Genomic DNA, 115,343 nt, shown 5'->3' with positions numbered 1-115,343 from the left:
GCCGCATCGCGCGCGACATCGCCGCCAAGGTGGCGTCGCACCCGACCAACCCGGGCAAGCTGACGGCGCAGGATATCGCCGGCTACCAGGCCAAGGTGCGCGAACCCGTCTGCAGCGATTACAAGGCCTGGACCGTGTGCGGCATGCCGCCGCCATCGTCGGGCGGCATCGCCATCGCGCAGATGCTGGGCATCCTGGAAGTGAAGGATATCCGCCCGTATGCGCCCGTCGACGGCGTGCCCGATGCGCAGGCGATCCATTTGTTCTCGGAAGCGGGGCGCCTGGCCTACGCGGACCGCAACCGCTACGTTGCCGACACGGACTTCGTGCCGCTGCCGGGCAATGGCGTCGCCTCGATGCTCGACAAAACCTACCTGGCGCAGCGCGCCGCCTTGATCGGCGACAAATCCATGGGCAAGGCCTCGCCCGGCACGCCGCCCGGCATGCAGGTGGCGTGGGGCATGGACAATGCCCTGCAGCGCCCGTCGACGTCGCACCTCGTGGCCGTGGACGCCTTCGGCGGCGGCCTGTCGATGACCACCAGCGTGGAAGACGCGTTCGGCTCGCGCCAGATGGTCGACGGCTTCCTGCTGAATAACCAGTTGACGGATTTCTCGTTCGATTCGCGCGATGCGGATGGCCCCATCGCCAACCGGGTCGAAGCGGGCAAGCGGCCGCGCAGCGCCATGTCGCCCACCCTCGTGTTCGAGAAGGGCACGCACAAGCTGGTGCTGGCAACGGGTTCCCCGGGCGGCTCGTCCATCATCAACTATGTCGCCAAGGTCCTGGTCGGCACCATGGACTGGGGCTTGAACGTACAGCAGGCGATCAGCCTGCCCAACTTCGGCAGCCGCAACGGTCCGACGGAACTGGAAAAGGGCCGCGCGCCGGCCGCCCAGGTCGAGGCGCTGCAGGCGATGGGTCACGAGGTGCGCGTCATCGAACAGAATTCCGGCTTGCAGGGCATCATGCGCCTGAATGCGCATGGCAAGGATTTCTGGTTTGGCGGGGCGGATCCACGGCGCGAGGGCATGGTCCGAGGCGACTAAACTTTTCCACAAAGTATCAAGACCCTGCTAATCTGCCGGCATGGGAATGCAAAATAAAACAGGCTTGATACTCACGGGAGGGGGCGCCCGTGCCGCCTACCAGGTGGGCGTGCTGCAGGCGATTTCGGCGATTCTGTGGGAAGCGGGCTGGGCGCCAGCGCGCAATCCGTTCGACATCATCTGCGGCACCTCGGCCGGCGCCATCAACGCCACGGCGCTGGCCTGCCGCGCCGACAACTTCGGCGAGGGCGTGCAAAAGCTGCTCGACGTGTGGCAGCACATCGAGGTCGAGCAGGTCTACCGCGCCGATTCGCTGGGCGTGATCCGCTCTGGCGCGCGCTGGCTGTCCTTGCTGTCGTTCGGCTGGCTGCTGCGCCAGTGGCATGCGTCGCCGCCCAGTTCCCTGCTCGACAATACCCCGCTGGTCAGCCTGCTGCACCGCATGCTCGACCTGCCGCGCCTGGACGCGGCCCTGGCCGACGGGCTGCTGCATGCGCTGGCCGTGACGGCGTCGTCGTATTCGGGCAGCCGCCACATGACGTTTTACCAGACGGCCGAGGATATCGCGCCCTGGGTGCGCACGCAGCGCCTGGCCTTGCCGGACCAGATCGGCGTTGAGCACTTGCTCGCCTCGGCCGCCATCCCTTTTATCTTCCCCGCCGTGCCTCTGTACGTGGGCGGCCAACGCGAATACTGCGGCGACGGTTCCATGCGCCAGCTGGCGCCGATTTCGCCGGCCATTCACCTGGGCGCGAACAAGGTGCTGGTGGTGGGGGCGGGGCGCATGACGGAACCGGCGCCCGCCGCGTCCGAAGCGGCGCGCTACCCGAGCCTGGCACAGATCGCCGGCCACGCGCTGTCGTCGATCTTCCTCGACGGCCTGGCCGTCGATATCGAGCGCCTGAACCGCATCAACCTGACCTTGTCGATGCTGCCGCCCGAATTGCTGGGCAAGACGGCCTTGCGGCCGGTGGAATTGCTGGTCATCGCGCCGTCCGAACGGCTCGACGCCATCGCCAGCCGGCATATCGGCAGTTTGCCGCGTCCCATCCGCACCATGTTGTCGGGTATCGGCGCGGCCGAAGCGCGCGGCGCGGCGCTGGCATCGTATTTATTGTTCGAATCGACGTATACTAACGAGCTGATCCGTCTTGGACAGCGCGATACGCAGGCCCGCAAGGACGATGTACTGGCGTTTTTTGGTTCTTGAGACGGCCCCCGGAACAGTTGCGGGAGTTTTCGCGTTTTTTTTGACAGGACGATTGTGCTGGTATTTCGACGTGTTTGCGATGTTGCCTTACTGTTAATTTTTCTGCTGGGCGCTCCGGCCATGGCCGCGCCTGCGCCCACCTTGCGCTTCGACCAGCTCAGCGTCGACCAGGGCCTGGCGCAGGAATCGGTGCTGGCCATCGCCCAGGACCGGCAGGGCTATATGTGGTTCGGCAGCCAGTCTGGCCTGAGCCGCTACGACGGCTACCGCATGGTCGTCTACAAGAATATCGAGGGCGACAAGACCAGCCTGGCCGACAACTGGGTGGGCGAGCTGCATGTCGATAGCCAGGGCCAGTTGTGGGTGGGTACCGACAATGGCCTGGACCGCTTCGACGCCGCCAGCCAGACCTTCATCCATTACGTCCCGGCCGAAAAGAGCAAGCGCGGTAACGGCAACCGGCATATCCACGCCATCCTCGACGATGGCGCGCGCGGCTTCTGGATCGCCACCTCGGACGGCTTGCAGCATTTCGACCCCGCCACGGGCACCTTCCGCACCTGGCACCATGAAGAAGGCAACCCGCACAGCCTGGGCGACAATGAAATCAAGGCGCTGGCGCTGGACGCGCAACGGCGCCTGTGGATCGGCACGGTAACGGGCCTGGACATGCTGGCGCCGGGCAGCGAGCGCTTCGAGCATTTCGCCGTCGATGCGACGCCCGGCTCGAAGTACAACGTGATCCAGTCGCTGCTGATCGACCGCCAGCAGAACCTGTGGATCGGCACCATGGCCGGTGCCGAGCGCTGGCGCCTTGGCGGCGCCGGCCAGCCGCCGCAGGCGCGCGTGCGGCTGAGCGAAAAACAGGGCTTTTCCGCCATCCGCGTCGCCAGCCTGTACCAGGATGTCGACGCCACCGTCTGGCTGGGCAGCAATGCCGATGGCCTGTTCCGTTGGCTGCCCGACAGCGACACCTTCCTGCAGTACCGGCATCAGACGGGCGACAAGTTCAGCGTCGCCGACAACCAGCTGTCGTCGCTGTACCGCGACCGCGCCGGCACCTTCTGGGTCGGTTCCTGGTACAACGGCGTGAGCCGGGTCGACCTGGGCAGCGGCGGCTTTGCGCGCATGGCGCGCGCGCCCGGCGACGTGGGCGCGCTGGCGGACAAGAAAGTGCGCGCCGTGGCCGACGCGGGCAATGGCAAGCTGTGGCTGGCCACCAAGGGCGGCCTGAAACTGTACGACACGCGCGACGGCAGCTCGCGCCTGTTCGACCTGCGCAGTTCGCCCGGCATGTCGCGCGACGAGCAGATCACCACCCTGTACAAGGGGCCGGACGGCACCCTGTGGGTGGGCGGCTCGACGGGCTTGCACCGCTTCGATCCGGCCCTGGAGCGCTTCTTCACCATGCGCTTTGCCGCCGGCGACCCGAACAGCGACACCATCCGCAATGTCGTGAGCGACCGCAGCGGCATGCTGTGGGTTTCGACACGGGGCGGCGTGCACCGTTTCGACCCGGCCAGCAAGCGTTTTACCACCTACCGCCACGATCCGGCCGACCCGAACAGCCTGTCCGACAACATGGTGCGTCCCGTGCTGGAAGACGGCAAGGGACGGCTGTGGATCGGTTCCTTCCACGGCCTGGACCTGCTGGACCGCGCCAGCGGCCGTTTCCGCCATTTTCGCCACGATCCGCAAGACCCGCATAGCCTGAGCCACGACGAAGTGCATTTCCTGCACGAGGACAAGCGCGGCGTGCTGTGGGTGGGCACGGCCAATGGCTTGAACCGCATGGACGTCGATGCCAAGGGCGAGATCCGCTTCCGTCGCTTCCTGCGCAAGGATGGCATGGCCGACGATGCCGTCGCCAGCATCCTCGGCGACGACAACGAGCAGCTGTGGCTGAGCACCAACAGCGGCATCACGCGGCTCGACATGCGCAGCGGCCTGTTCCGCAATTACGACAGCGCCGACGGCACGGTGGAAGGCTCGTACTTCGACGGCGCGGCCCTGCGCGCGGCGGACGGCACCATGTATTTCGGCGGCTTCAACGGCATGACGGCGTTCGTGCCGCAGGATATCCACGACAACCGCGTGCCGCCGCTGGTGGCCGTCACGGAACTGCAGATCTTCAACAAGCCGGTGGCCATCGGCCGCGGCGAGTTCGCGCACGTGCTCAGCACGGCGATCGACCATACGCGCAAGCTGGTGCTGACCAGCCGCGAAAGCGTCTTTTCGCTGGAGTTCGCAGCCCTGCATTTCGCCGCCCCCCAGCGCAACATGTTCGCCTACCGGCTCGAAGGCTTCGACCAGGACTGGGTCATGACGGATGCGGGGCGGCGCTTTGCCACCTACACCAACCTCGATGCCGGCAACTACGTGTTTCGCGTCAAGGCGGCCAACAAGGACGGCGTGTGGAACGAGAGCGGCGCCACCCTGGCCATCACGATCTTGCCGCCGTTCTGGAAGACCTGGTGGTTCCGCACCCTGATGGCGGCGCTGCTGCTGGGCGCCGTGTATGTCGCCTACCGCCAGCGCGTGCGCGCGCTGCGACGCCAGCAGAACGAGCTGGAAAAACTGGTCGGCGAACGCACGGCCGAGTTGCAGAGCAAGGAAATCGAAGTGCTGGCCCAGTCGGAAAAACTGGCGCAAGTGAACAGCAGCCTGACGAAAAACGAGGAAAGTTTGCGCCAGGCCAAGCGCAAGGCCGAGGATGCGACGCGCCAGAAATCGGAATTCCTGGCCAACATGAGCCACGAGATGCGCACCCCGCTGGCCGGCGTGATCGGCATGCTGGGCTTTGCCCTGCGCGACGAGCAGCTGCACGACGCCACGCGCGAGCAGATTTTGCGCGGCCAGGCCAATGCCCAGTCGCTGCTGGTGATCATCAATGACTTGCTCGATTTTTCCAAGATCGAGGCGGGCAAGCTGAGTATCGAAAACATCGACTTCGCGCTTGGCGCGGCCATCGAGACGGTCGTCAGCCTGTTCGAGGAGCAGGCGGCCGCGCGCAGCATCGGTTTCTCCATCGATTTCGCGCCCGACCTGCCGCCCTTCGTCGTGGGCGACCCGACCCGCTTGCGCCAGGTGCTGGTCAATCTGGTCGGCAATGCCTTCAAGTTCACCCAGCGCGGCGGCGTCAGCGTGTGCGTCGAGCGGGCCGGCGTGGCCAGCGGCAGCGGCGGACGCAAGGTCAACCTGATCCGCTTTACCGTCAGCGACAGCGGCATCGGCATCGATGCGGACGCGATGGCGCGCCTGTTCCAGAAGTTCGAGCAGGCCGACGCCAGCACCACGCGGCGCTACGGCGGCACGGGGCTGGGCCTGGCGATCTGCCGCCAGCTGGTCGAACTGATGGAGGGCGAGATCGAGGTGGCCAGCACGCCGGGGCAGGGCAGCACGTTTGCCTTCACCTTGCCGCTGGCCGATGGCGTGGCGCCGCCGCTGGTGCCGCAGGTGGCGCTGGCGCCGCACAGCCACCAGTTGCGCGTGCTGTGCGCGGAAGACTTCCCCACCAACCAGATCATCATCCGCGTCATGCTCGAGGAACTGGGACACCGGGTCGACGTGGTCGCCAACGGCGTGCTGGCGGTGGCGGCTTGCGTGCATACGCGCTATGACCTGATCCTGATGGACGGGCGCATGCCGGAAATGGACGGCGCCACGGCGACGCGCCTGATCCGCGTGGGCGGCTGGCCGGACCAGCCCGTGCGCGACCAGGAACTGATGATCGTGGCCCTGACGGCGAACGCCAGCGAAGAAGACCGCGGCCGCTATCTGGGCGTCGGCATGGATGATTTCCTCAGCAAACCCGTGGACGAGGCGGCGCTGCATGGCTTGCTGGCGCGCGCCATCGAGCGCCAGCTGCAGCGCGGTTTCATGTTGCCGCGCATGCCGTCGAACGCGCCGCGCGCTAGCGCGCGGGGGCAGGCCGAACTCGACGCCCTGTTCGGCATCGCGCCGGCCATCCCCGCCGCCGTGTCTGCCCAATCCGGCCGCGGCGGCGAATTGCAGCGGCGCATCCGCGTCGCCTTCGTCGCCGACCTGGAGGGGCGCCTGCGCGAACTAGACGCCGCCCTGGCCGCGCAGGACAGCGACAACGCCGGGCGTCTGCTGCACGGATTGAAGGGCAGCGCCGCCTATCTCGATGAAACGCAGCTGCACATGCTGTGCACGGAAATGGAAGAGGCGGCCGATGGCGGGCGCTGGACCCAGGTGGCCATGCATTTGCCGCAATTGCGCGCACTGTTGGCGCAAATAGCCGTTTCGGGCAAGGAAATGTAAAATAGGCAATGCCGGCCATCGAGTGCGCGGCGAAACTGGGTAGAATACGGCCAGGCCCCTGACGCCGCCGGCAATGGAGAAAGCAATGAAAGTACTGGTGGTTGACGATGATGTCGTGTCGCGCATGGTATTGATGCATCTGATCGACAGCTGCGGCGTGCACGATATCGTGGAAGCCGAAGATGGCGCGGCGGCGTGGGAGCAGCTCGAAGGCGGCTTGCGCCCCGCGCTGTGCTTCTGCGACTTGCGCATGCCGCGCCTGTCCGGCATGGAGCTGCTGCAGAAGATCCGCTCCGACAGCGCGCTCGATGCCATGCCGCTGGTGCTGGTATCGTCGGCGAATGACCAGGACACGGTGCGCGATGCCGTGCAGGCCGGCGCCGCCGGCTACATCGTCAAGCCCTTCCAGCCGGAGCAGGTGCGCCAGCATATCGACGCCTGCTTCGACGTCTCCGCCTTGCCGGCCGAGGCGCCGCGCGACACCTTGCAGCGCCTGGGTATCGACGGCGAACGCCTGCTGGCGTATCTGACGGGCTTCCAGGGACAGATAGTCGCCGCCAGCGAACAGGTCGACGCCTTGCTGGCGCGCGGCGAACCGGCGCAGGCGCGCCAGCAGCTCGAACGGCTGCACCTCGGTTGCCGCACCCTGGGCTTGCACGGCGCGGAAGCCGGCATGAGCGCGCTGCTGCAGTCGGCGGTGCTCGATGGCGACCAGATGCAAACGGCCCTGGCCGCGCTGGCGCGCAGCGCGGCGCAGCAGGCGCGTTTGCTGCGGCAGGACGGCACTGACTGAAACACCATAACAAAACCTACTGCGCGTCGTGATTTGCGGCTTCCGATGCTCACTGTGCATCCGCACAGCTCCGCTTCTCGGGTCAACGGGGGGGGGGGGGGGGCGCCGAGCCTCCCATCCGCTCGCTACGGTTTTGTTAGGTGTGTTGAAATTGCTGTTTTTCGCTTGCTGGAAAAATACTTTAGGTTTAAAGTATCTGCTTCCGGGCCTTGCGCACGCGCCCGCCACCAGCCAGGATGAGCATGAGCAGCGACCCTTCGCCTACCACCGCATCTCCCCAGGATGACTTTGCGCGCGCGCACCTGCCGCCGCGCGCACTCTGGCCGCAGCTGTGCCTCGATTTGCCCGAGCTGCAGTATCCGCCGCGTCTCAACTGCGTCGCCGCGCTGCTCGATGCGGCCGTCGCTGGCGGTGGCGGCGAGCGCACCGCCATCCTCGCCGACGGCCAGCGCTGGACTTACGCGCAGCTGACGCGCCAGGTCGACCGCATCGCCCACGTGTTGCGCGCCGACCTGGGCCTGATCGCCGGCAACCGCGTGCTGCTGCGCGGCGCGAATACCCCCATGATGGCCGCCTGCCTGCTGGCCGTGCTGAAGGCCGGCTGCATCGCCGTGCCCACCATGCCGCTGCTGCGCGCGCGCGAACTGTCCACCATCCTGGCCAAGGCGGAAGTGAACGCCGTGCTGTGCGCGCAGGGCTTGCGCGGGGAGCTCGACGGCTTGCCCGGCCTGCCGCCCATGCTGTGCTTTGGCGCCGACGGGGCCGAGCTGGAACAGCGCATGGCGGCCCACGCTGCGCCTTTTGCAGCACACGACACGGCGGCCGACGACGTCTGCCTGATCAGCTTTACCTCGGGCACGACGGGCGTCCCCAAAGGCACCATGCACGTGCACCGCGACCTGCTGGCCATCTGCGACTGTTTTCCCCGTTCCATGCTGCGGGCGCGCGCCGAGGATATCTTCATCGGCACGCCGCCGCTGGCTTTTACTTTTGGCCTGGGCGGCCTGCTGCTGTTCCCCCTGCGTTTTGGCGCGGCCACCGTGCTGCTGGAAAAACTCACGCCCGACGCCCTGCTGCGCGCCATCGGCGTCTATCAGGCCACCATCTGCTTCACGGCGCCCACCTTTTACCGCCAGATGGCGCCCCTGGCTGCCAGTTACGACTTGCGCAGCCTGCGCTTGTGCGTGTCGGCCGGCGAAGCGCTGCCGCTGGCTACGCGCGACGCCTGGCAGGCGGCGACGGGACTGGCCATGACGGACGGCATCGGCGCCACCGAAATGCTGCATATCTTCATTTCCGCCACGGGCGAGGGCATCCGCCGCGGCGCCATCGGCAAGGCCATTCCCGGCTACCAGGCATGCATCGTCGACGATGCGGGCGTGCCGCAACCGCCCGGCGTGACGGGCCGCCTGGCCGTGAAAGGCCCTACGGGCTGCCGCTACCTGTCCGACCCGCGCCAGCGCGAATACGTGCAGAACGGCTGGAACCTGACAGGCGACACCTTCGAGATGGATGCCGACGGCTATTTCTATTACCGCTCGCGCAGTGACGACATGATCGTCTCGGCCGGCTACAACATCGCCGGTCCGGAAGTGGAGGAGGCGCTGCTGCGCCATCCGGCCGTGGCCGAATGCGGCGTCGTCGGGCGCGCCGATGCCGAGCGTGGCCAGATCGTCGAGGCGCACATCGTGCTGAAGGATGGCTGCCAGGCCAGCGATGTGCTGGCGGCCGAGCTGCAGGACTTCGTGCGCCAGCAGATCGCTCCCTACAAATACCCGCGCGCCATCCGCTTCCTGCCTGCGCTGCCGCGCACGGAAACGGGTAAGCTGCAGCGCTTCAAACTTCGCACGGACACCCCATGAATATCGTCTGCATCGGCGGCGGTCCCGCCGGCCTGTATTTCAGCCTGCTCATGAAGAAGCAGAACCCGGATCATCGCATCACCGTCATCGAGCGCAACCGCCCATATGACACGTTTGGCTGGGGCGTGGTGTTTTCCGACCAGACCCTGGGCAACCTGGCCAATGCGGACGAGCCGACGGCGCGCGCCATCCTGCAGGCGTTCAACCACTGGGACGATATCGAGATCCACTTCAAGGGCCAGACCGTGCGCTCCGGCGGCCATGGTTTTTGCGGCATCGGCCGCAAGCGCCTGCTCAATATCCTGCAGGCGCGCTGCGAGGAACTCGGCGTGCAGCTGGTGTTCGAGACGGAAGTGCAGGACGACCAGGTGATCGCGCGCCAGTACGGCGCCGACCTGGTGATCGCCAGCGACGGCTTGAACAGCCGCATCCGCACGCGCTATGCAGCCAGCTTCCAGCCCGAGATCGACCAGCGCCATTGCCGCTTCGTCTGGCTGGGCACGCGCAAGAAATTCGAGGCCTTCACGTTTGCCTTCCGCCAGACGCCGCACGGCTGGTTCCAGGCGCATATCTATCAGTATGACGGCGAGACATCGACCTTCATCGTTGAAACGCCCGAACACGTGTGGCGCGCCGCGGGGCTCGATAGCATGAGCCAGGAAGAGGGCATCGCCTTTTGCGCAGCCCTGTTCGCCGAGGAACTCGATGGCCATGAGTTGCTGAGCAATTCGCCGCACTTGCGCGGCTCGGCGCAGTGGATCACCTTTCCCCGCATCGTCTGCCGGCAATGGGTGCATCATCAGGACGGCGTGCCCGTCGTGTTGATGGGCGACGCGGCCCACACGGCGCATTATTCGATCGGCTCCGGCACCAAGCTGGCGCTGGAAGACGCCATCGAGCTGGCGCGCTGCTTCGGCCAGCATGGGGATAGCGACGCTGCGCTGGCCGCCTACCAGCAGCTGCGCGCCATCGAGGTGCTGAAAATCCAGAGCGCGGCGCGCAATTCCATGGAATGGTTTGAAAACGTCGAACGCTACAGCGCCATGGAAGCGCCGCAGTTCGCCTATTCGATGCTCACGCGCAGCCAGCGCATTTCGCACGAAAACCTGCGCCTGCGCGATCCCGCCTACGTGGCTGGCTATGAATCGTGGCTGGCGCGGCGCGCGGGCGAGCAGGCCAGCGTGGACATGCCGGATCAGGCCTTGCCGCCCATGCTCACGCCCTTCCGGCTGCGCGGCGTGCTGCTGAAAAACCGCATCGCCGTCTCGCCGATGGCGCAGTACAGCGCCGTCGATGGCGTGGCGGGCGACTACCATCTGATGCACCTGGGCGCGCGCGCCATGGGCGGCGCGGGCCTCGTGTTTGCCGAGATGACGTGCGTCTCGGCCGATGCGCGCATCACGCCCGCCTGCCCCGGCATGTACAGCGAAGCGCACACACAGGCGTGGCGGCGCATCGTCGATTTCGTGCACGCGAACAGCGACGCGAAGATCGCCCTGCAGCTGGGCCACGCGGGGGCGAAAGGCTCGACGCGGCCCATGTGGGACGGCATCGACCTGCCGCTCAGGGATGGCAACTGGCCTTTGACCTCGGCCTCGGAGCAGCAGTATCTGGCCGGCGTGTCGCAAACGGCGCGCGCAGCCACGGAAAGCGACCTGGCGCGCATCGAGCAAGACTTCGTGCGTGCCACCCTGGCCGCCGCCGTCGCCGGTTTCGACTGGCTGGAACTGCATTGCGCGCATGGTTATTTGCTGTCGAGTTTTATTTCGCCGCTGACCAACCGCCGCACCGACGAATATGGCGGCAGCCTGGAAAACCGCTGCCGCTATCCACTGCGCGTGTTCCGCGCCATGCGCGCCGCCTGGCCGCAGGATAAACCCATGAGCGTGCGCATTTCGGCCCACGACTGGGTCGAAGGCGGCATCACGCCCGACGATGCCGTCGTCATCGCGCGTCTGTTCAAGCAGGCTGGCGCCGACCTGATCGACTGCTCCTCGGGCCAGGTGAGCAAACTCGAGCAACCCGTGTACGGGCGCATGTTCCAGGCGCCGTTTGCCGACCGCGTGCGCAATGAGGCGGGCATAGCCAGCATGGCCGTCGGCTCGATTTTTGAGGCCGACCACGCCAACAGCATCATCGCCGCCGGGCGCGCCGATCTGTGCGCCGTGGGCCGGCCGCACCTGGCCAATCCGGCCTGGACCCTGACGGAAATGGCGCGCATCGGCTACAGCGGCGCCGGAACAGGCGCAACTTGGCCGAAACAGTACCGGCCGGGCCAGCAGCAACTGGAACGCAATCTGCAGCGCGAACGCCAGCTGGCCGCCGCCAACACGGGCCTCACCCCGCAACAGGTGGCCGCGCGGCTGCTGGAAGGATGACATGAACAAGGAAGCATTGAAGGGCACGTTATCAGGAAAACATGCGCTGGTGACGGGCGCCGGCAGCGGCATCGGGCTCGCCTGTGCGGGCGCCTTGCTGGACGCGGGCGCCAGGCTTACCCTGGCCGGGCGCGATGGCGCGCGGCTGGCGCGCGCGCGCATGCAGCTGGAAGAGGCGGGCCACGCGGGCAGGGTGGCCATCTGCGTGCTCGACGTGAGCGTGGAAGCATCCGTGCAGGCAGGCTTCGCGCAGGCCGCCGCGCATTTCGGCCGCATCGATATCCTGGTCAACAACGCGGGCCAGGCGCATGCAGCGCCATTCGGCAAGACGGATGCCGCCATCTGGCAGCAGATGCTGGCCGTGAACCTGACGGGCGTGTTCCACTGCTGCCAGGCGGTCATGCCGGCCATGCTGGACGCGGGCTGGGGGCGCATCGTCAACGTGGCGTCGACGGCGGGCCTGAAAGGCTATCGTTACGTCAGCGCCTATGTCGCCGCCAAGCATGGCGTGATCGGCCTGACGCGCGCGCTGGCGCTGGAAGTGGCGCCGCGCGGCGTCACCGTCAACGCCGTCTGCCCCGGCTACACGGAAACGGACATGGTGGCGCAAGCCGTGCAGAACATCGTGCGCAAGACGGGACGCGGCGAAGACGCGGCGCGCGCGGAACTGGTGGCTGGCAATCCGCAGCAGCGGCTGGTGCAGCCGCGCGAAGTGGCCGATGCGGTGGCCTGGCTCTGCCTGCCCGCGTCGTCCGCCATGAATGGACAATCGATCGCCGTCGCCGGCGGCGAAGTCATGTAACCGAATGAAGATCATGGATAAAGAACCCGATAACATGCAGGACGAACCCGTGCTGGACCTGTCCAGCCGGCTGACGCAGGATCACCACCAGTCGCTCAAGCTGTGGCTGCGCATGCTCTCGTGCACGGTGAAAATCGAAAACGAGGTACGCACGCGCTTGCGCGCCACCTTCGGCATCACTTTGCCCCGCTTCGATTTGATGGCGCAGCTCGAGCGCTTTCCCGAAGGTTTACGCATGGGCGAACTGTCCAAACGCATGATGGTTACAGGCGGCAATATCACGGGCATCACCGACCAACTGGAGCAGGAAAAACTGGTGGCGCGCGTGGTCGATCCGAAAGACCGCCGCTCGTACAGCGTCAAGCTGACGCCGGCCGGCCGGCGCGCCTTCGACGAGATGGCGCGCGTGCATGAGGGCTGGATCGCCGAACTGCTGCACGGCGTGACGCCGGACGACAAAAACCAATTGATCGACCTGCTGTCGCACATGAAGCAGCAGTTGAATAACACCTCAATAAAGGACTGACCATGCGCCATCTACCCGGCCAGCCGCAAGACCTGCCAGGCAACCGCGCCAGCTTGGGCCATTACGCCGCACGGCATTTTCTGTTTTCCGTCGAAGGTGGCGTCGCCACCCTGACCTTGCACCGGCCCGAGCGCAAGAATCCGCTCACCTTCGATTCATATGCGGAGCTGCGCGAGCTGTTCCGCGCGCTGGCGCATGCGGACGACGTTAAGGCCGTGGTGATCACGGGCAGCGGCGGCAATTTCTGCTCGGGCGGCGACGTGCACGACATCATCGGCCCGCTGACGCAGCTCGACATGCCCGGCCTGCTGGCGTTTACCCGCATGACGGGCGACGTGGTGAAAGCCATGCGCGCCTGTCCGCAGCCCATCGTGGCCGCCATCGACGGCATTTGCGCGGGCGCCGGCGCCATGCTGGCGCTGGCCTCCGATATCCGCATCGGCACGGCGCGCAGCAAGACGGCCTTTTTGTTTACCCGCGTGGGCCTGGCCGGCTGCGACATGGGCGCCTGCGCCTTGCTGCCGCGCGTGATCGGCCAGGGCCGCGCTGCCGAGCTGCTGTACACGGGACGCTCTCTGGCCGGAGCCGAGGCTGAACGCTGGGGCTGGTTCAATCGCCTGGTCGAGCCGGAAGAACTGGCCGAGGCGGCGCAGCTGTTCGCCGCCGGCCTGGCCAGCGGCCCCACCTTCGCACACGGCATGACGAAAAAAATGCTGCAGCAGGAGTGGAACATGGGCGTCGACGAGGCCATCGAGGCGGAAGCACAGGCGCAGGCCATCTGCATGGCCACCAACGATTTCCACCGCGCCTATCACGCCTTCGTGGCGAAAGAAAAACCGCAATTCGAGGGCGATTGAGAAGATGAACAATACACGCGATACCACTTACCTGGAGTGGCCATTTTTCGAAGCGCGCCATGCAGCGCTTGAGTCCGAGCTTGATGCGTGGGCGGCGCAGCACCTGGGCGACGAGCATGGCGCCGACGTCGATGCGGCTTGCCGCGCGCGGGTGGCGCAACTGGGACAGGGCGGCTGGCTGACATACGCCACGGGCACCGATGGCAAGATCGATACGCGCGCCATCTGTCTGATGCGCGAAACCCTGGCGCGCCACGACGGCCTGGCCGATTTCGCCTTCGCCATGCAGGGACTCGGTTCCGGCGCCATCGGCCTGTTCGGCAGCGCCGGGAACAAGGCGCGCTATTTGCCGGACGTAGCCAGCGGCAAGCGCATCGCCGCCTTTGCCCTGTCCGAGCCGCAGGCCGGCTCCGACGTGGCGGCCATGGCGTGCGCCGCGCGCCGCGACGGCGACGAGTATGTGCTCGACGGCGAAAAGACGTGGATCTCGAACGGCGGCATCGCCGACTTTTACGTGGTGTTTGCCCGCACGGGCGAGGCGCCGGGCGCGCGCGGCATCAGCGCCTTCATCGTCGACGCCGACAATCCGGGGCTGGAAATCGCCGAGCGCATCGCCGTCATCGCGCCGCATCCGCTGGCGCGCCTGCGTTTCAATCACTGCCGCGTGCCCGTGTCGCAGCGCCTGGGCGAGGCGGGGCAGGGCTTCAAGGTGGCGATGGCCACGCTCGATGTCTTCCGCACGTCGGTGGCCGCCGCCGCCCTGGGCTTTGCGCGGCGCGCGTTCGACGAGGCGCTGCGCCACGCGACAAAACGCCAGATGTTCGGCCAGAGCCTGGCGGACTTCCAGTTGACGCAGGCAAAATTGGCGCAGATGGCCACCGGCATCGACGCGGCCGCGCTGCTGACCTACCGCGCCGCCTGGCAGCGCGACCAGGGCCGCAAGGTGACGAAGGAGGCGGCGATGGCCAAGCTGACGGCCACCGAGACGGCGCAGCAGGTGATCGACGCGGCCGTGCAGCTGTTTGGCGGCATGGGCGTGGTCAGCGGCCATCCGGTCGAGCGCCTGTACCGCGAGATCCGCGCGCTGCGCATCTACGAGGGCGCCAGCGAAGTGCAGCAATTGATCATCGCGCGCGAACTGCTGCGTGAGGCGGCGGACGCATGAACAGCATGGACAACGAGGAGAACACGATGCAAGTGCTGCAACCACCAGGATGGGCCAAGCCGCGCGGCTATGCGAACGGCGTGGCCGCCAGCGGACGCACGGTGTATGTCAGCGGCATGATCGGCTGGGATGCGCAGGGCCAGTTTCATACGGACGATTTTGCGGGACAGGTGCGCCAGGCGCTGCAGAATGTCGTCGCCGTGCTGGCCGAGGCGGGCGCCTTGCCCGAGCACATCGTGCGCATGAACTGGTATGTGCTGGACAAAAAGGAATATGTGGCGGCATATCCACAAATTGGCGTTGCCTACAGGGAAATCATCGGCAAGCACTACCCGGCCATGACGGCCGTGCAGGTGGCGGGACTGATCGAGGACAGAGCGAGGGTGGAGATCGAGGTGACGGCGGTGCTGCCCGGCTGAATTTCTGCTATGAAATATTGCGTAATAGTATCTAAATAATAAATATAAAAACATTATCTATCGTGTTATATTTGGCAACCGGAACATACACCGGTTTTAAATACTGACAGTCGAGGTAGAGGATGCGCAATAATTTCAGAGCGGTAATAGGTGCGGTGCTGGCCGTGGCAGGTATGGGTTTTTCCCTGGGCGCGCAGGCGGGACCCGGTGCGTCGCTACTCTCTCCCGGCTATCAGGTGCAGCTGGAAAGCTGGCTCGGTGAAGGCCATCTGGCACTGACCAACATTTACAGCAAGGCAACGGGCGACACTTCGCTTGATTTTCACAAGGCCTCCGATGGCAAGGGGCGCACGTTTTCCGTCATGGAGGCTACAAATTCATCTGGCAAGACGTGGCTGGTGGGCGGCTATAATCCGCAAAGCTGGAGTTCCACCGATGGCATGCATGTGACAATGCCGGATAGTGCCCGCACGGGATTCCTGTTCAATCTGACGTCGGGCCTGATGCTGCCGCAATTGAAGCAGTATTTCAATGGCGATGAAATCGGCAAGGATCAAACCTATAACGATAGCAATTTTGGTCCCACCTTCGGCTATGGCCACGACCTGTATGTGCCACAGGATCTGACGCACGGCGGCAGCTCCTTCCTGTACACCTATAATTTTCGTGGACAGCCATCGACAGGGATCAGTTTGCTCGATGGCTCCGCGTGGCATGGCAACGACGTGACCTTCGGCGCCATCCAGGTATTTTCCATCAGTGCCGTGCCGGAACCGGCCACCTACGGGCTGCTCCTGGCAGGATTGCTTGTGCTGCTGGTGCGTCAGCGCGGCAGGGTTACGGCCCGCGTGGCCTGAAGTGGCGCTGCCCGCTTGCCAGGCTGTTAATGGCGGGCGCTTGCCTGTATAATGCCGCTGCGCGTGTCGCCATCGTACAATGGATAGTACAAGGTCCTCCTAAGACTTAAATGCAGGTTCGATTCCTGCTGGCGACACCACGTTTCCACGCAACGCGCGTCGGCAGCCTGTGATCATCCAGGCGGTAGTTACCGGTCGATGGCGATTGAAGTCCGAGTTATCGGTACAATGCGTGCTTCATTCATCCAATCGGCGGCTGTTTTGCACACCACGCGGTGTGCGCGAGACGGCGCCCGAGCACTCTTACTCATTATGGCTGTCATTTCTCTTTCATCGGCGCAACTTGCGTTCGGTCACGTCGCGCTGCTCGATCACGCGGAATTTTCACTGGAAACCTCGGAGCGGGTCGGCTTGATCGGCCGCAACGGCACGGGTAAATCGTCGCTGTTGAAGGTTATTTCGGGCAAGTTCAAGCTCGATGACGGCTTGTTGGTGATGCAGCAAGGCATCAAGATCGCCTATGTGGAGCAGGAACCGCAATTCGACCCGGACATGTCCGTGTTCGACGCCGTCGCTTCCGGCATGGGCGAATCGCAGGCGTGGCTGAAGGAATACGATGCGCTGACGGGCCAGTTTGGCCAGGGCAATGACGACGAACTGATGGAACGCATGCACGACATCCAGGTCAAACTCGATGCGGCCGATGCGTGGAGCTTGCCGAACAAAGTGGAAACCGTGCTCGACCGTCTGAACCTGACGGGCGACATGCTGATGAAGACTTTGTCGGGCGGGATGCAGAAGCGCGTGGCCTTGGCGCGCGCGCTGGTGTCGGCGCCCGACGTGCTGTTGCTCGATGAGCCCACCAACCATCTGGACTTCAGCTCCATCCTGTGGCTGGAAGGCTTGTTGCGCGACTTCAAGGGCAGCGTGCTGTTCATTACCCATGACCGCTCCTTCCTCGACAACGTTGCCACGCGCATCATCGAGCTGGACCGCGGCCGCTTGCTGTCGTATCCGGGCAACTTCACGGCTTACCAGACCCGCAAGGCGGAGCAGCTGGAAATCGAAGAGGTGGAAAACGCCAAGTTCGACAAGTTCCTGGCGCAGGAAGAAGTGTGGATACGCAAGGGCGTCAAGGCGCGCCGCGTGCGCGACGAAGGCCGTGTGCGCCGCCTGGAAGCGCTGCGCCTGACGCGCAATGCGCGCCGCGAACAGCAGGGCCAAGTAAAACTGGACGTGTCGGCCGGCGAACGCTCGGGCAAGATCGTGGCGGATCTGGAAAACGTTTCCAAGATTTATGGCGACAAGGTCATTGTCAAGGATTTCAGCGCGACCATCTTGCGCGGCGACAAGGTTGGCCTGATCGGCGCCAACGGCGCCGGCAAGACCACCTTGCTGAAGATGATCCTGGGCCAGGAAGAGTCGGACACGGGCACCATCCGCCTGGGTACCAAGCTGCAAGTGGCGTATTTCGACCAGATGCGCACGCAGCTGAACGAAGAGGCGAACCTGATGGAAACCATCGCGCCAGGCAGCGACTGGGTCGAGATCAATGGCCAGCGCCGCCACGTGATGACGTATTTGAACGATTTCCTGTTCGCGCCGGAACGTGCCCGTTCGCCCGTCAAGTCGCTGTCCGGTGGCGAGCGCAACCGTCTGTTGCTGGCGCGTCTGTTTGCCAAGCCAGCCAACGTGCTGGTGCTCGATGAGCCGACCAATGACCTGGATATCGATACCCTGGAATTGCTGGAAGAGTTGCTGGAAGAATACACCGGCACCGTTTTCCTCGTCAGCCATGACCGTACCTTCCTCGACAACGTGGTCACGCAGGTGATCGTCGCCGAAGGCGAGGGCAAGTGGCGTGAATTCGTCGGCGGCTACACGGACTGGGAGCGCGTGCGCACCTTGCCGATCGCCACGGCGCCCGCCAGCAAGCCGGCCGTGAAGGTCGAGGCTGCCACACCTGTTGCCAAGCAGAAAAAGCTCAGCTACAAGGAACAGCGCGAACTGGAAGAGCTGCCGAAATTGATCGCCAAGCTGGAAGACGAGCAATCGGTGCTGGCCGCCGAACTGTCGCATCCGGACTTCTACAAGAAGACGCCTGCCGAAGGCAAGCGCCTGAATGCACGCGTGGCGGAGATCGAAGGCGAACTGCTGGAAGCGCTGGAAAAGTGGGAGCAGATCGAGGCGCGCGCCAACGGTTGATGCTGTTTGCATACCCCGTTGTAATTAAGTCAGGATTATTTGCCACGGCAACGGTTCGGCTTGATATAATTATATAATTATATTTATTACATCGGAGGATGCATGTTTGTCATGAAAAACACGCGCTCCGGACCACCGCGTCCGGCGCGTGGTACCACCTCCGGTGCGCGGCAGCATGTTTGACCGCGCCGCCTTGCCCCGGGTAGCGCCATTCCTGGCCTATCTTTCCTTCATTTTCATTGCCGACATGCTCGGCCGGCTCGGCTTTGCCGCGCAGGAGTTGCGCTGGCTGTATGCCGTCAAGATCGGCGTCGTGCTGGGCATGCTGTTGTATTGGCGCCGCAGTTACACGGAACTGCGATGGGTGCCGCTGGGCGCGCGCGCCCTGGCCGTGGCGCTGGCCACCGGGCTTGTTGTTTTTTTGTTGTGGATTAATCTGAGCGCCAGCTGGATGACGATCGGCAATGCCGACGGCTTCGACCCGCGCAACGACGGCCGGATCGAATGGAGCCTGGTGGTGCTGCGCATCGCCGGTGCGGCCCTGGTGGTGCCCGTAATGGAAGAGCTGTTCTGGCGCTCCTTCCTGCTGCGCTGGATCGATGCCCCTGATTTCCTGCAATTCCAGCCACGCCTGGCCAGTGCCAAGGCGTTTATTGTCAGCGTGGTATTGTTTGGTTTCGAACACAATTTGTGGCTGGCCGGTATCGTTGCCGGTGCCGCTTACAGCTTGCTGTACATGCGCAGCCAGAACCTGTGGTCGCCCATCCTCGCCCATGGCGTGACGAATGGCGTGCTGGGCCTCTGGATTGTTTCCGGTGGACACTGGACTTACTGGTAATATTGCCAATCAACTGTTTGCTCTCTCAAAGACAATGCCCATGTTGAATTCACCGTATCATTGCCAGGCCCGTACCGGGCAACCAGGAATGCAGCGCAACCGCTTGGCCTCGGCCCTGGCGCGCATATTGCCCACGTCGCTCTTGCTTGCTGGCGGTGCCGCCTGCTGCTTGCCGGCCAGCGCCGCCATCAGCGATACGATCTCGCCTTTCATCTCGACCTCGTACTCCTATGACGACAATCTGTTCCGGATCGACGACAAGGTGCCTGGTTTTGACGGACAGCGCTCCGATACCTCGCGCCAGGTGCAGGCGGGATTCCTGATCAATCGTCCCATCGGCCGGCAATTGCTGACGGGCCAGGTAAAGTGGTCGCGCGTTTACTTTGATCATTTTGACCAGCTCGACTACACGGGCAAGGACTATCTGGCCGACCTCGAGTGGCATATTGCCAATCACCTCGAAGGCCACGTGGGCGCCAGTTATTCGCAGACCCTGACGCCGTTCAGCGATTTGCAAAGCTCGGACCGTAACTTGCGCACGATACGCCGCGAATATGTGAATGGCGGCTGGCGCTTTCATCCCAGCTGGCGCGTACGGGGCGGATTCTCGCGCGACAAATATACCTATGATTCGATCGTGCAAAAAATTTCTGATAGGCAAGAAGACGCCACCGAGCTGGGCCTCGACTATTTGCCGGCCAGCAATAGCCGGATCGGCATACAACTGCGCCATCTGAAAGGCACCTATCCGAACCGGGCGAACCTGGCCGCGTTTGGCATTGAGCAAGGATACGAGCAGGATGAGGTCAAGGCGAACATCTACTGGCGTTTCAGCGGCGTGACGCAAGTGCAGCTGCTTGGCGGCTGGGTGAAACGCAAGAACGATCTCTTTTCAGGGCGCGATTCCAGCGGCGCCAATGGCCGGGTCACCGTGTACTGGGCGCCGCTCGGCAAGGTGCGTTTTACGGGCAGCGTGTGGCATGAATTTGCTGCCGTGGAAAATTCCCTGATCACCAGCAGCTTGAACAATGGCGCCAGCCTGGCTGCCGCCTGGGATATTTCGGCCAAAGTGCGCATGGATGCCCAGGTCCGGCGTGAAAAACGCGATTTCTCCGCCGCCAGTGGCCTGGTGCTGGCAAACGACGTGAGCGATACGACGCGCACGTCGTCGATCGGCCTGACCTATGCGCCGCGGCCGAATATCCAGCTGGGCATCAATGCCTTCCAGGATACGCGCAAGGGCGCCCCTATTATCAATACTGGCAGCTACCGTGCCAAAGGCGCATCGCTTAGCGCCAGCATCCAGTTCTGAAGAGTATTATGACGGTCAATGATATACCCCTGATTTCGTTTTTCCAGCGCATCCTCGATCCCTTGATCATCATGGGCACGCTGTATCTGCTGTCTGCCCTGTCAGGTTCGCCATTTACCGGTTACTCGCTGGTATTGATGATCCTTGCGTTCTTTATTTCATCATCCGTATTCCAGTATGTCGATCCCTATCGTACCTGGCGTAGCGGCCGCATGCTGGCGTATGCCCGCGATGTCTTCGTCAGCTGGGGCATCACGGCCCTGATCCTGGTCTTCCTGGGCTCGGCGACCGGACTGGCGTTTCATTACGACCACGATCTGGTGCTGGCCTGGTTCCTGTTGACGCCGTTTGTGTTGCTGCTTAGCCATCTGGCCGCGCGGCGCATGGTGGCCGATCCCGGGCGCGACAGTGAAGTGCGCTCCGTCGTCATCATTGGCGCCAACGACGCCAGCCTGAAATTTGCCGCCACCGTCGAGCGTCACCCGAACCTGTTCATGAGCGTGCGCGGCTTTTTTGACGACCGCACCGATGACCGCTGGCCCGAGACGATGCGCGAGCCCATGCTGGGCAAGATGGCCGATATCGCTGCCTATGTGCGCGAACACAATATCAAGATGATATTCATCAGCCAGCCCATTTCGGCCCAGCCGCGCATCCGCAAGATGCTCGATGAATTGCAGGATACGACGGCATCCGTGTATTTCTTGCCGGATATCTATATCTTCGATTTGATGCAGGCGCGCTTCGACAACGTGGGCGGCATGCCGGTGATCGCCATCCGTGAGTCGCCATTTACCGGTTTTAACAGCATGGTCAAGCGGGGTAGCGACATCGTGCTGGGCTTGTTGATCCAGATCATGCTGTTGCCAGTGATGCTGATCATTGCCATTGCCGTCAAGGCGACGTCGAAGGGCCCCGTGATCTTCCGCCAGCGCCGCTACGGCCTGTATGGCGAGGAAATCATCGTCTATAAATTCCGCTCGATGACGGTCAGCGAGGATGGCGACAAGGTGGTGCAGGCCACCAAGAATGATCAGCGCGTGACGCGTATCGGCGCCTTCCTGCGCCGGAGTTCGCTCGATGAGTTGCCGCAATTTATCAATGTGTTGCAGGGCCGCATGAGCATCGTCGGTCCCCGTCCTCATGCGGTGGCGCACAACGAGCAATACCGCAAGCTGATCAAAGGCTACATGCTGCGCCACAAGGTCAAACCGGGCATTACGGGCTGGGCCCAGGTCAACGGCTTGCGCGGCGAGACGGAAACGCTCGACAAGATGGAAGCGCGCATCCATTTCGACCTCGATTACCTGCGCAACTGGTCGCTGTGGCTGGACTTGTGGATCATTTTGCGTACCGTCAAGGTGGTGCTGAAGCGCGACAATGCACATTGAGCGCAGTGGTGCAGCAACACTGCAGGGAATTTGTTTTGCGTCAGATCAATACGCGTTAAAATGAAGCAAGCATTCGAAGTAGGGGCCCATGGCCCGTACCGGGCAACCCAGGCGCTAATGCAAAGAGCCATATGAGACAGGCGCGACAACATCATGTGACGGCGGGTGGCGACGCGTGTCTCGCACCCGGAGCCAGCCTGGCTGCGGGCCAGCCTGGCTTGTCCATCCTTGCCTTCCGCGCGCGCCTGTACTTGCCCATGCCGCGCTTCAGACTACGGCCCCATCCTCGCCGATCCTGCGCGGGTACGCGTTACGACAGCGTGTCCGCACGAAAACTTCATTCGCATCAAGCACGAGAAGTGCTATTTTGTTAAGCTGCGCATAGATGATTCATGGTGTTGGCGGTCAGTTTTCTTGGAAACAGTTGTTTTTAAGCCTTCTTAATGGATTTTTAAGCAAATACTTTCCGGCCACTCTTGTACATTGTGTATCATATTTATAATATTGACAATTGTGTGGTCAAGCAGCATAATTTCGCGGGAAATTTGTGTTTTTTGCTAATGTTTTGTACGTAAATATTGTTTCAATGTTTATCGTTGGCAGCAACCGATTTCCTTACCTGAACTCAAGGAGCAATTTTGAACCATTCGCACATCGCCCGTCTGATCGCGCCCATCTCCGTATTCTCCCCACGTTTGCTGTGTGCGGGCCTGGTCTTGCTGACGGCTGTCAGCTTGTCTGCTTGTGGCGGCAAGGAAAAAAAGCCTGGCCAGGCCCTGGCCAGTGTGAACGGTGAAGAAATTACCGTGTTGCAGCTAAATGAGGAATTGCAGCGCGCCAATGTTCAAGCTGCCCAGCAGGAAGCGGCCAGCAAGCAGTTGCTGGAATCGCTGATCGACCGCCAGTTGCTGCAGAATGAAGCCGTCAAGGAAAAAGTGGACCGCGATCCGAAAGTGGTGCAGGCTGTCGAGCGCGCGAAGGCGCTGATCATTGCGCAGGCGTACATGCAAAAACGCATCGGCACCATCACGCGGCCGACGAAAGCGGACGTGGAAGACTACTACAACAAGAATCCGCAATTCTTCAGCCAGCGCAAGCAGTTCGACATGCGCGAGCTGGTGATCGCCAGCGCCGACATGAATGACCAGCTGAAGGCTGCGATGGACGCCGCCAAGTCGCTGGACGATGTGGCCGCCTGGCTCGACAACAACAAGGTCAAGTATGCGCGTACGCAATTGTCGCGCACCAGCGCCGACCTGGCGCCGGAACTGAGCGCGAAATTGCTGGCGATGCCCAAGGGGCAGCTGTTCATCATTCGCGAAGGCGACCGCACCTTGCTGATTTCGCTGGCGGACATTCGTGACAATCCGGCCAGCCTGGCACAGGCGGCGCCGCAGATCGAGCAGTTCCTGTTCAATAAGAAAACCAAGGATAGCGCTGATGCTGAGCTGAAGCGGCTGCGTGCCAGCGCCAAGATCGACTACCTGAACAAGGATGCCGGCGGCAAAGCTGCGGCCAGCGTACCGGCAGCGGCAGCCGCAGCGGCGAGCGTAGCGGCGCCAGTCAAGACGCCGGCACCTGCCGCGCCTGCGCCGGCAGCGTCCAGCTCCTCGGAAGCCAATGATCGTGGTGTTGCAGGCTTGAAGTAAGCCGCAGCTTTTACTGAGTACTCTTTTGAAAATGAACCAATCATGAAACGACTGTCAATGTGGTGCATGGCTCTCCTGCTGACACTGAGCGCCGGTTTTGCCGGTGCTGCCGATGTGCTGCTGGGCGCTGGCGACGTGCTGAAAATTTCCGTGTATGGCAGTCCCGACCTGGCGCTGGAGACGCGCGTCAGCGAAGCGGGAGAGATCACCTTCCCGCTGGTGGGCAATGTGGCACTGGGTGGCTTGTCTGTCTCCGCGGCAGAAAAGAAACTGGGCGGCTTGCTGGAGGGCGGCGGCTTTCTGCGCAAGGCGCAGGTCAACATCATCGTGACCTCGCTGCAGAGCCAGCAGGTGTCGGTGCTGGGCCAGGTGAACCGGCCGGGACGCTACCCGCTGGAAGGCAAGCGTAGCGTGATGGATATCCTGGCCATGGCAGGCGGCATCGCCGGCGACGGCAGCGAGACTGTCAGCCTGATCCGCAAGCGCAACGGCCAGTCCACCAAGGAAGAGATCGACATCGTTGCCATGGTGCGTGATGCAAACCTGAACCGCGATTTCGATTTGGCTGGCAACGACGTGATTTATGTCGAGCGCGCGCCGCGTTTCTATATCTATGGCGAAGTGCAGCGTCCTGGCGCCTTCCGCCTTGAACGCTCGATGACGGTATTGCAGGCCCTGTCCGTGGGCGGCGGCCTGACGGCGCGCGGCACGGAGCGCGCCATGCGCATCAAGCGCCGCGACGCCGATGGCAAGATCCAGGTAATTACCGCGAAGCATGATGATTTGTTGCAAGTGGATGACGTTGTATATGTTCAGGAAAGCTTGTTTTAAGCAGCGCCTGTTTGCCAGCGTTGCCGTCAGCTTGTAAGGCTATTTAATAAAATGAGAGTTTAAAGATGAATTTTTCACAATTTCTGCTTGTCCTGAGAGCGCGCCAGCGGATCGTCTTTATTACGCTCCTGCTGACGGTGGCCACCACGTTGATCGTCAGCCTGATCTTGCCGAAGACGTATAAGGCCACCAGTTCGCTGGTGCTGAACTACAAGGGTGTCGATCCGCTGACCGGGCTGACCATGCCGGGGCAGCTGTTGCCTGGCTATATGGCGACGCAGATCGACATTATCAGCAGCAAGAACGTGGCGCTGCGCGTGGTCGACCAGCTGCACCTGGCCGACAGCCCGGCCGTCATGGCGCAGTTTCGCGAAGCGGCCGACGGCCGCGGCACGATCCGTGACTGGCTGGCCGACCTGCTGCTGAAGAAGCTGGAAATCGTGCCATCGCGCGAGAGCAGCGTCGTCGACATCAGCTTCAAGGGCGCGGACCCGCAATTCGTGGCGGCCGTCGCGAATGCCTTTGCCGATGAGTATCAAAAGATCAATGTACAATTGAAAGTCGAGCCCATGAAGAAGGCCGCGGCCTACTTCAGCGAACAGACCAAGTTGCTGCGCGATAACGTCGAGACGGCACAGAGCCGCCTGTCGAAGTACCAGCAGGACAATGGCATCGTCAGCCTCGATAACCGGCTGGACGTGGAATCCAACCGCCTCAACGACCTGTCGGCGCAATTGGTGGCGGCGCAGGGCCAGTTGATGGAAGCGTCATCGCGCCAGCGCATGGCGCAGAGCATCAACGGCGCGGAGTCGCCGGACGTGGCGTCCAATCCCCTGATTCAAAACCTGAAAATCGGCCTGGGCGCGGCGGAATCGAAATTTGCCGAAGTCTCGCAGCGCCTGAGCCCGAATCACCCGCAATACCAGAGTGCGAAAGCGGAAGTGGACAAGCTGCGCGCGGACCTGCGCGACCAGCTGCAAGTGGCGTCGCGCAGCGTGGGCGGCAATGCGCAGATCTTTGCCCAGCGCGAAGCGTCGATCAAGTCGGCCCTGGCGGCCCAGAAAGCCAAAGTGCTGGAATTGAACCGGACCCGCGACGAGATGAATGTGCTGAACAAGGATGTCGAAAGCGCGCAGCGCGCCTTCGATGTCGCCTCGCAACGCTTCTCGCAGACGAAGATCGAAGGGCAGTCGGACCAGTCTGATATTGCCGTGCTGAATCCGGCCGTGCCGCCGATCGAGCCGGCTGGCCCGAAAGTCCTGCTCAACACGGTCCTGTCCGTCTTCCTGGGCGTGCTGCTGGGTCTTGGCCTGGCCATGCTGGCGGAAATGCTGGATCGCCGCGTGCGCTCCGAAAGCGATTTGTCCGATTCGGTGCAGATTCCCGTCCTGGGCTCGATCGCCTGGAATGAGACGAAACGTCCGCGCTCACGCTCGCGCCTGTTGCGTGCCATTCTTCCCCGCCGCCTGCGGTTGAACTAATCTTTATTATGGATCTGACGATGAATCATCCCGCACTCCCCATCCCGCCGGCCGGCTTGCCGAAGCGTGGCGATTCGAGCATCGGTGGCCTGCTGCTTGAGTCAGGCAAGATCACGGCAGAAAATGCCGAGCGCGTGCTGCGCATGCAAAAGGAGCTCGGTATCCGCTTTGGCGAGGCGGCCCTGCGTCTGGGGCTGATTACCGAAGCCGATATCCAGCAGGTGCTGGCGCAACAGTTCGAGTATCCGTACCTGCAGCCGGGCGAGTCCAGTTTTTCGCCGCGCCTGGTGGCCGCCTTCGATCCGTTCAGCCCGCAAGTGGAAACGCTGCGCGCCGTGCGTAGCCAGCTGATGCTGCGCTGGTTCGCGCGCGGGCGCAAGGCGCTGGCCATCGTTGCGGTCGATTCCGGCGATGGCGCCAGCCTGTTCGCGGCGAATCTGGCCGTGGTGTTTTCGCAGCTTGGCGAACAGACCTTGCTGGTCGACGCCAATTTGCGCCAGCCGCACCAGCAGGACATTTTCGACTTGAAAAGCCGCCAGGGCCTGTCCGATGTGCTGGCAGGCCGTGCCGACCTGTCCGCGACCACCAAGATCGACTCGTTTGTCGACCTGTCCGTGTTGTCGTCCGGCACCTTGCCGCCGAATCCGCAAGAGTTGCTCAGCCGCAGCTCGTTTGGCAACCTGAATGCGCAGCTCGAATCGCGCTACGACGTGGTGCTGTACGACACGGCGGCGTTCGCCACGGCGGCCGATGCGCTGGCCATCGCCGGCCGGGTGGGCGGCGTCTTGCTGGTAGTGCGCAAGAACAAGACCCATCTGGACGATATCATGACCATGTGTGACCAGGTCACCCACGCGGGTGCCGAAGTAGTGGGTTCCGTGCTTGTCGACTTTTGATGGACAGCACCATGAATTCGGCGACGCTGCAAAAAATCCCCGCTTTGCAAAAAGTGGAGGAATGGTGGCCGATCGCGCTGGGCATGGCGATCCTGTTCCTGCCGACATTCTATGATCTGATGCATGGTATCTGGGCAACGGAAGAACAGGCGCACGGCCCGATCATCCTGGCGTTGTCGTTGTGGCTGCTATATCGCCAGTGGCCGCGCATGACGCAGGATCCTGTCCGCGTGAAGAGCGCCTCGGGCTGGGTCTTCGTCGCCATCGGCCTGCTGCTGTATGTCCTGGGCCGCTCCCAGCAAGTGCTGGCGTTCGAGATTTCCTCCTTCATCATCCTGCTGGCGGCCATCGTGCTGCTCAATTTTGGCTGGCGCGGCTTTGCCAAGGTGTGGTTTCCGTTTTTCTTCATGCTGTTCATGGTGCCATTGCCAGGCCAGGTAGTGAGCTTGCTGACGATGCCGATGAAGATGGCCGTGTCGTACGTGACCGAGCACATCCTGTTCTGGGTCGGTTATCCGATCGCGCGCACCGGCGTCATCTTGCAAGTGGGACAATACCAGCTGCTGGTGGCCGATGCCTGCGCCGGGCTGCAGACCTTGCTGACGCTTGAAGCGCTGGGCCTGTTTTATCTGAACGTCGTGCGCCATACGGCCGTGCTGCGCAATGTCGTGCTGGCACTGCTGATCATCCCGATTTCGTTTACGGCCAACGTCATCCGCGTGATTGTGCTGACGCTCATCACCTATCACTTTGGTGATGCTGCCGGACAAGGTTTCCTGCACGGTTTCGCCGGCATGGTGCTGTTCCTGACGGCCCTGTCGCTGATCCTGGCGACCGATAGCCTGTTGCAGTGGATCGTCCGCCGCCGCGCACGCCGCGCCACCCCATCGAGCGAGGGTACACCATGAAGAAGCCACTGCTGACGAGTTTGATACTGGGTGTCCTGATGGCCGGTTCGGCGGTGCTGACCAAGGCCGTCACGCCCACTGTCAAGATTGCCGACCTGCAGGCGAAGTTCAATCTTGAAACCATGATCCCCGAGCGCTTCGGCGACTGGCAGGTGGACCGTTCCATTGCGCCGCTGCAGATCGATCCCGAGGTGCAGGCAAAACTGGACAAGATATACAACCAGACCTTGTCGCGCACGTATATCGACAGCCAGGGGCGGCGCGTGATGCTGTCGATGGCCTATGGCGGGGACCAGGGCGATAACATGGGCGTGCACAAGCCCGAGATCTGCTACGGTGCGCAGGGCTTTGAAATCACGAAGGAAAGCAACGAGCGCCTGCAGACCGCGTATGGCAGCTTGCCGATCAAGCGCCTGATGGCGGTCAATGGCAGCCGCAACGAGCCGATCACGTACTGGATCACGATCGGCGACAAGGCCACCAAGCCCGGCATGGAGCAGCGCTTGCAGCAATTGCGCTACGGCTTGAGCGGTACCGTGCCCGACGGCATGCTGGTGCGCGTGTCCAGCATCGATACGGACCGCAGCGCTGCCTATCAAATGCAGGATTTATTCGTCAAGGAAATGTTGAGTAGCTTATCACCGGCATCCCGCACCAAACTGGTTGGCGTGTTCAGCGGCTAGTGGCTGCGTAAAAGAGAGTAATGATGAAGATGCCATTTTTCGCTGGCCGCGCCAGGGCAGGCGCCGCGCCTGCGCCTTTGACCAAGCGCAAGGCAAACAATACGCGCCTGTCGCTGCTGTTGCTGTTCCCCTTGCTGTTCCTGGCCTTGCTGGTGGGCGCCGTCGCCGGCCTCGACTCGCCGGTACTGCTGGTGATCGTCAGCGGCGCCATCTTTGCCATGCTGGCGTTTTTCCTGGTCAATGCCAATATCCTGCTGCATCTGCTGTTCGTGGTTACCTTTGTCATACAGGGTTCCGCGCTGTATTTCTTCGGCTTGCGCTCGGCCACCTGGATCGCCGTGGGGATGGCGGGCCTGTTCGGCATGCGCACTTTCATGGATCTGGTCGTCAAAAGCCGCCAGCAGCGACGGGGCGCTGCCTCGGAGGGGCGGCCGGTTACGCTGATCATGCTGCCTTTCTTTGCCTACCTGCTGTGCTACATGGTGTCGATCGTCCTGAACCGTCCATCGGCCGGCCAGCTGATGTCGGCCTTGAAGTCGAACTTGCCGGTGTTTGGCGTGCTGCTGTCCTTCTACTGGTTTGCCTGGCGCCCGGCGACGCTGGAGCGGCTGTGGCAGTCGCTGATCTGGATCGGCGTGCTGCAGTTGCCCGTCGTGCTGTATCAGCATTTTTTCGTCTCCACCAAGCGCGACAACGGTTTTGACTCGGTCGTGGGAACCTTCGGCGGGACGCCCCTCGGTGGCGGACTCAGCTCGATGCTGGTGCTGTTCATCGTTGCTGTCAGCGTATATGCGCTGGCGCGCTGGAGCCGGGGGCTCATGTCGCGCCCGCTGGCACTGCTGGTGTTTGCGATTGGCCTGGCCGTGATTCTGCTGGGCGAGGTGAAAGCGGCGTTCGTCTGGCTGCCGCTGGGCGTGTTCATTGTCTTGCGCCAGCGGATCATGAAAAACCTGTTTTCCGTGATTGCCTACGGCATCCTGGCCGTCGCCATGCTCGGCAGTATTTATTTCGTGTATAACGCGCTGTACTGGGGCCAGACCCTGAACCACAGCAAGGGGCTGGAAGGCAAGCTCGATGCGGGCGGCGGCTACTTTTTCGATACTCACAACGTCAATTATCTGACGGGGGAAATCAGCCGCGGCGCTTCGCTGGCGCTGTGGGCCAAGGATGCCACGGCAAGCATACCCAAGCGCCTGCTGGGCTATGGCCCGGGGGCGAGCAAGTCCAGCAGTTCCATCGGCGGCAGCGGCGTCATTGCCCGCCGCTTCGCGCCGCTGAACGTGGATGCCACCGCCCTGGCGGTGCTGCTATGGGATGTGGGCGTGCTGGGGGCGGCCGCGTATAGCCTGATGGCCGTGGGCGGCGTCATCCTGGGCTGGCGCTACATGCGGCGCGGGCAGGGCAGCGCGGCGCAAATGGCGATCGTCGAGGCCAGCGTGGCGGTGCTGCTGATTTATGTCTCGCTGTTGATCTACAACCGCACCATGCTGGACGAACCGACCGTGCAACTGCTGTACCTGTTCTGCCTGGGCAGCGTGGTCCAGGTTTGCCGCTATGGCCAGGTGGCGGCGACGGCCGGGCCAGCGGAAGCGGAGGTGCCCGTGCGCCCGCGCTGGCGCGCGGCCAGCCCCGCAGGGGCAATGCGCTGGAGCACGCATGGGGAATAATCCATACGTTGCTTCCCGTATGGTTTCGCAAGCAAAATGGTTCGCCTTGGCAAAGGTTGGGGTGGCCATTGCCTCGCTGCTGACCCAGTTCGTGCTGGTGCGTAATCTGGGCGTGGACGATTACGCGGCATATACGATTTTTGTCGCCGGCACGGCCGTGCTGGTGTTCGTCACCATGTTCGGCATGGACCGCGTGGTGTACCGCTTCATGCCGCCCCTGCGCGAAGCCGTCAAATGGCGCGAATTGCTGCTGCTGATGCTGGGCCTGATATCGGCGCGCCTGGCGCTCATGCTGTTATTACTGCTGGGCCTGTATTTCTTCTCATCGCTGCTATTGCCGAAGCAGATCATCGAACAGTCATCCTCGATTCCCCTGCAATACATTGCCTATGGGCTCAGCTCGGCCTGTAACGATAGCCTGCTGATCTTTTGTAACAGCCTGGGCTTGCAGAAGCGCCAGGCCATGTTGTTCATGCTGGCCGGCTGCGTGCGCCTGGCCGGCTTGTCCAGCCTGGTATTCATCCACGATCTCGGCGTGGTCGACGTGGCCAATGTCTTTGCCGTCACCGAATGCGTGCTGTCGCTGGCCTTGCTGCTGGTACTGGCCCGTGAATTTGCGCATTTGCGGCACAACGCGCCGCCGCCCCTGCCGCTCAGCTTTGGTTTTTCGTTCCGCGCCCTGTGGCGCGACAGCCTGGGAACGCAGGCGGCATACATGCTGGGGCTGCCGTTCCGTGGCGCGCTGCTCAAGCTGATCGTCGGTGCGGTGGCCACGCCCCTGGTCACGGCGTCGTTCGGCTTCTTCCAGACCTTGTCGGACCGCGCCTACCAGTTCATGCCCATCTTCCTGGCCAAGGGCATAGTCGAGCCGTCGCTGGCCAGCGATTACAGCAAGTACCACGATATCGAGCGTATCCGCTCCGCCGTGTCGCTGTTGCTGCGCTTCAATTACGTCATCATCGGACTCGGTATTGCCAGCCTGATCGGTTGCGGCGAACCCTTGATCAACTGGGTGACCCACGGCCGCTATGGCAGCGAGATGCTGCTGGCGGTATTGATCGTGCTGCAGTTGGCAGGGATGAGTCTGGGCGAATCGCTGTTTCTCAGTTTGAACCCCATCGGCCGCATTTCGCACCATAACCGCCTGTGGCTGTGGTTTTCCTTGCCCTTCCTGGGCTTGCTCGGCTTGTGCGCCTATCTGCGCAGTCCGCTGCTGCTGGTGCTGGTGAGCACGATGCCGTACTACATCATCTATGGCTGGCTGCGTTGGGTGAACAGGGAGCCTAGCCTGCAACAGGGACTGGGTATCGGATTGCCAGTCTTGTTGCGCCTTGTCGCGGCCGTCGCTGGTGCGGCACTGATTGCCCGCCTAGTGTTGTTCATGCCTGGTGGTAATTTTGTCATCGTCGCCGCGCTGCTGGCCTGTGTGGCGGCCTATCTGCTGGCCCTGCGTTTTGTCGGTTTGTTCAAGCGCACGGAACTCCCCACTCTGGCGCGCATCTCGCCCCGTTTTGCACGCCTGTTGGAACCAATTTCATCATAATAACATTATCCTAAGTTCATGTAATTTCTTCGATAATATTGTCAACTTCTTCAAAAGTGGTGGCTAATGTCGTTACGCAACAAAACGCAAGAGTTTTGGTTTTTTGCTTTTGATGATCATTCCCTTTCCTGTATAGTTGCTTCAACGCAGAGAGATTTGTGCTGCATCGTCCGCGCAGGGCATGCTGGACAACCTTTCCCGCTTTCCATCTTTGACTGATTTGCACGGCAATAGTTCAGGTATGGTGCGGCGCGCCGCCTGGTGCGCTTTTGGTTTTCCTTATTTGGAGCTACTTTCATGAAGTTTCCCACAACGACGCTCGTTCGCTTGCTCATCCTCGCCTGCTTGTGTGTCAGCGGTGGCAGCCGCGCAGATTGGGTGATTGCGCCTGATATCGAGGCGGTCAAGCCCTTGCCTAGCGATAATCAGCGACAGCCACAGAATCCTCCTGCCTTCTCGTGGTCCCAGCATAAAACGCAGCCACCGGCGTATGTGCTGGAAGTGAGTCTGAACGGTGCGGTTGCCTATACGTACACGACGTCGCGCAATTGGGTCTTGCCGACGGTGGCGTATGCTCCCGGCAACTACTCCTGGCGCGTGCGGCCATCCACCACGACGGAATGGTCGAACCCCCGTTACTTCACGATCGATAGTGCCTCCGCCGTGTTTGTCGTGCCCGACACCAGCGTCGTGATCGCCAACGTCAAGAAGCATGCACGTCCACGCATGCTGCAGCCAGGTTTCCTCACCTCTTCCCAATGGACGACGGCCATGCGCGCAGAGCGCGCCGCGCCGTTGGCCAACATGGTGAGCGAGGTGACATACAAGATGGCTTACATGCCGGCGGTGAAAGATAGCGACTGGCCGCTGGTGAATACGGGCGTGGCGACGGCCGCCCTGAGCGCCCAGAACGCCGACATCCGCACGCGCATCAATACCACCGGACGCCAGCTCGAATCGGCGGCCTTGTTGTATCGATTGACGGGAGAGGCGCGCTACCTGAACGAAGCATTCGTGCGCGGCGATCAGTTTGCCAAGCTCAGCCCGACCGGTCCCACCAGTTATGCCAATCAGGATCAGGGAACGCGCGTGATTGCCCTGTCGATGATCAAGGCGATCGATTTCCTGTCCGCCGAAATCGATGCCCCGCGCCGTGCCGCCTGGCTGAATGTGATCGCCCTGCGCACCACGGATATTTACAAGGATTTAAGCGGGAATAACAATCGGCTTGACCAGTATCCGTACGATTCGCACGGCGGGACCAATCTGGGTTTCCTGGCGCTGATATCGACGCTGGCCATCGGTGAGATACCGCAGGCGGATGTCTGGTTCGATTTTGCCTTCCGTTCCTATGTCAATACGGTGTATGCATGGAGCGGCCCTGAAGGCGGATTTGCCAATGGCACGGCGTACGGACAATATACGGCAGATTATGCATTGCAAATATGGCAACCTTTGTCCGAGGCGACGGGCGTGAATATCTTTGCCAAGCCTTGGTCGAATGGCTTCCTGAACTTTTTTGCCCATTTCGTGCCGCCAGGCGCCGGTTCCCATGCGTTTGGCGATGAAAGCGAACTGAAACCGGATTTCCGCTACATGAAGGCGTATGCCTCGCGCTTCTCGACGCCGGCCGCCGCCTGGTATGCACGCAACATCGTGGGTGATGAAGATTTCCTCACCTTGCTGCAGGCTCCTTATCCATTGCCTTACACCAAGGCTGCAGCCCTCGTTGCACCGCCCAACGCCGCCCTGTATCCGAGCATCGGCTGGGTCGCCATGCATAGTGATCTGACCGATCGCGCCCGGACATCGGTGTATTTCAAGTCCAGCCCGTTTGGCTCATACAATCATAGCCACGGCGATCAGAACAGCCTGATCCTGAGCAGTGGCGGGCGTCCCTTGTTGATCGAGGCCGGCTATATGGACTGGTATGGTTCGCCGCTGTTCAATTCCTGGTATCGTCAAACCCGGTCGCATAATGCGATTACGTATGATGCCGGCATTGGTCAGTTGGTTGATGGCAATACGGTCAATCTGGGCCGGAATGGCAAGATTCTCAGTTTCGCCACGACGCCGGCTCTCGACTATACGGCTGGCGATGCGATCAATGCCTATGGCAGCGTCATGAGCAAGGCGGTGCGCAAGGTATGGTATTTCCGACCGAAGAATGTGGTGGTGGTGCAAGATCTGCTGGCCGCGCCGGCGCCGCACAAGTTCGAATGGAATCTGCACGCGGCCGCGCCTATCGTGCCACAGGCCGATGGCTCCGTTTCCATCCTCAACGTGGATCGCAAGCTGTGCGCCCGCTCGATTTCAACCGAGCCAGCCAGCTATGAAACGCGCAGCGGTCCGCCGCCGCAAGCGGGCAAGTTCGAAGCGCATGGTGCCTTCGTCAAGCCGGCGGCGACGAGCGGCGAGTTCCTCGTATTGCTCGACGTCGGATGCCAGAATCTGCCTTACACGCTCAGTGCGCCGAGCGCTACCGGACGGACGCTGACGATTGACGGACAGTCAATTGTGATTCCAAATAACTAATTTTTATTAACAGAAAACGGAGCCGCGGTTATCATATGCGTGCTCCTCGCGAGCGATGGCTGATTTTCAGCCATCGCTTTTTCTTTTGCGCGCCCGCTTTTTACGGGCTAGTCACGGTGTCTTACTTTGAAACCACACAGCGTATTTCGTTTATTGCAATTGGTGCCAGAACCTTTGCCGACCTTCCGTGCCGACGTCGTTACCCTGTTTGGAAAGTATCTTCCCCGTCACGGCGTGGTGTGCGATATCGTCGGCAAGGCTGGCAAGGGTGAACTCGTTGACGGTGCCTATGCGAGCCAGTGGCGGCCGGCCGTGCAGTCCAGCCGCGTACGTCAGGAATGGGCATTCTTCAAGCTTTGCATGCGTCGGATTTTTGCTGCCAAGAAAGAGCAGTGCGACTTGATACAGGTGCGCGACATGGTGTCGACCGGCTTGTTCGCCATGCTGCTCGCGCGCTGGAAAGGCATTCCCTTTGCCTATTGGGTTTCGTTCCTGATGAGCGAGGGCCGTATCGCGCGCGCGCGCGCGGAAATCGCGGCGGGAGGCGGCCGCCGCTACCATGTGGTATTGCTCAAAGGATTGATCGAGCGTTTCCTGCTGTATAAAGTCGTGCTCAAGGGCGCAGACCATGTCTTTGTGCAGAGCGAAGCGATGAAGGCGTTGATGGTGGAGCATGGGGTTCCGGCGGAAAGGCTGACGGCCGTGCCGATGGGCGTCGATATGGAAATCCTGCACGGGGAAGCGTTGGCGCCACGCCGCCTGCCCGGCTGGGAAGACGTCCCCGTGCTCGCTTATCTCGGCACGCTCGATAGCTCGCGCGAACTGACGATGCTGCTCGATGCGCTGTTGCTTTTGCGCCGCCGCCAGCCCTCGGCACGCTTGCTGTTCATCGGCGATTCGCCGACGGCATCCGATGTGCCTGCCTTGATGGCGTATGCGGCGCGCCTGGGTGTTGCTGATGCGATTCATGTGACGGGCTGGCTGCCATCGCTGCAGGCGCTGGCTTTGCTATGCGGCGCCGATGTGGCGCTTTCCTATGTGCCGCGCGGTGCGCTGTTCGATTACAGCTCGCCGACCAAGCTGCTCGAGTACCTGGCGCTGGGCATGCCTTGCGTGGGCAATGACAGCCCGGACCAGGAAAACGTGTTGCGCGCCAGCGGAGCGGGTCGCTTGACTGCCAGCAACCCCGAGGCGATGGCCGAACAGATCGGCGGCATTCTTGCCGATCTGCCTGCCGCCCGTTTGCTTGCCGCCACCGGTCCGGCCTTTATTGACGAACAGCGCAGCTACCGCGTGCTGGCCAGCCGGCTCGCCTCCGTTTATCGGGAAGGCTTTGCTCAAAAGCCATAATATTGTAACAATTCTGTGCACTGCAGCAAAACGGTGGACGATGTCGCTATGCTATGTGATAATGTTTTTTTGAAAATGTTTTCTGATGATTCAAATAATCCTTTCTCAAGCTGGCGGCTACCAGGACGTTGTCGCCTACCTGCAACAGCAGGGAGCCCATGTCAGTAACATGGGGCCGGAGCGTGGCCGTGGCTCGTCGTTTCGCGGAAAACTGTCCATCCTGGCAGCCATGGTGTCGCCCAAGCTGTGGGGTGTGCGCAAGCTGTGGGGCAGCGACGATACCGTGCTGCTGATCGGCTGGCAGGCGCTCCCCATTCTGGCGATGATACGCTGCGGCCTGGTGACGCGCCCGCGCAAGCTGCTGGTGATGGCGTGTTTCGTCCATTCGCTGCGGGCGCGCCGCTGTCTCAACCTGCTCTGGCGCGCCCTGCGCTTCCCCGGGATGGGCTTCATCGCCTTCTCGAAAGGGGAGGGCGAGAATCTGATCCAGGCCGTCGGCATGGCGCCGCAGGACGTGCATTTCCACCTGTGGCGGCAGGAACTCTATGGTTTTGGCGGCGCCGCGGCAGCGGTCGAGGGCGACTATGTGTTCGCCGGTGGTTATTCCAACCGCGACTATGACTTGCTGTTGCAGGCCATGGCGGGTGTCAGCGCCCCGCTGGTGGTGGTGGCGGCAGAGCGCAATCACGTCGTGGTGCCGGCGCAATCGCGCGTCAGCCTGCACCTGGATTTGCCGGAGGCGCAGTTTGAGAGTCTGCTTGCCGCCAGCCGCGTCGTTGCCATGCCCTTGAAAAGCCAGGGCGAGGCATGCGGGCAAAGCGTGCTGCTGCGGGTATTGCGCAATCGCAAACCGCTGGTGGCGACCCGCCATGAGGCGATCGAGGCCTATCTGGGCAGCGATTATCCGGGCTTCGTGCCGCATGATGATGCCGAAGCCATGCGCGCGGCCCTCGAGCGTGCCGTCGAAGATGCTACATTTCGGAAAGCATTGAGCGATGCGATCGCGCAGGCGGAGTCCCGCCTGGCCAAGGTCGGCAGTCCAGGTGAAGAAATCCATCGTTTCCTGCTGCTCTGATGCCATCCATCCCACTCCTATCGGAAGCCCCGTTGCGGGAGCCACTGTGATTATGTCTTCAATCAAGAACGAACTGCGTTTCGGCATGCGAGCCATGCTACGCGATAATTTTTTGTTGCGGCGTGCCATGGACCGCCTCGCTGCACATGAACGCATGAGTGCCGACGAGCTGGCGCACTATTCCCGGTTGCGCTTGCATGCGAGCATGCAGCACGCCATACGTACGCTGCCCCATTACGCGGCCATGCCACGCGGTTTTACGCCAGCCCAGGCGGCACAGGTATTGCGCGAGCATTTTCCCGTGATCGATAAGGCGGCGTTGCTTGCACACCGTGCCGCGCTGTATCCGCATCAGGGCCGCAAACGGCCGTGGCAGGCCGCAGGGCAGACCAGTGGCACGACAGGCACGCCGTTGACGATTTTTCGCAGCATGCAGTCGGTATTGATGGAAAACGCCTTCATCCAGCGCCACTGGAGCTGGTCCGGCTACACGCCCCAGATGACGCGCGCCACCCTGCGTGGCGACATGGTGGCCGGGATCAACCAGACCAGACCGCCATTCTGGTTCTGGAACCGCTATAACCGCCAGTTGCTGCTGTCGTCGCGGCACCTGACCGAGGCGCATGCCGATGCGATCATCGACCGCCTGGAGCAGGCGGCGCCGGCCATGTTGCAAGCTTATCCGTCGACAGCCTACACGCTGGCCGGTTTCTTGCAGCGGCGCGGGCGGCGGCTCTCCATTCCGTATGTGTTTACGGCATCGGAACCGCTGTATCCGCATCAGCGCGCATTGATCGTCGAGCGCCTGGGTGCCACCATCATGGACATGTATGGAATGGCTGAGCGCGTGGCGTTCGCTACCGAGTGCGAACATGGTCACATGCACTTGAACAGTAATTATTCCCATGTGGAAATCCTGGACGAGCACGGCGAGGCGACTGACGGGGAGGGTTTCGTGGTGGGAACGACTTTTCATAATCTGGCCATGCCGCTGCTGCGTTACCGGCTCAGCGACCGCACCCGCTGGAAGCCTGGCCGCTGCGATTGCGGCAGGCCCTTTCCCATGATCGAGCCCGTTACCGGCAAATTTGAGGACAGCATCACCGGCAGCGGCGGTGCGGTGATCAGCCCATCCGTCCTGACGTTCGCTTTCAAGGGCGTCGATAACATCCTCAAGTCGCAAGTGGCGCAAGTGGGGGCTGCGCGCTGGGAAGTGCGCCTGCTGCCTGGCCCCGCCTTTTCCGATAGCGACAAGCTCAAGCTGCTTGACAACATTCACACCATGGTCGATTCCGGCGTCAGCGTGGAAGTTGTGCTGAAGACGGCCTTGCCCAACACGGCGGCGGGCAAGTTCCGCTGGGTGGTCAATGAGACGGCTACCCGCGCAAACGGCTAAGGCCGCGCGGCAGGGCCATGTGCGGCAGTACCCGCCTGCTGGCGGAAAATGACAAATTATCTGATTCGACATGAAAAAAATTCTGATGGTCGGCACCAGCCTGAACACCATGGGCGGCATTGCTTCCGTGGCGCGCGTGTATGAGGGCACTGGCCTGTTTGAGCGTTACCGCGTGCATTACCTGGCCACGCATTGTGATGGCGGGCCCCTGGCCAAGCTGCGCATCATGCTGTGCGCCTATGCGCGCTTCGTGGCCATGCTGCTGACTGGGCAGGTGGGCCTGATTCACGTGCATGTCGCCTCGCACGCGAGCTTCTGGCGCAAGTCGGGATTTTTCCTGCTTGCATTCCTGTGCCGGGTTCCCAGCATCCTGCACCTGCACGGCGGCGGCTTTGCCGCTTTTTATGAGCGGCAATGCGGTCCGCTGCGGCGTGCGTATATCCGCTACATTTTTAATCACGCATCACGTGTGCTGGTGCTGTCGAGCGGCTGGCAGGCCTGGGTCCGCGGCATGAGCCGCAATCCGCATGTCGAGACCATGTTCAATCCGGTGGCGTTGCCGCCCATGGTCGCGCCATGGCCTGCACGCCAAGCGGGAAGTGTGTTGTTCCTGGGCAAGTTAGGCAAGGCCAAGGGTGTTGATGACCTGCTGCAGGCATGTGCCGACCTGACGCAACGTTGCCCATCGCTGCACCTGGCGCTGGGCGGGGATGGCGACCGTAGCGCCGTGCAGCAGCAAGCCGATGCGTTGGGAGTGGCCCGGCACGTCGAGCTGCTGGGCTGGGTACAGGGCGAGCAAAAGACGCGCCTGCTCAATAGTTGCCGTATCTACGTCCTGCCTTCATATTTTGAAGGATTGCCGATGAGCATACTGGAGGCGATGGCCAGCGGCGTGCCAGTGATTGCCACGGCGATCGGCGGCATTCCCGAGGCCATACAAGATGGGGTGGAGGGCTACCTGCTCGCGCCCGGCGACGTCCAGGGACTGGCTGACCGGATCGCGCGCTTGCTGGCCGACGATGCGCTGGCGCAAAGAATGGGCGCGGCGGGACGCAGCAAGGTGGAGCGTCAGTTTTCCACGGCGGCGGTCATGCCGCGCCTGGAACAAATTTATACCGACTTGGGGCTGAGTGCCGTATGACATCGCTAGCATGGAAAATCAACCGCTTGAAATTGATGGGTGCACCCGAGATTGTCTGGCGCGTGCAGCAGTTGCTGCAAAAGAAGGCCAGCAAGTTTGGCATCGGCTTGCTGCGCAAGGTGCCGGTGCCTGACCTGTCTCGCACAGGACGGCCTTTTCTGGCTGGCAACGGGCAGGATACCGATATCGCCGCCCTGTGCGGGGCCGCCGATACCGTGCTGGCGGGCCGCTGGAATGTCTTCGCCCTGCGTGGGGCGGAACTGGGTTTCCCTCCGGAATGGAACCGCGATCCGAAAACGGGTACCGTGGCGCCGCTGACCTTGGGCAAGCAGATCGATTACCGCAGCGAAAAGGTGGTCGGCGATATCAAGTATCTGTGGGAACCAAACCGGCACCTGGAACTGGTGGCGCTGGCGCAGGCATGGAAAGTGTCGGGCGAGCAGCGCTACGCCGATGGCGCGCGTCGCTTGCTGCAGTCGTGGTTCGAACAGTGTCCGTATCCCATGGGCGTGCACTGGACCAGTTCGCTTGAGCTGGCGCTGCGCCTGCTGAACTGGGCTTGCGCCTGGGAATTGCTGGGTGGTGCGGCTTCGCCGCTGTTCCAGGGCGAAGCGGGACAGCGTTTCCTGCAACAGTGGCTTGCCGCCATCTACCAGCACGCCCACTTCATCGCCGGTTATTTTTCGCGCCATTCGTCGGCGAACAACCATCTGTTCGGTGAATACATGGGCTTGTTTGTGGCCAGTAGCGTGTGGCCTTGTTGGCCGGAAAGTGCGAAATGGCAGGCAGTAGCGCGCCAGGGGCTGGAAGAGGAGGCGCTCAAGCAAAATACGCCAGATGGCGTGAACCGCGAGCAAGCCGTCTATTACCAGCATGAAGTGATGGACATGATGCTGCTGTGCCAGAGGATAGGGCAGGCCAACGGCGCGGGTTTTTCCGCGGCGTACTTGCAGCGCCTGGAGCGCCTGGCCGACTTTATCGCCGCACTGATGGACGTGGATGGCAACGTGCCGATGACGGGCGATGCCGACGATGCGCAGATGGTGCGTCTGGCGCACGAGGACGGCTGGCATCGCTACCGTTCGCTGCTGGCCAGCTGCGCCGTGCTGTTCGGCCGTGCCGACTTCAAGCGCAAGGCCGGCCATTTTGACGACAAGAACCGCTGGCTGTTTGGTGTGGCGGGCTTGCAACAGTGGCAGGCGCTTGATGGCGGCTTGCCGGAGGCGCCCGTGATGGCATTTCCGGAAGGCGGGTACTTCTTGCTCGGCAGCCATTTCGGCACGGCCGATGAAGTGCGCCTGGTGGCCGACTGCGCACCGTTGGGCTACCTGTCCATTGCCGCGCATGGACATGCCGATGCGCTGGCCTTTACCCTCTCCGTCGGCGGAGAGGAATTGCTCACCGATCCAGGTACCTACGCCTATCACACGCAAAAAAAATGGCGCGACTACTTCCGCAGCACGCCTGCGCATAACACGCTAGCCGTCGACGGTCTGGACCAGTCTGAAATCGGTGGTAATTTCATGTGGCTGAAAAAAGCCAATGCGCGCATGATTGCTCATGAAACGAATTCCGAGGTGCAAGTTTTTGAGGGTGAACACGATGGCTACAGCCGCCTGGCCGACCCCGTGCTGCACCGGCGTCGTATCGAGTTCAACTTTAATAATAAATGCATTGTTGTAAAAGACATATTACAATGTACAAATGTACATGATATTTCCGTGCATTGGCAGTTCGGCGAGCATTGCCTGGTCACCGTCAACGACGGGCAATTGCAGGCACAGGGCTTGCGGTCCGGCTTGCGCATGCGCTGTTCGCATGGAACGCTGGAGGTATTGCGCGGCAGCGAGACACCGCCTGGCGGCTGGATCTCGCGCCGCTTCGACGAGAAATCACCGATTGCCAGCGCCGCCTGGCGCATGCGGGTGCAGGGAACAACTGAAATCGTGACGCACATCGAGCTGATGCCGCAGACGTCGCCGGCTAATTCGCCGGCTCATCATTAAGGGAGCATATTTTGAAAATCAGTATTTTTGGCCTCGGCTACGTGGGTGCGGTCTCTGCCGGTTGCCTGGCAACGGATGGGCATGAAGTGATAGGCGTCGATCCGAACAAGACCAAGGTCGACCTGATCAACCAGGGCACCACGCCCATCATCGAGAAGGATATTGGCGAGATGATCGCCGCCACCGTGAAAAGCGGCCATTTGCGCGCCACGGCGGACGTGCGCGACGCCGTCTTCGGCTCCGACATGTCGCTCATCTGCGTGGGCACGCCATCGCAGCTCAATGGCAACCTGGACCTGAGCCACGTGCGCAAGGTATGCCAGGAAATCGGCGCGGCGATTGCCGAAAAGGATACCTTCCACGTCGTCGTGGCGCGCTCGACCATGCTGCCCGGCTCCATGCGCGCGCTGGTGATTCCGACCCTGGAAGCGGCATCGGGCAAGGTGGCCGGCGTTGATTTCGGCGTGTGCAACAACCCGGAATTCCTGCGCGAAGGCACGGCCGTCTACGATTACTACCATCCGCCGAAGACGGTCATCGGCGAATCCGATGAAAAGGCGGGCGCGCTGCTGGTGCAGCTGTATGAAAAGATGGACGCGCCGCTGGTGCGCACGGACGTGGAAACGGCCGAGATGGTCAAGTACACGGACAACACCTGGCACGCCGTGAAAGTGGCGTTCGCCAATGAAATCGGCAATATCTGCAAGGCCGTCGGCATCGATGGCCACAAGGTGATGGAAATCTTCTGCCAGGATACCAAGCTGAACCTGTCGCCGTACTACATGAAGCCAGGCTTCGCCTTCGGCGGCTCGTGCCTGCCGAAAGACGTGCGCGCGCTGACCTACAAGGCGCGCAGCCTGGACCTCGATTTGCCCTTGCTTAACTCTATCTTGCCATCGAACCAGCGGCAAGTGGAAAAGGGCATCAAGATGATCGTCGACAAAGGTGCGCGCAAAGTAGGCATCCTGGGCTTCTCGTTCAAGGCCGGTACGGACGACTTGCGCGAGTCGCCGCTGGTCGATGTGATCGAGTATCTGCTGGGCAAGGGCTACGAGTTGAAACTGTACGACAAGAACGTCAACCTGGCCGCCCTGACGGGCGCCAACCAGGATTACATCCTCAACCACATCCCGCACATTTCCAAGCTGATGGTGACGAATATGCAGGACGTGCTCGATTTTGCCGACACCATCGTCATCGGCAATGGCGCGGCCGAATTCAAGACCGTGCCCGCCAGCCTGCAGCCGCACCAGCACATCGTCGATCTGGTACGCATCAGCAAGGAACAAAGTGGAGAGCAATATGACGGCATCTGCTGGTAACAAGGTGGCAGGTGCGCCACGCCGCGTGCTGATCCTGGTGGAAAACCTGCCGTCGCCGTTCGACCGGCGCGTCTGGCAGGAAGCGACCACCCTGCATGCGAATGGCTACGAAGTGTCGATCATCTGTCCCACGGGCAAAGGTTACGAATCGCGCTACGAAGCCATCGACGGCATCCATATCTACCGCTACCACCTGCCGCTGGAAGCGGAAGGAGCGAAGGGCTATCTGGTCGAGTATTCGCTGGCGCTGTTCCACACGTTTCGCCTGGCATGGAAAGTGCATTTTGCGCGCGGTTTTGACGTCATCCACGCCTGCAATCCGCCCGATTTGCTGTTCCTCATCGGCGGCTTCTTCAAGTTGACGATGGGCAAGCGTTTCCTGTTCGACCACCACGACATCAATCCGGAACTGTACGAAGCCAAGTTCGGCCGCCGCGACTTCTTCTACAAGCTGATGGTGCTGTTCGAGCGCTGGTCGTTCAAGAGCGCCGACGTGTCGATCGCCACCAACGAGTCGTACAAGAAGATCGCCATCGAGCGGGGCGGCATGAGGCCGGAAGATGTCTACGTGGTGCGCAGCGGACCCAAGCTGGACCGCTTGCGCGTGCTGCCGCCCGTGCCGGCGCTGAAGAAGGGCCGTGCCTACCTGGTCGGTTACGTGGGCGTGATGGGGGCGCAGGAAGGCATCGACCTGCTGCTGCAGGCGGCGCAATACATCGTGCAAACCCTGAAGCGCGAGGACGTGCAGTTCGGGCTGGTCGGCGGCGGCACCTCGCTCGAGCAGATGAAGCAGATGGCGCACGACCTGGGCATCGCCGAGTACGTGACGTTCACGGGGCGCGTACCGGACCAGCAATTGCTGGAAATGCTCAATACCTCCGATGTGTGCGTGAACCCGGACGTGGCCAACGACATGAACGACAAGTCGACCATGAACAAGATCATGGAATACATGGCTTTGGGCAAACCGATCGTGCAGTTTGATCTAGTCGAGGGCAAGGTTTCCGCACAGCAGGCATCCTTGTATGCATTGAAGAACGATCCTGTCGACATGGCGCGCAAGATCGTCGAGTTGCTGGACGACCCCGCCCGCCGCGAGCAGATGGGAGCGTTCGGCCGGCATCGCGTGGTCAACGAGCTGGAGTGGGAATATGAAGCGCCGAAGCTGCTGGCCGCGTATGCGCGCCTGTTTCCCGCCGCCGCGCCCGCCGCGTCGGTGACCTTGAGCAAGGACGGCCGCTGACATGCGCTGCCTGGCGAACCATCCTCACCCCTGAGGGAGCGTGTCCGACGATGAAAGCAATGATACTGGCAGCAGGCAAGGGCACGCGCGTGCAGCCCCTGACCTACGATTTGCCCAAGCCGATGATCCCCATCCTGGGGAAACCCGTGATGGCGTACCTGGTGGAGCACCTGGCGCAGTATGGCGTGACCGACATCATGGTCAACGTCAGCTACCTGCATGAAAAGATCGAGGAGTATTTCGGCGAAGGCCACCAGTTCGGCGTGCAGATCGGTTACTCCTTCGAAGGCTATACGAACGACGCGGGCGAGGTCGTGCCGCAACCGCTGGGCTCGGCCGGCGGCATGAAGAAGATCCAGGAGTTTGGCGGTTTTTTTGACGAGACGACGATCGTCCTGTGCGGCGATGCCTTGATCGACCTGGACCTGGAAGCGGCCCTGCTTGAGCACCGCCGCACGGGGGCGCTGGCCTCCGTCATCACCCTGGAAGTGCCGTGGGACAAGGTTTCCAGCTACGGCGTGGTGGTCAGCGACGCCGACGGGCGCATCCGCGCCTTCCAGGAGAAGCCGGCCCAGGCCGATGCACTGTCCAATTGCGTCAGTACCGGCATCTATCTGTTCGAGCCGGAAGTGCTGGACCTGATTCCCGACGACTGTTCGTTCGACATCGGTTCGGAACTGTTTCCCTTGCTGGTGGAAAAGGGCTTGCCGTTCTATGCGCAAAAGCGCCAGTACAACTGGATCGACATCGGCAGCGTCAAGGATTACTGGGAAGTGCTGCAAAGCGTCCTGATGGGGGAGGTTGCCCAATTGCACGTTCCTGGCCGGCAGATTGCCGATGGCGTATGGGTCGGCTTGAATACCAGTATCGACTGGAGCGATGGCACGCGCATCGAAGGCCCCGTGTATATCGGCTCGGGCTGCCGCATCGATGCGGGCGCCGTCATCGTCGGGCCCACGTGGATCGGCCATGGCAGCCATGTGTGCGCTGGCGCCGAAGTGGTGCGCAGCGTGCTGTTCGAATACACGCGCGTGCTGGCCGACGTATTGCTCGACGAAATGATCGTTTTCAAGGAGTTCAGTGTCGACCGGGCCGGCCAGATGCGCCACGCTTCCGAGTATGCGCTTGGCGCCTGGGGCAATGCGCGCGACCGGCGCAGTTTGCGCCGCGCGGAAATGTCCCCGGCCCTGTTCGTTGCCCAATAAACTGTTTTTGAAATGAAACTATGAAAATTTACCCAGTCATCCTGTCCGGCGGTTCAGGCACCCGTTTATGGCCGCTGTCGCGCGCCGTGCTGCCCAAGCAACTGTTGCCGCTGGTAACGGACAAGACCATGTTGCAGGAAACGGCGCTGCGCGTGACCAGCCTGCCCAACCGCCGCGCAGGCGACAGTGGTCTGGCCGAGTTCGAGGTCATGCCACCGCTGGTGGTGTGCGGCAATGAGCACCGCTTCATGGTGGCCGAGCAGCTGCGCGAGATCGGCTTGCCGCCGCTCGGTATCCTGCTTGAACCGGTGGGCCGCAATACGGCGCCAGCCGTGGCGGTGGCGGCGCAATACCTGCTGGCCATCGACCCGCAGGCGCTGATGCTGGTCTTGCCGGCCGACCACGTCATCACCGACGTGGCCGCGTTTCACCAGTCTATCGCCGAGGCGGCGCTGCTGGCGGCCGATGGCGCCCTGGCCACCTTCGGCATCGTGCCGACGGCGCCGGAAACGGGCTATGGCTACATCCGCAGCGGTGCGCCCGTGAGTCCTGGCGCCGCGGGTTGCCAAGTCGAGCGTTTCGTGGAAAAGCCGGACCTGGCCACGGCGCAGTCCTTCCTTGCCGCTGGTAATTATTTCTGGAACAGCGGCATGTTCATGTTCCGTGCCGAGCGCTATCTGAGCGAACTGGCGGCATTCCAGCCAGCCATGCTGGCCGCCTGCGAAGCGGCCGTGCGCGACGGCTACCGCGACCTCGATTTCTGCCGCCTGGAAGTGAAGGCCTTCGCCGCCAGCCCGTCCGATTCGATCGACTATGCCGTCATGGAGCATACGGCGCATGCGGTGGTGCTGCCGGCCGCCATCGGCTGGAGCGATGTCGGTTCCTGGTCGGCCTTGTGGGAGGTGCAGCAGGGCGATGCCAACGGCAACGTCGTGCGCGGCGACGTGTATCTCGATGGCGTGAGCAATTGCCTGGTGCGCGCCGAGCGCCGCCTGGTGGCCATGCTGGGCGTGCAGGACCTGGTCGTGGTGGAAACGGACGACGCCGTGCTGGTGGCGCACAAGAACCAGGTGCAGCGCGTGAAACAGGTGGTCGACCACCTGAAGCAGGCGGGACGCAGCGAACACGTGCAGCACCGCAAGGTCTACCGCCCGTGGGGCGCCTACGAAGGCATCGACGTCGGCGAACGCTTCCAGGTCAAGCGCATCACCGTCAATCCGGGCGGCAAGCTGTCACTGCAGATGCACCATCACCGGGCCGAGCACTGGGTGGTCGTCAGCGGTACGGCGCAGGTCACATGCGGCGACAAGGTAACTTTGCTGACGGAAAACGAATCAACGTACATTCCCATCGGCATGACGCACCGGCTGGAAAACCCGGGCAAGCTGCCCTTGCACCTGATCGAAGTGCAGTCGGGCAGTTATTTGGGGGAAGACGACATCGTGCGGCTGGAGGATGTCTACCAGCGCGTCTGATGTGCGTTCTTTTACGATATCCGCACAGTGAAACTATTGGCCTCAAGAATGATGCTATAAAGTAACTTTTCATTAAACAATAGTTAACATAAAAAATTGCTTTATGCTATGATTCTGCCTGGTTTGATCAGATAACTCATGCGGACGCGCTGGCGCGTCCGCATTCACGTTGAGTGGAATCGCATGAAGAAAAATACGTATTCGGTGCTGGCCGCGCTGGCCTTTGCCGGTTCAGCTTTATTCGCGCAGGCAGCCTGTGCCGCGCCCGTCGACATCAGTTCCACGCCTGGTGCCGTCAATCTGGCCGCGGGCGGTTCGCTGACTTTTGGCGACAAGTTTAAAAATAATCAAAAAAGCAATTTTTTCAATGACCTGTTCGCGTTTAACGTGAGCAAGACGAGCGACCTGAGCGTGGTACTGAACTCGCGCAGCAGCAGCGCGACGAATGGCTTGAACCTGACGGGTTTCGGCTTGTACAGCAGTGTCGGCAATACCTTGCTGCTGGGCGGCGATCAGTTGCTGACCGGCATCGATGATAAATGGAGCCTGTCGTATGCCAACCTGGCTGCCGGTTCCTACTATCTGAAAGTCAGCGGCAACGTGGTGTCGAACACGGGCGCGGCCTTCAGCGCGAATGGCAGCCTGGTATCGGCCGTGCCGGAACCTGGCACGTATGCGATGTTGCTGGCGGGCCTGGGCCTGCTGGGCTTCATGGCACGCCGCCGCCAGAAGGCGGCTTGAGCCTGCCCTGGCTGATTGGCCTCCTCGTTTGCGTTTCCATCCCGCAACTGGCATGAGCCGGTTGCAGTCATCTTGGTGAAAAGTATGAAAAAATTCCTGAAATCCCTGTTCGTGGCCGCCATGTTTGCCGGCAGCAGCCTGGCAGCCCATGCGGCACCGGTTGACATCAGCCACGCGACGGTGGATCTGACGCAAGATTTGCTCGATTATTCCAGCAGCGAGCTGCTGGGCTCGTTTTCGCTGGCGCCAGGCCAGTTGGCCGGAGCGGGCAATAACTTTTTCAGCGACAAATTTACGTTCAGCGTGACGGGTTTTAACGACCTGAGCGCACTGGCGACCTCGCTCAAGCCGAGTGTCAACTCCGGCCTGACACTGACCGGTTTCAGCCTGGGCAACGCCAGCGGCATTCTGTTCCATGGCGCGCTTGACCTGATCAATTTCACGGCGCAAGACCAGGCGTGGTCGCTGCAGTCCGGCTCCACGCCTTTGGCTGCTGGCAATTATTTCCTGCAAATCGACGGTTATGTTGCCTCGCCAACGGGCGGCAGCTACAGCGGCATCCTGGCCGTCACGCCGGTACCGGAACCGGAAACCTACGGCATGCTGCTGGCGGGCCTGGGTGTGCTCGGCTTCATGGCGCGCCGCCGCAAGCTGCAAGCCTGAAGATAAAATTGTTTGCATGAAACGGAGGCCGCGGCCTCCGTTTTTTTTTGCCGCATACCCACATGGGACTATAATCGACCGGCACAGTGGGTGGCTGCGGCATGGCTGCCTGGATATTTCCCAACGACGATACTGACCATTGCATACCTCTCTCTGCTTTTCGCTGGCGCTGGCCGCCGGCATTGCGCACGCCGATGCGCCATCCGTGACGCCAGGGTTGAATGCCGCGCAATTGGCCATCGTTATCAACGATGCGGAACCGAACAGTGTGGAAGTGGGGGAATATTACCGCCAGGCGCATGGCGTCCCCGCCGCCAATGTCGTGCACGTGACGATACCGAACCGGCCCAAGAAGCTCAGCGCGGACCAGTTCGCGCAGCTGAAGTCGCGCATCGACGCCCAGCTCAAGCCGGAAATCCAGGCGGTACTGATGGTGTGGAGCGCGCCGTATGCGGTCGAGTGCAATTCCATCACGGCCGCATATACCCTGGGCTACGATGCGGCGCAATGCGCCAAGACCTGCAATGCCGGCAAACAGAGCACTTACTTCAACAGCACTGTCAACCAGCCATTCACGCAGATGGGCATGCGCCTGTCGATGTTGCTTCCAGTAGATTTTGTGGAGGAGGCCAAGGCCGTCGTGGACCGCGGCACGGTCAGTGGCTTTTCCGTGCCGGCCGCCAGCGCCTATTTCCTGACCACCAGTGAAGGCGCGCGCAATAGCCGTGCGTCCTTTTTTCCGCCTGCCGGCGTGGTGCGCCAGCGCAAGCTCACCATCAAGAACATCAAGGCCGATTCGCTTGAGGGAGCGCAAGACATCATGATTTACCAGACGGGCATGGCCAAAGTAGGCAAGCTCGATACCCTGCGTTTCCTGCCGGGGGCGCTGGCGGATCACCTGACCTCGTTTGGCGGCGATTTGCAGGGTACGGTACAGATGAGCAGCCAGCGCTGGCTCGAGGCGGGCGCCACGGCCAGTTATGGCACCGTCAGCGAACCGTGTAACTTCTGGCAGAAATTTCCCAATTCGACAGTCTTGCTGCGCCGCTACCTGGGCGGGATGACGGCGCTGGAAGCATATTGGGGCAGTGTCGCGTGGCCGGCGCAAGGCTTGTTTATCGGCGATCCCCTGGCGGCGCCATATCTGGCATACCGGCGCTGAGACGGCTTACCTGGACGAAAAAAAAGGCTCTTGCGAGCCTTTTTTCTTATGCCTGGCGCCCGGCCTTGCGGCGCAGGGCCAAGGCCAGCAAGCCCAGGCCGGCCATCAGCATGGCCCAGGTCTCGGGTTCCGGTACGGCGGGCGTGATGGGCGGCACGATGGCCCCGCCACCGGTGCCATTGCTGCCGCTGTCGATACCGCCGCCTGCGCCGCCGCCGCCCACACCGGCTTTTCCGGCGGGGGCGCCCGTGTCAAAGCCGGACGATGTCAGCAGTGGTGCATAGACGCTATCGGCGCGGGCGTAGGCGCGGCCGGCACCGCGATAAGCAGCGGCATCGTCGATCACTGGCTGGTCTTGCACGGCGATAAAGTCGCGCGCGCCAAAGCGGTACTCGCCGCCGGCATTGCCGGTGCGTGCGCCTGCGCTGCCGCCGCCATCGCCTTGCTGGCCCAGCAGATTGGCCAGGCGGTGACCCTGGCTGCCGGATTGCGGATGGCGCAATACCTGGCTCGATTCGCCTTCGCCGAATTCCGGCGTCTGGCTGGTGCCATCATTGGTGCGTGCGCCGAAGCCGATGAAACCATCGACGAGGCTGCAAGCGCTGTAGGTGCTGTCGAGGTCGGCGTCCTTCGCCTTGCCGCCTGCGTTGCTGGCGGCTCCCGTGGCTTGGCAGCGTCTCTCGTCGCCGCTGGCGCGCTGGGCGCCATTTTGCGCTTGTGCCGTGCCAGCCGCCAGCAATAACACACTGCAGGCGAACAACGAAGCGAACTTGAATGGGGTGGCTGGTGTTGACATTTACTTACCTCTTGGAAATGCATTCTGAGCGCGGCGCATATCGCCGGGCGCTGAGGATGGAATTGGTGCCTACGCTACCTGTGCGACATGGTTTATGCACGGCAGGATGGCAGATGAAGAGCCGGGCATGGGTGGGGCCCGCTCGATCCATTTGTATTGCAAGGTTCTCAAAGTTGCCAATGACTTATCAAGAATAAAACTTATTTGCCTAAAGTATATCATATTTTCCTGGCAGCTCCTATTTTATCGTGCCGCCGTGAAGCTATTGTTGCTTATCGAATACGAAGAAAGGCGTCTTCCCGCACGCCACGGACGAGGCTTTTACTCCGTTCGGCTTAATCAAATGTCATCAAGTCGTCATCCCCGGCCTTTAATATGCAAATAACAAGTCTGAAATACTTTTGTTAATTGTGGCGCGCCGGCCCATCATGCGGGACCGGCGTCACTTATCTACCGACCGGGATCCTCATGCACACCTCGTTTTCCCCCTTGCGCACGCCGCTGCGCCTGACCGTCATGGCTACCTTGCTGGCCAGCCTGTCCGTGCCGGCCCTGGCTGCTTCCGATATCGTCATCAGCCAGGTGTATGGCGGTGGCGGCAACACGGGGGCGCTGTACCGCAACGATTTCATCGAACTGTTCAACCGCGGCGCCAGCCCCGTGAACCTGAGCAACTGGAGCGTGCAATACGCGTCGGCCGCCGGTTCGAGCTGGGCCGTGACGGCCTTGCCGGCTATCGATTTGCAACCGGGCCAGTATTTGCTGGTCCAGCAAGCCAAGGGGACGGGCGGCACGCAGGACTTGCCCGCGCCGGATGCCTCGGGCAGCCTGGCCATGTCCGGTACGGCGGGCAAGGTGTTGCTGAGCAATAACAAGACGGCCCAGACGGGCACCAGCCCCACGGGCGCCGCCGTCGTCGACCTGGTCGGTTTCGGCACGGCCAACGGTTTTGAGGGCGCCGTCGCGCCCGCGCCATCGAATACCCTGTCGATTGCGCGCGCGAATGGCGGCTGCGGCGACACGGACGATAACAGCGTGGACTTTACCGCCGGCAGCGTGACGCCGCGCAACACGGCTTCCGAGCGCCACGTCTGCGGCGGTCCCGTCGTGCACCAGATCATCACCAGCTGCCCGGCCAGCCTGGCGCTGGCGCTGAGCAATGGCGGCAGCGCCGTGCTGCGCGCGTCCGACGTGGATGGCGTGGTAAATGCTGCTATCTTGAGCTCGCCGGCCGTGGCCGGCATCAGCCTGGCCAATTTCAGCGCAGCCGGCGTGGCGGGCGAGAGCGCCAGCGTGAGCCTGCTGGTGGCCGCTGGCGTGCCGGTGGGCAATTATCCGGTCATCGTCCAGTTCGGCAACGACCAGCAGCAAAGCGCCAGCTGCAAGATCGACGTGGCCGTGCAAGGCCTGGCCGCCGTCAGCCACACGATCCCGCAAATCCAGGGCAGCGGCGTGGCCAGCCCCTACGCCAATTCCGTGCAGACGACCGAGGGCGTCGTCACCCTGAAGGTGGGCACGGGTTTCTTCATGCAGGACGCGGCCGGCGATGGCGACCCGTCTACGTCGGACGGCATCTTTGTGTACACGGGCGCGGCCGTCACCACCGTGCAGCCGGGCGAACTGGTGCGCGTGACGGGCACGGTGTTCGAATATACGCCGTCGGGCGCGAAAAATTCCTACACGGAATTGAAGGACGTGACGGCCATCCTCACGCAAAGCGCGGGCCACGGCATCGTGCCGGCGAATGTGACCTTGCCGAACGACAACCTGGCCGCCGTGGAAGGCATGCTGGTGCGTTTCACGCAGCCGTTGACCGTGTCGCAAAACGCCTACCTGGGCGCGCGCGGCGAACTGACCCTGTCGGCGGGACGGCGCGAAGTGCCGACCAACCGCTATCCGGCAGGCTCCGCCGAAGCGCAAGCCTTGATCGCCGCCAATGCGAACAACCTGATCGTGCTTGATGATGGCATTTTCGTGGCGCCGCCGACGATACCGTATATCGGCCAGGATAACACCGTGCGCAGCGGCGACACGGTGGCCGACCTGACGGGCGTGGTGGATTTCGGTGCCATCGGCGGTGGCGGCGCCGCCTATAAATTGCAGCCGACGCAGACGCCGCAATTTTCGCGCGACAACCCGCGCACGGGCAGCCCGGAACTGCCATCCGGGAACGTCAAGGTGGCCAGCGCCAACGTGCTGAATTTCTTTACGACATTTACCAATGGCAATAACGTGTTTGGCCAGACGGGGCAGGGCTGCACCGTGGGTTCGTCGACCACCAAATCGAACTGCCGCGGCGCCGACAACCTGGCCGAGTTCGTGCGCCAGCGCGACAAGATCGTGGCCGAACTGAAAGCCATCGATGCGGACGTGGTGGGCTTGATGGAAATCCAGAACAATGGCGAAACGGCCGTCACCTACCTGGTCGAGCAGCTGAACGCGGCCATCGGCGGCGTCACCTACGCCGTGGTGCCGAAGCCGGCCGCCACGGGCACGGACGCCATCCGCGTGGCCATGATCTACAAGCCAGGCAAGCTGGGCCTGGTGGGCGGCGCCCTGTCGGACGCCAACGCCATCAACAACCGTCCGCCGATGGCGCAAACGTTCAAGGCTGCCAACGGCGAGAAATTCTCGCTGATCGTCAATCACCTGAAATCGAAGGGCAGCTGCCCTTCGAGCGGGCTGGACGCGGACCAGAACGATAGCCAGAGCTGCTGGAACGCCACCCGCGTGCAGCAAGCCCAGCGCCTGGTGGGCAGCTTCGTGCCGCAGGTGACGGCCGCCGCCGGCGACGCGGACGTGCTGGTCATCGGCGACTTGAATTCGTATGGCGCGGAAGATCCGATCCAGGTCATCACGGGCGCCAGCTTCGTCAATGAACTCGAGCGCTTCGTGCGCCCGTCTGGCATGCCGTATTCCTACGTGTTCGGCGGCCAGAGCGGCTACCTCGACCATGCGCTGGCCAGCACCTCGCTGAGCCCGCAAGTGGCCGGCGTTGCCGAATGGCATGTGAATGCGGACGAGCCGGAAGTGATCGACTACAACATCGACTCGGCCAAGCCGCAAGACCTGTACAACGCCTTGCCCTACCGCGCCTCGGACCACGATCCCGTCGTCATCAGCCTGGACTTGCAGCCCGCCTACCGCGACATCACGGCCGGCGTGGCGCAAGCCAGCTCGGGACTGACGTTCAACCGCGCGACGCAAAAGTACACGGGCACGTTCTCGTTCACCAACACGGGCACGGCGGCCATCAGCGGTCCGTTCCAGGTGGTGTTCGGCGGCTTGCCGGCAGGAGTCAGCCTGGCGAATGCCACGGGCAGCCATGCGGGCGCCGCCTATGTCACCGTCAACGCGGCCAGCCTGGCGCCCGGTGCGACGGCCTCGTTTGCCGTCAGTTTCACCAATCCGTCGAAAGTGACGATCAATTACTCCGCCAGCATTTTCGCCGGCAACTTCTAAGGATACGACCATGTTGACAACGAAATTCAACCTTACCCTGCGCCGCGCCGTCCTGGCCGCCGTGCTGGCCGCCAGTTCCAGCGTGGCGCTGGCGGACCCGCTCGGCTACCGCGTGGAAATCGACACGCGCCAGTTCTCGGGTGCCGGTTTCCTCGACTTCGCCTTTATCGCCGGCAACAGTCCGGCGCCGGGCGCCAGCGCCGTGCTCAGCAATTTCTCGGGCGCCTTTGGCGCGCTGGCGTCGCAGGAAGGCAACGTCAGCGGCAGCTTGCCCGGCACCTTGACCTTCGGCAATAGTGGCGCCTACAACGACTGGTTTCACAACGTGACCCTGGGCGGCAAGTTCGGTTTCAATATCGTTTTTGGCGGCGACTTCCTGAACACGGCCGGTAACGCGGGCACGACGTTTGGCGTGGGCTTGCTCGACGCCAGCGGCATGGCCTACCTGGGCAATGTGAACGGCAACCTCGTGCAATTCGAATTGACGCCGATCAATGGCGGCATTCCGGCCAGCATCGCCGGTAGCACCTACGCCAGCATCGCGTCGATCTCGGCCGTGCCGGAAGCGTCGGAATGGATGATGCTGACGGGCGGCCTGGCGCTGATCGGCTTTGCCCTGCGTCGCCGCCAGCCCGTTTTGCCGGCATAAGGTACAGTTTCCCCGCCTGAACACAGCGTGCCCCTGGTGCGCTGTGTTTTTTTTCGCCTATTTATTTGGAATAGCTATAAATCAGGAAACTAAATTGTATTAGTCACCGTTTTACGCTTGATGCATAGTCAAAAACTTGTCGGGCCGTCTAGTTTTTCATGGAGGCCGCCAACTTTTTCGGAAGGATGCATCATGCGCCGTCATATTCTGCTGCTCGATCCCGTGCCCGCCATGCAAGCCTTGCTGCTGCATAACCTTGAAGGCGCCGGCTACCGGGTCAGCTGCGCCGTGGATGGGCGCGGCGCGCTGGCGCTGCTGGCGGCCGACCCGCCCGACGTGCTGCTGCTGGAATGGGAGTTGCCGGACGCGTCCGGCATCGCGCTGCTGCGCCAGGTGCGCCAGGATGGCCAGCTGTGCGACTTGCCCATCATCATGGTCAGCGCGCGCGACAGCGAACAGGACACGGTGCTGGCGCTGGAAAGCGGTGCCGACGATTACCTGTGCAAGCCTTTCGGTCCCCGTGAAATGCTGGCCCGCGTGCACGCGCTGCTACGCCGGCGCACGCCATCGGCCTTGCGCGCAGGCGCAAGCACGTCCGGCGCCAGCGTCTTGCGGCTCGATCCGCATACCCAGCGCGTGACGGCCGGCAGCGTGCCCGTCAGCCTGGGCCGCGTGGAATTCAAATTGCTGCATTTTTTGATGGACCATCCGGGCCGGGTGCATAGCCGCGCGCACCTGCTCGACCAGGTGTGGGGCCATGCGGCCTATCTCGACGAACGCACGGTCGATGCCCACGTGGGACGCCTGCGGCAGGCGCTGCAGCCGGGCGGCTGCGGCCACCGCATCGAAACCGTGCGCGGCAGCGGCTACCGCTATCTGGCGTTTGATGCCGCCGTGTGCGCATGATGCTGCTGACGGGGCGGGAACAGGAATACCTGCTGCACGCCATACTCGGCGCGCATGGCATCGCCGAGTCCGGCGATTTCTTTCTGTGGAGCCAGGGGCCGCTGCAAACGCTGTTGCCGCACGACTTATTAATGTGCGCGCAGCTGGGCGCCGACGGGGCCGTGCTGCGCAGCGAAGCCTGGCACAGCATCGTGCCCGATCACGCGCAGCTGCGCGAGCGCCAGGGCCAGCTGGCGCGCCTGGCGCTGGCCTGGCGCGCGGGCGGCCAAAGGGCGGGCGTCATCGATGGCGTGCTGGTGCACGGCAGCGTGGGCGAGGGAGGCGGCAGCTTCTTTGCCCTGTTCGCCATGGGAACCGTGGACGCGGCGCGCCAGGCCTACGCGCTGGAATTGCTGCTGCCCTACCTGCACCTGCACTGGCTGGCGCTGCCAGGCAGCCGGCTGGCGCCCTTGGCCCGTCCGGGCGCCACGCGCGCGGCCAGTGCGCGCGAACTGGAAGTACTGCATTGGGTGCGCGAGGGGAAGAGCAATGACGAGGTGGGGCAAATCCTCGGTATCAGCGGCACCACCGTGAAAAGCCATTTGCAGCGCATCTACAAATTATTGGGTGTGAGCAACCGCACGCAAGCCGTCTCGCGCGGCATCGCGCTGCGCCTGCTCAGCCATTAGCGCTGGTCCTGTATTTTATTCTTGCCATTGCCGCCGCCATCCTGCGTGTGTTCGATGCTGCCGGGCGACACCCGCGCCACCTCCGGGCTCGCTTGCAGGCGCGCCACTTCGTCCGCCGTCAGCATGGCGGCAAAGCCATTGAAGGCCGTCGTATAGCGATATTGCACGGGAGCATCGGGTACCAGCGCCAGCACGGCGCGCTGCTGCGTTTCAAGCTGGGCCGTGTAGCGCCGCGCGGCGTCGCTGTTCGTATCGAGCCCATGCACGCCGTCCGCCTGCGAGGCCAGCGGCGGGGCGCGCAATTGCACCAGATACGACAGCCGCGCCGCGGCGGCCTGCGCCGCGACAGGCAGCGCATGGATGCTGGCCATGCCGGCCAGGATGGCAATACTGAGGCGAAATGCGGACATGCCAGCTCCCTTGGCGCATGGCGCCTATGCGCCGATTGTACGCGCGTCGCGCATAAAAAACGCGCCCCGCAGGGCGCGTTGTGTTACTGCCTGGAGCGATGCCGTTACAGCTTGGCGTCCGCTCTCACGTTGCGCTGGCTGGGGACGGCCAGCGGCAACGGGTTGTTGGTCTCCACCGACAGCACGGTGGTGGACGCGGCCGCATTGTTGCCATCAAGGAAGACTACGCCGCCCAGGTAGCGCTTGCCCGTTTCCAGGCCCGACCAGCTGACGCCGGCCGTGGCGCTGCCGCCCACGTACACCTTGCTGGGCAGGGTGGCTTTCAGGTTGCCGCCCTTGTCGGCTGTCGTGACGACGGCCGACGACAGGCCGAAGCTGGTCGACACGCCATTTGCCACTTCGTAGCCGATCGCGCACACCTTGTAGCTGCCTGCCGGCGGAGTCGTCACGGTGATGGACTCGTTCGAGCCGGCCGTGGCCGAGGTGGCGACGGTCGCGCCGGCGCTGTTGAGCAGCAGCAGGTCGAGGTCATTGCCGGCGCCTTCGGTCGTGTCGCGGTCGAAGATTTCAAAACGCGCCACCACCGTGCTGGCTGGAATGCTGACATTGACCACGCGCACGCCGCTGCCGCCCGCCTTGCACGCGGCAGCCATCTGCGCCAGCGTGTCGACGCTGCCCGGCGCGGCCTGGCCGATGGTTTGCTCGCTGCGCGCCACTTCCTTCAGGCCGCCCGTCGCCGCGCCCACCTTGCCGGCAAAGCCGGTGGACAGGGTCAGCGAACGCAAGCCGCTGACCTTGTCCGCCTGCAGCAACGCCGGCGACTGCACCGCGCGGCCCGAGCGGGCCGTGACGGGGCTGCGTACCGTGTGCACGCCGTCGCTCCACACGAGGGCGCCATACTGCCAGGCATTGTCCGGCGCCGTGGTGCGCGTCAGGGTCACGGTGAAGGACTTGGTTTCGCCGGGCGCGAGCAGCAGGGTGGCAGGCGAAACCGCCACGCTGTAGCCGCTGACCGAGGCGCTGGCCGTGTAGGTGGCGCTGCTGCTGCCCACGTTGGTGACGCGGCGCGTCACCGTTTGCGTGCCCAGCACGTTGCCGATGGTGATCGACGGCACGTTCAGGTTGTAGCCGGCAATGGTGCCGCCCGCGCATTCGGCCGTCATGCCGACGCCGCACATGTATTTCTTGTAGTCGGCCAGGCTGGCGTCATACACGAGGCCGGGATCGGTCGCCTTGTTCGGCGTCACGTGGCCGGCGCCCTGGCCCCATGGCAGGATGCCGCGCGCGTCGCCTGCCTGAACGTCGGGCAGGGTGGTGCTGCCGGTTGTCATCAGGGCCGATTTGATGGCGGCAGGGCTCCAGTCCGGATGCTGCTGGCGCAGCAGGGCGGCCAGGCCGGCCACGTGCGGGCTGGCCATCGAGGTGCCTTGCAGGAAGATGTAGGCTTGCGGCGGCACCAGGCTGCCATCCTGCACGGCGTCGCGCTGGGCGCGCGACAGGGCAGGCGTGCCGCCGGCCAGGATGTCCACGCCAGGCGCCGTGACGTCCGGCTTGAGCAGGTTGGCGTCGTACAGGTTCGGACCGCGCGACGAGAAGTCGGCCACCACGGGGGCGGCAGGGCCGTTGCCGTTGGTAACGAAGCGCGAGATGGCCGCCGTGGCCGCGCCCGTTTGCGCCTGGGCGTTGATCAGCGCGCCGTCGGCGGCGCTCACGTGCACGGCCGGCAGCACGTGCGGGTCGGACACCAGGCCCACGCCCGTGTCGACCAGCACCATGCCGGCGCCGCCCGCTTCGAGCACGGCGACGCCCTTGTCGGTACGCGCCGTGGTGCCGCGCAGGCAGCTGACGACCTTGCCGGCCACCTTGGCCGGATCCAGCAGGGCCACGCCGCCGTTGTCGCCGGCGCGGTAGCACAGCGCCAGTTTTTGCGCATCGGCGCCGGGCAAGCCCGCATCCTGGGCGCGGATCAGGGTGGTGGCGGGCAGCGGATTGTAGTTGAGCGAGGCGCCCGTGTACTTGGCGCCATTGCCCAAGGTCACGGTGGCCTGGTTGGCGCGGTTATGCGTCGAGGCGGCCACCGTGGTGATCCACGGGCTGACGTGGGCCACGGTATTGGCCGGGCCCGCATTGCCGGCGGACGCGGCAACGAAGACGCCCGCGTTCGACGCGTGCAGGAAGGCTTGCTCGACGGGATCGTTGACGCTGCCGCCGCCGCTGATCGAGTAATTGATCACGTGTACGCCGTCCCGCACGGCTTTTTCGATCGCCGCCACGCTGTCGCCGCCGTAGCAGCCGTTTTTCGCGCCGGTGGGCTGGGTGGCCAGGTTGTACGACCAGCACACCTTGTAGACGGACAGGCGGGCGCGCGGCGCCACGCCGGAAATGGCGCCCAGCGGCGTGCCGCTGACGGTGACGGGCACGCCCGCATTGCCGCCCGCGGTGGACGAGGTATGCGTGCCGTGGCCGCCTTCGCCATTCGGGTCGCCGATGGAATCGCGCGGCGAGGTGTATTCGCTCCAGTGCTGGATCTTGTCCGTCTCGGTCAGGCGCACGGCGTTGAAATACTGCGCGCCGAGCAGCTTGTTGTTGCAGTGGTCTTGCGTAAAGCCTTCGCCCGTCTGGCAGCTGCCTTTCCAGGCGGCCGGCGGCGCGCCATATGCCAGGGTGGCGTTCGGATCGAAGGTCGGGGCGCCGTTGGCGTCGACCTTGTCCGCATACGACAGGTTTTCCGGCCACACGCCGCCATCGACGATGCCGATGATGATGTCTTCGCCCGCATGCTGCTTGCCGCCCAGCTGGCTCCACAGGCCGCCCGGCTGGTCCAGGCCCAGGAAGGTGGGCGTGTAGTTTGTCTGCAGGGCGCGCGGCTCGTCGGGGGCGATGCTGGCCACCTCGCCGCTCGCTTGCAGCTGGCGCACTTCGGCGTCCGTCAGCAGGGCGGAGAAACCGTTGAGGACGATCTTGTACTGGTATTGCACGGGCGCGGCGGCGACCAGGGCTTGTACCCGGGCCTGCTTCTGCTCGAGGTAGTCGCCGTACAGCTGCACTTCCGTGCTGGCCAGGTCGAGGCGGCCGCCGGCGGCCGGCTGGGTGGCGCCCAGGCCTTCCACCGAACCGGCGTAGGAAGCGATCGGTTTATCGTTCAGCTGCACGATGTAGGGACGGCGCAGGTCGTCGGCGTGGGCCTGGAAGCTCAGGCTGGCAAACAGGCTCAGTACGGCGAGCGAAATGGGGCGTAAAGCGGGACGGAATGTCATGTGGTTTTTCCTGGTAACGGTAGCGGGAATCGAAGGGGCAGATCAGGCTTGACGGCGGCGGCGCGCCACGAAACCGATGCTTGCCAGGCCCAGCAGCATCATTGCGTAGGTCGATGGCTCCGGTACCGAGGCGACGATGTTGTCGAGCGCAAACTGGCCCTTGTTGGTGCTGAAGGCGTTGCAGCTGCCGGCCGTGTTGCAAGTGAAACCGAAGAAGGCCAGCGAAGCGAACTGCTGGCTGCCAAAATTGGCGCTGGTGTTGTAGCGCTGGAACTGGAAGTTGCCGCCGATGGGGCCGCCCAGCTGGTACGTTTCATATAGGGAAGAGCCGTCCGCATAGAAGCCTTGCACGCGCAGCAGGCCCGCGACGGCCGGATAGGTGACGCCCTGGGCGTAGCCGATGAAGCTGGCGTCGAAGCCCTGCAGGCTGACACTGCCGCCCGTCTTCAGCGGGTCCAGGTAGACGATGCCGTCGTTGAGGGAGGCATAGTAATTGCTCGTATTGTTGGTCGGGCACGCCATGCCGCAGGCGGCCGGGTCCGTGCCGTCGAATACGGCGCCGACCAGGTCGCCATAACTGGCGCCGGCGGCATTCGAGGCACCCGTCAGCAGGAATTTGCCGAATTCCAGCGAGTCGCCGTGGCCGACGAACTGACTGTCGAGGTTGTCAAAGTTGATCACGTCCGCGATGGCGGCGGGAGCCCAGGCGGCGGACAGGGCCAGGATGGCGGCGCCAGTCCACTGCTTGGCCGAGAAAGGACTTGCTGCGGCAGTTGCCTTCGAATGCACAATACGAGTCATGAATTTTCCCTTGGTGATTATGTAGGATGCAATATTTTTTGCGTCTGGGATGCTGTCTTGGATGCTCTTTCCTGCGCGGCCGGATAAGACCAATGCGTAGAAAATTGACTTTTACTATAGCAAAAGAGGCAATTTCATTGTTTGATATTCTTTCAAATTTAATTTGAAAGTTACAAATAATGAATGAATAAAATTCATCATTTACTATGACTTGGCAACCAAAAGTAGATAGTTTCCGCATTGAAAATAGTTGAATAATTGACTAGCCAGTCAAGCGCGCGCGGCGCCGTGGCGGTTTCGCGCACACTGGATGGTTTCCGCAGGAATTTGTTGTTCACAGTGCAAAGAAAAGATTGTATTAACCATAACCGGCATGGTAGGCTGATAAGCATCAGGCAAGCGCGTGTCGCCCGTGCGTGGCCATCCGCCGCGCGCAGCGACGCAATGTATTGAAGGTAGGCAATAAGGAGTTACCGGATGCATGCAGCACACAGGCAGAATCTTGCGGCAACGCGCCAGGCGCGCGGCTTTACCTTGCTCGAACTGCTGGTGGTCATCGTGATCATCGGCTTGCTGGCGGCCTATGTGGGCCCCAAGTATTTCGCCCAGCTGGGCAAATCCGAAGTGACGGTGGCCAAGGCGCAGATCGAGGCGTTTGAAAAATCGCTCGACACCTACCGCCTCGATGTGGGACGCTATCCGACCACGGAAGAGGGCCTGGCCGCGCTGCTGGCCGCGCCGCCCACCGCCGGCACGCGCTGGAATGGTCCCTACCTGAAAAAGGCCGTGCCGCTCGATCCGTGGGGCCATGCCTATCAATACCGCGCGCCCGGCAGCAAGGGCGAGTACGACATCGTCTCGATGGGCAAGGATGGCCAGCCCGGCGGCAGCGGCGAAAACGCCGACATCAGCTCGCAATAGCGCCAGCGCCATTCTTTTTCCTACGGACAAGCCATCATGCAGTTTGAAGTACGCGCGCTTTCCACGGACCAGGCCGTTGCTACCCTGACGACGTGCGTGATCGATGGCCGCGACGAGGCGGACGCGCGTCGCCAGGCCGAGGCGCGCGGCCTGTTCGTCAGCGCCATCCGCCCCCTGCGCGCCACGCCGTTCAGCACGGCCGGGCGCCAGCGCGCGCGGGCCTTGCCCCTGCTGCTGTTCAGCCAGGAATTGCTGGCGCTGCTGCAAGCGGGCCTGGGCATCGTCGAAGCGCTGGAAGCCTTGCTGGAAAAGGAAGCGTCGCCAGCCACGCGCAGCGTGCTCACGCGCCTGCTGGAAGGCTTGCGCGAAGGCAAGCGCTTTTCCGCCGTGCTGGCAGAGCAGGCGGAACTGTTTCCCCCCTTGTATATCGGCATCGTCAAGGCGGCCGAGGGCACGAGCGACTTGCCGCGCGCCCTGTCGCGCTACATCGACTACCAGCAGCGCATCGATACCGTGCGCAGCAAGATCGTCAGCGCCGCCATCTATCCCGCCATTTTGCTGGCCGTGGGCGGCGGCGTCAGCGCTTTCCTGATCAGCTACGTGGTGCCCCGTTTCGCCGAGGTCTACCAGGGCGCCGGGCGCAATCTGCCGTGGATGTCGCAAGTGATGCTCAGCTGGGGCCAGTTCGTCACCGAGCACGGCCTGCTGCTGTTGCTCGGACTGCTTATCACCGGCAGCGTCGTGTTCACTGCCGTGCGGCGCGTGCTGCGCCATGGCGGCGTGGCGCGCCTGCTGGCGAAGCTGCCCGGCATCGGCGAGCGCGTGCGCATCTATGAACTGTCGCGCCTGTACCTGACCCTGGGCATGCTGTCCGAAGGGGGCATTACCATCGTGCAAGCCATTTCCACCGTGCAAGCGATGGTCTCGCCGGGCATGCAGGCATCCTTGCAGCAGGCGCGCGCGGCCATCGAGGCGGGCCAGCCCCTGTCGTCCGCGTTTGAGCAATATCAGCTGACGACGCCGATTTCGCTGCGCATGCTGCGCGTGGGCGAGCGTACGGGCGACATGGGCCCCATGCTGACGCAGTCGGCGGCCTTCTATGACGGCGAAATCAGCCGCTGGATCGACCGTTTTACGCGCACCTTCGAACCCTTGCTGATGGCCGCCATCGGCCTGGTCGTGGGCGCCATCGTGATCCTGCTGTACATGCCCATCTTTGACCTTGCCGGCGATATTTCATGATGCCATCCGCAGCCGAATCCACCGTGGCCATCGACCCTGCGCTGCTGCAGCGCGCGCGCATCCTGAGCCGGCAATCGAAGCGCAGCCTGGTCGAGGAATTGCAGGAGCTGAGCGGCATCGAGGCGCGCGCCGTGGTGCGCGCACTGGCGCGCCCGTTCGGCCTCGACGTGCTGGAAACGGCCGACATGCTGGCCTATGCTCCCGCCTTCGATGTGCTGCCCCTGTCGCAGGCGCTGGCGCGCCACAGCGTGCTGCTGCGGGGCGCCGATGGCCAATTGGTGGGCGTGATTGCCGACCCGTTCGACCTCGACCTGCAAACCTGGCTGAGCGCGCGCGCGGGGCAGGGCGTGTTGGACGTGCGCCTGGCGCTGCAGGCCGACGTCGGCGCCTACCTGTCGAAGCAGGAGGAATCGGCGCGCGCCGTCGACAACCTGCTGCCCGGCGCGGCGAACGACGCGCGGCGCGACGGCAAGACGGCGGCCGTGCTGTCGTTCGCCAGCGTCTCGGAAGCGGCCAGCCCCGCCGTCAAGCTGGTCAACTCGACCTTGTATGATGCGCTGAAGGCGGGCGCCTCGGACATCCACTTGGAAAGCACGGCCGGCGGACTGGCAGTCAAGTACCGCGTCGACGGCGTGCTCGATCATGCCACGGCCGTCAACGGCATCGAGGTGGCCGAGCACATCATCTCGCGCCTGAAGGTGCTGGCCGAACTCGATATCGCCGAGCGCCGCGTGCCGCAGGACGGCAGCTTCCGCGTCGAGTCGGGCGGGCGCGAAATCGATTTGCGCGTCTCCATCATGCCCAGTATCCATGGCGAGGACGCCGTCATCCGCATCCTCGACAAGCGCGCCATGATCGAGGCCTACGGCGCCCTGACCCTGGAGGCGCTGGGCTTTGACGCGCCGTCGCTGGAAGCCCTGCGCGCGCTGGCGCAGGAAGCCTACGGCATGCTGCTCGTCACCGGCCCCACGGGGTCGGGCAAGACGACCACCCTGTATGCGGCGCTGACGGAAATCCACAACGGGCGCGAAAAGATCATCACCATCGAAGACCCCGTCGAATACCAGTTGCCAGGCATCCTGCAGATCCCCGTCAACGAAAAGAAGGGGCTGACCTTTGCCAAGGGCTTGCGCTCGATCCTGCGCCACGACCCCGATAAAATCATGGTGGGCGAGATCCGCGACCGCGAGACGGCGGAAATCGCCGTGCAGTCGGCCCTCACGGGCCATCTGGTGCTCACCACCGTGCATGCGAATAATGTGTTCGACGTGTTCGGCCGTTTTACGCACATGGGCATCGACCCGTATGCGTTTGTTTCGGCCCTGAACGGCATCTGGGCACAGCGCCTGATCCGCACCAACTGCCCCCATTGCGCCACCGGCTACACGCCGGACGACGGTGAACTGGCCAGCGTGGGCCTGGCGCGCGCCGACGTTGATGCATATCAATTCAAGCAGGGCAAGGGCTGCGGCGACTGCCGCGGCACGGGCTACAAGGGACGCCGCTCGATTGCCGAGATTCTCGTGCTGACCGATGAAATCCGCGAACTCATCGTCGATAAAAAACCGATCCGCCAGATCAAGGCGGCCGCGTATGCGAACGGCACGCGCAGCCTGCGCCTGGCGGCGCTGGAACTGGTCAAGCGGGGCGCCACCACCATCGCGGAAATCAAGAGGGTCACCCTGCATGCGTAGAGGTTACGGAATAGGGCTGCGCCTGGGCGTGGCGGCGGGCAAGGTGAGCCTGTGGCGCAGCAGCCGCTGGCGCGCGCCCGCCTGGACACCGCTGGGCGAAGCCGCGTATGTGCCGGACGCCGCTCATGGCCTGCATGGCGATTTTGCCGCCCTGGGCCAGGCGCTGGAGCGGCTGCTGCCGGCGGGGCAATACGCGGGCTGGCCCCTGTCCGTGGTGCTCGACGATGCTCTGGCGCGCCTGTGGCAGGTGGACCTGCCGCAGGGCGCCGCTCGCCTGGCCGATATCGAGGCCGCCGCCGCGCTGCGCTTCCAGTCGCTGTATGGCGATCCGCCCGGCCTGTGGCACAGCAGCAGTGCCTGGGATGCGCGCGCGCCGTTTTGCTGCGCCGTGCCGCGTGCGCTGCTGGCGCAGCTGACGCGCGTGGCTGCCGAACGCAAGCTGGCGCTGATTTTCATTACGCCGCAATTTGCGCGCCACTGGAACCGCTGGCACGGCGCCTTGAAACCGGGTGCCTGGTTCGGCCAGTTGCAGGAGAACGCCTTGACCCTGGGTGTGCGGCACGATGGCCGCCTGTGCGCCGTGCGCGCGCTGCCCGTGCCGCCTGGTGCCGGCAGGGACTGGCTGGCGCAGACGCTGGCGCGCGAAGCGCTGCTGCAAGGCGTGCCCGCACCGGTGCTGCTGCAGCTGTGCGGCGCGCCGCCGCCCGCATGGCTGACGCAGGCGAAAGAGTTCGACTGCCAGATCTTTTCCACGCCGGACGGGGAAGGCGCCCTGTCGCCGGCCGCCCGGCTGGCGCGCAGCGGAGGCGTGGCATGACGCGCCTCGATATCGATTTCGCGCCTCCCGGCTGGCGCCGCAGCCTGCACCGCGTGCCAGCGTGGGCCTGGTTCACGGGCGCGCTGGGCGTGGCTTTGATCGCCACGGCAGCGTGGGCCGGCAGCGCCGCGCTGCAGCGCCAGCAGGCAAGCGAGGCACGCTGGCTGCTGGCGCAGCAGCGCGTGGCGGCCGCCATGCAGGGACCGGCGCCCGTGCCGCGAGTACCGATCGCGCCCGCGCAGGCGGCGGCCGTGAATGCGGCCATCCTGCAATTGAACCTGCCGTGGCGCGACCTGCAGGATGCGCTGGCCAGCGCCACGCCGCCCGCCATCGCGCTGCTGGCGCTGGAGCCGGACGCGCGCAAGCGGGTGCTGAAGATCACGGCCGAAACCACCGGCAGCGACGCCATGGTGGCCTATATCGCGCAATTGAAGCAGCAGGAGCTGTTCGGCTCCCGCGTGCAGCTGCTGCGCCATGAAATCAACGCGCTCGATCCGAACAAGCCCTTGCGCTTCCAGCTCGAAGCGCGCTGGGGTACGCCATGACGGCCATCGACATCAACACCTTGCGCCTGCGCGCGCAACTGCTGCTGCGCCGCCTGGGTGCGCCCGCCTGCCTGGCCGTGGTTCTGCTGGCGCTGGGGATCGCCGCCTGGACGTGGGCCTGGCAGCAGCGCGCCGTGGCGGCACGGCTGGAAGCGCGGCCCTTGCCGCAGCCATCGCTGGCCGTGGCGGCCTTGGCGCCGCCGGCGACGGCCAGCGAGAACCTGGCGCACTTTTATGCCGCCCTGGGACAGCAGCGCCACGCGGAGCAGCAGGTCAAGCAGCTGTTCGACCTGGCCGCGAAAAACGGCTTGCTGCTGGCGCAGGGCGAATACAAGAGCGGCTACGACAAGGCCAGCAGGGTCGCCACCTGGCAGGTGACCTTGCCGCTGAAGGGCAGTTATGCGGCCGTATGGCAGTTCGCGCTGCAAGCGCTGCGCGCCGTCCCCTTCGCCTCGCTCGACGAATTGAGTTTTCGCCGCGAGCAGATCGCCGATACGCAGCTCGAAGCACGCCTGCGCCTGACCTTTTATCTGACCGATACGCCTGGCGTTGCGGGAGAAACACCATGACCCCGCGCCATTGGCTCATGCTGGCCGGCGTGCTGGGCGCGGGCGCCTTGCTGCTGTTCGGCGAGCGCCAGCCCGTGTCCAGCGTGGCGGAAGCCGTGGAGCGGACCGTCGCGCCTGTGCCCGCGCGCCATGCGGCCGCCAGGCCGCCAGCCGCGCAGCCGGCCATCCTGGCCTTGCTGCCGCGCAGCGAAGTGGCGGGCGAGGATGGCGACACCTTTGGCGGCGCCGGCGCCGTCTTCCAGAGCCAGAACTGGAATCCGCCGCCGCCGAAGGTGGTCGCCGTCGCCCCACCGCCGCCACCACCGCCGATGGCGCCGCCGCTGCCCTTCGTCTACCTGGGCAAGGCGGCCGCCGACGGCGCCTGGGAAGTGTTTTTGTCGCGCGCCGACAAGACGTATATCGTGCGCGCCAATACCGTCATCGATGGCGCCTACAAGGTCGTGACGATCGCGCCGCCCGTCATGACGCTCACCTATCTGCCGTTGAACCAGGTTCAGCAGCTCAACATTGGAGTACTCGAGTGATGTCTCGTTCCTTTTCACCGGCGCCGTTGCTGGCGCTGCTGGTGCTGCTGTCCGGCTGCGCAGGGCAGCAGGCTTACCGCGACGGGCGCGAGCTGATTGCGCAAGATCAAATCCCGGCCGGTCTGCAAAAGCTGCAGGAAGCGCTGCAGCAAGACCCCGGCAACGCGCAGTACCGCAGCGCGTATCTGCAGGCGCGCGAACGGGCGACCAGCAGCCGCTTGCAGCAGGCCGAACGCCAGGCGCAGGCGGGGCAGGGCGACCTGGCGCGTGCCTCTTTCCTGGGCGTGCTGGAAATCGATGCGCAGAACGAGCGCGCCAGCAGCGGCTTGCGCGCGCTCGAACGCGAGCAGCGCCAGGGGAAATTGCTGTCTGAGGCACGCACGGCGTTTGATGCAAAACAATACGATCCGGCGCGCCAGCGCCTGAACGCCATCCTCACCGAGCAGCCGAATCACCCCGGCGCGCGCGCGCTGCTGCGCGAGGTCGATGAAAAAACGGCGCCGCCCATCGTCGAATCGGGCCTGGCCAAATCGTACAAGCAGCCGATCACCATCGAGTTTCGCGACGCGCCATTAAAACAGGTGTTCGAGCTGATCGCGCGCCGCTCGGGACTCAATTTCGTCTTCGACAAGGACGTCAAGGCGGACGCGAAAACCTCGATCTTCCTGAAAAACAGCACGGTGGAGTCGGCCGTGTACTTCCTGCTGGTGACGAACCAGTTGGAGCAGCAGGTGATGGATGCGAACACGATCTTGATCTATCCCAATGTTGCGGCGAAATTGAAGGAATACCAGGAAGTGCTGGTGAAAACCTTCTTCCTGGCGAACGCGGACGCCAAGCAGGTGGCCAACACGCTCAAGACCATCTTGAAGACGCGCGACGTGGTGGCCGATGAAAAGCTCAACCTCGTCATCGTGCGCGACACGCCCGAGGCGATCCGCCTGGCCGAGCGCCTGATCGCGCTGCAGGACGTGCCCGAAGCGGAAGTGGTGCTGGAGCTGGAAATCCTCGAGGTCAAGCGCAGCCGCCTGCTGGAACTGGGCGTGGCCTGGCCGTCGAGCCTGACCCTGACGCCTTTGAGTACCTCGGGCGGCGCGGGGCTGACCATCAACGACTTGAATAACCTGAACCAGCGCACCATCGGCGTGAGCGACCTGTCCGTGACGGCGAATGCCAAGAAGACGGATGGCGACGCGAATATCCTGGCCAATCCGCGCATCCGCGTGCGCAACCGGGAAAAGGCGAAGTTCGTCATCGGCGACAGGGTGCCCGTGGTGACCACCACGATTTCGCCGGGCACGGGCGGCTTCGCTTCCGAGTCGATCAGCTACCTGGACGTGGGCCTGACGGTGAACGCCGAGCCGACCATCTATTTGAACAATGAAGTGGGCATCCGCATTTCGCTCGAAGTGAGCAACCTGGGGGCTGCCACCACCACCCGCAGCGGCTCGACCCTGTACCAGATCGGCACGCGCCAGGCCTCGACCATGCTGCAATTGAAGGATGGCGAAAACCAGGTGCTGGCGGGGCTGATCAACAATGAGGAGCGCAGCTCGGGCAACAAGGTGCCGGGCCTGGGCGACATCCCCGTGCTGGGACGCCTGTTCGGCAGCAGCAAGGACGACAGCCAGAAGACGGAAATCGTGCTGTCGATCACACCGCACCTGGTGCGCTCGGTGCAGCGTCCGGAAGCGAAGGAATCGGAATTCTCGGCCGGTACGGAAGGCAGCTTCCGCCGCCGTCCCGACATGGCGGCCAAGGCGCCCACGCAGATGCCGGGCACGGTCATCGTGCGTTCCGGTCCGTCCGCCGTCGGCATGCAGCCGGCACCGCCGCAGCCGATGATGACGCCCGGACAGCTGCCGGCGCCGCTGCAGCCGCAGCCGCAGACGGTGCCCGCGCCGGAAGTGGCGCCGTCGCCCGAGCCGGCCGCATCGCCCCTGCCGATATCGTCCGGCCAGCCCGTGCCGCTGCAGGCGGCGCCCTTGCCCCTGTCGTCGAGCCAACCGGTGCCGGTGGTACCGCCGCCCGCCAAATGAGCGTGACGCGCGCGCAGGGCGGCTTCACCCTGATCGAGCTGCTGGTGACCCTGGCCATCCTGGGCGTGCTGGCTACCCTGGTGATCCCCGTCACGCAGGTGACGGGGCAGCGGCGCCAGGAACAGGAATTGCGGCGCGCGCTGCGCGAGATCCGCCAGGGGCTCGACGCGTATAAGCGGGCCGGCGACGAGGGCCGCATCCTGCGCGCGACCGACGCTAGCGGCTACCCGAAAAGCCTGGAACTGCTGGTCGAGGGCGTGCCGGACCAGCGCAACCCGAAGCGCAGCAAGATGTTCTTTTTGCGCCGCGTGCCGCGCGACCCGTTCAACGCGGATGCTGCCCTGAGCGATGCGCAGACCTGGGGCAAGCGCAGCTACGCCAGCGAAGCGGCCGAGCCGCGCGAGGGCGACGATGTGTACGATGTGTATTCCACGTCCGGCAAGACCGGCTTGAACAACGTGCCTTACCGTCTATGGTGAACCATGCCCGCTGAAAATGCCCTGCGCCGCGCGCGCGGCTTTACCCTGATCGAACTGCTGGTGGTGCTCGGTATCGTGGCGCTGCTGCTGACCCTGGCCGTGCCCCGGTACTTTCCCAGCCTCGACAAGGCGAAGGAAACCGTATTGGCCGACAACTTGCGCAACCTGCGCACGACCATCGACCAGTTCCACGGCGATACGGGGCGCTATCCCGATTCGCTGGAGCAACTTGTGGAAAAGAAATACCTGCGCGCCATGCCCATCGACCCCATCACGGACAGCGACAGCAGCTGGCTGATCGTGCCGCCGCCCGACGACACGCCGGGCCAGGTGTACGACGTGAAAAGCGGCGCGCCCGGCAAGGACCGCAGCGGCACGCCGTTTGCCGACTGGTAGCGGCCATGCCTCGTTCTGCGCGCCGCCAGCGCGGCTTTACCTACCTGGGCCTGATCATCCTGGTGGCCATCCTGGGCCTGACAGGGGCGGCTGGCCTGAAGATGGGTTCCTTGCTGCAGCGCCAGGCGGCCGAGCAGGAACTGCTCGACATCGGCGCGCAGTTTTCAGATGCCCTCTACAGTTATGCGGCCGCCACGCCGCCGGGCCAGCCGCAACAGCCGCCGACCTTGGCCGCCTTGCTGCGCGATCCCCGTACGCCCCAGTTGCGCCGGCATCTGCGCAAGCTGTTTGTCGATCCCATCACGGGGCGTGCCGAGTGGGGCTTGTTGTACCAGCCCGGCAGCAACGGCATCATTGGCGTACACAGCCTGTCGAAGGCAGCGCCATTGAAAGTTGGCAATTTCGAGGCCCGGTTTGCGGGCTTCGAAGGCAAGGCCCATTTTTCGGAGTGGCACTTTATGCTCGTCGCCCAAGGGCAAGCCACCCCGGCCGCGGCGGTGTCAGGCATGCCGGCGGCCGAGGCGCCTGGCATCGCTCCCGCTTTGCCGGCAGCACCGTTGTTTTCCCGCCCTGTTACCCCACCGCAAGAACAGGCGCCACCAGAGCCAAATGAGCAGCCTGAAGCGCAAAATGTCGATGAAAACACGGCCGAATAGGCACTTTCACCGTAAAACATGGGAAAAAATAGCCGTATGCACCGATAACTATTTTCTTCCAGAAATTCATAGATAGTGGCAAATAGTTCATTTCGAAAATAGTTATCTTGGACGAAACTTCGATAAAATATTTATAAGTAATTTGATGCAATTATGCTACCATCCTGTTCAGTACTTCCGGTACTAAAACTATTGGTGGCCTGCGCATTGCAGCCATAAATTACTTTTTAAGGGATAAGCTATGAAATTGAAATTTATCGCTGCAGGCATTCTGGCAGCAGCATCGTTCAGCGCGTCGGCAGCAACCTACGACCTGGGCATCCTGGATCCAACCGGTTCCGATACCCTGTCGGCCATCACCACCAAGTTTGCCGCTAACTCGGCAGTTGACGATTTCTGGACCTTCAAGCTGGTCACCCCATCGTCGACGTCGTTTGGCGCACTGCAAACGTTCTCCGTGGTCGAAGGCGCGATCAAGGATTTCTCCGCAACCTTGCTCGGTTACGGCAACCTGACCAACACCAGCGCCGCTGGTATCCAGAGCCTGAGCTGGGATGGTCAGCTGGCCGCCGGTTCGTACACGGTGCACGTGACGGGCCTGACGGGCCTGAAAAATGCAGCGTACCTGGGTTCGGTCTCGGCACTGCCAGTGCCAGAGCCAGAAACCTACGGCATGCTGCTGGGCGGCCTGGCGCTGGTTGGCGCCGTGGCACGCCGCCGCGCCAAGAAAGTTGCTTAAGCTTGCGCTGCAATGAAAAAAACCCGCTTCGGCGGGTTTTTTTTCGTCTGGATCATTTGCGCAAGGCAAGACGCCGGCAACAACATCCTGCGCAATCTGGACAAGCTGTGCAGGACCAGGCGCCAAGTCGAAGACAGTACGCCAGTACGGCAAAGCTCCGCCAACAACATCCTGCGCAATCTGGACAAGCTGCGCAGGACTAGGCGCCAAGTCGAAGACAGTACGCGAGTACGGCGAGACGCAGGCAACAACGTCCTGCGCAGCTTGTCACGCGTGGCGCTTGAAGTCGCGGAAGCGGAAGCCAACGAGGAACAAGGTGGCAAAGTACGCCACGCCGCACAGGGCCACCACTAGGGCCAGCGCGCCGGCCCGCAGCAGCGGATGGGCTTGCATGGCGATCCAGTCGATGCGCATGGCGCCCGCATACGCCACGCCGCCCATCACGACGAGTGCCGGCAGCAGGCGCGCGAAGAATTTGGCCCAGCCCGGTTTCGGCTGGTAGATGCCGCGCTTGCGCAAGCCCCAGTACAGGAAACTGGCGTTCAGGCAGGCGCCCAGGCCGATCGACAGGGCCAGGCCGGCCACGGCGATGTAGGGCACGAACAGCAGATTCATCAGCTGCGTGGCGATCAGCACGCCGATGGCGATTTTCACGGGTGTGCGGATGTCCTGGCGCGCATAGAAGGCGGGCGCCAGGGTTTTCACCAGGATGATGCCGATCAAGCCCAGGCTGTAGGCCACCAGCGGCTGCGTCGACATGGTCACGGATTCGGCTGTGAACTTGCCGTAGTGAAACAATGTCGCGATCAGCGGCGTGGCCAGGGTCGCCATGCCGACGGCGGCGGGCAGGGCCAGCAGGAAGGTCAGGCGCAAGCCCCAGTCCAGCAGGGCCGAGTATTCCGTCTTGTCGCCATCCACATTCGCTTTCGACAGGCTGGGCAGCAAGATGGTGCCCAGGGCCACGCCCAGCATGGCGGTCGGGAATTCCATCAGGCGATCCGCATACGACAGCCAGGAAATGCTGCCTTCTGCCAGACGCGACGCGATGCTGGTGTTGATCATCAGGCTGATCTGCGCCGCCGAGACGGCGAACACGGCCGGTCCCATCTTCTTCAGCACGCGGCGCACGCCGCCGTCCGACAGGCCGATGGCGGGATTGAGCGACAGCCGCGGCAGCATGCCGATCCTGATCAGCGCGGGAATCTGGATGGCCACCTGCAGCAGGCCGCCGGCGAACACGGCAATCGCCATGGCGTAGATCGGCTGTTTCAGGTATGGCGCGAGGAACAGCGAGGCGGCGATAAATGACAGGTTCAGCAGCACCGGCGTGAACGCGGGAATCTTGAATTCGCGCCAGGTATTCAAGATGCCGCCGGCCAGGGCCACGAACGACATGCAGGTAATATAAGGGAACATCAGCCGCGTCATCCACACGGCTGCATCAAAAGCACCGGGATCCTTGGACAGGCCCGTGGCGATCACGTAGACGAACCACGGCGCGCCGACGATGCCGATGGCCGAGACGAGCAGGGTGGCCCAGACGAGGGTGGTGGCCACATGGTCGGCCAGTTGCTTGCTCGCTTCCTGCCCATGCTGGTTCTTGTATTCAGACAAGATCGGCACGAAGGCTTGCGAGAACGCGCCCTCGGCAAACAATCGGCGCAACAGGTTGGGGATGCGGAAGGCAACAATGAAGGCGTCCGTGTAGGCGCCGGCGCCAAAGGCGCGCGCGAACAGGCTTTCGCGCAATAATCCGGTTACACGGGACAGCATGGTCATGCTGGAAATGGCGGCGAGGGTTTTAAGCAAGTTCATGGGGGCAGATTATAGCCGGGCGCGGTACCGTTAAACGCTTAAAATATGGTAACAATTGCTGCCGATTCGCGGCCGATTCGCCCTTGCCAGCCCCATTTTCAGGTGTTTTTGGCGTCACACACGGTTTTTTGATTTGCCCCCGCTTGAAAATATCGCTATAATCGAAGGCTGTACAGAATTCTGTTACGCAGACACTAATGTTTGACAGGCACTGGTTTGGCACACATGGTTCGGCAGACGCACAGAACGCACCGGTTGGCAAACACTAATGTTTGCAAACGCACTTTGACCCTGTTTTAGGAAATTCCATGGCAAATACCGCACAAGCGCGCAAACGCGCTCGTCAAGCAGTTAAGCAAAACGCACACAATTCGTCCCAACGTTCGACCTTGCGCACGGCTATCAAAGCTGCTCGCAAAGCGATCCAGGGCGGCGACAAGGCAGCTGCTGCTGCAATCTTCCAGGCATCCGTGTCGACCATCGACCGTATCGCTGACAAGAAGATCATCCACAAAAACAAGGCAGCTCGCCATAAGAGCCGTCTGGCAGCTGCTTTGAAAGCACTGTCCGCTTAATATTCGCCAGCAGGCAAGCCACCACGGTGGCCTTGCCTGTGCCGGTACGCTGGCACTGGTTGAAAAGCAAAAACCCGCAGATTCGTTCTGGCGGGTTTTTTCGCGTGCGCGCATGCTTTTTCGGTCATCCGCGGCAGTCGTTTTCCGGCAGCGCCTTGCTGCCGGCCGCCACGGGCTAGCGCAGCGCTGGCAAGTTGCCGATGCTCATGCCCGGCTTGATATTCTTTTGCTTGAACCAGCCCAGATGCATTTCCAGCGCATAGCGCACGGGCACGGTCTTCGTGGAGCAATGGCTGTCGAGCGTGTGCGGCTGCATGTCTTCGATGTTGACGATCTTGCCGCTGGCATCGATAAAGGCCACCGACAGGGGCAGCGGCGTGTTCTTCATCCACATGCATTGCGTCGACGGGTTGCCAAAGACAAACAGCATGCCCGCATTCGCCGGCATTTTTTCACGGTACATCAACCCCTGTTCGCGCTGCTCTTCCGTGGCGGCCACTTCCGCCTGGATCAAATGCATGCCGGCCGACAGTTGCAAGCTCTTGCCCTGCGGTGTTTGCGCTTGCGCAATGCTGATGCAAGACAGCAGGGCGATGGACAGGCTGAGGCGGCGAAGGGAGTTTTTCATGGGGCGTGGCGGTGGCTGCGAAGCGGCGATTAAGCCATGCTGGCGCCTGCCTGGTCAAGCGTGCTGCCTGGCCGCATCGAAAGCGTGGGGTTACCGCAACATCGTCGCTGCCGTCACCCCGGGAACGACGTTTACTTCACCGGCTTGCCCGCTTCAGCCGCCGGTTGCTTCGTCTTGCGCGCCTGGGGAATCAGGCGCGGCGCATCGGTTGCGGCCGAAGCCTTGGCCGATGCGCCGGAACGGGCCGCGTCCGTCGCGGCCGAGGCGTTGACGGAGGCCGACGCCGGCGGCACGGGCTTGCTGGCATCGGTGGCTGCCGAGGCGTGGCTGGCTGCCGATGCAGGTGGCGGCTTGGCGGCATCGGTCGCGGCGGAAGCGTGTACCTGGGCGCCCGACTGGGCCAGTGCGGCGCCGGCAAGCAGGGAAGCGGCCAGCGTGAATATTACTTTTGTCATCATCTTTCCTTTTCCGTCATGTTAAGGTCAGATGATTTTAATGCATTATCTAAAAATAAATAATGCTTATTGGAAAAATTTCGGTGCCGAAACCGTTTTTCTTGTCCTGTTCACGCCTTGCCAATGTTCTCGGCCGGCACTTCGCACCATTCGCCAGGCAGCAAGGGATGGCTGGCCAGCGAGAACGGGCCGATGGCGCTGCGCACCAGGCGCAGGGTGGGCAGGCCGACGGCCGCCGTCATGCGCCGCACTTGCCGGTTTTTCCCCTCTTTCAAGGTGATCGCCAGCCAGGACGTGGGCTTGTCGGCGCGCGCGCGGATGGGCGGATTGCGCGGCCACAGCCAGTCCGGCTCGGCGATGCGCACGGCCTTGCACGGCTTGGTGATGAAGTCGCCCAGGTCCAGCGGCGCCTGCAGGCGCGCCAGGCTGGCCGCATCGGGCACGCCGTCGACCTGCACCAGATAGGTTTTCGCTTCCTTGCGGTCCGGGTGGCTGATCTCGTGCTGCAGGCGGCCGTCGTCCGTCAGCAGCAGCAAGCCTTCGCTGTCGGCGTCGAGCCGGCCGGCCGGGTAGATGCCGGGAATGGTGATGTGGTCGGCCAGGGTGGCGCGGCCGTCCTGCGGCGAAAACTGGCACAGGACCTGGAATGGTTTATTGAAGAGAATGAGTGGCATGCTGGATAAATTGATGCAAACGAGGGTGGCTGCTGGTCGGCGCCGCAAAAGCGTGGCGCCCTGTAAGATACTGGTGCATAATGTGAAATGTTAGTCTTATGTCTTATAGAAGACATAGGCGGTATGGCAACGAGGTTCTTTGGCGCCGCGGATGGCCCGGCTGTTCTTTCCCTGCTAAAGTGCGTTATTGCCGCCCTGTTCGGACTTGTTTTTGTAAACTCTGCAACCGCAGAGCGCGTCGCCGGCCCGTGTTGCCCGCCAGCGGTGTGTCCCACTTCGGAGATCACGATGTATCAACATATCACTGTACCTGCTGACGGCCAAAAAATCACCGTCAACGCCGATTTTTCGCTGAATGTACCAGATAATCCCATCGTTCCCTTCATCGAAGGCGATGGCACGGGCATCGATATCAGCCCGGTCATGATCAAGGTGATCGACGCTGCGGTGGCCAAGGCCTACGGCGGCGCGCGCAAGATCAGCTGGATGGAAATCTATGCGGGCGAGAAATCGACGAATGTGTACGGCCCCGATGTGTGGCTGCCGGAAGAAACCTTGCAAGTACTGAAAGATTACGTGGTCTCCATCAAGGGCCCGCTGACCACGCCCGTCGGCGGCGGCATCCGCTCGCTGAACGTGGCGCTGCGCCAGCAGCTCGATCTGTACGTCTGCCTGCGTCCCGTGCGCTATTTTACGGGCGTGCCGTCGCCCGTGAAAGAGCCGGAAAAGACCGACATGGTGATTTTCCGCGAAAACTCGGAAGATATCTATGCCGGCATCGAATACCAGCAAGGCTCGCCCGAAGCCAAGAAATTGATGGATTTCCTGGTCAATGAAATGGGCGTGACGAAAATCCGCTTCCCGGCCACGTCGGGCCTGGGCATCAAGCCCGTGTCCATCGAAGGCACGCAGCGCCTGGTGCGCAAGGCCATCCAGTATGCGATCGACAATGACAAGCCCTCCGTGACGATCGTGCACAAAGGCAACATCATGAAGTACACGGAAGGCGGCTTCCGCGACTGGGCGTATGCGCTGGCGCAAAAGGAATTCGGCGCCGAGTTGATCGATGGCGGTCCATGGTGCAAGTTCAAGAATCCGAAGACGGGCCGCGACATCATCGTCAAGGATTCCATCGCTGACGCGTTCCTGCAACAGATCCTGCTGCGTCCGGCCGAATACAGCGTCATCGCCACCCTGAATCTGAACGGCGATTACATTTCCGACGCGCTGGCGGCGCAAGTGGGCGGCATCGGTATCGCGCCGGGCGCCAACCTGTCCGATTCCGTCGCCATGTTCGAAGCGACGCACGGCACGGCGCCGAAGTACGCGGGCAAGGATTACGTCAACCCCGGTTCCCTGATCCTGTCGGCGGAAATGATGCTGCGCCACATGGGCTGGCTGGAAGCGGCCGACCTGGTGATTTCTTCAATGCAAAAATCGATCGCGTCGAAGCGCGTCACCTACGATTTCGCCCGCCTGATGGAAGGCGCGACGCAAGTGTCGTGCTCCGGTTTCGGCGAGGTGATGATCGAGCACATGTAATCGCAAGGGCAGGGTGCGCTGCGCGCATCCTGCGGACGAAAAAAAACCCCGTCAGGAGACGGGGTTTTTCACATCTGAGGGCCGGCGATGCTTAGGCTGCTTGGATGTTGGAAGCTTGCTTGCCTTTAGGGCCTTGCGTGACTTCGAATTGAACTTTTTGACCTTCTTTGAGGGTCTTGAAACCGTTCATGTTGATTGCGGAGAAATGAGCAAACAAATCTTCGCCGCCATCATCTGGAGTGATGAAGCCAAAACCTTTGGAATCATTGAACCACTTAACTGTACCTGTTGCCATAAAAAGAACTTTCAAAATTAAAACAAATCACACGAGCCATAAAAGCAAGAAGCTTCTTGCCCCCTCCTCGACGTCTCACTTCTTATCAAGCTGTACATTACTGCAACAGTCGATACAGCATTGTTGGCGGAATAAATAATGAAGTCAAGCGCTTTTCCATCGATATTGCCAAATTCTTCACGACAACCAAAAAAGCAACTCTTGATTTTGACAGCAAGGTCGCCATCTGCGCACTATTAAGAAAACGCGTAAGATTGAAAACAATTGGAAAGGCGTAGATATTGCGCATGACAACCACTGTGAAAGCATTAGAATAAGCGTATGGCAACCAAGCACGACACAGAAACCCTGCTGGAGCGGCAAGTGCTGAAGCCGCCACCGCTCTACCAGGTGGCCTTGCTCAATGACGACTACACCCCGATGGAATTTGTGGTGGCCATCATTCAGGAGTATTTCAACAAGGACCGTGAAACGGCGACGCAAATCATGCTCAGTGTTCATCGCTACGGCAAAGGAGTGTGCGGCGTGTTCTCTAAAGATATAGCGTGTACCAAAGTGGAGTTCGTTTTAACGCATGCGCGCAAGGCGGGGCATCCCCTGCAGTGCGTGATGGAGGAAGTATGATTGCGCAGGAATTAGAAGTAAGTTTGCACATGGCGTTTGTCGAAGCTCGGCAGGCACGGCACGAATTCATCACGGTTGAGCATTTATTGCTGGCACTGCTGGACAATCCCTCCGCTGCCGAGGTGTTGCGTGCCTGCGCGGTCAATATTGAAGACCTGCGCAAGACCCTCACCAATTTCATCGGCGATAACACGCCGACCGTGCCTGGCACGGGCGAAGTCGACACCCAGCCGACGCTTGGTTTCCAGCGCGTGATCCAGCGCGCCATCATGCACGTCCAGTCCGCCTCGAACGGCAAGAAGGAAGTCACGGGCGCCAATGTGCTGGTGGCCATCTTCGGCGAAAAGGATTCGCATGCGGTCTACTACCTGCACCAGCAGGGCGTGACGCGCCTGGACGTGGTCAATTTCATCTCGCACGGCGTGCGCAAGGACCAGTCGACGGAAAGCGCGAAAGCCTCCGAAGGCGTGGAAGAAGCGCCCGTCGACGGCCAGCCGAAGGAAAGCCCGCTCGACCAGTTCACGCAAAACCTGAACAAGGCCGCTGCCGAAGGCAAGATCGACCCGCTGATCGGCCGCGAGGAAGAAGTCGACCGCGTGATCCAGATCCTGTGCCGCCGCCGCAAGAACAATCCGCTGCTGGTGGGCGAGGCGGGCGTGGGCAAGACGGCCATCGCCGAAGGCCTGGCTTACCGCATCACGCAAAGCGATGTGCCGGAAATCCTGCAGAATGCCGTCGTGTATTCGCTGGACATGGGCGCCTTGCTGGCCGGTACCAAATACCGCGGCGACTTCGAACAGCGCCTGAAAGCCGTGCTGAAGCAGTTGAAGGACAATCCGAACGGCATCCTGTTCATCGACGAGATCCATACCATCATCGGTGCGGGCTCGGCCTCGGGCGGTACCCTCGATGCGTCCAACCTGCTGAAACCGGCACTGGCGAATGGCCAGCTCAAATGTATCGGCGCGACCACGTACACGGAATTCCGCGGCGTGTTTGAGAAAGATCATGCCTTGAGCCGCCGTTTCCAGAAAGTGGACGTCAACGAGCCGACCGTCGAACAAACCGTGCAAATCTTGCGCGGCCTCAAGTCGCGCTTCGAAGAGCACCATGGCGTGAAATACTCGGCCTCGGCCCTGTCGACGGCGGCCGAACTGGCGGCGCGCTTCATCAACGACCGCCATCTGCCCGACAAGGCGATCGACGTCATCGATGAAGCGGGCGCGGCGCAGCGCATCCTGCCGAAGTCGAAGCAAAAGAAAACCATCGGCAAGGCCGAGATCGAGGACATCATCGCCAAGATCGCCCGCATTCCGCCGCAAACGGTCAACCAGGACGATCGCAGTAAACTGCAGACGATCGACCGCGATTTGCGCAATGTTGTGTTCGGGCAAGATCCGGCCATCGACGCGCTGGCTTCGGCCATCAAGATGGCCCGTGCCGGCCTGGGCAAGACGGACAAGCCGATCGGCTCCTTCCTGTTCTCCGGTCCGACCGGCGTCGGCAAGACCGAGGTGGCCAAGCAATTGGCCTTCATCCTCGGTATCGAGCTGATCCGTTTCGACATGTCGGAATACATGGAACGCCACGCCGTCAGCCGCCTGATCGGCGCGCCGCCGGGCTATGTCGGTTTCGACCAGGGCGGCTTGCTGACGGAAGCGATCACCAAGAAGCCGCATGCGGTCTTGCTGCTCGATGAAATTGAAAAAGCCCATCCGGACATTTTCAATATCCTGCTGCAAGTCATGGATCACGGCACCTTGACGGACAACAATGGCCGCAAAGCCGATTTCCGCAACGTGATCATCATCATGACGACGAATGCGGGCGCGGAAAGCCTGCAAAAGACGTCGATCGGCTTTACCAACTCGAAGCAGGCGGGCGACGAGATGGCCGACATCAAGCGCATGTTCACGCCGGAGTTCCGCAACCGCATCGACGCGACCATCAGCTTCCGCGCGCTGGACCAGGACATCATCCTGCGCGTGGTCGACAAGTTCCTGATGCAGCTGGAAGAACAGTTGCACGAGAAAAAGGTCGAAGCCGTGTTTACCGAGAAGCTGCGTGCTTTCCTCGGCAAGAAGGGCTTCGATCCGCTGATGGGCGCGCGGCCGATGGCGCGTTTGATCCAGGACATGATCCGCAAGGCGCTGGCCGACGAACTGCTGTTCGGCCGCCTGGTCACGGGCGGACGGGTCACCGTCGACCTCGACGACAAGGAGCAGGTCTTGCTGGAATTCCCGGAACCGCCAGACGCGGCGCCGACGGCGGCACCTGAAACGGTGGAAGTGGAATAAACTTCCTGCCGTCAACAAAAAACCCGCCCACGCAAGTGGCGCGGGTTTTTTTACGTTTTTATGGACAATAAAGAAGGTTTTAAGAAGGTTTTCTTTGGTCGTAGTTATGCCAGAATTGCTGTCCGGTATCGACATGATGTCCATGCCACCTGACCGCTATCTGGATGCCCACATGAAAATTTCCCGAACTCTCGCCTTGCTGCTGTTGTCCGCCGGAATGCTGGCTAACGCTGCGGCCGCCGCTGCCGCGCCTGCCGGCAGTTATTTCCGCTTTCCCGCCGTGCGCGGCGATACCGTCGTCTTCACGGCCGAAGGCGATTTGTGGAAAAGCAATCTACGCGGTGACGCGGCCCAGCGCCTGACCACGCATCCCGGCTATGAAACGAACGCGGCAATCTCGCGCGACGGCCAGTGGCTGGCGTTTTCCGCCGCCTATGAGGGGGCGCAGGAAGCGTATGTGATGCCGCTCGCCGGTGGCTTGCCGCGCCGTATTTCCTTTGACAACGGCGGCGTGCTGGTGCTGGGCTGGACGGCGCAGGGCGAAGTGCTGGTCAGCACGCAAAATACGGACGGTCCCGCCTCGCGCCGCATCGTCGCCGCCATCGATCCCGTGAAACAGACGCGGCGCGTGTTTCCCGTGGCCGACGCCAACGACGCCGTGCTCGACGACGCCGGCAAGACCCTGTTCTTCACGCGTTTCGGCCTGGCCATGACGAATGACAATGTGCGCAACTACCGGGGCGGCGCGCATGCCACGCTGTGGCGCTATGAGCTCGACGGCAAGGGCGAGGCCGTACGCATGCACGCGGAGCCCGCTGTGTTGGCAGGCAACAACAAGCGCCCCATGTGGTGGCAGGGCCGCGTGTATTACATCAGCGACGAAGGCGGCAGCGACAACCTGTGGAGCATGCTGCCCGACGGCTCCGACCGCCGCGCGTTGACCAGCCACACGCAGTGGGACGTGCGCAACGCGCAGCTGGGCGACGGCAAGATTGTGTATCAATTGGGTGCAGACCTGCAGGTACTGGACCTGGCCGCAGGGACGGATTCATCGCCATTGCCGATCAGCCTCGTGTCCGATTTCGACCAGCAGCGCGCGCGCCAGATCCGCTCGCCGCTCGATACCTTGAGCAATGTCCAGGTGTCGGGCAAGGATGAGCGCATCATCCTTACTGCAAGGGGGCGCGTCAGCATCGCCGGCACGGGCAGCTTGCGCCGCGTCGATATCGCCATTCCCGAAGGGGCGCGGGCGCGCGATGCCGTCTTTTCCAGCGACGAGAAATCCGTGTTCGCCATCGTCGACACGAGCGGAGAGAACGAAATCTGGAAGTACGCGGCCGACGGCTCGGGCAAGGGCGAGCAGCTGACGACGCAGGGAGATAATCACCGCTGGAAGCTGTACCCGTCGCCGGACGGGCGCTGGCTGGCGCACACGGATAAAAAGGGCCGTTTCTGGCTGCTGGACCTGGCCACCAGGGGCAACCAGCTGATCGATGACGCGGGCAAGGCGGGCGTGGACAAGCATGACGAGGTGCAATGGTCGTCCGACAGCCGCAACCTGGCCATCGTGCGTGTGGCCAGCAACGAGCAGCGCGAGCAGATCGGCCTGTACAACCTGGCATCGAAGCAGCTGCAGTTCGTCACCAGCGACCGCTATACCTCCGGTTCGCCCGTTTTTTCGCCGGACGGGAAGTGGTTGTATTTCATGTCGGCGCGCAATTTCCAGCTGGCCAATGGCTCGCCGTGGGGCGACCGCAACATGGGCCCCGTGTTCGACAAGCGCATCGGCGTGTATGCGCTGGCGCTGCAGCCGGGCAACCGTTTCCCGTTCCAGCCCGACGATGAGCTGAGCCGTCCGGGAGTGAAACCGGCCGAGACGGACGATGAAAAGGCGGCCGAACTGGCGGCGGAAAAGGCATTGGAAAAGGCGGGCGGCAAGCCGGCCGTGAAGAAAACGCCGGCCGCCCTGCCGGACGTCGTCTTCAAGGGCTTGGCCGAGCGCCTGTATGAAGTGCCGCTGGCGGCGGGCAATTACAGCGCGCTGGCCATGGATGACAAGCGCCTGTATTTCCTCGAGCGCGACAGCGGCGAGAACAAGTCCAGCCTGAAGACCCTCGCCATTGGCAATACGGGCTCCAAGCCGGAACTGCTGGTGGCCAATGTGCGCGAATTCGACCTGGCGCAGGATAAAAAGCATTTGTACTACAGGACAGCAACCAGCGCAGCGGCTACCGGCCCGGGCGAGATGCTGGTGATCGAGGCGGGCGCCAAGCTGCCGTCCGACTTGTCGAAGGCGAAAGTAAAAGTCGACGACTGGACGTTTGTGTCGAACCCGCGCCTGGAATGGAAGCAGATGTTCAACGACGCGTGGCGTCTGCACCGCGATTTCCTGTACGACGCGAAGATGCGCGGCGTGGACTGGAAGGCGGCGCGCGACAAGTATGCGCCGCTGGTCGAGCGGGTCACGGACCGGGCCGAGCTCAATGACGTACTGGGCATGATGGTGGCCGAAGTGGGCGCCCTGCATTCGCAGATCCGCCCCGGCGAATTGCGCCGCACGGAGCAGGAAGGCGCGCCGGCGGGCCTGGGCGCGGTGCTGACGCGCACCAGCGAGGGCTACCGGGTCGAGCATGTCTACCGCAGCGAGGCGGAACTGCCCTCGGCGCGCGCACCGCTGTCGCGGCCCGAGGTCGACGTGCGTGAAGGCGACGTGATCACGGCCGTCAACGGCAAGGACGTCTTGGGCGCGCGCGACATCAGCGACCTGCTGCTGAACCAGGCCGACAGGCAGGTGCTGCTGCAGGTCAAACGGGGCAATGGCAAGGGCGCGCCGCGCGCCGTCATCGTCACGCCCGTCAACATGGCGAAACAGACGGCGCTGCGCTATGGCGACTGGGAATTGAGCCGCGCCGAGCAGGTGGCCGCCGTCTCGCAGGGGCGCATCGGCTACCTGCACCTGCGCGCCATGGGCGCCAACGACATCGCCTCGTTCGCGCGCGATTTTTACGCCAACATCAACCGCGAAGGCCTGATCATCGACGTGCGGCGCAATAACGGCGGCAATATCGACAGCTGGATCATCGAAAAACTGCTGCGCAAGGCCTGGGCCTACTGGGCGCCGCCGGGCGTGCAGCCATCGTCGAACATGCAGAACACCTTCCGCGGCCATCTGGTCGTGCTGGTCGATGAACTCACGTATTCCGATGGCGAGACCTTCGCCGCCGGCATCAAGGCATTGAAACTGGCGCCGCTGGTGGGCAAGCGCACGGCCGGCGCCGGCGTCTGGCTCAGCGACAATACGCGCCTGGCCGACAATGGCATGGCGCGCGTGGCGGAAAACGGCCAGTTCGGCATCGATGGCCAGTGGCTGATCGAAGGCGTGGGCGTGCTGCCTGACGTCGAGGTGGAAAATCCGCCGCACGCCACCTTCAATGGCGGCGACCGCCAGCTGGACGTGGCGCTCGACATGCTGGCGAAAAAGCTCAGGGAACAGCCGCGCCCCGCGTTCCAGGCGCAGCCGATCCCCGCGCTGAAGTAAGGGCGCTACAGGCCGCAGGCAGCCTTGAACTGCTGCGCGCGGCGGCGCGACACCTCGACCACGCTGCCGTCGCGCAAATGCAGGTCGAGGCCGTCGGCCGCATTCGGTGCCACCTGCGCCACCTGCGCCAGGTTGACGATCTGGCGCCGGTTGGCGCGCAAGAATTGCGCAGGATCAAGCCGTTCTTCCAGCTGGCTCAATGAGCGCAGCATCAGCGGCTGCTGCGCGCCGAAATGCACGCGCGTGTAGTTGCCTTCCGATTCCAGCAGGCGGATATCGTCAAACGCGACAAACCAGCAGCGTTCCCCATCCTTGATGAAGACCTTGCGCGGCGCGGGCGGCGGCACGGCTTGCGCCCGCGCGCCGGCGCGTGCCAGCGCCGTGGCCAGGCGTGCCGCCTGCACGGGTTTTTGCAGGTAGTCGAGGGCGCTGACCTCGAACGCCTGCAGCGCGTACTGGTCGAAGGCCGTGCAAAAGATGACGTCGGGCGCCTCGTCGAGGGCGGCCAGCAGGTCGAAGCCGGAGCCGCCTGGCATTTGCACGTCGAGCAGCAGCAGGTCGGGCCGCAGCTTGCCGATTTGCGCGACGGCGTCGGCCGCGCTGGCCGCCTCGCCCACGATGTCGACCGCACCGCGCTGCACGTGCGGCGCCAGCAGGCGCCGCAGCTCGGCGCGCGCCAGGCGCTCGTCATCGACCAGCAGTAGCTTGAGCGGCCGAGCGATCATGCCTGCTCCGGCAGGTCGATGGTGGCGACCACCCAGCCCGCCTGTTCGCGCAGTTCCAGGCTGGCGCGCTCGCCGCAGGCCAGCTGCAAGCGCTGGCGCGCATTGCGCAGGCCGACGCAGGTGGAGTTGCCCGGTGCGCGCAAGGCGCCCGTGTTGGCGACCTCGATCTGCAGCATGCCCGCACCAGCGTCGCGTCGCGCCGCGATGCGGATGTCGCTGCCGTTGGGGCTTGTCTCGACGCCGTACTTGACGGCGTTTTCCACCAGCGTTTGCAGGGCCATGGGCGGCACGCGCACCTGTTCCAGGCCGGGCGCGCTGATCTCAATCGCAAAGTTGACGCGCAGGCGCTCCTCGAAGCGTATCTGTTCGATCGCCAGGTAGGCGCGCACGGCGTCCAGTTCGGCCGACAGCGGCACCGTCGCGTGCTGGCCAGACTGCAGCGCATGGCGCATCAGGCCGGCCAGCTGGTCGATCATGTGCGCGGCCGCCTCGCGGTCTTCGAAGATCAGCGCGCGCACGCTATTGAGGCTGTTGAAGAAAAAATGCGGATTGACTTGCGCCTGCAGGGCGCGCAGTTCCGCTTCCCGCCCATGCAGCTGCAGGCGCAGGGTTTCCGCTTCCAGGTGCGCGGCGCGGCGCAGCGACAGCGCGGTGAAGTAAAACACCGTCCAGGTCAGGAATACCCCGAACCAGAACAGCAGCGCGCCGGGCAGCCAGGCCAGGCCGCGCAGGACATCGGGCGGATACATGACGTGGAAGGCGGCCGTCACGCTGGCCGTCTGGATGGCGGCCAGCAGGGCCAGCGCCGGCACGATGCGTTTCCAGCGCAAACCGTTCGCCGCCCAGCCGCGCCGGCGCAGGACGCCATGCCACAGGTGTGACAGCAGCAGCCCGCCCAGGGAACCCCAGCAGGCAATCGTCACGACGATACGCAACTGCGAGGAACCGCCATACACGCTGTTGAACAGCGCGAGTGCGCTCCAGCCGGCCAGCTGGAAGGTCCAGTACCAGTTGATCCTGGCCAGCAGCGGCGGACGTTGCACGGGCGCGTTCACTGCCTAGTCCAGGAATTGTTCGATGCGCGCATACATCCAGTCCGGCTGGTCGTACATGATGAAATGGCGCGCCGTGTCGGCCAGCGCGATCTGCACGCCCGGCAACTGGCGGTACTGCTGCTGGAAGGTCGCTTCGATGGCGGCGCGCGGCGCATAGTCCTTGTAGGCGATCCAGGTGCCCAGCACCAGGGTGGGCGACGTGATGCGCGCCACGTCCTGGCGCAGGTCGCTGGCCATCAGGCTGCCCATGGCGCTGATGACGGTTTCGCGGTCCGAGCGCTGGCCCCAGCCGATGATGCGTTCCACGTCGGCCGGCGCGCTGGCCATGGCCGCGACGGTGCGGCGCTGGCTGGCGCCGGCGGTGGCCGCGTCCTGGGCCCGCATGGCCGATTGCATCTGCTGCGACATGGCTTGCAGCTGCTGCGGCGTGGCGTCCGGCATTTGTGTCGCGCCCAGCGCCGGCAGCGAGTCGACGATCAGCAGCTTGCCCGTCTGGGCCGGATGGTCGATGGCCATTTTCAGGGCCAGGAAGCCGCCCAGGCTATGCCCGATGATGGCCGGCTGGCCCAGTTTTTCCGCCACGATGTAGCTGGCCAGCTGCTGCTCCGCCTGCGCCAGCAAGTCGCCTTCGATGGGCGCCACGCCGGCAAAGCCGGCCAGGTTTAGTACGTGGCATTGACGTGCGGTTTGCGGCCCGCACAGGCGCGCCACCGTGCCTTGCCAGACGTCGCCCGACGACGCCAGGCCGGGAATCAGGATCAGCGGGCGGCCCTGGCCCGTGACGTCGACCGTGAATGCGGTGGGGGCAGCGGCCTGGCTGGCGCCAGCCGCCAGCAGGGTATTGAGCAAGATCAATGTTTGCAGTGTGCGTTTCATGGGGTACTCCTCCTTGACGACCATGCTAGCGGCGCAGGCGTTCGGCCGCCAGCGCCGCGGGATGAGCGGCGGCAGGGCGGGATGAGTGGTTCAGATCCACGCATCCTGGTCCTGGCAGTGCTCGGGATGGTAGGTCAGGTATTGCACCATGCGGGGCGCCGGGCCGCGGTTGGGCGTGGCACAATGGGGCAGGGCCTGGTGCCAGATGATGAAATCGCCGGCCATGCCTTCGACGGGCACGGGCCGCAGGTCTTCGACGGCCCATTCGCGCGGCTGGCGCCCTGGCGGCACTTGCCGCAGCCAGTCGGCCACGTGCCGCTGGAAGCCGGGCACGCAGTGAAAGGCGCCGTGCTGCGCCGGACAGTCGCTCAGGTACAGCATGCCTTGCAGCTTGAACGGAATCGGCTGTTGCAGGCTGACGTCCCAGTGCAGGGCGCTGCCAAGGAAGCGGTGCTGCGGCGTTTCCGGCGGATTGAAGCTCACCTTGTCGATGCTGGCGTAGATGCCTGTGCCGGCGCCGGTGCCTGTTTCGTATAGCTGGTATAGCTGCTGGTAGGCGTGGCGTATGTGCGCGCTGTGGCGGTTTTCTTCGAGGGCCGGATGGTCGGAAAACTGCAGCATCAGGCCCCGTTTTCCCGGGTGCGGCCGGTACCACGATGCCGGCTCGTCGGGGGAGGCGCCCAGGTAGTCCCAGATGGCCGTTTGTGCGGCGAGGCACTGCGCGCGCGGCACGGCGCCGCGCAGCACCAGATAGCCGTGCTCGTCGAAATGGCGCAGCTCGGCGGCGGACAGCACGTCCTGATGGGGACTGTTGGCGTGCGCGGGACGGACGCGCGTGCGGCCAGCCAGCCACGCCTGGAAGGCTTCCACGGTAGGGCGTTGCTGATACAGGAAGTGCAGCGCGTCTTCCATGGAAATGCCGCGCGCGTACAGGGCCTTGATGTCCCGCTGGTCGCGCGCCAGCCCCTGCTTGCCTGTCGCGCCGGCGCGTCCCGTGCAGCGCTGCCATAAATCGTGCAGGTGAGGCCAGTCGTCCATGATATTTTTCGTCTGGGTGATAAATCAGCCGGCGCGCAGGCGGCGCCACAGCGTGGTGCGGCTGATGCCGAGGTAATGGGCGGCGGCGTCGCGGCGCCCGCCGAAGCGCGCCAGCACGGCGCTGGCGCTTTCGTCTTCCAGGCGCGGCGGCACGGCAGCGGCCGGCGCCGGCAGGGGCGCCGTCGTGCCGCCTGCGTTGCCCAGTTCCGGCGCCACGCCCAGCACGAAGGCGGGTGTCAGCGCCTGCAGCGGTTCGGCGGCCAGGAACAGGGCCAGGCGCTCGGCCAGGTTGCGCAGCTCGCGCACGTTGCCGGGCCAGTCGTAGCGGCGCAGCAGTGGCGCGCAAGCCTGGATTTCCGCGTGCAGGTTGGGGTGCGGCCGGGCGCCCAGCGCGGCCAGCGCATTTTTCAGCGACCATTCGGCCAGGCCGGGAATGTCGCTGGCGCGTTCGCGCAAGGCGGGCAAATGCAGGCGCAGCACGGCCAGGCGGTAGAACAGGTCGGCGCGGAAGCGTCCTTCGCGGATACGCTGTTCCAGGTCGCAATGCGTGGCGCTGATGATGCGTACATTGATGGCGATGGGCCGCGTGCCGCCCACGCGCACCACTTCGCGCTCTTCCAGCACGCGCAGCAGCCGCGTTTGCAGGGCCAGCGGCATTTCGCCGATTTCGTCGAGGAACAGGGTGCCGTGATTGGCCGCCTCGAACAGTCCCGCATGGCCGCCCCGGCGCGCGCCCGTAAACGCCCCGTCCTCGTGGCCGAACAGTTCCGATTCCAGCAGGGACTCGGCGATGGCGCCGCAATTGATGGCGATAAAGGGCCGGTTCGCGCTCAGGCTGCGCGGGCTTTCGCGGTGGATGGCCTGCGCCACCAGCTCCTTGCCGCTGCCCGTCTCGCCCTGGATCAGCACCGTCGCCGGCGAGCGGGCATACAGCACCACCGACTGGCGCAGCGCTTCCATCGCCTCCGATTCGCCGCGCAAATCGTGTAGGCCATGGCGTGCGCGCAGGGTGTCGGCCACCACCGCGCGCCGTCCCCGGTTCGATTCGATCTGGGTCAGGCGCGCCAGTTCCAGCGCGTCGTCGAAGGCGCGCCGGATAGCCGTGGCCGAATACACGAAGACGGCGGCCAGCCCCGCCTCTTCGGCCAGGTCGGTGACGAGGCCCGCGCCGACGACGGCTTTGACGCCCTCGGCCTTCAGTTCGTTGATCTGCGCGCGCGCGTCTTCCTCGGTGGCATAGGTGCGCTGCGCGATCTGGAAGCCGAAGGTGGCGGCAAATTCGCCCAGTTCCGGCATCGGGTCCTGGTAGGTGACGACGCCGATGTGCGGCGAGATGCGCCGCGCGCGCGCCAGCGCCTGCATCACGTCGTAGCCGCTGGCCTTGGCGATGATGACGGGTACCGACAGCCGGCCTTTCAGGTAGGCGCCGTTCGAACCGGCCGCGATGACGGCGTCGCAGCGCTCCGTGGCCATGCGTTCGCGGATGTGGCGCACGGCGTCGTCGAAGCCCAGGTTGATCGGTTCGATCGTCGCCAGGTCGTCGTATTCGAGCGTGATGTCGCGGAACAGGTCGAACAGCCGCGAGACGGAGACGGTCCAGATGACGGGTTTGTCGCGGTGGTCGAGCGGAGGTTGGGGAGGGCGGCGCATGCTTTATTCTAAACGATTTGTTTCAATTTATTGCCATGCAACGCCGTTGCAACGGGCGTGTTGCAAGTGGTCTGTGGCGTTTCAGATATTGCCAATAAGGAATATGAAAAAACCGCTGGAAACTGGTTTATGATCTAGCAGCACCATGATGCTTGGAAGAATGTGTTTCCCAGGCACATGTTCACTTTGCCTTTAACCATCCATGGTGTCCATGAAGCGCGTACCGACCAGTCCCGATTTCATCGCCGATGCCTTGCAGCTGATCGCCTTGCCCGCGTGCGCCTGCGATGCCTGCGGCATGGTGGTGGCCGCGAATGGCGCCTTGAATGCCTTGCTGGGCAAGGATGTGACGGGCCGGCTGCTGGCCGACTGTTTTACGGACGCCTACCGCGCGTCGAGCAGCAGCATGCTGCGCGGCGCGCTCGGTGCGGCCGGGCGCGAGCGGCAGTGGGACAGCAGCCTGCAAGGGGAGGCAGGCGCCATCGCCGTGCAGGTCTGGTCCAGGCCCCTGCTGGTGGACGATGGCTTGCCGGGCGCGACCCTCGTGTTTGCCGACATCAGCGTACAGCAGCGCGACCAGCAAGCCTTGCGCAAGACCTTGCTGGAACAGCAGGCGATCCTGGAAAGCGCCGCCGTCGGCATCGTGTTTTCCAAGGGCGGCTTCATCGAGGAGTGCAATATCCGCGCCGCCGAGATGCTCGGCTATGCGCGCCACCAGCTGACGGGCATGCCGGGCGCGGTGCTGTACCGCTCCGCCGAGCATTGCCGCGCGCTGGGGCTGGAAGCGGCGCCGCTGCTGTCGAAGGGCAAGCCATACCGCACGGAGCTGGAATTGCGGCGCCAGGACGGCACCTTGTTCTGGAGTCGCCTGCACGGGCGCGCCGTCGATCCCCTCAATACGCATGACGGCACGGTGTGGATCATCGAGGATATCAGCGACCACCGGCGCGATGAAGACCAGCTGCGCCGCGCCATGCTGGAAATGCAGGCCGTGATGGACAACGCGCCGCTGGCCATCGGTTTTCAGCGCGACAAGGGCGTGTTGCGCTACAACCGGCGCTTCGCGGAATGCTTCGGCTTCGATGGCGACAGCGGCGTGGGCCTGGCCGTCGCCGACCTGTATCCGTCGCGCGCGGCCTACGAGAACGTGGTGCGGCAGGCCGCGCCCCTGCTGCGGCGCGGCCTGCCGTTCCAGGGCGAGATGGAGATGCGCCGGCGCGATGGCTCCACGTTCTGGGCGCTGGCGTATGGCTATGTGCTCAATCCCGAAAGCCAGTCCGACCGCGCGCTGCGCGACACGATCTGGCTGTTTGACGACCGCAGCGCGCAGAAGGCGGCCGAGGAAGCGACGCGCCAGCTGATGCTGGAGCAGCAGGCCATCCTCGACAATGCCTCCGTCGGCATCCTGTTTTCGCGTTCGCGCCTGATCCTGCGCTGCAATCCCCGCTTCGCCGAAATGTTCGGCTACGCGCAGGAGGAGATGAAGGGCCTGCCCGCCGCCGAACTGTTTCCCTCGCCTGCCGCCTACGAGGAGTTTGGCGTGCAGGCGACGCCGCTGCTGGGGCAGGGCTTGCCGTACGAGCAGGATGAATCGCTGTTCCGCCGCCGCGACGGCAGCCTGTTCTGGTGCCGCATCCGCGCCAAGGCCGTCGACCAGGCGCACAGCGAGCAGGGCGCCATCTGGATCCTCGAAGACATCACGGCCAGCCGCCAGGCACAGATGGAGGTGGCAGCCATCATGACGAATGCCTCGGTGAGCATCCTGTATACCAAGAACCGCCAGATCACGCGCTACAACCTGGGCTTTGCCGCGATGTTTGGCTACAGCGGCGACGAGGCGCTGGGCCTGCCCGGGCGCGCGCTGTACGTGTCGCAGCAGTCCTACGACCTGCTGGGCGCGGCGGCCTTTCCCTTCCTGTCGGTGGCCAAGCCCTTCCAGACGGAAGTGGAGATGATGCGCCGCGACGGCACGACCTTGTGGGCGCAGCTGATCGCCTATGTCGTCAATCCGGACGATCCCGCCGCCGGCACCATCTGGATCATCGAGGACCGCACGGAAGCCAAGCGCGCCGAAGAATCCCTGCGCAACGCGCTGCTGGAAAACCAGGCCATCCTCGACAGCGCCGTGCTGGGCATCTCGGTGGTGGAGGGCGGCCACAATTTGCGCGCCAACAGCAAGATGGAGGAGCTGTTCGGCTATGGACCCGGCGAGATCAACGGCCTGTCGGTGCAGACCCTGTACCCGGACGTGGCCGCGTGGAAGGCGGCGCGCGGCGAGACGGCGCGCGATTTCGAGGCGGGCAGGGTGCACATGTCCGAATACCAGCTAGTGCGCAAGGATGGCAGCCGCTTCTGGGCGCGCTTGTCCGGCCGGCCGTTTGATCTGGCGCATGCGCATGGCCGTTCCGTATGGCTGGTCGACGACGTGACGGCGCGCCGCGAGGCGGCCGAGGCGGTGCGCCGCGCGCGCGACGAGCTGGAATTGCGGGTGCAGGAACGCACGGCCGAACTGGCCGGCGCCAACCTGCTGCTGCAGGGCGAGATCGTCGAGCGGCGCCAGGCCGAGGCGCGGGTGCACCACATGGCTTACCACGACAACCTGACGGGCCTGCCAAACCGCGCGCTGCTGTCGGACCGGCTGGAACGGGCCATGCTGGCCTCGCAGCGCTCGGAACGCAAGCTGGCCGTGATGTTCATCGACCTCGATCGTTTCAAGACCATCAACGATTCTCTGGGCCACATGACGGGCGACCTGCTGCTCAAGGAGGTGGCCGCCCGGCTGTGCGGCGCGGTGCGCGCCAGCGACACGGTGGCGCGCCTGGGCGGCGATGAATTCGTCGTGCTGGTGCCGGGCATCCGTGGTGCCGATGAAGCGGCGCGCGTGGCGGAGAAGATCATCGAGGCGCTGACGCCCGCCTTTCCGCTCGATGGCCACGTGCTGCACGTGACGCCGTCGATCGGCATCTGCCTGTATCCGGACGATGGCGGCGATGTCGACGCCCTGATGCGCCATGCCGATGCGGCCATGTACCACGCCAAGGGCAACGGCCGCAACAACTACCAGTTCTTCACGCAGACGATGAACCAGGCGGCGGCCCTGCACTTCGACCTGGAAAGCAGCTTGCGCACGGCGCTGGCGCTGCAGCAGTTCGAATTGTTTTACCAGCCCGTCATCGATATCGCCACGCGCCGCCTGCACGGCATGGAAGTGCTGCTGCGCTGGCGCCGTCCGGGCCACGGCCTGGTGCTGCCGGACCGCTTCATTCCCATCATGGAGGAGAACGGCCTGATCGTGCCGGTGGGAGAGTGGGTCATGCGCCAGGCGTGCGAGCAAAGCATGGCCTGGCAGCGCCAGGGCTTGCAGCCGGTGCCCCTGGCGGTGAATCTGTCGCCGCGCCAGTTCATGCACAAGGGTCTGGTGGCGGCTATCGGCGCCGTGGTGCGGGAAACGGGCATCGATCCGGCGCTGCTGGAGTTCGAGATCACCGAGACGGCGCTGATGCAGCACGGCGAGCATACCCTGGAGATTTTGCGCCAGATCAATGGCATGGGCTTGCGCCTGTCGATCGACGATTTCGGCACCGGCTATTCCAGCCTGGCCTACCTGAAGCGCTTCCCCGTGAAGAAGGTCAAGATCGACCGCGCCTTCATCAAGGACCTCGAGCACAGCGCGGAAGACCGCGCCATCGTGTCGGCCATCATCGCGCTGGCCGACAGCCTGCAATTGTCGGCCGTGGCCGAGGGCGTGGAAACGGAAGAGCAGTTCTCCCTGCTGCAGGCGCACGGCTGCCGCTATGCGCAGGGCTATCTGTTTTCCGCGCCGGTGCCTGCAGCGAATGCGCAGGCGCTGCTGGAACGCGTCAAGACTTCGAGCGCCTAACAGAACCGTAGCGAGCGGCAGTGAGTTGTGGCTGAGAAGCGGAGCTGTGCGAAGCACGGGGCCGCCGAGGCAGTGAGCATCGGCGGCCGCAAATCGCGACGCGCAGTAGCTTATGTTAAGTGCTCAATCAATCGTTGCCACGACCGGCGCATGGTCGGACGGCTGTTCCCACTTGCGCGGCACGCGGTCGATCACGCAGGCCGTGCAGCGGCCAGCGAGGGCGGGCGAGAGCAGGATGTGGTCGATGCGCAGGCCCTTGTTCAGGCGGAAGCCCAGCTGGCGGTAATCCCACCAGCTGAACGATTTTTCCGCCTGTTCGAACAGGCGGAAGGCATCCGTCAGGCCGATGTCGAACAGGCGCTGCAGGGCGGCGCGTTCCTTGTCCGAGACCAGCACCTGGCCTGCCCAGGCGACGGGGTCGTGCACGTCGCGGTCGTCGGGGGCGATATTGTAGTCGCCGACGACGGCCAGCTGCGGGTGCTGCCGCGCTTCTTCGGCCAGCCAGTCGTGCAGGGCGGACAGCCAGCCCAGCTTGTATTCGTATTTGTCCGAGTCGACGCTCTGGCCGTTCGGCACATAGGCGCAGACGACGCGCACGCCGGCGATGGTGGCGGCCAGGATGCGCTGCTGCGCATCTTCATAGCGCGGGTTGTTCTTCACCACGTCGGTGATCGGCAGCTTCGACAGGATGGCCACGCCGTTGTAGGTCTTCTGGCCGCTGAAGACCACCTGGTAGCCGGCCGCCTCGATGTCGGCGACGGGGAACTTGTCATCCGTGAGCTTGGTCTCTTGCAGGCACAGTATGTCGACCGGGTTGTCTGCCAGCCACTGCAGCACTTGCGGCAGGCGCACTTTGAGCGAGTTGACGTTCCAGGTGGCGAGTTTCATGGGAAAAATCCTTGCTTGAGTAGGTGACGATTGGGTGGTGATAGGCGCGAATCTTACCGCATGCGTGCCGATGGCGTCCTGCCCCGCCTGCCGGGCACGGGCTTGATTGACTGGCAGGACAAAAGCGGTATCAATAAAGTATTTGTATTTAACCAATCGTGACGCATGAATATTATGTTTTTGTGTATCATTGATCAACCACTATGCTTGATTTGGCATAAGTGGCTGGCGCGGCAGGCTGCGTCTCGCCGTTTGACGCGACAAAGGTGTAAAGTTTCTGGCTAAAACGCGATAAAAACTACTAAAATGGCACAATGTAACAACTGTGTCATACGGCTTTGTTACAGCCAAGTTAAGAACCGAACAGGAAGCAGTTGTAATTAGTTGTAATTGCTATTCCGATTACATGACCACTGTGCCGGGGACGGAACGTTAATTCCGTCCTTGGCGCCGCCAAACTTGTTATATAAATTGCAGTACTATATCTATGAGACTGTTTTGCGACATCAATAGATGGTACTATTTTGAAATGTTGCAGTTTTAATAGTGAGACTTGCGCGTAGCATTTGCAAAGGAAGAAAATGCGAACTGCATTTGAAGCGTGGGCGCAGCGTGACGGCCACATTGTGCGGCGAAGAGAAGACAAACCGGATGAGTACCTGATTTTCGAGACCCAGCGCCGCTGGGTTATCTGGCAGGCGGCTCTGACGCATGGCAAGACGGCGACCAAGCCGCGCGTGAGCGCGGCCGAAAAGGCGGCGAAAGCCCAGCGTGCGCTGGAAATGTCCTCCGATGAGGCGACCGTGCGCAACAAGGTGCTCAATGAGGTGCTCGACGCCTTCAGCGGCGCCGATGGCGCGGCCGGCATGGAAGGCATACTGAAAGTGATCCAGGGCCTGAAGATGAAGCAGAAGGCACTGGCCGACGACAAGAGCGAAGATTCAACGGCTTGAGGGGACGGCGATGCGTTATCGGCACTACAAGGGCGGCATTTATGAGCTGGTGTGCGAAGCCACGCTGGAAGCGGATCTGACGCCAATGATCGTGTATCGCGCCGCGGACGGTTCCATCTGGACCCGGCCGAAAGACGTGTTCTTTCAACTGATCGAAGTCGAAGGCGTCATGGTCCAGCGTTTCGCTCCCATCAACTGATGGCCGCCTGCGTGCGTGCCCGGGATACTCTTCATGCGTAAATTGCTGCCTGCAGCCTTGGTGCTGGCCTTTGCCTGCGCCGCGGCGCATGCCGAAACCATCGGTTCGGTCGACACGGTGTTCAAGCTGATCGGCCCTGACCATAAAATCGTCGTCGAAGCGTATGACGATCCCCGTGTCGCTGGCGTCAGCTGCTATCTGTCGCGCGCCAAGACGGGCGGCATCAAGGGCGCCGTCGGCCTGGCCGAGGACAAGGCCGATGCGGCCGTGGCTTGCCGCCAGGTGGGGCCGCTGCAATTCAAGGGCAAGCTGCCGCGCCAGGAAGAAGTGTTTACCGAGCGTGCCTCGATCTTCTTCAAGCACGTGCGCGTCGTGCGCATGGTCGACAGCAAGCGCAATGCGCTGGTTTACCTCGTGTATTCCGACCGCCTGATCGAGGGCAGCCCGAAAAACAGCGTCACCGCCGTCGCCGTGCCCGGCGACCAGCCGATTCCCGTCCGTTAAGCGAGCTTCCCATGCGCGTACCATCGTCTGCCGCCCTTGCCGCCAGGACGCTGCTGCTGTTTGGCCTGGGCGGCTGCGCCACCCTGACGGGCAACACCGAGCAGATGGTGCTCGTGCAAACCATCCAGGATAACCGCGAGCTGACGGGTGCCGGCTGTATCCTCAGCAACGACGTGGGCAAGTGGTTCGTCACCACGCCCGGACGCATCACCATCCGCAAGAGCCAGGAGCCGTTGAAGGTCGACTGCCGCAAGCACGGTTCGCCCGCCATCGCGACGGACGACCACATCGACCCCAAGCTCAATGGCAGCGTCTGGGGCAATGTCATCCTGACCCTGGGCGTCGGCTACTTCGTCGACCGCAACACGGGCGCCGGCTTCGACTACCCGTCGATCCTGACCATCGTCATGCAAGACCCCGCGCGCCTGGCGCCGCCGCCCGCGCCCATTTCCGCGCCCGCGCCAGCGCCCGCCGTGCCGGAAACGGTGGTGCAGCCCAAGGTGGCACCGTCGCCGTTGCCCAATCCCGTCGTCTACTGATTCAATGACACATAAAAAAGCCGCCAGGTCAGTGACCGTGGCGGCTGTCTTCTTGCGTAACGACGCCTGACAAAACCGTAGCGAGCGGGAGCTGGTGGTGGCCGAGAAGCGCAGCTGTACTTTATGTACAGCGAGCATCGCCGGCCGCCAATAGCCCCGCGCAGTAGGTTTGGTCTGGCGTTCTCTTATACCCGGTTGATCAGGAACGTCGTCAGCAGTGGGACTGGACGGCCGGTCGCGCCCTTCGAGCCGCCCGATTTCCATGCCGTGCCGGCGATGTCCAGATGCGCCCAGGTGTACTTCTTGGTGAAGTTTTCCAGGAAGGCCGCTGCCGTCACCGAGCCGCCGCCTGGCGTGCCGATGTTGGCCAGGTCGGCGAAGTTCGACTTCAGCTGCTCGTTGTACGCCTCTTCGATCGGCATGCGCCATGCCGTGTCGCTGGCTTGCTTGCCCGCTGCCAGCAGTTCATTGGCCAGCTGGTCATGCGCCGCATCGCTGCGTGTGAACAGGCCGCTGTTGTGGTGGCCCAGGGCGATGACGCAAGCGCCCGTCAGGGTGGCGATATCGACCACGGCTGCCGGCTTGAAGCGTTCGGCGTAGGTCAGCGCGTCGCACAGCACCAGACGGCCTTCGGCGTCCGTGTTCAGCACTTCGATGGTCAGGCCGTTCATGGAGGTGACGATGTCGCCCGGCTTGGTGGCGCGGCCCGACGGCATGTTTTCGCACGCGGCGATGACGCCGATGACGTTCAGCTTCAGGTTCATTTCGCCGATGGCGCGGAAGGTGCCCAGTACCGAGGCGGCGCCGCACATGTCGTACTTCATTTCATCCATGCCAGGACCGGCCTTGATCGAAATGCCGCCCGTGTCGAAGGTGATGCCCTTGCCGACCAGGACCACTGGCGCATCCTTGGCCTTGCCGCCCATGTGTTTCAGGACGATGAATTTCGGCGGCTGCTCGCTGCCGTTGGTGACGGACAGGAAGCTGCCCATCTTCAGCGCTTCGAGCTGTTTGCGGTCCAGGATTTCGACTTCGAACTTGTAATCCTTGGCCAGCTGCTTGGCCGTGCTGGCCAGGTAGGTCGGATTGGCGATGTTCGCCGGCAGGTCGCCCAGCTTGCGCGTCAGGTCGGAACCGTTGGCGATGGCGATGGCTTGCGCCAGCGCGCCGCGCGTGGCTGCCGTTGCTGGCGCCGCCAGGACGATCTTGCGCACGCCTGCCGGCGCCGGATCTTTTTTGCTTTTTTGCGAGTCGCAGCGGTATTCGCTGTCGTGGGCGGCTTGCACCACGCAACGGATTGCCCAATTTACGTCGCGCTCTTTCACTTCAGCCAGCGGTAATGCGATAATGGCGTCCGCAGCGCCCAGCGAGCCGAAGGCCTTCAGTGCGGCTTGTACGCCGGTTGTGAAGCTTTTTTCGCTGACAGTGTCATCGCTGCCCATGCCTACCAGCAGAACACGTTCGGCGGCGACGCCATCGACTGCGCGCAGCAGCAACGTGCTGCCAGGCTTGCCGCTGATGTCGCCGGACTTCAGCGCAGCCGAAATCGCACCCTTGCTGTCCAGCGATTTTGCCGCTGGCGACAGTTTTTTGTTTTCGAATACCGCAACCGCGATGCATCCGCTTTTGGCCGTGCCGAGGGTGCTCTTGGTATCGAATGCTTTTATGCTAAAGTCCATTTGGTTCTCCGTTTTCATTTACTAGTAACGTGTTACTCAACTAACTGACCCGAATTATAAACTCCGAATGATCTTTCAACGCGCCCTTCGACGTGAATTGGCTAGTGCCGCCGGGGCCACCTTCACTGTTTTGTTCAGCATCCTGCTCACCTGGATGCTGATCGGTATTCTCGGCAAGGCGGCGGGCGGCAAGATCGCATCGGCCGACGTCATGTCCCTGATGGTCTTTTCCGCCCTGATGCAGCTGCCCACCATCATCATCCTCACCGGTTTCATTTCGGTGCTGATGGTCGTCACGCGCAGCTACAAGGAGTCGGAGATGGTGGTGTGGTTCGCCTCGGGCCTGAGCCTGTCGCGCTGGATCTGGCCCGTGCTCAGCTTCGGCCTGCCGCTGGTGCTGGCCACGGGCATCCTGAGCCTGTACGCCACGCCGTGGGCGCAAAAGAAAAGCGATGAATATGTGGCGCGCTTTGAAAAGCGCGAAGACCTGCAGAAAGTCACGCCGGGCCAGTTCCGCGAATCGGCCGGCAGCAACCGGATCTTTTTCGTCGAGGGCGTCAGCGGCGAGAAGAACGTGGTGCAGAACGTCTTCGTCAATACCGTCGATGAAAAAGGCAGCGCCGTCGTCGTCGTCGCCAAGGAAGGCGTGATCAATACCGACGCCAAGGGAGAACGCTTCCTGGTGCTCAAGAGCGGCCGCCGCTACCAGGGCGTGCCGACACAGGCGGACTTCCAGACCATGGAGTTCGAGCAGTACATCATGCGCATCGAGAGCAAGCAGCAGGAACTGGGCGCGGAACTGGGCGTGCGCGCCATGAGCACCATGGCGCTGGTCGCCGATCCGAATCCCTACACCATGGCCGAATTGCTGTGGCGGGTCAGCGCGCCGCTGATCGGCCTGATGCTGATCCTGCTGGCCATTCCGCTGGGCTTTGTCAATCCGCGCGCCGGCAGTTCGACCAACCTGATTATCGCCCTGCTGATTTTCTTTACGTACAGCAACCTGATCAAGGTCGTCGAAGCGAGCGTGAAACAGGGGCGCCTGACCTTCGGCCTGGCCTGGTGGCCGCTGCACCTGCTGGCGGCGCTGGCCGTGGTGGCGCTGTTTGCATGGCGCCTGAATGTGAACCACCGCTACCATCCGCTGGTCCTGCTGGCGGCCTTCAAGCGCGCGCGCCGCGCCGGCAAACCAAGTAAAGCGGCATCGAAATGAAGATTTTACAGCGCTATTTTGCGGTCTCGATATTCCAGGCGGTGCTGTTCGTGCTGCTGGCCTTCCTGGCACTGCAAGCCTTCATCGATCTGACGGGCGAGCTGCCCAAGGTGGGCCGTAACGGCTACACCATCCAGTATGCCTTCCTGTATGTGTTGGTGCTGGTGCCGGGCCACGTGTACGAGGTGATGCCGATCGCGGCGCTGATCGGCACCATCTACACGATGGCGCAATTTGCCGCCAGTTCCGAATTCACCATCATGCGCGCCTCGAGCATGTCGACGGCGATGGCCGCCGGTTTCCTGTTCCGTATCGGTATCGTCTTCGTCGTCATCACCTTCATCTTCGGCGAGTTGATCACGCCGCGCACGGAGCCGCTGGCCGAGCGCCTCAAGCTGACCTCGCGCGGCGCGGCCGTGTCGAGCGAATTCCGCTCGGGCCTGTGGACCAAGGACATGGTCAAGAGCGACGGCCTGACGGGCACCGTCACCGGTTCGCGCTTCTTCAATGTCGGCGAAGCGCGTCCGGACGGCCAGCTGAAAAACGTCAAGCTGTATGAATTTGACACCGATATGCGTTTGCGCACCTTGACCGTGGCCAAGGGGGCGACGTATCAGGGCAATAATATCTGGCGCCTGACCGATGTGACGGAAACCTCGTTCTCGAACAGCGCGGCGACTTCGCCCGGCTTCGAGCCGAAGCTGGCGAACTACTATGGGCAGGAAACGAGCCTGGTGCGCACGGTGCAAAGCGCCAGCAAGGACATGACGTCGGAAGTGACGCCGAAGATCCTGACGGTGTCGGCATCCGATCCCGAGCGCATGTCGGCCAGCGAACTGGCCGTGTACACGCGCCACTTGGCGGAGAACAAGCAGGAAACGGAGCGTTTCCGCATCGCCTTCTGGAAAAAGCTGATCGATCCGCTGGCCATTTTCGTCTTGATGGCGCTGGCGCTGCCGTTTGCCTACATGCATACGCGCAGCGGCGGCATCAGCCTGAAGATCTTCATCGGCATCATGATCGGCGTGAGCTTCATGCTGGTCAACACGCTGTTCTCGCATCTTGGCTTGCTCAGCACCTGGCCCGCCTTCCTGACGGCGGTGGCGCCGAGCGCCCTGTACCTGCTGCTGGCGCTGGGCGCCCTGTGGTGGGTGGAGAGGCACTGATGGAGGCGAACGTGAAACAGGCGCTGATCCTGTTTGCCCATGGCGCGCGCGCCGCATCGTGGGCCGCGCCATTCGAGCGCCTGCGCGACCTGACCCAGGCGCGCATGCCCGGCACCAGTGTGCACCTGGCCTTCCTTGAACTGATGACGCCGCGCCTGCCCGAGCTGGTGGCGACCCTGCTGGCCGAGCTGCCCGCCGGCGCCATCCTCGACGTCACCGTGGTGCCCGTGTTCCTGGGGCAGGGCGGGCATGTGCTGCGCGACTTGCCGCTGCTGCTGGAAGAACTGCGCCAGCAGCATCCGCAATTGCGCCTGAAGGTGGTCGAGGCGGTGGGCGAGAACGCCAGCGTGCTCGCCGCCATCGCCGATTACTGCGTGGCGGCGCCAGGCTTCAGCCCTCTGCCTTGAGCGGCATTGACATCGTCTACCTGTGGGTTGACGGCGCCGATCCCGCCTGGCGCGCGCGCCGGCAGCACGCGTACGCCGCCTGGGCGCAGGCGCATCCGGGCCAGCTGGCCCTGCACGGCAACGTGGCGGGGCGCTACCGCGACAACGGCGAACTGCGCTACAACCTGCGCGCGCTCGAGCGTTTCTTCCCCGGCCACGGCCATGTCTACCTGCTGACGGACCGGCAAGTGCCGCACTGGCTGCGCGCTTCACCGCGCCTGACGGTGATCGACCACGCCAGCCTGATGCCCGGCGCCGCCTTGCCCGTGTTCGATTCCGGCCATATCGAATCGTACCTGCACCATATCCCGGGTTTGTCCGAACGTTTCCTGTATTTGAACGACGATGTATTTTTCGGCGCGCCGTTCGATTCCGCGTTCTGGTTTGGCGGGGAAGGGGACCGGTGCTTGAGCGTGTTCACGGAAAGCGCGCTGCACGATGATGTGCCGGGCTTGCGCGCCGACGTGGCGGCGCCCGTCAACTGCGCTACCCTGTCGCGGCAATGGCTGTCGGCGCAGTACCCCGCATACCGGCATGAACCGTGCCTGTATGCGCATGCGCCGCGGCCCATGCTGAAAAGCGCGCTGCATGCGCTGGAAGGGCTGGCGCCGGCCATGTTTGCCGCTGTGCGCGCGACGGTGTTCCGCTCGTGGCAGGTGCCGGCATTGCTGCCCGACCTGGTGCCGCGCTGGATGGTGCATCAGGGGATTGCGCGCTCGCGCATGCTCGACCCGCTGCATATCGCCAGCGGCGATGCGCAGGCGCCGCAGCAGCTCGAGGAGCTGGCGGCGCGTTTCGGCAGCTTGCCGTTTTTCTGTATCAACGATACCTGCGACGAGGCCGAGGATGACGACCCGCGCCTGCTGCGCGTGGCCGCTACCTTGCAGCGGCTGCTGCCGCTGCCGTCTTCCTTTGAGATTTGACGACGGTTAAACCGCTTTCTTCCTTGGCGCCAGGCTGATGCGGGCGGCGGCCGTGCTGTCGGACAGCGCAGCGAGGAACAGCAGCAGATAGGCGCCCAGTTCGAGCACTTCTTCGCCCAGCAGCGCGTAAGCGTCCGGCATGCCGTGAAAGACCTTCTTGTCGAAAGGCCAGCCGGCGACCATCAGCAAGCCGCCGATGGCCGTCAGGATGGTGATGCGCATGCTGAAAATCTGCGGCGCATGGGCAAACACCTTGCGCGCGCGCGGCGCGAAGAAGATCAGCACGCGTATCAGGATCAGCAATTCCACTACGCGCAGGGCTTTTTCCAGCTGCGCCCAGGCGGGCGCCGTGCCGAATTGGTCGATATCGAGTTCGCGCAGCAGGAAGCCGAACAGCAGGGCCGACAAGCCGGCGTGCATGAGGAAACGCAAGGACTGGCGGTCAGTCTCTTGCCAGGCGCGCACGCCGTGCACCGTGCAGGCCAGGGCCAGGAACAGCGCCTGCAGCCATTCCAATAAATGGTTTTCGTCGTCGATATCCGGGAACACCGTCCACAGGGCGATGGAGGCGAGCATGCTGAACAGCACAGCGCTGGCGACGCCGGCATTGCTGCGGCTGAGCGAAGTCAGTGCTTCGCGCATGGAAGTGAAATTCATGTGTGATCGTAAGGCCAAAGTTGCGCGGCGCGGTATTGCAGCCTGCGGGCGCAGCTTTTTTCGGGGAGATTGCCCGGCGGTTTCCGTCAGCCGGAAGACCGCGCGGCAAGCGCTATGGCGGAGCAAAGCGTGATTTTCATTGCTGTCACGCAATAACTTCTCGAGAAAAGATGCGTGAGCATCGTATCATGTTTCCCCGGAAGACGTCGGTTACTGACTTTAAAGTCGGTAAAATACGGTGTGTTTATTCAAGCATGGCGCGCCAGAATGGCGACGGTTTCTTCGATGGACTGGTGTGCGCGCGCGGCCATGGCGTCGCCCAGCATGACCAGTACGGGGCCGTGGGTGTCGCCCAGGCCATGCGCCAGGGCGCTCAGCGTCAGGCGCACGATGCGCTGGTCCGGGCGGCTGCAGTTTTCAATCACCACCACCGGGGTATCGGCCCGGCGGCCCAGGGCCAGCAGGCGCTGCGCCGTGGCGATGGCTTCGCGGCCGCCCATGTATTGCACCAAGGTATCGCAGTCGGGAATGCGCGTCTGCTCCGGTTCGCCCGGCGCCGTGCTGGACGTGAAAAAGGCTACGCTGCGCGACACGCCCCGCTTGGTCAGCGGCTGCTGTGTGGCCGCCGCGGCAGCCAGGGCGGTGGTAATGCCTGGCACCACTTCGACGGCGATACCCGCTTCTTCCAGTGCCCGCAATTCCTCGTCGGCACGGCCGAACAGCATGGGGTCGCCCCCCTTCAGGCGCACCACGACGGCGTGCTTGCGCGCGTTGTCGACCAGTTGCTTGTTAATAAAGGCTTGTGCCGTCGACAACTGGCCGCAGCGCTTGCCGACAAGGATCTTTTGCGCCTGGGGGCACAGCTCCAGCATCTCTTCGGTGACCAGCGCGTCGTGCAGCACGACGTCGGCCTGCGCCAGCAGGCGGGCGCCGCGCAAGGTCATCAGGTCTTGCGCACCGGGGCCGGCGCCGATCAGGTAGACCTTGCCGGGGAGAGATGTGGAGTTTTTCATGCTTGTCTTCCTTAGTCGAGACGCGGTTACAGCCGAACCATGCCCGCGGCGACCGTCTGGTGGGTGACTTCATCGATCAGGATAAACGCACCGGTGGCGCGGATTTCGGCATACGCATCGGCCGCCAGCGCCTGCTGCACGTTCAGGCTGATGCGGGCGATGTCGTTCAGCTTCAAGCCTTCGGCCGGATGGCGCTGCTGCGTATTGATATCGAGAATCGATTCGATCGCCGTCACCTTGGCCGCTGTCTGCCTGGTGCCATGCTTGATCCAGTACTTGCGGCGCAGGTCCAGCGCGTCTTCCGACAGCCAGCACACGTCGGCCACCACCTGTTTCAGCAGGGTGGCAGGGCGCTCGCTGCTGGCCAGCAAGTCGCCGCGCGAAATGTCCAGATATTCATTCAGCAGCAGGGTCACGGACTGGCCCACCACGGCCGTCGGCAGCGAGCCGTCCAGGGTGACGATATCTTTCACTGTTGCCGTCTGGCCCGATGGCTGCACTACCAGGGTGTCGCCGATGCTGACCTTGCCCGCCTCGATGCGGCCCATGTAGCCGCGGAAGTCGTTCGCTTCGTGGCCATTGTGGCGCGCCACCAGCTGCACGGGGAAGCGGAACGGCGTGTCGTGCGATTCGTCGTAGACAGACAAGGACTCAAGCAGCTCGATCAGGGTGGGACCCGTGTACCAGCCCAGCTTGTCGCCGCGCTCGACGACATTGTCGCCCGTCAAGGCGGACAGCGGAATCGGTGTGATGTCCTTCAGACCCAGCGACTGGGCAAATTCGCGGTAGGCGGCGACGATGCGGTTGTACACCGTTTCATCGTAATCGACCAGGTCCATCTTGTTGACGGCCACGACCACGTGCTCGATCTGCAGCAAATGGGCAATCGTCGAATGACGTTTGGTCTGGATCAACAGTTCCACGCTGCCATCGTCACCGAGTTTGACTTTCGACACGTCGATCAAAATGATGACGGCATCGGCGGTGGACGCCCCCGTGACCATGTTGCGCGTGTATTGTTCGTGGCCCGGCGTGTCGGCGATGATGAATTTGCGTTTCGGCGTGGCAAAGTAACGGTAAGCCACGTCGATGGTGATGCCTTGCTCGCGTTCCGCTTCCAGGCCATCCGTCAGCAAGGACAGGTCGACCGTGTCGCCCACCGTGCGCTTGTGCTTGGAGCGCGACATGGCATCGAGCTGGTCGGCGAAGATGCCCTTGCTGTCGAACAGCAAACGGCCGATCAGGGTGCTCTTGCCGTCATCGACGGAACCGGCCGTGATAAAGCGCAACATGCCGCGTTCGACGCTGTCGGTGAGAGTGGTGTTCTGGATTGCTGCGTTCATTAGAAATACCCTGCTTTCTTGCGTTTTTCCATCGAGGCTTCGGAAGTCTGGTCATCCATGCGGGTGGCGCCACGTTCCGTGATTTGCGTGATTGCCGTCTCGGCGATGATGGCGTCCACCGTGGCCGCATCGGACGAGACGGGGCAGGTGCACGAGATATCGCCCACCGTGCGGAAGCGCACGACTTGCGTTTCCACCGTTTCACCGTCGCGCGGCGGCGTCAGATCCGTCAGCGGCACCAGCAGGCCGTTGCGCGGGATCACCTGGCGCTCGTGCGCGAAGTAGATCGGCGGCAATTCCAGTTTCTCGCGGGCGATGTATTGCCACACGTCCAGCTCCGTCCAGTTCGAGATGGGGAAGACGCGCATGTTCTCGCCGGGATGCACGCGCGTGTTATACAGGTCCCACAGTTCCGGGCGCTGGGCTTTCGGGTCCCAGGCGCCGAATTCGTCGCGGAACGAAAAGATGCGTTCCTTGGCGCGGGCCTTCTCTTCATCGCGGCGCGCGCCGCCGATGCAGGCGTCGAAGCTGTGTTCGGCGATGGTTTCCAGCAAGGTCACGGCTTGCGCCGCATTGCGCGAATCCGTGGCCGGGTTGCGCAGGCGCACGGTGCCGCGCTTGATGGAATCCTCCACGGAGCCGACGATCAGGCGCTCGCCCAGCTGCGCCACCTTTTTATCACGGAAAGTAATGACTTCCGGAAAGTTGTGGCCCGTGTCGATATGCACGAGGGGGAAGGGAAACTTGCCCGGACGGAAGGCTTTTTCGGCCAGGCGCAGCAGGACGACGGAATCCTTGCCGCCGGAAAACAGCAGCGCGGGGTTGGCCGATTCGGCCGCCACTTCGCGCATGATGTGGATGGCTTCCGATTCAAGGCTGTCGAGGTGACGCTGGTTCAAAATATTGCTCATATTGGATGCTTTCTTGTTCTGTGTATCTGTTCAGGCTGCCACGGATTTGATGCGGATCAACTTGCCGTCCACCATGTGCAGGCCGCATTCCTTGGAATCCGGGTTTTCCCACCACCAGCGTCCGGCGCGCACATCTTCGCCCGGCTGCACGGCCCGCGTGCATGGTTCGCAGCCGATGGACGGGTAGCCCTGGTCGTGCAGCGCGTTGTAGGGCACGTCGTTGGCACGGATATAGTCCCACACATCCTGCTCGGACCAGTCGGCCAGCGGATTGAATTTCGTCATCGCGTGTGCCGCGTCGTCTTCCTGCACGTGCAATTCTGCGCGCGTGGTGGACTGGGCGCGGCGCTGGCCCGTGACCCAGGCCTTGTTGCCCGCCAGGGCGCGGCCCAGCGGCTCGACCTTGCGGATGCGGCAGCATTCGCGGCGCATCTCGACACTGTTATAAAAGGCGTTGAGGCCGTTTTGTTCCACGTAGGCAGCGACAAGCTCCGGCTGCGGGCGGTACAGGGTGATGTCGTGGCCGTAGCGGGCCTTGACCTTGTCGAGCACGGCCAGGGTTTCCTGGTGCAGCCGGCCCGTTTCCAGGGAAAAGATGCCGATTGGCAGCTTTGCCTTGAGAATCATGTCGGTCAGCACCATGTCTTCGGCTGCCAGGCTGGACGCGAACACGGCTGGCGAAAAATCCGCGGCGATGCGTGTCAGCGTTTGCTCGGTGGCGTCAATCAAAGAAGTCAGATCGCTCATGATTGATCCTCAGATGCCGGCCGCGTTGTCGAGGTCAGGATTCTGGCCTTCGCGGTGGTGGCGGCGGAACAGCGGCGATTTCTGGTCCCACGACGCCTGGTAGGTTTCCGAAAAGACAGACAAACCTTTCAGGGCGTCATGGATGCTGCGGTCCGGGCGCGTCGCATACGCATCGAAGCCGACGCGGTGCATCGAGAACAATTGGTCGCGCAGCACGTCGCCGATGGCGCGCAATTCACCCTGGAAACCCAGGCGGGCGCGCAGGTTGAACGCGATGGAATAGCCGCGGCCATCCGTGAATTTCGGGAAGTCCACGCCGATGACGGGCAATTGCGCCACATCGGCCGCCAGCTCTTCCGGCCGCTCGTCGCTGGCCAGCCACACGCCGATGTCGGGCAGGCGGGCCGCCAGGGTTTCGCGCTGGGCTTGCCACACGGGCAGCGGCACGATGACCTTGCCTGCAGGCACGACCACCGTTTCCGGCGTATCCGTCTCATCGAGGCGCAGCAAGCCCCAGGTATTCGGCACCACGGCGGCGTTCTTGATGATTTCTTCGCGTACTTCAAACATATTCGTCTTCTCCCACCAGATTGCCGACCGTGATCGGCGTTGCATATACGTGTTCCTTGAACGGCGCCAGGCCCAGGCGCTGGGCCGTATCGACGAAGCGCTCGCCTTCATGGCGGTCGCGCACGTAGACGTGCAGCAGGCGGCCGATGACTTCAGGCATCTGCAGGGAAGAGAACGAGGGTCCGATGATCTTGCCGATGGCCGCGTTGTTGCCTTGCGCGCCGCCGATCGACACTTGATACCATTCGCTGCCATCCTTGTCGACGCCGAGGATGCCGATGCTGCCCACGTGATGGTGACCGCAGGCATTGATGCAGCCGGAAATATTCAGTTCGATCTCGCCGATGTCGTGCTGGAAGTCGATGCTGTCGAAGCGTTCCGCGATGGCGGCCGCGATCGGCAGCGACTTGGCGTTCGCCAGCGAGCAGAAATCGCCGCCCGGGCAGCAGATCATGTCCGTCAGCAAGCCGATATTCGGCGTGGCCAGGCCGTGCGCCTTGGCTTCCTGCCACAGTGCGAACAGTTTCGACTGTTCCACGTCGGCCAGCACCAGGTTTTGCTCATGCGTCACGCGCAGTTCGCCAAAGCTGTAGCGGTCGGCCAGGTCGGCCACGAAGTCGATCTGCTCGGCCGTCGCGTCGCCTGGCGGCACGCCCGTTTTCTTCAGGGACAGCACCACGGCCACGTAGCCGGGACGCTGGTGCGGCTTGACGTTGCGCGCCAGCCAATTTATATACGCCTTGTTGTCCGCGTGTTCGGCCTGGTAGTCGAGTTCCGGCAGGGCAAGGTAGGCGGGTGGATTGAAGAAGTCCGCCACGCGCTGCATTTCCTCGGCCGTCAAGGTTTCCGGACCATCCTTCAAATCGACCCACTCCGCTTCCACCTGGCGCGTGAATTCTTCCACGCCGATGGCTTTCAACAGGATCTTGATGCGCGCCTTGTATTTGTTGTCGCGGCGGCCGTGCAAGTTGTACACGCGCATGATCGCCTGGATGTACGTCAGCAAGTGTTGCCATGGCAGGAAGTCGCGCACGACGCTGCCCAGGATCGGCGTGCGGCCCATGCCGCCGCCGGCCATCACCTTGAAGCCCACCTCGCCAGCGGCGTTGCGCACGGCCGTCAAGCCGATGTCGTGCACGGCGATGGCGGCGCGGTCTTCCTCTGCGCCATTGATGGCGACCTTGAACTTGCGCGGCAGGGCGATGAACTCGGGGTGGAAGGTGCTCCACTGGCGCAATACTTCCGCGTACGGGCGCGGATCGATGATTTCATCGGCGGCGACGCCGGCAAACGGGTCCGATGTTGTATTACGGATACAGTTGCCGGACGTCTGGATCGCGTGCATTTCCACGGAAGCCAGGTCCGTCAGGATATCGGGGGTTTGTTCCAGCTCAATCCAGTTGAACTGGATGTTCTGGCGCGTGGTGAAGTGGCCATAGCCGCGGTCGTACTTGCGCGCGATGTGCGCGAACATGCGCATCTGCTTGGACGACAGCAAGCCGTACGGCACGGCGATGCGCAGCATGTAGGCGTGGCGTTGCATGTACAGGCCGTTTTGCAGGCGCAGCGGAATGAATTCCTCTTCCGTCAGTTCATTGGCGATACGGCGCGCAACCTGGTCTCGGTACTGGGCGATGCGTTCTTTGATGATGAGGTGGTCGTACTGATCGTAATGGTACATATCAATTCCTAAAAAAGCCGGGGTGCTGGACGATTGCCTGGGATTATGTTCTTGATACTGCTCTTGCCACTTAATAGATTAGCTTTACTGCCACGCCGGTCAAGGTCATCGCCAGCAAGACTCTTAAAAACTTTTCCGGCACGGAGCGGGCGACCCAGGAGCCGAGCGTGATGCCGGGCAGGGAGCCGACCAGCAGGGAGGCCAGCAATTCCCAGTGGATGGAGCCGAGCCACCAGTGGCCCAGCGCGGCGATGGCCGTCAGGGGCACGGCGTAGGCGATGTCGGTGCCCGCCACTTCGGCCGAGCTCATGCGTGGATACAGCATCACCAGCAAGGTCGCGCCGATGGCGCCGGCGCCGATCGACGACACCGTCACCAGCACGCCCAGCACGGCGCCGGCAATGATGGTCGCTGCGGAAAGCCTGTTGCCTTGCAATTGTTTCTCAGGGTGGGCATTGATCCAGGCCAACATGCGGCCCTTGAAAATGAGTGCCACGACGGTCAGCAGCACGGAACCGGCGATCGAGTAACGGATGATCTGGCCGATTTCCGGCGACAGGGTGCCGAACGATTTCAGCGCCAGGGTCGCGATGACGGCGGCGGGCAGGGCGCCGATGCACAGGCGCTTGACGATATCCCAGCGGATGGTGCCGCGCAGGCGGTGCGTCAGGGTGCCCGCGCTCTTGGTGATCGAGGCGAACGCCAGGTCGGTACCCACCGCCACGGAAGGCGGCACGCCAAACAGCAGGGTTAACAGCGGCGTCATCAGCGAGCCGCCGCCCACGCCGGTCATTCCTACGAGTAATCCTACGGCAAATCCTGAGACTATATAAGACAAAGTCATGCTTGCACCCCCAAAGTACCCGCAATAGTAATAAACTTAGTGTTTAATCCAAACTACTAAGTACGCATTTGCTTATATGCGATATGCGTATATGCATGAATGCAAAATCATGGGTGGGGCGGAAACTCGGCAAATCACGGCAATCTAGGGCAAACCAGCAATGAATCTCCATCAACTGCGCTTCGTGCGCGAAGCGGTCCGGCAGAACTACAACCTGACGGACGCCGCCAAGGCCTTGTTTACGTCGCAACCGGGCGTATCGAAAGCCATCATCGAGCTGGAGGAAGAACTGGGCGTGGATATTTTCACGCGCCACGGCAAGCGCATCCGCGGCTTGACGGAGCCGGGCCGCCTGGTGCTGGAGTCCGTCGAGCTGATCATGCAGGAAATCGACAGCATGAAGCGCATCGGCAAGGAATTCGCGGCGCAGGACAGCGGCAGCTTTACCATTGCCACCACGCATACGCAGGCGCGCTACACCTTGCCCAAGGTCGTGCAAGCCTTCATGCTGAAGTTCCCGAAGGTAAGATTGTCGTTACTGCAAGGCAATCCGCGCCAGATCGCCGAGATGGTGCAGCGCGACCAGGCGGATCTCGCCATCGCCACGGAATCGATCGCCGCCATCGATGGCCTGATCACCTTGCCCTGCTATCAATGGGAACACGTGGTGGTGGTGCCGGTCGACCATCCGCTGCTCAAGTCGAAGTCCGTGACCCTGGAAGAAATCGCCGCCTTCCCCCTGATTACCTATGACAGTGCGTTCGCCGGACGCAACAAGATCGACCACGCTTTCGTGTTGCGCGGCCTGAAACCGGACATCTTGCTGGAAGCCATCGACGCGGACGTGATCAAGACTTATGTCGAGTTGGGCATGGGGATTGGTATCATAGCGGGTATGGCCTTCGATGCCGAGCGCGACAAAGGCTTGCGCGCCATCCCTGTCGGGCACCTGTTCGGCATGAATGTGTCGCGCGTGGCCGTCAAGCAGGGCGCGTATTTGCGCAGCTATATTTATACCTTTATCGAGTTGCTGACGCCGACCTTGAACCGCAAGCTCATCGAGCAGGCGATGAGCGGTGATAAAGAGCACTACGAACTATAACAATGCATGAAGTCGGCCGGGCGATGTGCCTGGCCAAGATTATTTAAGAAGAGAAGAAACAATGATTACCGATCAGCTTGCCAAATATTACGCCACCATCGCGCAGCAGTACGAGCGCGTCTATGACAAGCCCGAACGCCAGGAAGACCTGGAAGTGTTGCGCGACAAGGTCGCCGACGTGCTGGAAGGCCACACCGTGCTGGAACTGGCCTGCGGTACCGGCTACTGGACTGAAGTGGTCGCCGAGTCGGCCGAGTCCGTGCTGGCCACCGATATCAACGATGAAATGCTGGCGCTGGCCCAGGCCCGCGGCTTGCCCGACAACGTCACCTTCGCCAAGCTCGACGCATTCAACTTGCCTGACGACATGTTAGGCAAGTTCACGGCCGTGTTCGCGGGCTTCTGGTGGTCGCACGTCAAGCGCGAAGACCAGGACAAATACCTGAAGCAATTGCGCAGCAAGCTGGGCAAGGACATCCTGCTGGTGCTGATCGACAATTCCTATGTCGATGGCAGCAGCACGGTGATCGCGCGCACCGACCTGGAAGGCAATACCCACCAGTTCCGCACGACGGATGGGGGCGAGCGCTATGAAGTGCTGAAGAATTTCCCGTCGGATAGCCATCTGCGCAAGAAGTTTGCCCATTCGGCCCGCGAAATCCGCATGAAGCGCCTGGAATACTACTGGCTGCTGAGCTGCCGTCTGAAATAAGGCCTGCACGGCAAGAGAAACCGCCTGCGGGCGGTTTTTTTTCGCCTGTTGTTTTTATCTAACAAGATGTTGTTCCAAAAAACAACATCTTGTCGATGTCATATTGTTGAAGTATTTCGTGGGCATGATTCGGTTCAGCAGCTAAGCAGCTCAGCAGCAGCTCATCTTGTCCAACCTAATGTAGAGATTCTCAAGTGAAAAAAATTACTCTGGCAGCATTGATCGTCGGCACCTTCGCAGCAGCTACGGCGCAAGCACAATCGAACGTCACCGTATATGGTCTGGTTGACCTCGGTATTGCCAAGACCACTGGCCAGCCGACCGTGGAACGCGAAAACAATGCGTCGCGCCTCGGTTTCAAGGGCACGGAAGATCTGGGTGGCGGCCTGTCCGCAATTTTCAACCTGGAAAGTGAATTCCTGGCCGACACCGGTGCGCAAAAAGGCGTGTTGTTCGACCGTCAAGCTTACGTGGGCTTGAAAGGCGCGTTTGGTACCGCCATCCTGGGCCGCACCAAGAACCTGGTCGATGGCACCATCGCCCGCGTCGACCCATTCAACACCTACGGCGTGGTTGGCAAGAACAATGAAACCCTGCTGCGTTCGGGCGTCGGCACGTCGCGCGTCAATAATGCCGTGACCTACAACAGCCCAAGCTTTGACGGTTTCGTGGGCAGCCTGCAATACGTGCTGAGCGAAGTCAACAGCGCTGACGCAGGAGTAATCGGCCTGGCAACCTACGACAATGGCCCGATCAGCCTGCACGCCGGCTACGAAAAAGCCGTGCAAGCAACGGCAACGGCAGCCAAGGCTGACCTGTGGTCCATCGGTGGAGGCTATAAATTCGGCCCAGCCAAGATCACCGCCGCCTACTCGAAAGGCGACACCAAGGTTGCCACGACTGGCGAATTCAAGTCCTACTTGATCGGCCTGAACTACACGGTGGGCGGCGGCGATGCCAAAGTGTCGTATGGCAAGCAAGAGCAAAGCAACAACAAAGTCAAGGATCAGGACACCATCAAGGAATTCGGCGTCGGCTACGACTACCACCTGTCGAAGCGCACCGACGTGTACGCTTACGCTGGCCGCGAGCGCGTCAAGTCGCTGACCTCGTACCAGATTGGTCTGGCACACAAATTCTAAGCATCATTCGATGTGACGAAGCAAAGGCGCCTGCGGGCGCCTTTTTCATTGCATCGCCGCGGCTGCCGCCTCTGCCTGCATGGGCAGCGAGATGTCGATGCGTGTACCGCCCAGTTCGCTATCGGCGCCGATATGGATGCTGCCGTTCAAGCCCCACACCCGCTCGCGCATGCCCAGCAAGCCCAGTGCCGTGGCTTTTTCCAGGTCGTGTTCGGCAATGCCGCGGCCGTCATCCTGGATGGTGATCGCCAGCGAGGAGTCGATGCGGTGCAGGGCGATGGTGATGTGGCTGGCCTCGGCATGGCGCGCGATATTCGTCAGTGCTTCCTGCACGATGCGATAGATGGCAGTGCTGCGTGCATCGTCGAGCACGAGGTCGGCCTCGTCGGCCAGCAAGTCGAAATGGATGGCGCGGCGCAACAGGAAGTCATGGCGCAGTTTTTGCAGTGCAAAATACAATCCCCCTTCATCGAGCGCGCGCGGGCGCAGGTTGCTGGCGATGCGCCGCAGCGAGGTAATGGCCGTCACCAGCAAGCCGTCCATACTGTGCAGCAAGGCTTGCAGGGGCGCGGTGGTGTCCGAGTGCTGGCGCACCAGGGTCAGGTCGACGCGCAAGGTGGCCAGCAATTGTCCCAGGTCATCATGCAGTTCGCGCGCGATATGCTTGCGTTCTTCTTCGCGGATGGTTTGCAGCGCACTCGACAATTCACGCAATTGCGAAAAGGAGCGGGCCAGCTGTTCATGCATCTGCTGACGCGCGGTAATGTCGCGCACGATGATGGTAAATACGCTATGGCCATCTTCCTGCATGGCCGAGAGCGATCCTTCGAGGGGAAACATGACGCCATCGCTGCGCCGTCCCGTCAGGGTGTAGTCGGTGGCGCGCCGGCCCGTCAGGCGCAGTTCCTGGCTGATATCGCCAAACGGCGGCTCGTCATCGTGCTTGCCCAGGCCGCCCAGGGTACGCAAGTCGCGCAGGATGTAGTGGCCCAGGCGCATGCCGCGCATGCCGGCCGGCGTGTCGTCGAACAATCTGGCAGCCGCCGCGTTCGCATGCAGGATGATTTGCCGGCTGTCGATGCTGATGATGGCGTCGCTGGCGCTGTCGATGATGGCCTGGCCACGCGCCTGCTGCTGGCGGCGGGCTTTCAGTGGGGGAAACAAGCACAGCAAAAGCGCAGCCGCCATACCCAGCGGCAAGATGCGCAGCAGTGCGGGACTGCCTCGGTCGGGCATGGGATTCTCCTTGCGAACGTGTACGAAGGCAGGCAAGACAGCGATGGAGAGTTGGACTTTATCTAGCCTATGCCTGCTGGCGCGGTGCGGCTTGATGTGGCGCAGGAAGGGGAAAGGAAGAGATCAAGGCGCCGCACCGGCCTGGCCGGGCGGCGGCGAGCGATTTACATTTGCTTGAACAGGTGCAGGAAGCTGCGGCTGACTTCGAGCTTGTCGGATTTGCCCTTGATGAGGACCAGGTGGCGGCCGCGGATGTCGCGCGTCACGCCTTCGATGGCATTCACGTTGACCAGGGTGGCGCGGTGGATTTGCCAGAACAGCGAAGGATCGAGCTCTTCGGCCAGGTCGCGCACGGGCTTGCGGATCAGCGCTTCATACTTGGCCGTCTGCACGCACGTGTATTTCTCGTCAGAACGGAAGAACAAAATCTCTTCCACGGGGATCATGCGCAAGTCCTGGCCGATGCTGGCCTGTATCCATTGCAAGTAGGTGGGCTTGGCCGTGATTTTTTCCGCCAGTTGCGACAGCATGGCCGTGACGCTGCTGTTGACGTCCAGGGCCGGTTTGTTCAAGTGCGTTTTCAGGCGCTCTACCGTCACCAGCAAGCGCTCATGCTCGGGCGGCTTGAGCACGTAGTCGACGGCACCCCGCTCGAAGGCTTCGACGGCGTGACTGTCATAGGCCGTGACGAAGACGATATGCGTCTTGCTGCCTATCACTTGCGCCGCTTCCATGCCCGTCTTGCCTGGCATGCGGATATCGAGGAAGGCAAAGTCCGGTTTGAGTTGTTCCACCAGTTCGATCGCTTCGTCGCCATTCTTGGCTTCGCCGATGATTTCCAGTTCAGGCCAGGCCTGGCCCAGGCGCAGGCGCAGCTGGTCGCGCATCAGTCTTTCGTCGTCGGCAATAATAGCGGTAGGCATAGGTCTCAAGTGTGAACAGGCGAAGATTGATTATTCAATGATTTAGCGTTTTTATCAACTGTCTTATTTGGACAATTGATATGGCACTTCGATCACCGCACACACGCCGGACGGTTGATTTGGCGTAATGGTCAGGCTGCTCTGGTCGCCATGCAGCAGTTTCAGGCGTTCGCGGATGGTGGGCAAGCCCAGTCCCGTGCCATCGCTGGGTACCACGCCAAAGCCCAGGCCGTCGTCAGTGACCGTCACGCGCAGCTTGCTGTGCGCCACTTCGGCCACGATGCGCAGGGTGCCGCCTTCCGGTTTGACTTCCAGGCCGTGCTTGATGGCATTTTCCACCATCGATTGCAGCATCATGGGCGGGAAGGCGGCGCTGCGCAGGCCGTCGGGAATCTGGAAATCGACGGTCAGGCGTTCTTCCATGCGCATTTTGAGCAGGTTCAAGTACGCTTGTACCATGTCCGCTTCACGGCCCAGGTTGGTAATCAGGGCGTTGTCGCGCATTTGCGGCAGCACGGCGCGCAGATACTGGATCAGGCTGCGTTGCATCTTGGCCGCGCGCGGCGGGTCGACCTGGATCAGGTGCTCGACGGAGGCAAGCGTATTGAACAGGAAGTGCGGCTCGACTTGCGCCTGCATCATCTGCATCTTCGCTTCGCTGAGCTGGCGCTGCATGGATTCCCGTTCAGCCGCTTCGTTGGCCGTGACGGTTTCCGCTTCGGCGCGTTTCTTGCCGCCGACCAGGGCTTTCATGGCGAACAGGGCCAGTACCAGCAAGGACACAAAGCTCTTGAACCAGGTCGAGGCTTGCTGGTGGTAGCGCGACACTTTTTGCTCGGCCGCATCATCGACGGCTTCTTCGATGGCATTCGACAACTCTTCGCCGATTTGTGGCGGCAGTTCAATATGGACTTCTTCCCCCGAAGCATCGGTGGTCACCGGATAGTTGGGCTTGGCAGGGGCGGCCGGTGGTTGCGGCGGTTCCGGTGGCACGGCACTGGCTTTTGCGTCCGCCTCGGCGGCATCGGCTGGATCGCTGGCCGCATCGGCCGTGCTGCTGCGCCGGTTCTTGCCGTTGCGGGGATTGAAATGGATGCCCGTATCGTCGATCAGGATATTGGTTTCCCCTGAACCCTTGTTGCTGCGTTTATGCGACTTGATGACCACTTCTTCGTCCGGGCTGGACGAGAACAGCTCATCTTGCAAAATGGAACCGGCGATCAGAGCCAGTGCAGCGAACAGGAAGAATTTCCACCAAGACAACTGAGTAACCCAGGTCGTCGTCGCGTCGAATGCCCGTTGCAACCAAGCGAGGATGGTTTTCAACAATTGGGGCAGGCTGGAAATCGGAAGCATGGGGGCACTTTCAAGTACAAGAGTTAATCGACGCAGCGGGCAAGTTTAACCCCTTGTTGAGTAGCGTCAGAGTCTGATGTTGCCACTGTGCCTAAAGACCACGAACTACGCCAGCCGATTGCGACAGGCTGCACAAAAAGGCGCTTGAAGTGAAGACTATGCTTGCTGGGCGGCGAGGGCGGGAAAATAGCGCTTGCGGGCCGCGCGGGGCAGGGCTATAATTCGCCCCCTCGCTGAACGACGCATGCAAATGCTGAGTATAGTGAGAAAAAGAAGGAGTTGACGGACGTAGCAAATTGCTTCATACTATTCCTTCTTCGCAGCTGACAAACACAACGCTTTGTCTATAGCGCGAAAGCAGTGCCGAATACAGTTCTTTAACAATTAACAGTCGATAAGTGTGGGCATTTGATGTAGTGCAGCAGTGATCTTCGGATTG

General features: G+C 62.8%; 96 protein-coding genes, 1 tRNA gene and 1 pseudogene (1 of these 98 running past the window's edge). 71 read left to right on the top strand and 27 right to left on the bottom strand.

Annotation, left to right across the window (positions count from 1 at the left end; genetic code table 11):
* The 38 genes from ggt to AC1RJW_RS12590 all read left to right on the top strand — a co-directional run.
* Positions 1-1,049, top strand: partial view of a gamma-glutamyltransferase gene (gene ggt, locus AC1RJW_RS12775; protein WP_493045253.1) — the 3' portion only. It extends 727 nt beyond the left edge of the window; the window shows 1,049 of its 1,776 coding nt (coding positions 728-1,776); its start codon lies beyond the left edge, outside the window; its stop codon occupies positions 1,047-1,049.
* 40 nt (positions 1,050-1,089) lie between these two features.
* Positions 1,090-2,259 (top strand): patatin-like phospholipase family protein, encoded by a 1,170-nt coding sequence (locus tag AC1RJW_RS12770; RefSeq protein ID WP_034751717.1) that lies wholly within the window; start codon positions 1,090-1,092, stop codon positions 2,257-2,259.
* Between the two features lie 120 nt (positions 2,260-2,379).
* A complete protein-coding gene (locus tag AC1RJW_RS12765; RefSeq protein ID WP_493045252.1) occupies positions 2,380-6,543 on the top strand; it encodes a hybrid sensor histidine kinase/response regulator in 4,164 nt (1,387 codons plus the stop codon).
* 85 nt (positions 6,544-6,628) lie between these two features.
* Positions 6,629-7,336, top strand: a complete 708-nt coding sequence (locus AC1RJW_RS12760; protein ID WP_493045251.1) for a response regulator — start codon at positions 6,629-6,631, stop codon at positions 7,334-7,336.
* A 242-nt stretch (positions 7,337-7,578) separates the two neighbouring features.
* Complete coding sequence (locus tag AC1RJW_RS12755; RefSeq protein ID WP_493045250.1) at positions 7,579-9,198, top strand: AMP-binding protein; 1,620 nt, start codon at positions 7,579-7,581, stop codon at positions 9,196-9,198.
* A complete protein-coding gene (locus AC1RJW_RS12750; protein ID WP_493045249.1) occupies positions 9,195-11,576 on the top strand; it encodes a bifunctional salicylyl-CoA 5-hydroxylase/oxidoreductase in 2,382 nt (793 codons plus the stop codon). The genes AC1RJW_RS12755 and AC1RJW_RS12750 overlap by 4 nt, the downstream gene beginning before the upstream one ends.
* Position 11,577: 1 nt before the next feature.
* Positions 11,578-12,378 (top strand): SDR family NAD(P)-dependent oxidoreductase, encoded by an 801-nt coding sequence (locus AC1RJW_RS12745; RefSeq protein ID WP_493045248.1) that lies wholly within the window; start codon positions 11,578-11,580, stop codon positions 12,376-12,378.
* Between the two features lie 13 nt (positions 12,379-12,391).
* On the top strand, positions 12,392-12,904 hold the full coding sequence (locus AC1RJW_RS12740; protein WP_493045247.1) for a MarR family winged helix-turn-helix transcriptional regulator: 513 nt from the start codon (positions 12,392-12,394) through the stop codon (positions 12,902-12,904).
* Positions 12,905-12,906: 2 nt separating this feature from the next.
* Entirely contained in the window at positions 12,907-13,761 is an 855-nt protein-coding gene (locus tag AC1RJW_RS12735) for an enoyl-CoA hydratase family protein (protein ID WP_493045246.1), read from the top strand.
* Positions 13,762-13,765: 4 nt separating this feature from the next.
* Positions 13,766-14,926, top strand: coding sequence for an acyl-CoA dehydrogenase family protein (locus AC1RJW_RS12730; RefSeq protein ID WP_493045245.1), 1,161 nt, complete (start codon positions 13,766-13,768; stop codon positions 14,924-14,926).
* A 26-nt stretch (positions 14,927-14,952) separates the two neighbouring features.
* Complete coding sequence (locus AC1RJW_RS12725) at positions 14,953-15,345, top strand: RidA family protein (RefSeq protein WP_493045581.1); 393 nt, start codon at positions 14,953-14,955, stop codon at positions 15,343-15,345.
* A gap of 122 nt (positions 15,346-15,467) precedes the next feature.
* Positions 15,468-16,202, top strand: coding sequence for a PEP_CTERM-anchored TLD domain-containing protein (locus AC1RJW_RS12720; protein WP_493045244.1), 735 nt, complete (start codon positions 15,468-15,470; stop codon positions 16,200-16,202).
* Positions 16,203-16,267: 65 nt separating this feature from the next.
* A tRNA-Arg gene (locus AC1RJW_RS12715) sits at positions 16,268-16,342 on the top strand.
* Positions 16,343-16,514: 172 nt separating this feature from the next.
* Positions 16,515-18,407: an ATP-binding cassette domain-containing protein gene (locus AC1RJW_RS12710; RefSeq protein ID WP_493045243.1), complete on the top strand. Its 1,893-nt coding sequence runs from the start codon at positions 16,515-16,517 to the stop codon at positions 18,405-18,407.
* A 175-nt stretch (positions 18,408-18,582) separates the two neighbouring features.
* Positions 18,583-19,245 (top strand): CAAX prenyl protease-related protein, encoded by a 663-nt coding sequence (locus AC1RJW_RS12705; protein WP_493045242.1) that lies wholly within the window; start codon positions 18,583-18,585, stop codon positions 19,243-19,245.
* A gap of 88 nt (positions 19,246-19,333) precedes the next feature.
* The gene (gene epsL, locus AC1RJW_RS12700) at positions 19,334-20,557 is read left to right on the top strand and encodes an XrtB/PEP-CTERM-associated polysaccharide biosynthesis outer membrane protein EpsL (RefSeq protein ID WP_493045241.1); all 1,224 of its coding nucleotides are present in this window, start codon (positions 19,334-19,336) and stop codon (positions 20,555-20,557) included.
* Between the two features lie 8 nt (positions 20,558-20,565).
* Positions 20,566-21,948: an undecaprenyl-phosphate glucose phosphotransferase gene (locus AC1RJW_RS12695; RefSeq protein WP_493045240.1), complete on the top strand. Its 1,383-nt coding sequence runs from the start codon at positions 20,566-20,568 to the stop codon at positions 21,946-21,948.
* A gap of 638 nt (positions 21,949-22,586) precedes the next feature.
* Positions 22,587-23,597, top strand: coding sequence for an EpsD family peptidyl-prolyl cis-trans isomerase (locus AC1RJW_RS12690; protein WP_493045239.1), 1,011 nt, complete (start codon positions 22,587-22,589; stop codon positions 23,595-23,597).
* Positions 23,598-23,639: 42 nt separating this feature from the next.
* Positions 23,640-24,428 carry a polysaccharide export protein EpsE gene (gene epsE, locus AC1RJW_RS12685; protein ID WP_219117531.1) on the top strand — a complete coding sequence of 263 codons (789 nt, stop codon included), beginning with the start codon at positions 23,640-23,642 and terminating at the stop codon, positions 24,426-24,428.
* 65 nt (positions 24,429-24,493) lie between these two features.
* Positions 24,494-25,909: a chain length determinant protein EpsF gene (epsF, locus tag AC1RJW_RS12680; protein ID WP_493045238.1), complete on the top strand. Its 1,416-nt coding sequence runs from the start codon at positions 24,494-24,496 to the stop codon at positions 25,907-25,909.
* 20 nt (positions 25,910-25,929) lie between these two features.
* Positions 25,930-26,805 carry a chain length determinant protein tyrosine kinase EpsG gene (epsG, locus tag AC1RJW_RS12675; RefSeq protein WP_493045237.1) on the top strand — a complete coding sequence of 292 codons (876 nt, stop codon included), beginning with the start codon at positions 25,930-25,932 and terminating at the stop codon, positions 26,803-26,805.
* Positions 26,806-26,816: 11 nt separating this feature from the next.
* On the top strand, positions 26,817-27,713 hold the full coding sequence (gene xrtB / locus AC1RJW_RS12670; protein ID WP_493045236.1) for an exosortase B: 897 nt from the start codon (positions 26,817-26,819) through the stop codon (positions 27,711-27,713).
* Positions 27,710-28,396 (top strand): exosortase-associated protein EpsI, B-type, encoded by a 687-nt coding sequence (epsI, locus tag AC1RJW_RS12665; protein WP_493045235.1) that lies wholly within the window; start codon positions 27,710-27,712, stop codon positions 28,394-28,396. The genes xrtB and epsI overlap by 4 nt, the downstream gene beginning before the upstream one ends.
* 20 nt (positions 28,397-28,416) lie before the next feature.
* Positions 28,417-30,063, top strand: coding sequence for a hypothetical protein (locus AC1RJW_RS12660; RefSeq protein WP_493045234.1), 1,647 nt, complete (start codon positions 28,417-28,419; stop codon positions 30,061-30,063).
* Between the two features lie 46 nt (positions 30,064-30,109).
* A complete protein-coding gene (locus AC1RJW_RS12655) occupies positions 30,110-31,606 on the top strand; it encodes a hypothetical protein (protein WP_493045233.1) in 1,497 nt (498 codons plus the stop codon).
* 297 nt (positions 31,607-31,903) lie between these two features.
* Complete coding sequence (locus AC1RJW_RS12650; RefSeq protein ID WP_493045232.1) at positions 31,904-34,141, top strand: heparinase II/III domain-containing protein; 2,238 nt, start codon at positions 31,904-31,906, stop codon at positions 34,139-34,141.
* 162 nt (positions 34,142-34,303) lie between these two features.
* A complete protein-coding gene (locus AC1RJW_RS12645) occupies positions 34,304-35,491 on the top strand; it encodes a glycosyltransferase (protein WP_493045231.1) in 1,188 nt (395 codons plus the stop codon).
* 85 nt (positions 35,492-35,576) lie between these two features.
* Entirely contained in the window at positions 35,577-36,566 is a 990-nt protein-coding gene (locus AC1RJW_RS12640) for a glycosyltransferase family protein (protein WP_493045230.1), read from the top strand.
* Positions 36,535-37,962, top strand: a complete 1,428-nt coding sequence (locus tag AC1RJW_RS12635) for a phenylacetate--CoA ligase family protein (RefSeq protein ID WP_493045229.1) — start codon at positions 36,535-36,537, stop codon at positions 37,960-37,962. The genes AC1RJW_RS12640 and AC1RJW_RS12635 overlap by 32 nt, the downstream gene beginning before the upstream one ends.
* Positions 37,963-38,032: 70 nt before the next feature.
* The gene (locus AC1RJW_RS12630) at positions 38,033-39,103 is read left to right on the top strand and encodes a glycosyltransferase family 4 protein (protein WP_493045228.1); all 1,071 of its coding nucleotides are present in this window, start codon (positions 38,033-38,035) and stop codon (positions 39,101-39,103) included.
* Positions 39,100-41,109: a heparinase II/III family protein gene (locus tag AC1RJW_RS12625; RefSeq protein ID WP_493045227.1), complete on the top strand. Its 2,010-nt coding sequence runs from the start codon at positions 39,100-39,102 to the stop codon at positions 41,107-41,109. The genes AC1RJW_RS12630 and AC1RJW_RS12625 overlap by 4 nt, the downstream gene beginning before the upstream one ends.
* Positions 41,110-41,120: 11 nt before the next feature.
* Positions 41,121-42,431 carry a nucleotide sugar dehydrogenase gene (locus AC1RJW_RS12620; RefSeq protein WP_493045226.1) on the top strand — a complete coding sequence of 437 codons (1,311 nt, stop codon included), beginning with the start codon at positions 41,121-41,123 and terminating at the stop codon, positions 42,429-42,431.
* The gene (locus AC1RJW_RS12615; protein WP_493045225.1) at positions 42,412-43,674 is read left to right on the top strand and encodes a glycosyltransferase family 4 protein; all 1,263 of its coding nucleotides are present in this window, start codon (positions 42,412-42,414) and stop codon (positions 43,672-43,674) included. The genes AC1RJW_RS12620 and AC1RJW_RS12615 overlap by 20 nt, the downstream gene beginning before the upstream one ends.
* A gap of 50 nt (positions 43,675-43,724) precedes the next feature.
* Entirely contained in the window at positions 43,725-44,879 is a 1,155-nt protein-coding gene (locus AC1RJW_RS12610) for a nucleotidyltransferase family protein (RefSeq protein ID WP_493045224.1), read from the top strand.
* A 20-nt stretch (positions 44,880-44,899) separates the two neighbouring features.
* The gene (locus tag AC1RJW_RS12605; protein ID WP_493045223.1) at positions 44,900-46,354 is read left to right on the top strand and encodes a mannose-1-phosphate guanylyltransferase/mannose-6-phosphate isomerase; all 1,455 of its coding nucleotides are present in this window, start codon (positions 44,900-44,902) and stop codon (positions 46,352-46,354) included.
* Between the two features lie 183 nt (positions 46,355-46,537).
* Entirely contained in the window at positions 46,538-47,095 is a 558-nt protein-coding gene (locus tag AC1RJW_RS12600) for an FxDxF family PEP-CTERM protein (protein ID WP_493045222.1), read from the top strand.
* Positions 47,096-47,179: 84 nt separating this feature from the next.
* A complete protein-coding gene (locus AC1RJW_RS12595) occupies positions 47,180-47,758 on the top strand; it encodes an FxDxF family PEP-CTERM protein (RefSeq protein WP_493045221.1) in 579 nt (192 codons plus the stop codon).
* A gap of 139 nt (positions 47,759-47,897) precedes the next feature.
* Positions 47,898-48,920, top strand: a complete 1,023-nt coding sequence (locus AC1RJW_RS12590; RefSeq protein ID WP_493045220.1) for a TIGR03790 family protein — start codon at positions 47,898-47,900, stop codon at positions 48,918-48,920.
* Positions 48,921-48,966: 46 nt separating this feature from the next.
* On the opposite strand, the gene AC1RJW_RS12585 is transcribed toward AC1RJW_RS12590, so the two are convergent.
* Positions 48,967-49,716 (bottom strand): PEPxxWA-CTERM sorting domain-containing protein, encoded by a 750-nt coding sequence (locus tag AC1RJW_RS12585; RefSeq protein ID WP_493045219.1) that lies wholly within the window; start codon positions 49,714-49,716, stop codon positions 48,967-48,969.
* 468 nt (positions 49,717-50,184) lie between these two features.
* Between AC1RJW_RS12585 and AC1RJW_RS12580 the strand changes: the two genes are divergently transcribed.
* The 4 genes from AC1RJW_RS12580 (at position 50,185) to AC1RJW_RS12565 (ending at position 55,401) form a co-directional block, all read left to right on the top strand.
* Complete coding sequence (locus AC1RJW_RS12580; protein ID WP_493045218.1) at positions 50,185-53,178, top strand: ExeM/NucH family extracellular endonuclease; 2,994 nt, start codon at positions 50,185-50,187, stop codon at positions 53,176-53,178.
* A 10-nt stretch (positions 53,179-53,188) separates the two neighbouring features.
* A complete protein-coding gene (locus AC1RJW_RS12575) occupies positions 53,189-53,827 on the top strand; it encodes an NF038129 family PEP-CTERM protein (RefSeq protein WP_493045217.1) in 639 nt (212 codons plus the stop codon).
* A gap of 192 nt (positions 53,828-54,019) precedes the next feature.
* The gene (locus AC1RJW_RS12570) at positions 54,020-54,733 is read left to right on the top strand and encodes a winged helix-turn-helix domain-containing protein (RefSeq protein ID WP_493045216.1); all 714 of its coding nucleotides are present in this window, start codon (positions 54,020-54,022) and stop codon (positions 54,731-54,733) included.
* Positions 54,730-55,401 (top strand): LuxR C-terminal-related transcriptional regulator, encoded by a 672-nt coding sequence (locus AC1RJW_RS12565; protein WP_493045215.1) that lies wholly within the window; start codon positions 54,730-54,732, stop codon positions 55,399-55,401. The genes AC1RJW_RS12570 and AC1RJW_RS12565 overlap by 4 nt, the downstream gene beginning before the upstream one ends.
* On the opposite strand, the gene AC1RJW_RS12560 is transcribed toward AC1RJW_RS12565, so the two are convergent.
* The 3 genes from AC1RJW_RS12560 to AC1RJW_RS12550 form a co-directional block, all read right to left on the bottom strand.
* Positions 55,398-55,811, bottom strand: a complete 414-nt coding sequence (locus AC1RJW_RS12560) for a protease inhibitor I9 family protein (RefSeq protein ID WP_493045214.1) — start codon at positions 55,809-55,811, stop codon at positions 55,398-55,400. The two genes, AC1RJW_RS12565 and AC1RJW_RS12560, sit on opposite strands and share 4 nt — an antisense overlap.
* A 104-nt stretch (positions 55,812-55,915) precedes the next feature.
* Positions 55,916-59,068, bottom strand: coding sequence for a S8 family peptidase (locus tag AC1RJW_RS12555; protein WP_493045213.1), 3,153 nt, complete (start codon positions 59,066-59,068; stop codon positions 55,916-55,918).
* A 42-nt stretch (positions 59,069-59,110) separates the two neighbouring features.
* Positions 59,111-59,869 carry an NF038120 family PEP-CTERM protein gene (locus AC1RJW_RS12550; RefSeq protein WP_493045212.1) on the bottom strand — a complete coding sequence of 253 codons (759 nt, stop codon included), beginning with the start codon at positions 59,867-59,869 and terminating at the stop codon, positions 59,111-59,113.
* 477 nt (positions 59,870-60,346) lie between these two features.
* Between AC1RJW_RS12550 and gspG the strand changes: the two genes are divergently transcribed.
* The 12 genes from gspG to AC1RJW_RS12490 all read left to right on the top strand — a co-directional run bounded on the left by gspG (position 60,347) and on the right by AC1RJW_RS12490 (position 70,490).
* Positions 60,347-60,790: a type II secretion system major pseudopilin GspG gene (gspG, locus tag AC1RJW_RS12545; protein WP_475415177.1), complete on the top strand. Its 444-nt coding sequence runs from the start codon at positions 60,347-60,349 to the stop codon at positions 60,788-60,790.
* A 36-nt stretch (positions 60,791-60,826) separates the two neighbouring features.
* Entirely contained in the window at positions 60,827-62,032 is a 1,206-nt protein-coding gene (locus AC1RJW_RS12540) for a type II secretion system F family protein (protein ID WP_493045210.1), read from the top strand.
* The gene (locus AC1RJW_RS12535) at positions 62,029-63,726 is read left to right on the top strand and encodes a GspE/PulE family protein (RefSeq protein WP_493045209.1); all 1,698 of its coding nucleotides are present in this window, start codon (positions 62,029-62,031) and stop codon (positions 63,724-63,726) included. The genes AC1RJW_RS12540 and AC1RJW_RS12535 overlap by 4 nt, the downstream gene beginning before the upstream one ends.
* Positions 63,719-64,543 carry a hypothetical protein gene (locus tag AC1RJW_RS12530; protein WP_493045208.1) on the top strand — a complete coding sequence of 275 codons (825 nt, stop codon included), beginning with the start codon at positions 63,719-63,721 and terminating at the stop codon, positions 64,541-64,543. The genes AC1RJW_RS12535 and AC1RJW_RS12530 overlap by 8 nt, the downstream gene beginning before the upstream one ends.
* Positions 64,540-65,088, top strand: coding sequence for a ubiquitin family protein (locus tag AC1RJW_RS12525; protein WP_493045207.1), 549 nt, complete (start codon positions 64,540-64,542; stop codon positions 65,086-65,088). Before AC1RJW_RS12530 ends, AC1RJW_RS12525 begins: the two co-directional genes overlap by 4 nt.
* Positions 65,085-65,657, top strand: coding sequence for a hypothetical protein (locus AC1RJW_RS12520; protein WP_493045206.1), 573 nt, complete (start codon positions 65,085-65,087; stop codon positions 65,655-65,657). The genes AC1RJW_RS12525 and AC1RJW_RS12520 overlap by 4 nt, the downstream gene beginning before the upstream one ends.
* Positions 65,654-66,181 carry a hypothetical protein gene (locus AC1RJW_RS12515; RefSeq protein WP_493045205.1) on the top strand — a complete coding sequence of 176 codons (528 nt, stop codon included), beginning with the start codon at positions 65,654-65,656 and terminating at the stop codon, positions 66,179-66,181. Before AC1RJW_RS12520 ends, AC1RJW_RS12515 begins: the two co-directional genes overlap by 4 nt.
* Positions 66,181-68,220 (top strand): secretin GspD/PilQ domain-containing protein, encoded by a 2,040-nt coding sequence (locus tag AC1RJW_RS12510; protein ID WP_493045580.1) that lies wholly within the window; start codon positions 66,181-66,183, stop codon positions 68,218-68,220. Before AC1RJW_RS12515 ends, AC1RJW_RS12510 begins: the two co-directional genes overlap by 1 nt.
* A complete protein-coding gene (locus tag AC1RJW_RS12505; protein ID WP_493045204.1) occupies positions 68,217-68,699 on the top strand; it encodes a type II secretion system protein in 483 nt (160 codons plus the stop codon). Before AC1RJW_RS12510 ends, AC1RJW_RS12505 begins: the two co-directional genes overlap by 4 nt.
* Before the next feature lie 3 nt (positions 68,700-68,702).
* Positions 68,703-69,095, top strand: coding sequence for a type II secretion system protein (locus AC1RJW_RS12500; protein ID WP_493045203.1), 393 nt, complete (start codon positions 68,703-68,705; stop codon positions 69,093-69,095).
* A gap of 5 nt (positions 69,096-69,100) precedes the next feature.
* Complete coding sequence (locus tag AC1RJW_RS12495) at positions 69,101-69,751, top strand: type II secretion system protein (RefSeq protein ID WP_493045202.1); 651 nt, start codon at positions 69,101-69,103, stop codon at positions 69,749-69,751.
* A gap of 241 nt (positions 69,752-69,992) precedes the next feature.
* Positions 69,993-70,490, top strand: a complete 498-nt coding sequence (locus AC1RJW_RS12490) for an FxDxF family PEP-CTERM protein (RefSeq protein WP_326457286.1) — start codon at positions 69,993-69,995, stop codon at positions 70,488-70,490.
* Between the two features lie 267 nt (positions 70,491-70,757).
* Here the strand turns inward: AC1RJW_RS12490 and murJ are convergent, their stop codons facing one another.
* Positions 70,758-72,305 carry a murein biosynthesis integral membrane protein MurJ gene (murJ, locus tag AC1RJW_RS12485; RefSeq protein WP_493045201.1) on the bottom strand — a complete coding sequence of 516 codons (1,548 nt, stop codon included), beginning with the start codon at positions 72,303-72,305 and terminating at the stop codon, positions 70,758-70,760.
* A gap of 308 nt (positions 72,306-72,613) precedes the next feature.
* Here murJ and rpsT point away from each other — a divergent pair, with 308 nt between their 5' ends.
* Complete coding sequence (gene rpsT / locus AC1RJW_RS12480; protein WP_010395935.1) at positions 72,614-72,880, top strand: 30S ribosomal protein S20; 267 nt, start codon at positions 72,614-72,616, stop codon at positions 72,878-72,880.
* A gap of 175 nt (positions 72,881-73,055) precedes the next feature.
* On the opposite strand, the gene AC1RJW_RS12475 is transcribed toward rpsT, so the two are convergent.
* The 3 genes from AC1RJW_RS12475 to AC1RJW_RS12465 all read right to left on the bottom strand — a co-directional run bounded on the left by AC1RJW_RS12475 (position 73,056) and on the right by AC1RJW_RS12465 (position 74,637).
* Positions 73,056-73,508 carry a DUF192 domain-containing protein gene (locus tag AC1RJW_RS12475; protein WP_493045200.1) on the bottom strand — a complete coding sequence of 151 codons (453 nt, stop codon included), beginning with the start codon at positions 73,506-73,508 and terminating at the stop codon, positions 73,056-73,058.
* Positions 73,509-73,639: 131 nt separating this feature from the next.
* Positions 73,640-73,963 carry a hypothetical protein gene (locus tag AC1RJW_RS12470; RefSeq protein WP_493045199.1) on the bottom strand — a complete coding sequence of 108 codons (324 nt, stop codon included), beginning with the start codon at positions 73,961-73,963 and terminating at the stop codon, positions 73,640-73,642.
* A 110-nt stretch (positions 73,964-74,073) separates the two neighbouring features.
* Positions 74,074-74,637 (bottom strand): pseudouridine synthase, encoded by a 564-nt coding sequence (locus AC1RJW_RS12465; protein ID WP_086147367.1) that lies wholly within the window; start codon positions 74,635-74,637, stop codon positions 74,074-74,076.
* A 288-nt stretch (positions 74,638-74,925) separates the two neighbouring features.
* Between AC1RJW_RS12465 and icd the strand changes: the two genes are divergently transcribed.
* Positions 74,926-76,179: an NADP-dependent isocitrate dehydrogenase gene (gene icd, locus AC1RJW_RS12460; protein WP_070253571.1), complete on the top strand. Its 1,254-nt coding sequence runs from the start codon at positions 74,926-74,928 to the stop codon at positions 76,177-76,179.
* A gap of 91 nt (positions 76,180-76,270) precedes the next feature.
* Here the strand turns inward: icd and cspE are convergent, their stop codons facing one another.
* Positions 76,271-76,474, bottom strand: coding sequence for a transcription antiterminator/RNA stability regulator CspE (gene cspE, locus AC1RJW_RS12455; protein WP_010395943.1), 204 nt, complete (start codon positions 76,472-76,474; stop codon positions 76,271-76,273).
* A gap of 321 nt (positions 76,475-76,795) precedes the next feature.
* Between cspE and clpS the strand changes: the two genes are divergently transcribed.
* The 3 genes from clpS (at position 76,796) to AC1RJW_RS12440 (ending at position 82,933) form a co-directional block, all read left to right on the top strand.
* Positions 76,796-77,098: an ATP-dependent Clp protease adapter ClpS gene (clpS, locus tag AC1RJW_RS12450; protein ID WP_034751577.1), complete on the top strand. Its 303-nt coding sequence runs from the start codon at positions 76,796-76,798 to the stop codon at positions 77,096-77,098.
* Positions 77,095-79,395: an ATP-dependent Clp protease ATP-binding subunit ClpA gene (clpA, locus tag AC1RJW_RS12445; protein WP_070312116.1), complete on the top strand. Its 2,301-nt coding sequence runs from the start codon at positions 77,095-77,097 to the stop codon at positions 79,393-79,395. The genes clpS and clpA overlap by 4 nt, the downstream gene beginning before the upstream one ends.
* A gap of 172 nt (positions 79,396-79,567) precedes the next feature.
* A complete protein-coding gene (locus tag AC1RJW_RS12440; RefSeq protein WP_493045198.1) occupies positions 79,568-82,933 on the top strand; it encodes a S41 family peptidase in 3,366 nt (1,121 codons plus the stop codon).
* Positions 82,934-82,938: 5 nt separating this feature from the next.
* Here the strand turns inward: AC1RJW_RS12440 and AC1RJW_RS12435 are convergent, their stop codons facing one another.
* The 5 genes from AC1RJW_RS12435 to prpR form a co-directional block, all read right to left on the bottom strand.
* Positions 82,939-83,658: a LytR/AlgR family response regulator transcription factor gene (locus AC1RJW_RS12435; RefSeq protein ID WP_493045197.1), complete on the bottom strand. Its 720-nt coding sequence runs from the start codon at positions 83,656-83,658 to the stop codon at positions 82,939-82,941.
* Positions 83,655-84,713 (bottom strand): sensor histidine kinase, encoded by a 1,059-nt coding sequence (locus tag AC1RJW_RS12430; RefSeq protein ID WP_493045196.1) that lies wholly within the window; start codon positions 84,711-84,713, stop codon positions 83,655-83,657. Before AC1RJW_RS12430 ends, AC1RJW_RS12435 begins: the two co-directional genes overlap by 4 nt.
* A 3-nt stretch (positions 84,714-84,716) precedes the next feature.
* Entirely contained in the window at positions 84,717-85,589 is an 873-nt protein-coding gene (locus AC1RJW_RS12425) for an alpha/beta fold hydrolase (RefSeq protein WP_493045195.1), read from the bottom strand.
* Between the two features lie 90 nt (positions 85,590-85,679).
* Entirely contained in the window at positions 85,680-86,627 is a 948-nt protein-coding gene (locus tag AC1RJW_RS12420; protein WP_493045194.1) for a phytanoyl-CoA dioxygenase family protein, read from the bottom strand.
* Between the two features lie 24 nt (positions 86,628-86,651).
* The gene (gene prpR, locus AC1RJW_RS12415) at positions 86,652-88,277 is read right to left on the bottom strand and encodes a propionate catabolism operon regulatory protein PrpR (protein ID WP_493045193.1); all 1,626 of its coding nucleotides are present in this window, start codon (positions 88,275-88,277) and stop codon (positions 86,652-86,654) included.
* A 211-nt stretch (positions 88,278-88,488) separates the two neighbouring features.
* Here prpR and AC1RJW_RS12410 point away from each other — a divergent pair, with 211 nt between their 5' ends.
* Positions 88,489-92,157 carry a sensor domain-containing protein gene (locus AC1RJW_RS12410; protein WP_493045192.1) on the top strand — a complete coding sequence of 1,223 codons (3,669 nt, stop codon included), beginning with the start codon at positions 88,489-88,491 and terminating at the stop codon, positions 92,155-92,157.
* Between the two features lie 123 nt (positions 92,158-92,280).
* On the opposite strand, the gene xth is transcribed toward AC1RJW_RS12410, so the two are convergent.
* Positions 92,281-93,045, bottom strand: coding sequence for an exodeoxyribonuclease III (gene xth / locus AC1RJW_RS12405; RefSeq protein ID WP_493045191.1), 765 nt, complete (start codon positions 93,043-93,045; stop codon positions 92,281-92,283).
* A 581-nt stretch (positions 93,046-93,626) separates the two neighbouring features.
* Between xth and AC1RJW_RS12400 the strand changes: the two genes are divergently transcribed.
* Genes AC1RJW_RS12400 through AC1RJW_RS12385 form a run of 4 tightly spaced genes read left to right on the top strand, consistent with a single transcriptional unit; the run spans position 93,627 to position 95,240 of the window.
* Positions 93,627-93,998: a phiTE_015 family protein gene (locus tag AC1RJW_RS12400; RefSeq protein ID WP_092798511.1), complete on the top strand. Its 372-nt coding sequence runs from the start codon at positions 93,627-93,629 to the stop codon at positions 93,996-93,998.
* A gap of 10 nt (positions 93,999-94,008) precedes the next feature.
* Positions 94,009-94,197, top strand: coding sequence for a DUF1653 domain-containing protein (locus AC1RJW_RS12395; RefSeq protein WP_034782199.1), 189 nt, complete (start codon positions 94,009-94,011; stop codon positions 94,195-94,197).
* A gap of 33 nt (positions 94,198-94,230) precedes the next feature.
* Complete coding sequence (locus tag AC1RJW_RS12390; RefSeq protein ID WP_230538379.1) at positions 94,231-94,701, top strand: CreA family protein; 471 nt, start codon at positions 94,231-94,233, stop codon at positions 94,699-94,701.
* An 11-nt stretch (positions 94,702-94,712) separates the two neighbouring features.
* A complete protein-coding gene (locus tag AC1RJW_RS12385) occupies positions 94,713-95,240 on the top strand; it encodes a hypothetical protein (RefSeq protein WP_493045190.1) in 528 nt (175 codons plus the stop codon).
* A 185-nt stretch (positions 95,241-95,425) separates the two neighbouring features.
* On the opposite strand, the gene AC1RJW_RS12380 is transcribed toward AC1RJW_RS12385, so the two are convergent.
* Complete coding sequence (locus AC1RJW_RS12380; RefSeq protein WP_493045189.1) at positions 95,426-96,919, bottom strand: leucyl aminopeptidase; 1,494 nt, start codon at positions 96,917-96,919, stop codon at positions 95,426-95,428.
* 67 nt (positions 96,920-96,986) lie between these two features.
* On the opposite strand from AC1RJW_RS12380, the gene lptF reads away from it, so the two are divergent.
* Genes lptF through AC1RJW_RS12360 form a run of 4 tightly spaced genes read left to right on the top strand, consistent with a single transcriptional unit; the run spans position 96,987 to position 100,667 of the window.
* On the top strand, positions 96,987-98,132 hold the full coding sequence (lptF, locus tag AC1RJW_RS12375; RefSeq protein WP_493045188.1) for an LPS export ABC transporter permease LptF: 1,146 nt from the start codon (positions 96,987-96,989) through the stop codon (positions 98,130-98,132).
* Positions 98,129-99,298 carry an LPS export ABC transporter permease LptG gene (gene lptG / locus AC1RJW_RS12370; RefSeq protein WP_493045186.1) on the top strand — a complete coding sequence of 390 codons (1,170 nt, stop codon included), beginning with the start codon at positions 98,129-98,131 and terminating at the stop codon, positions 99,296-99,298. The genes lptF and lptG overlap by 4 nt, the downstream gene beginning before the upstream one ends.
* The gene (locus tag AC1RJW_RS12365) at positions 99,298-99,705 is read left to right on the top strand and encodes a sirohydrochlorin chelatase (RefSeq protein ID WP_493045184.1); all 408 of its coding nucleotides are present in this window, start codon (positions 99,298-99,300) and stop codon (positions 99,703-99,705) included. The genes lptG and AC1RJW_RS12365 overlap by 1 nt, the downstream gene beginning before the upstream one ends.
* Positions 99,702-100,667, top strand: a complete 966-nt coding sequence (locus tag AC1RJW_RS12360; protein WP_493045182.1) for a Stealth CR1 domain-containing protein — start codon at positions 99,702-99,704, stop codon at positions 100,665-100,667. The genes AC1RJW_RS12365 and AC1RJW_RS12360 overlap by 4 nt, the downstream gene beginning before the upstream one ends.
* 6 nt (positions 100,668-100,673) lie before the next feature.
* Here the strand turns inward: AC1RJW_RS12360 and AC1RJW_RS12355 are convergent, their stop codons facing one another.
* The 8 genes and pseudogenes from AC1RJW_RS12355 to AC1RJW_RS12320 all read right to left on the bottom strand — a co-directional run bounded on the left by AC1RJW_RS12355 (position 100,674) and on the right by AC1RJW_RS12320 (position 108,433).
* Positions 100,674-101,324, bottom strand: a complete 651-nt coding sequence (locus AC1RJW_RS12355; RefSeq protein ID WP_493045181.1) for a hypothetical protein — start codon at positions 101,322-101,324, stop codon at positions 100,674-100,676.
* 248 nt (positions 101,325-101,572) lie between these two features.
* Positions 101,573-102,337 (bottom strand): uroporphyrinogen-III C-methyltransferase, encoded by a 765-nt coding sequence (gene cobA / locus AC1RJW_RS12350; protein WP_493045180.1) that lies wholly within the window; start codon positions 102,335-102,337, stop codon positions 101,573-101,575.
* 26 nt (positions 102,338-102,363) lie between these two features.
* Positions 102,364-103,680, bottom strand: coding sequence for a sulfate adenylyltransferase subunit 1 (locus AC1RJW_RS12345; RefSeq protein WP_493045179.1), 1,317 nt, complete (start codon positions 103,678-103,680; stop codon positions 102,364-102,366).
* Positions 103,680-104,594, bottom strand: a pseudogene (gene cysD / locus AC1RJW_RS12340) (sulfate adenylyltransferase subunit CysD); the annotation flags it as partial. The pseudogene cysD and the gene AC1RJW_RS12345, both read right to left, overlap by 1 nt.
* Before the next feature lie 27 nt (positions 104,595-104,621).
* Positions 104,622-105,338, bottom strand: a complete 717-nt coding sequence (locus AC1RJW_RS12335) for a phosphoadenylyl-sulfate reductase (protein ID WP_493045178.1) — start codon at positions 105,336-105,338, stop codon at positions 104,622-104,624.
* A gap of 9 nt (positions 105,339-105,347) precedes the next feature.
* Positions 105,348-105,908: a DUF934 domain-containing protein gene (locus tag AC1RJW_RS12330; protein WP_475415209.1), complete on the bottom strand. Its 561-nt coding sequence runs from the start codon at positions 105,906-105,908 to the stop codon at positions 105,348-105,350.
* Entirely contained in the window at positions 105,901-107,589 is a 1,689-nt protein-coding gene (locus tag AC1RJW_RS12325; RefSeq protein WP_493045176.1) for a nitrite/sulfite reductase, read from the bottom strand. Before AC1RJW_RS12325 ends, AC1RJW_RS12330 begins: the two co-directional genes overlap by 8 nt.
* A gap of 70 nt (positions 107,590-107,659) precedes the next feature.
* Positions 107,660-108,433, bottom strand: coding sequence for a sulfite exporter TauE/SafE family protein (locus AC1RJW_RS12320; RefSeq protein WP_493045174.1), 774 nt, complete (start codon positions 108,431-108,433; stop codon positions 107,660-107,662).
* Between the two features lie 160 nt (positions 108,434-108,593).
* Between AC1RJW_RS12320 and AC1RJW_RS12315 the strand changes: the two genes are divergently transcribed.
* From AC1RJW_RS12315 to AC1RJW_RS12305, 3 genes are all read left to right on the top strand, one after another.
* Positions 108,594-109,535, top strand: coding sequence for a CysB family HTH-type transcriptional regulator (locus AC1RJW_RS12315; protein ID WP_034751505.1), 942 nt, complete (start codon positions 108,594-108,596; stop codon positions 109,533-109,535).
* 61 nt (positions 109,536-109,596) lie between these two features.
* Positions 109,597-110,247: a class I SAM-dependent methyltransferase gene (locus AC1RJW_RS12310; RefSeq protein ID WP_493045173.1), complete on the top strand. Its 651-nt coding sequence runs from the start codon at positions 109,597-109,599 to the stop codon at positions 110,245-110,247.
* 194 nt (positions 110,248-110,441) lie between these two features.
* Positions 110,442-111,389, top strand: coding sequence for a porin (locus tag AC1RJW_RS12305; protein ID WP_493045171.1), 948 nt, complete (start codon positions 110,442-110,444; stop codon positions 111,387-111,389).
* A gap of 45 nt (positions 111,390-111,434) precedes the next feature.
* On the opposite strand, the gene AC1RJW_RS12300 is transcribed toward AC1RJW_RS12305, so the two are convergent.
* The 3 genes from AC1RJW_RS12300 to AC1RJW_RS12290 all read right to left on the bottom strand — a co-directional run bounded on the left by AC1RJW_RS12300 (position 111,435) and on the right by AC1RJW_RS12290 (position 114,904).
* Positions 111,435-112,625 (bottom strand): PAS domain-containing sensor histidine kinase, encoded by a 1,191-nt coding sequence (locus AC1RJW_RS12300; RefSeq protein ID WP_493045169.1) that lies wholly within the window; start codon positions 112,623-112,625, stop codon positions 111,435-111,437.
* A gap of 164 nt (positions 112,626-112,789) precedes the next feature.
* Positions 112,790-113,548 carry a LytR/AlgR family response regulator transcription factor gene (locus tag AC1RJW_RS12295; protein ID WP_034751497.1) on the bottom strand — a complete coding sequence of 253 codons (759 nt, stop codon included), beginning with the start codon at positions 113,546-113,548 and terminating at the stop codon, positions 112,790-112,792.
* 63 nt (positions 113,549-113,611) lie between these two features.
* Complete coding sequence (locus tag AC1RJW_RS12290; protein ID WP_493045168.1) at positions 113,612-114,904, bottom strand: sensor histidine kinase; 1,293 nt, start codon at positions 114,902-114,904, stop codon at positions 113,612-113,614.
* Positions 114,905-115,343: the final 439 nt, after the last annotated feature.

The sequence above is a fragment of the Janthinobacterium sp. GW822-FHT07A03 genome (genome assembly GCF_058798815.1).
The sequence above is the reverse complement of the archived record's forward strand: the minus strand, read 5'-3'. Positions and strand labels throughout refer to the sequence as shown.

What these genes read in the sequence shown, in the direction of transcription:
- AC1RJW_RS12330 (WP_475415209.1), bottom strand. Translation starts at nt 105,908, where the DNA reads ATGTTTGAAGTACGCGAAGAAATCATCAAGAACGCCGCCGTGGTGCCG.
- AC1RJW_RS12615 (WP_493045225.1), top strand. Translation starts at nt 42,412, where the DNA reads ATGACGGCATCTGCTGGTAACAAGGTGGCAGGTGCGCCACGCCGCGTG.
- AC1RJW_RS12660 (WP_493045234.1), top strand. Translation starts at nt 28,417, where the DNA reads ATGATGAAGATGCCATTTTTCGCTGGCCGCGCCAGGGCAGGCGCCGCG.
- cspE (WP_010395943.1), bottom strand. Translation starts at nt 76,474, where the DNA reads ATGGCAACAGGTACAGTTAAGTGGTTCAATGATTCCAAAGGTTTTGGC.
- AC1RJW_RS12295 (WP_034751497.1), bottom strand. Translation starts at nt 113,548, where the DNA reads ATGCCTACCGCTATTATTGCCGACGACGAAAGACTGATGCGCGACCAG.
- AC1RJW_RS12725 (WP_493045581.1), top strand. Translation starts at nt 14,953, where the DNA reads ATGCAAGTGCTGCAACCACCAGGATGGGCCAAGCCGCGCGGCTATGCG.
- AC1RJW_RS12600 (WP_493045222.1), top strand. Translation starts at nt 46,538, where the DNA reads ATGAAGAAAAATACGTATTCGGTGCTGGCCGCGCTGGCCTTTGCCGGT.
- AC1RJW_RS12540 (WP_493045210.1), top strand. Translation starts at nt 60,827, where the DNA reads ATGCAGTTTGAAGTACGCGCGCTTTCCACGGACCAGGCCGTTGCTACC.
- AC1RJW_RS12585 (WP_493045219.1), bottom strand. Translation starts at nt 49,716, where the DNA reads ATGTCAACACCAGCCACCCCATTCAAGTTCGCTTCGTTGTTCGCCTGC.
- AC1RJW_RS12535 (WP_493045209.1), top strand. Translation starts at nt 62,029, where the DNA reads ATGATGCCATCCGCAGCCGAATCCACCGTGGCCATCGACCCTGCGCTG.
- AC1RJW_RS12610 (WP_493045224.1), top strand. Translation starts at nt 43,725, where the DNA reads ATGAAAGCAATGATACTGGCAGCAGGCAAGGGCACGCGCGTGCAGCCC.
- cobA (WP_493045180.1), bottom strand. Translation starts at nt 102,337, where the DNA reads ATGAAAAACTCCACATCTCTCCCCGGCAAGGTCTACCTGATCGGCGCC.
- AC1RJW_RS12765 (WP_493045252.1), top strand. Translation starts at nt 2,380, where the DNA reads ATGGCCGCGCCTGCGCCCACCTTGCGCTTCGACCAGCTCAGCGTCGAC.
- AC1RJW_RS12385 (WP_493045190.1), top strand. Translation starts at nt 94,713, where the DNA reads ATGCGCGTACCATCGTCTGCCGCCCTTGCCGCCAGGACGCTGCTGCTG.
- AC1RJW_RS12470 (WP_493045199.1), bottom strand. Translation starts at nt 73,963, where the DNA reads ATGACAAAAGTAATATTCACGCTGGCCGCTTCCCTGCTTGCCGGCGCC.
- AC1RJW_RS12500 (WP_493045203.1), top strand. Translation starts at nt 68,703, where the DNA reads ATGCCCGCTGAAAATGCCCTGCGCCGCGCGCGCGGCTTTACCCTGATC.
- AC1RJW_RS12750 (WP_493045249.1), top strand. Translation starts at nt 9,195, where the DNA reads ATGAATATCGTCTGCATCGGCGGCGGTCCCGCCGGCCTGTATTTCAGC.
- lptG (WP_493045186.1), top strand. Translation starts at nt 98,129, where the DNA reads ATGAAGATTTTACAGCGCTATTTTGCGGTCTCGATATTCCAGGCGGTG.
- AC1RJW_RS12465 (WP_086147367.1), bottom strand. Translation starts at nt 74,637, where the DNA reads ATGCCACTCATTCTCTTCAATAAACCATTCCAGGTCCTGTGCCAGTTT.
- AC1RJW_RS12605 (WP_493045223.1), top strand. Translation starts at nt 44,900, where the DNA reads ATGAAAATTTACCCAGTCATCCTGTCCGGCGGTTCAGGCACCCGTTTA.
- AC1RJW_RS12720 (WP_493045244.1), top strand. Translation starts at nt 15,468, where the DNA reads ATGCGCAATAATTTCAGAGCGGTAATAGGTGCGGTGCTGGCCGTGGCA.
- lptF (WP_493045188.1), top strand. Translation starts at nt 96,987, where the DNA reads ATGATCTTTCAACGCGCCCTTCGACGTGAATTGGCTAGTGCCGCCGGG.
- clpS (WP_034751577.1), top strand. Translation starts at nt 76,796, where the DNA reads ATGGCAACCAAGCACGACACAGAAACCCTGCTGGAGCGGCAAGTGCTG.
- icd (WP_070253571.1), top strand. Translation starts at nt 74,926, where the DNA reads ATGTATCAACATATCACTGTACCTGCTGACGGCCAAAAAATCACCGTC.
- epsE (WP_219117531.1), top strand. Translation starts at nt 23,640, where the DNA reads ATGAAACGACTGTCAATGTGGTGCATGGCTCTCCTGCTGACACTGAGC.
- AC1RJW_RS12625 (WP_493045227.1), top strand. Translation starts at nt 39,100, where the DNA reads ATGACATCGCTAGCATGGAAAATCAACCGCTTGAAATTGATGGGTGCA.
- AC1RJW_RS12310 (WP_493045173.1), top strand. Translation starts at nt 109,597, where the DNA reads ATGATTACCGATCAGCTTGCCAAATATTACGCCACCATCGCGCAGCAG.
- AC1RJW_RS12420 (WP_493045194.1), bottom strand. Translation starts at nt 86,627, where the DNA reads ATGGACGACTGGCCTCACCTGCACGATTTATGGCAGCGCTGCACGGGA.
- AC1RJW_RS12745 (WP_493045248.1), top strand. Translation starts at nt 11,578, where the DNA reads ATGAACAAGGAAGCATTGAAGGGCACGTTATCAGGAAAACATGCGCTG.
- AC1RJW_RS12390 (WP_230538379.1), top strand. Translation starts at nt 94,231, where the DNA reads ATGCGTAAATTGCTGCCTGCAGCCTTGGTGCTGGCCTTTGCCTGCGCC.
- AC1RJW_RS12315 (WP_034751505.1), top strand. Translation starts at nt 108,594, where the DNA reads ATGAATCTCCATCAACTGCGCTTCGTGCGCGAAGCGGTCCGGCAGAAC.
- AC1RJW_RS12395 (WP_034782199.1), top strand. Translation starts at nt 94,009, where the DNA reads ATGCGTTATCGGCACTACAAGGGCGGCATTTATGAGCTGGTGTGCGAA.
- gspG (WP_475415177.1), top strand. Translation starts at nt 60,347, where the DNA reads ATGCATGCAGCACACAGGCAGAATCTTGCGGCAACGCGCCAGGCGCGC.
- AC1RJW_RS12475 (WP_493045200.1), bottom strand. Translation starts at nt 73,508, where the DNA reads ATGAAAAACTCCCTTCGCCGCCTCAGCCTGTCCATCGCCCTGCTGTCT.
- AC1RJW_RS12525 (WP_493045207.1), top strand. Translation starts at nt 64,540, where the DNA reads ATGACGCGCCTCGATATCGATTTCGCGCCTCCCGGCTGGCGCCGCAGC.
- epsI (WP_493045235.1), top strand. Translation starts at nt 27,710, where the DNA reads ATGAAGAAGCCACTGCTGACGAGTTTGATACTGGGTGTCCTGATGGCC.
- AC1RJW_RS12740 (WP_493045247.1), top strand. Translation starts at nt 12,392, where the DNA reads ATGGATAAAGAACCCGATAACATGCAGGACGAACCCGTGCTGGACCTG.
- AC1RJW_RS12640 (WP_493045230.1), top strand. Translation starts at nt 35,577, where the DNA reads ATGATTCAAATAATCCTTTCTCAAGCTGGCGGCTACCAGGACGTTGTC.
- AC1RJW_RS12575 (WP_493045217.1), top strand. Translation starts at nt 53,189, where the DNA reads ATGTTGACAACGAAATTCAACCTTACCCTGCGCCGCGCCGTCCTGGCC.
- epsF (WP_493045238.1), top strand. Translation starts at nt 24,494, where the DNA reads ATGAATTTTTCACAATTTCTGCTTGTCCTGAGAGCGCGCCAGCGGATC.
- AC1RJW_RS12555 (WP_493045213.1), bottom strand. Translation starts at nt 59,068, where the DNA reads ATGACATTCCGTCCCGCTTTACGCCCCATTTCGCTCGCCGTACTGAGC.
- AC1RJW_RS12435 (WP_493045197.1), bottom strand. Translation starts at nt 83,658, where the DNA reads ATGATCGCTCGGCCGCTCAAGCTACTGCTGGTCGATGACGAGCGCCTG.
- AC1RJW_RS12695 (WP_493045240.1), top strand. Translation starts at nt 20,566, where the DNA reads ATGACGGTCAATGATATACCCCTGATTTCGTTTTTCCAGCGCATCCTC.
- AC1RJW_RS12320 (WP_493045174.1), bottom strand. Translation starts at nt 108,433, where the DNA reads ATGACTTTGTCTTATATAGTCTCAGGATTTGCCGTAGGATTACTCGTA.
- prpR (WP_493045193.1), bottom strand. Translation starts at nt 88,277, where the DNA reads ATGCGCCGCCCTCCCCAACCTCCGCTCGACCACCGCGACAAACCCGTC.
- epsG (WP_493045237.1), top strand. Translation starts at nt 25,930, where the DNA reads ATGAATCATCCCGCACTCCCCATCCCGCCGGCCGGCTTGCCGAAGCGT.
- xrtB (WP_493045236.1), top strand. Translation starts at nt 26,817, where the DNA reads ATGAATTCGGCGACGCTGCAAAAAATCCCCGCTTTGCAAAAAGTGGAG.
- AC1RJW_RS12755 (WP_493045250.1), top strand. Translation starts at nt 7,579, where the DNA reads ATGAGCAGCGACCCTTCGCCTACCACCGCATCTCCCCAGGATGACTTT.
- murJ (WP_493045201.1), bottom strand. Translation starts at nt 72,305, where the DNA reads ATGAACTTGCTTAAAACCCTCGCCGCCATTTCCAGCATGACCATGCTG.
- AC1RJW_RS12580 (WP_493045218.1), top strand. Translation starts at nt 50,185, where the DNA reads ATGCACACCTCGTTTTCCCCCTTGCGCACGCCGCTGCGCCTGACCGTC.
- clpA (WP_070312116.1), top strand. Translation starts at nt 77,095, where the DNA reads ATGATTGCGCAGGAATTAGAAGTAAGTTTGCACATGGCGTTTGTCGAA.
- AC1RJW_RS12710 (WP_493045243.1), top strand. Translation starts at nt 16,515, where the DNA reads ATGGCTGTCATTTCTCTTTCATCGGCGCAACTTGCGTTCGGTCACGTC.
- AC1RJW_RS12560 (WP_493045214.1), bottom strand. Translation starts at nt 55,811, where the DNA reads ATGTCCGCATTTCGCCTCAGTATTGCCATCCTGGCCGGCATGGCCAGC.
- AC1RJW_RS12290 (WP_493045168.1), bottom strand. Translation starts at nt 114,904, where the DNA reads ATGCTTCCGATTTCCAGCCTGCCCCAATTGTTGAAAACCATCCTCGCT.
- AC1RJW_RS12505 (WP_493045204.1), top strand. Translation starts at nt 68,217, where the DNA reads ATGAGCGTGACGCGCGCGCAGGGCGGCTTCACCCTGATCGAGCTGCTG.
- AC1RJW_RS12510 (WP_493045580.1), top strand. Translation starts at nt 66,181, where the DNA reads ATGTCTCGTTCCTTTTCACCGGCGCCGTTGCTGGCGCTGCTGGTGCTG.
- epsL (WP_493045241.1), top strand. Translation starts at nt 19,334, where the DNA reads ATGCAGCGCAACCGCTTGGCCTCGGCCCTGGCGCGCATATTGCCCACG.
- xth (WP_493045191.1), bottom strand. Translation starts at nt 93,045, where the DNA reads ATGAAACTCGCCACCTGGAACGTCAACTCGCTCAAAGTGCGCCTGCCG.
- AC1RJW_RS12515 (WP_493045205.1), top strand. Translation starts at nt 65,654, where the DNA reads ATGACCCCGCGCCATTGGCTCATGCTGGCCGGCGTGCTGGGCGCGGGC.
- AC1RJW_RS12335 (WP_493045178.1), bottom strand. Translation starts at nt 105,338, where the DNA reads ATGAGCGATCTGACTTCTTTGATTGACGCCACCGAGCAAACGCTGACA.
- AC1RJW_RS12365 (WP_493045184.1), top strand. Translation starts at nt 99,298, where the DNA reads ATGGAGGCGAACGTGAAACAGGCGCTGATCCTGTTTGCCCATGGCGCG.
- AC1RJW_RS12730 (WP_493045245.1), top strand. Translation starts at nt 13,766, where the DNA reads ATGAACAATACACGCGATACCACTTACCTGGAGTGGCCATTTTTCGAA.
- AC1RJW_RS12495 (WP_493045202.1), top strand. Translation starts at nt 69,101, where the DNA reads ATGCCTCGTTCTGCGCGCCGCCAGCGCGGCTTTACCTACCTGGGCCTG.
- AC1RJW_RS12570 (WP_493045216.1), top strand. Translation starts at nt 54,020, where the DNA reads ATGCGCCGTCATATTCTGCTGCTCGATCCCGTGCCCGCCATGCAAGCC.
- AC1RJW_RS12760 (WP_493045251.1), top strand. Translation starts at nt 6,629, where the DNA reads ATGAAAGTACTGGTGGTTGACGATGATGTCGTGTCGCGCATGGTATTG.
- AC1RJW_RS12345 (WP_493045179.1), bottom strand. Translation starts at nt 103,680, where the DNA reads ATGAACGCAGCAATCCAGAACACCACTCTCACCGACAGCGTCGAACGC.
- AC1RJW_RS12770 (WP_034751717.1), top strand. Translation starts at nt 1,090, where the DNA reads ATGGGAATGCAAAATAAAACAGGCTTGATACTCACGGGAGGGGGCGCC.
- AC1RJW_RS12650 (WP_493045232.1), top strand. Translation starts at nt 31,904, where the DNA reads ATGAAGTTTCCCACAACGACGCTCGTTCGCTTGCTCATCCTCGCCTGC.
- AC1RJW_RS12490 (WP_326457286.1), top strand. Translation starts at nt 69,993, where the DNA reads ATGAAATTGAAATTTATCGCTGCAGGCATTCTGGCAGCAGCATCGTTC.
- AC1RJW_RS12400 (WP_092798511.1), top strand. Translation starts at nt 93,627, where the DNA reads ATGCGAACTGCATTTGAAGCGTGGGCGCAGCGTGACGGCCACATTGTG.
- rpsT (WP_010395935.1), top strand. Translation starts at nt 72,614, where the DNA reads ATGGCAAATACCGCACAAGCGCGCAAACGCGCTCGTCAAGCAGTTAAG.
- AC1RJW_RS12530 (WP_493045208.1), top strand. Translation starts at nt 63,719, where the DNA reads ATGCGTAGAGGTTACGGAATAGGGCTGCGCCTGGGCGTGGCGGCGGGC.
- AC1RJW_RS12355 (WP_493045181.1), bottom strand. Translation starts at nt 101,324, where the DNA reads ATGAATTTCACTTCCATGCGCGAAGCACTGACTTCGCTCAGCCGCAGC.
- AC1RJW_RS12550 (WP_493045212.1), bottom strand. Translation starts at nt 59,869, where the DNA reads ATGACTCGTATTGTGCATTCGAAGGCAACTGCCGCAGCAAGTCCTTTC.
- AC1RJW_RS12735 (WP_493045246.1), top strand. Translation starts at nt 12,907, where the DNA reads ATGCGCCATCTACCCGGCCAGCCGCAAGACCTGCCAGGCAACCGCGCC.
- AC1RJW_RS12565 (WP_493045215.1), top strand. Translation starts at nt 54,730, where the DNA reads ATGATGCTGCTGACGGGGCGGGAACAGGAATACCTGCTGCACGCCATA.
- AC1RJW_RS12325 (WP_493045176.1), bottom strand. Translation starts at nt 107,589, where the DNA reads ATGTACCATTACGATCAGTACGACCACCTCATCATCAAAGAACGCATC.
- AC1RJW_RS12380 (WP_493045189.1), bottom strand. Translation starts at nt 96,919, where the DNA reads ATGGACTTTAGCATAAAAGCATTCGATACCAAGAGCACCCTCGGCACG.
- AC1RJW_RS12705 (WP_493045242.1), top strand. Translation starts at nt 18,583, where the DNA reads ATGTTTGACCGCGCCGCCTTGCCCCGGGTAGCGCCATTCCTGGCCTAT.
- AC1RJW_RS12300 (WP_493045169.1), bottom strand. Translation starts at nt 112,625, where the DNA reads ATGCCCGACCGAGGCAGTCCCGCACTGCTGCGCATCTTGCCGCTGGGT.
- AC1RJW_RS12520 (WP_493045206.1), top strand. Translation starts at nt 65,085, where the DNA reads ATGACGGCCATCGACATCAACACCTTGCGCCTGCGCGCGCAACTGCTG.
- AC1RJW_RS12425 (WP_493045195.1), bottom strand. Translation starts at nt 85,589, where the DNA reads ATGAAACGCACACTGCAAACATTGATCTTGCTCAATACCCTGCTGGCG.
- AC1RJW_RS12595 (WP_493045221.1), top strand. Translation starts at nt 47,180, where the DNA reads ATGAAAAAATTCCTGAAATCCCTGTTCGTGGCCGCCATGTTTGCCGGC.
- AC1RJW_RS12630 (WP_493045228.1), top strand. Translation starts at nt 38,033, where the DNA reads ATGAAAAAAATTCTGATGGTCGGCACCAGCCTGAACACCATGGGCGGC.
- AC1RJW_RS12410 (WP_493045192.1), top strand. Translation starts at nt 88,489, where the DNA reads ATGAAGCGCGTACCGACCAGTCCCGATTTCATCGCCGATGCCTTGCAG.
- AC1RJW_RS12440 (WP_493045198.1), top strand. Translation starts at nt 79,568, where the DNA reads ATGAAAATTTCCCGAACTCTCGCCTTGCTGCTGTTGTCCGCCGGAATG.